The organism is Methanothermobacter sp. K4, assembly GCF_022014235.1.
Classification (GTDB): Archaea; Methanobacteriota; Methanobacteria; order Methanobacteriales; family Methanothermobacteraceae; genus Methanothermobacter.
Window position 1 is genome coordinate 416,491 of record NZ_JAKLTD010000001.1, and the last position, 111,785, is coordinate 528,275.

The window sequence follows — 111,785 nt, forward strand, 5'->3', positions numbered from 1 at the left end:
ATGGCGCCTTCGCAACACTGGAGGAATATCCAGGGAAGGAGGCTTTCATTCACATATCCGAGGTATCCTCTGGATGGGTTAAGAATATAAGGGACTTTGTAAGGGAAAACCAGAAGATAGTCGCCAGGGTCCTCCGTGTGAACCCAAGGAAGGGGCACGTGGATGTTTCAATGAAAAGGATAAGGGAGGACCAGCGTACAAAGAAGATCCAGGCCTGGAAAATCGAGCAGAAGGCTGAAAAGTTCCTTGAACTGGCAGCAAAGGACCTGGGAAAGGACCTTGACACGGCCTACGAGGAGGTCGGATACGAACTTATGGACATATTCGGCGACCTCTACGGCGCATTTGAAACCGCTGCAGAGGAGGGTGAAAAGGCACTTCTGGAGGAGGGCGTCCCTGAGGACTGGGCTGCTGCCATAACAGAGGTGGCTAAACGTAACATAACACCCCCCGAGGTTCAGATCACAGGATATGTTGATATAAAGTCCTATGCACCCAACGGTGTTGAGATAATCAGGAAGGCCCTTAAATCTGCCCAGGATGAGGGCATAATTGTCCAGGCCGTTGGGGCCCCAAGGTACAGGCTGATAGTGAAATCGACAGATTACCTCAAGGCCGAGAAACAGCTCAAGGAGGCGGCCCAGAGGTGCATAGATATAGTGGAAAAAGAGGGTGGAGAGGGAGAATTCCTCCGTGAACTGACATGAAGATGAGAAGATGCCGTTCATGCATGGAGTACACCCTTAAGGATGTATGCCCCCGCTGCGGCGGATCAACAGGGGTTGTTTATCCCCCAAAATTTTCCCCTGAGGACAGGTATGGAGAATACCGGAGAAGACTCAAAAGAGAGGTTTTACTTGAGAAGTAGTGGTGAATAAAATGAGGGAAACAACCATAAATATTCTGGAGGATGTTGAACTTTCCAGCCCGGTTTTCATTGAGGCACTTCCAGGGATAGGACATGTCGGGAAACTCGCCGCTGACCATATAATAGATGAACTCCAGGCGGTCAGGTTCGCTGAGCTCTACTCTCCATCATTCCCACCACAGGTTCTGGTTGATGAGAATGGCATAGTTGAACCAATGAAGAACGAGTTCTACTACCTCAGGGATGCAGGTGAGGACAAAAGGGATTATATAATACTTGTCGGGAACACCCAGGGCCTTTCACCTGAGGGACAGTATGAGATCTGTGGCATGATACTCGACTTTGTTGAGGGCTACGGTGTTGAGAGGATATACACCCTTGGAGGACTTGCAACCGGTCAGCCTGTTGATAAGGCACGGGTTTACGGTGCAGCCACAGATATGGAACTTGCTGAGAGCCTTAAAGAGCACGATGTTATCCTGCGCTCTGCAGATGGGGGTATAATAGGTGCATCGGGACTCCTCCTTGGAATGGGAAGGATGAGGGGTATGCGTGGAGTTTGCCTCATGGGTGAAACACCAGGTTACTTCATAGATGCGGAGGCTGCAAGGGCGCTTCTGGAGGTGCTCCTTGAGATGACAAAGCTTCAGGTGGACCTTGAGAAACTTGAGGAGCGTGCAGAGGAGACCCGGAAGATGATCTCCAGGGCGCAGCAGATGGAGCAGGAGATGATTGACAGGATGAATCTCAAGCCCGGCGAGGAGGACCTCCGTTACATAGGATGATTCCCAATTATTTTTTTCGGCTGATTAAATGATTTTAAATGCTGATCTACATATACACAGCTGTTTTTCAAGGGCAACATCCCGCAACATGGTCATTGAGGCAATAGCACCCCAGGCAAAACTCAAGGGCCTCCATATCGTGGGAACAGGGGACGCATTCCACCCTGGCTGGAGGAGGATCATTGAGGAATCCACGGAATATGTCGGGGATGGGGTGTATTTGCGGGATGAGTGCAGCTTCATAATAACCGCGGAGGTTGAGGACTCAAGGAGGATTCACCACCTCATAATACTCCCATCCCTGGAGGCTGCAGAGGAGATGGGGGAAAGGATGCCCTCAACCAGCAGCTCAGATGGAAGACCGAGGGTGCGGATGAATGGGGCCCAGATACTTGAAATGGTACATGAATACGATGGTATCGCGGGTCCGGCGCATGCCTTCACACCATGGACCAGCATGTACAAATCATATGACAGCTACATGGACTGTTACGGGAAAAGGCCGGATTTCCTTGAACTGGGACTCTCTGCGGACACTGAAATGGCCGATAAGATATCTGAACTTGCAGACATACCATTCCTCACAAATTCAGACGCACACTCACCATGGCCCCACAGGCTTGGGAGGAGTTCAACCAGCTTGAAATGGATGACGTATCCTTCACATCACTCAAAAGGTTAATCAGAAAGTGCAGGATCACGGCAAACTATGGTCTTGACCCCCGCCTAGGGAAGTACCATATGACAGCCTGCACAAGGTGTTACAGGGTTTACAGCCCTGAAGAGGCACTTCAGATGAAGATGAAATGCCCCTGTGGCGGCAGAATCAAGAAGGGCGTTGACTACAGGATATATGAACTTTCAACATGGGATGAGCCACACCACCCCCCACACAGGCCCCCATATATCCATATCATGCCCCTTGCAGAGATAATAGGGATGAAGTATGGTAAGGGTGTCACAACAAAGTTTGTGCAGGGCATCTGGGAGGGCCTTGTGGCGGAGTTCGGGACAGAGATCGATGTTCTTCTCAGTGCCCCCATTGAGGATATTGAGAGAATTGATACTGGTGTTGCGGTTGCAGTTGAGGCCTTCCGGGAGGGTTCACTCACCGTGATACCTGGTGGTGGGGGTAAATACGGTGAGATAAGGTTCCCTGCTGAGACACTTGACGCATATTTCAGGTAGATTTTAATTTTAATAAAAAGGAACACTCTTTTTTATTGGAGAATTTGAACCTGAGAAATTCCCCTGAATCCCTGTTTCATAAAAAGCAGTGGGCCTCTGTTCTGGTCCATGAATAACATACCGTCTACTACCTTGGTCATTGACTCATAAAATCAAAATAAGGAATGTGAGCGGACCCGCCGGGATTTGAACCCGGGACCTTCAGATTAGGAGTCTGATGCCCTATCCTGGCTAGGCTACGGGCCCCTCCGTACTCACCTGTTTTTAGCGGACCCGCCGGGATTTGAACCCGGGACCTTCGGATTAGAAGTCCGACGCCCTATCCTGGCTAGGCTACGGGCCCTACCAAAAGAGTAAAAAGATATTGGATCTTTTCATATATAAACTTTTACATGTATATGGGTGTTTCTGCCTCCCCCTGAACGGTCTCTGCGAGCTTCTTGAGACGTGACTCGATGGCCTGGGCCTCCTGTAGGAGTGGCTCGGGGTTAACATTGGTGCCCAGCATCTCATTCAGAACCTCAACAACACTTGCAGCTGCCCTGGGATCAGGGTAGGGGTTGAGTATCTCTGCAAAGAGGCATGAGGCAGATATGTCCTTAACAGCGCACCTTGTAAGGAGGGTCCCTGAAATACCATTGAGGTTACCGAAGGGGACTATGGGTATTCCGAGATCTGCAAGTCTCTGGATGACCTCCTGACTGTTACCTGCACCTGCAACCGGCTGTGACTTTTCACGGACAACCATGCTGTTGAATGTTATGAGTTCCCTGCTGTTGTTGCGGGTCATCCAGTCAACAATTGCATTTGTCATGTCATAGACCACCGCAGGTGGAAGGATGAAATCCGATAGGAAGAGCACTATCCCATCTCCCTCATATATCCTGAAGGGGTGTATTGCGACCCCCTTGTAGAGAACCGCAAGTGGAGGGAAGTATTTGGAGTCAATGTACCCTATCTCCTTCATTTTGAGGTCCTCAACAAGTAGCCACCCAAGGATGTTGCCTATGAGCCCCACACCAGGGGAACCCTCAAGGACAACCGCATCCTCAACATCCTCCGCATAGATTGTACAGCATTCGGTTTCTGTTTTGATCATCATGGCGCACCACCAGCCCCCCCAAGGTTTTCGCCTGTGATGGGGTCAATGTAGATCTCCCCGACGGTCTTGCCGTTCATTTCTATGGGTACAATGTAGACCATTTTACCGTTTAACGTGACAAGCCGCGGGGTCCCTGCAGTGGCACCCTCCTGTTTTATGTACTTCTGCGCAATACTCCTGGCCTCTGACGATGAGATCTTCACATTCATATCTGAAGCCCCGCCTGAACCTGAACCACTGCCACCCTGAGATGATGTGGTTGAGGGTGATTCACTGTGGACGCTTGACTCACCCTGCTGTGGCCCCTGGTCCTGACCGCCCTGGGGGTTGGTGAACTTCCACAGTGTTTCGGAATTCTGACTCACCTGATAACCTGCTGCAACAGCTCCAATTATCAGGACTATTGCCACTGATGCTAGGATCTTTGAGTTTATCATCAACTCACCTTCTAGTGTGTTTGACAACACATATGGACTATGTGGGTACATATATAAATAAATATTCAGTATTACTGGATGAAAAATTAATATTATAAAGTAGATTTTCTACTAATAATAATTCACTTACAACATAATATAAATAGTTTTCACTTTTTTTATAATTGAAAAACTTATAACATTTAAAAATAGTTATAATATTGAAGGTTTTTTGAACTTTAAAAACAAGAGGTGATACATTTGAGCGAAAGGATTGTTATATCGCCGACATCACGACAAGAAGGACATGCAGAACTTGTCATGGAAGTCGATGATGAAGGAATCATAACAAAGGGGCGATACTTCAGTATTACTCCTGTCAGGGGCCTTGAAAAAATAGTGACAGGTAAAGCACCTGAAACAGCTCCAGTCATTGTCCAGAGGATATGTGGAGTGTGCCCCATACCCCACACCCTGGCTTCCGTTGAGGCAATAGACGACTCCCTTGACATTGAGGTTCCAAAGGCCGGAAGACTCCTCAGGGAACTTACACTGGCCGCACACCACGTAAACAGCCATGCAATCCACCACTTCCTCATAGCACCCGACTTCGTACCAGAAAACCTGATGGCTGATGCCATAAACTCAGTCTCCGAGATAAGGAAAAACGCACAGTACGTAGTTGACATGGTGGCAGGTGAGGGTATACACCCATCAGATGTGAGGATAGGTGGAATGGCTGACAACATAACAGAACTTGCAAGAAAAAGGCTCTACGCAAGGCTCAAACAGCTCAAACCAAAGGTTAATGAACACGTTGAACTCATGATTGGCCTCATAGAGGACAAGGGCCTTCCAGAGGGCCTTGGTGTACACAACCAGCCCACTCTTGCAAGCCACCAGCTATATGGTGACAGGACAAAATTCGACCTTGACAGGTTCACAGAGGTAATGCCAGAAAGCTGGTATGATGACCCTGAAATAGCCAAGAGGGCCTGCTCAACAATACCACTCTACGATGGAAGAAACGTGGAGGTCGGCCCAAGGGCAAGGATGGTTGAATTCCAGGGCTTCAAGGAAAGGGGTGTTGTTGCACAGCATGTTGCAAGGGCACTTGAGATGAAAACTGCGCTCTCAAGGGCAATAGAAATACTGGACGAACTTGACACATCAGCACCTGTAAGGGCAGAATTCGATGAGAGAGGTACAGGTAAACTTGGTATAGGTGCAATAGAGGGTCCAAGGGGACTTGACGTGCACATGGCCAAGGTTGAGAATGGCAAGATCCAGTTCTACAGTGCACTTGTCCCAACAACCTGGAACATCCCAACAATGGGTCCCGCAACCGAAGGATTCCACCATGAATACGGACCACACGTTATACGTGCATATGACCCATGTCTCTCATGCGCAACACACGTGATGGTTGTTGATGATGAGGACAAATCAGTGATTAAAAACGAAATGGTCAGAATCTAGGGAATAACATGCCATACGACGCTGAGATTCTAGTGGTGGGCTGTGGAAACATCCTTTTCAAGGACGATGGATTCGGCCCAGAGGTTATCAAGGCCCTTGAAGAACACTTCAAGGATAAGGAAAAACCAGAAAATGTAATGTTCATAGACGCTGGAACTGGCGGTCCACACTTTGTCTTCTCACTGCCACATGAACAGTGGAAGAAGATGATAGTTGTGGACGTTGTTGAATTCAATGCAGAACCCGGGACCCTCAGAAAATTCGACGTAACTGAGATTCCAAAGGGATCCTATGAGAATATGCATACATGGCCAGTGAGCCAGCCCCTCCATGAACTCAGTGAAAAAATTGACGTTGTGGTAATTGGGTGTAAACCCGAGGAGATATCAGCTCCCAATGTGGAAATGGGCCTCACACCCCCGGTAAAGAAGGCTATTCCCAGGGCCATTCAGATGATCTTAGAGGAGATTGGGGTTTCTAAATGAGTTTAATCGCCCGAATCAAAAGATTTTTAGGATTGGAGGCTGAAGCTAAGAGGGAAGAACCTGAAAAGGAAAAATCGGAACCTGTTGGAGCTTCAAAAGAGGAGGTTGAAAAAGTGGCTGAAGAAAATGCAAAACCAAGAATAGGTTACATTCACCTGAGTGGATGTACCGGAGACGCCATGTCGTTAACTGAAAATTACGACATTCTCGCAGAACTGCTCACCAATATGGTGGACATAGTATATGGACAGACCCTTGTGGATCTCTGGGAGATGCCAGAGATGGACCTGGCCCTTGTGGAGGGTTCTGTCTGTCTGCAGGACGAACACAGCCTGCACGAACTCAAAGAACTCAGGGAAAAGGCTAAACTGGTCTGCGCATTCGGTTCATGCGCGGCAACAGGCTGCTTCACAAGGTACTCAAGGGGTGGCCAGCAGGCACAGCCATCACACGAGTCCTTTGTACCGATAGCAGACCTCATAGATGTGGACCTTGCACTGCCAGGGTGCCCACCATCACCTGAAATAATAGCAAAGACCGTTGTTGCACTTCTCAACAATGATATGGATTACCTGCAGCCAATGCTGGACCTTGCAGGCTACACTGAGGCATGCGGATGCGACCTTCAGACGAAGGTGGTCAACCAGGGTCTCTGCATTGGATGCGGAACATGTGCAATGGCCTGCCAGACAAGGGCCCTTGACATGACCAACGGAAGGCCGGAACTGAACAGTGACCGCTGCGTGAAATGTGGAATCTGCTACGTGCAGTGCCCAAGAAGCTGGTGGCCAGAAGAACAGATCAAAAAGGAGTTAGGGCTATAGGAGGCTGGAAAAATGGTTTTAGGTACTTACAAGGAAATTGTTTCCGCCAGATCAACTGACAGGGAGATTCAGAAACTAGCCCAGGATGGGGGAATAGTCACAGGTCTTCTAGCTTACGCCCTTGATGAGGGTATCATTGAGGGTGCAGTGGTTGCAGGTCCAGGCGAGGAGTTCTGGAAACCACAGCCAATGGTTGCCATGAGCTCAGATGAACTCAAGGCAGCAGCCGGTACCAAGTACACATTCTCACCCAACGTGATGATGCTCAAGAAGGCCGTCAGACAGTACGGTATTGAGAAACTCGGTACGGTTGCCATACCCTGCCAGACAATGGGTATAAGGAAAATGCAGACCTACCCATTCGGTGTCAGGTTCCTTGCAGATAAGATAAAGCTTCTGGTGGGTATATACTGCATGGAGAACTTCCCCTACACATCACTCCAGACCTTCATCTGCGAGAAACTCGGAGTTAGCATGGAACTCGTTGAGAAGATGGATATAGGTAAAGGGAAGTTCTGGGTATACACCCAGGATGATGTCCTCACCCTTCCACTCAAGGAGACCCATGGATACGAGCAGGCAGGATGCAAGATCTGTAAGGACTACGTGGCTGAACTTGCAGACGTCTCAACAGGATCAGTGGGGTCACCTGACGGATGGTCCACCGTCATAACCAGAACAGACGCAGGGGACTCAATATTCAAGCAGGCAGTTGAAGCAGGCCTATTCGAGACAAAACCAATAGAAGAAGTTAAACCTGGTCTGGGACTGCTTGAAAAACTTGCCGCACAGAAAAAGGAAAAAGCAGAGAAGAACATTGCCGCAAGGAAGGAGATGGGATTACCAACACCATTCTGATCCCATCAACTGTTTTTCTTTTATTCTGGGGAAGGAGATGGGATTACCAACACCATTCTAATCCCATCAACCTATTATTTCTATTCTGTTATCACGGTGCACCCATCACCCTCAACAATGACCGTATGCTCCCACTGTGCTACGGTGGCACCGCTCTTCTCCCGGAGCACATGGTAGGGGTAAATGGCCCTTGACTGTATCAGGAGCCTCATTGAGGCGCTGAGCCTTTGGGGTTCAAAATATTCCTCAAGCCATCTCTGCGCAAATGGAAGGGAATGGTAATTCTCCCTTATCTTACCGAGGACCCTCCTTGCATGGACAAGCCGGAGGGGTCTTTCACGGAGGAACCTGAATATATATGTCTGGGGCATGTCTGTAACAAGCCCGACACCATCGGTTGCGAAGGGTTCAATTGCAAGCACATCCCCCTCCTCGAGTTCATGGGGATTGTTTTCCCTTATGTTGGGTATTGAAAGCCCTGAGTGGAGTATCCACCGGTCCATGCTGTGACCTGTAAGGTTTGACACGGGCTTCATACCATGGGACTCTATCGTCTCCTGGATAACACGGCCGACCTCACCAACCTCAACACCGGCCCTTATGGTGGAGATCGCGTTTTCAAGGGCCTCCCTTGCAGCGTCCATCATTCTGTAGCAACTATCATCCACATCACCCACGGGGACGGTGATTGCTGTGTCGGCTATGAACCCATCCACATGGGCCCCGAGGTCAAGCTTAACAAGGTCACCTTCGGATATTGTGCTCTCATCACCGGGAGGTGATGTGTAGTGTGCGGTGACCTCATTGATGGAGACATTGCAGGGGAATGCTGGTTCACCGCCCCTGCTCCTGATACCATCCTCAACGTAATTCACGAGTTCTATTACCGGTAAACCATCCCTTATGATCTTTGAAGCCTCTTTTCGAACCTTTGATACAATTTTACCTGCCTTTAAGTATGATTCGATCATCGTTACCACTTAACTGAGTTCTGATACTTATTTAAATAAGGAGTTATATATTATTTCCAGCAGATAATACTTCAAGGGGGAGCTATATGGCGAGCACCGCAACAATACCTCAGAACATCCTGTGGCTTATAATATCCATCCTGGCTTTTGTGACAGTTATCATTGTGGCTATACAGTGGAGGAGGGTCAGGGAGTCCCAGAATGATATTCAGCTTCTTGAAAAGCAGATCGAACTTAAAAAGATATCCCTGGTTGAGAACGACCTTCAGGCAAAGCGCCTGATGGAGACAACCATACCCCTCCCCAAGGACAAGCAGGAAAAACTGGCTGCCATAAGGAAGAACACATCTGAGATAATGCATGAAGTGGGTTATCTTCAGAGTGAGATAAGTGAGAGACTTGCACTACTTGAGGCAAGAACAGAGTTCAGGAAACTGGAGAGGATGCTGAAGGATATTGAGAAAAAGGAAGCAGAACTCAACGCAAAACTTAAAAAATGATATGGAGGTTTTAATGTGGGACCGGCGGAGCTTCTTGCAATACTGATACTTGCAGGGGCCATAATTGTCCTCATATACTACTACCTTATGGGATCAGGGAACATGGCACCGGTAACCAGAGTTTACGGTGCCTTTGAAAAATCAGGTGAAGGGAGGGAAGGTTACATGGCAGGTGTTGGTGAGAAGGTTTCAGATGTCAGTGACAGGATCATGGGCAAGGTAAGGGAGGTTCCCATAAGCACTGATGTTATCTCAAATAAGATAGATGCATTCCTTAATGAGAAGAGCGATGAACTCATAGAGGACTGGTCACTGGCCACCAAGGATGATATATCTGACCTTGAGAAAAGACTTGAACTGGTGTCAAGGAACATAGATGAACTGGAGCACCGCTTCAACGAGTACAGGGGTTACACCAACAGGAAGCTTGAGTCCCTTGACAGGAGGCTCAGGAAGCTTGAGGAGAGGGAGGAGGAATAAACAAACCTCAAAACCCTCATATATTAAATCTTGAGGTGAGATGGAGGAGTAAAACCAGACCTCACCACAACCTTTATATATTAAAATAACAAATCTAATGTTTAGCGGGGTGGGGTAGTCTGGTGATCCCGCGGGGCTCATAACCCCGAGATCCCTAGTTCAAATCTAGGCCCCGCTATCAGTTCTTATTCTCATGTTCACCTACCGGGCAAGCCGGAGGGCAGCTGACGGTCCATTTTTTGGGCTGAGGAAACTCCACCCATCATACAGAACCGCGGTGCCGTGAGGCATCAGCTGAGAGGCTGGACCCTGGAGCAGAAACGACACGTCTTCTGGTGGATGATAATGAAGCTTCACCCTTAAAGGAGCAGACTGACACCAGGAGGACCGGTGAAACGGCCATTCCGCGGGATGCAAGGACAAATACTGCCTGTGATTACTGTAGGAGGCAGAGGTAGTCCGCCGAGATGAATGCTGCCGAAACAGAAGGTGGGTTACTCCCGGCATGCCCGGTCTCAACATTCAGCCTGGCAGGATACCCTGCAAGTGCATTGCCTGTTTTGCATTCACTGGAGCTACTGTGCGCGGGAAGGCCCGGTGTTTTCAGTTTCAAGGCCCGGTGTTTTCAGTTTCACATCTTTTAGGGGCTTTTTCTTATTTTATCAGTGTAGACGCCCTTTATCATGGGGAGTCCTCTATTTGAGTTCAGGGGGATCATCCCTTGATGGGGGGATACCTGCTATAAGAAGCCCACTCACACTTTAACCCACAACGAAACACCAAAAAGGTCTAGAATCAGAAAATACTTCTTTTCACTGGATCATACCCGAAATATGTTTCTCTCATCTGAAAATTAGGATACTGTATGGATCTTTTATCATGTTTCACATCTAAGTTTATAGCAACTTTAGGGACTAATGTTACTTTTAATGTATAAAAAGGAGGTATATTCCAGTATAGCTGAGGTTCACACCACTGATCATCAGTAAAGGGGCTTGAAAAAATGAGGTGGGGAGGGGTTCAGTGGATTATGGCATCCTTGACCTTATCAAAGAATCCCTTATCCTCGTGGATCTCATCCCCACTGATACTTGCAAATTCCCTGAGTAGTTCCTTCTGCTTTGGAGTCAGCTTTCTCGGTGTTACAACCTTGACCTTCACGTAGAGATTCCCGTAGCCATTCCATTTTAGGTGGGGCATCCCATGCCCCTTAACACGGAAGGTTGTGCCACTCTGTGTTCCAGCAGGTATCTTTAATTGCACTGGCCTGTCAAGGGTTGGAACCTCCACGGTGTCACCCAGGGCGGCCTGCACGAAACTTATTGGCTTCTCTGTGTAGAGGTTTGCCCCCTCCCTCCTGAAGATACTGTGGGGTTTGACCTTAATGACCACGTAGAGGTCCCCTGGTTCCCCACCACGAAGACCCATCTCCCCCTCACCGGGGATCCTGAGTCTGGATCCTGTCTCAACGCCTGGCGGAACCTTCACGTGGATTGTACTTGTTTTTCTGACAACTCCCTTACTGTTACAGTTGCTGCAGGGCTTTTCAACAATGGTTCCCTCGCCGTGACAGTCAGGGCAGGTCGTTATGTTCATCATCTGCCCGAGGATGGTGTTACGCACCTGCCGCACCTGTCCACTGCCCCCACAGGTGGAGCAGGTCCTTGTACCGGTACCTGGCTCGGCCCTGCTTCCATGACACACCGGACACTTCTTTGTGTGGGGGACCCTTATGTCCGTTTCAAGGCCACTGTAGGCATCCTCAAGACTTATCTCAAGGGTGTAGGTGAGGTCAGCACCTCTCTGGGGGCCATGTCTCCTTCCCCCACCGAAACCGAACATGTCGAAGATGTTCCCTATATCAAATCCCAGGCCGCTGAATATGTCCTCAAAGTTGATGTTGTTGAATATATCCTCCTGACTGAAGCCTTCCATACCTGCATGGCCGAACTGGTCGTACCTTCTCCTCTTCTCATCATCAGAGAGGACTGCGTAGGCCTCACTTATCTCCTTGAACTTTTCGGCTGCATCAGGATCATCGCTGACGTCGGGGTGGTACTTCCTTGCAAGCCTCCGGTAGGCCTTCTTTATCTCCTTCTTATCGGCACCCCTATCCACACCGAGAACCTCATAGTAGTCACGCTTAGCCATCGATTTTCACCTGGTATAGAATCTGGAAGTGATCAGCTAAAAATAGTTGCACATCAGAGAATAAAAAGGTGGGGGAGGCCTCAGTTCTTGACCTCAAAGTCAGCATCTATGGTGTCGTCGCCCTGGTTTTCACCCTGTGATGCTGTGTTCTCTGCCTGCTGCTGGGCAGCCTGCTGGTATATAACCGCACCGATTTCCTGGACGGTCTTTGTGAGCTCCTCGGTCTTTGATTTGATGGCCTGGACATCGTCGCCTGCTATGAGTTCCCTTAGTTCACTGACCTGTTTTTCAACTTCCTCCTTCTTATCTGATGGCACCTTATCTCCAAGCTCCTCCAGGGTCTTCTCGGCGGTGTATATCATTGAATCGGCGTTGTTTCTTATTTCGATTTCCTCCTGTTTTCTCCTGTCCTCCTCGGCGTGTTTTTTGGCCTCCTCAATCTTCTGTTTTATCTCCTCCTCTGAGAGCTTGTTGGGTGCTGTTATTGTTATGGCCTGTTCCTTACCTGTTCCAAGGTCCTTTGCTGATACGTTCAGTATACCGTTTGCGTCTATATCGAAGGTCACCTCTATCTGGGGTACTCCACGTGGCGCTGGTGGTATTCCCACCAGCTGGAACCTTCCGAGGCTTGTGTTGTCTGCGGCCATTGGCCTCTCACCCTGAAGGACGTGTATGTCCACGGATGTCTGGTTGTCTGCCGCTGTTGAGAATATCTGACTCTTCTTTGTGGGTATCGTGGTGTTCCTCTCTATGAGCTTGGTGAAGACCCCTCCAAGGGTTTCTATACCCAGGGACAGTGGCGTCACATCCAGAAGTACAAGGTCCTTTATCTCCCCTGCAAGGACACCACCCTGTATGGCTGCACCCATGGCAACACATTCCATGGGGTCTATTCCCCTCTCAACGGGTTTTCCTATGAAGTCCTCAACGAATTTCTGGACGATGGGCATCCTTGTGGGTCCACCGACCAGTATTATTTTATCCACATCCTCCCTGGTCATCTTGGCGTCCTTCAGCGCCTGTTCCATTGGCCCGGCACATTTCTGCACGATTGGATCAACCAGTTCCTCCAGTTTCGCCCTTGTGATGGTCTTTATAAGGTGTTTTGGTCCGTCCTGGGCCACGGTGATGTAGGGGAGGTTCACCTCGGTTGTGAGGGTTGTTGAGAGCTCTATCTTGGCCTTCTCAGCAGCCTCCCTGAGCCTCTGAACTGCCTGATCGTCCTCCATGAGGTCTATTCCTGTTTCCTTTTTGAATTCATCGGCAAGGTAATTCATTATTGCGTTGTCCATGTCGGTCCCACCCAGCTGGGTGTCACCGCTGGTTGATCTAACCTCAAAGACTCCCCCACCGAATTCCATGATTGTAACGTCCAGTGTACCTCCACCCAGGTCGAAGACCATGATGACCATGTCCTCGTCTTCCTTGTCAAGGCCGTAGGCGAGGCTTGCTGCTGTTGGCTCGTTGACGAGTCTTACAACGTCGAGCCCTGCGATTGTACCTGCGTCCTTGGTGGCTGTCCTCTGGTTGTCGTCGAAGTAGGCGGGTACTGTGATGACGGCTTTCTTTATCTCCTCACCTAGGAAGGCCTCTGCGTCCTTCTTGATCTTCTGGAGGATGAATGCTGATATCTCCTGTGGTGTGTACTCCTTACCCTGGACCTTCACCTTTCTGTCTGTACCCATACTCCTTTTTATGGCCGTTATGGTGTTCTCAGGGTTTGTGACTGCCTGGCGTCTTGCAGGTTCACCCACAAGCATCTGACCGTCCTCTGTGAATGCAACGCAGCTTGGGAATGATTTTCCGTACTGTGATGCCCCCTCTGCGCTGGGTATGATGGTTGGTTTTCCACCTATAAGTACTGCGGCTGCAGAGTTACTTGTTCCAAGGTCAATACCGAGAATTTTTTCTTTTTTTGCCACATGATCACCTCAAATCAGCTTTTCTTACATACCTTGACTATTGAATGTTTTATTATCCTGTCGTTGAGTCTGTAACCCCTTGATAACTCCTCTATTATGATTCCATCATCGTATTCATCATGGTTCTCAACCATAACTGCCTCGTGGAGGAATGGATCGAATTTTTCACCCTCGGCGGGTATCTCACTCAGACCCTCCTTCCTGAGGGTGTCCCTGAATTTCCTGTAGATGACCTCCAGGCCGTCACCATCATTCTCCCGGTTTTCAAGGGCCCTTTCAAGGTCCTCGTATACGTCCAGGAGGTTCAGTATGAGCCTCTCATTTGCATTTTTTATGAGTTCCAGCTCCTGTTTTTCCTTCTGTTTCTTGTAGTTTTCAAAGTCGGCCTGCAGTCTCTGGAGGTGTGAGACGTATTCGCTGAGTTCATCTTCCTTAACCGCGAGTTCACTTTCAAGTTCTTTCAGTCGTTTTTTAAGTTCCTTTAATTCATCTTCACAGTTATTGGCTGGTTTAGAATCAGTTTTTTTCTCTTCGCACATTGCTTCACCTTTCATTTTTTACAGAAATTAAAGTTACCAGAGGTTACCTATAACCTTATAGCTATTATACTTACAAAAGGTTATATAAACCTTTCGACATACCATACCGTGATGAGAGAAAAGTCCACTGAAGAGCGGAACATGGAAGTTATACTTGATGTTATGGGCTGCAAGACCAGGAGGGAGATCATAAACCTCCTCCGTGAGGAGCCCAGATTTGTCAGTGAAATATCAAAGGAACTGGATATTGGCCAGAAGGCAATAATAGAGCACCTCAGGGCGATGGAGGAGGCAGGGATTTTAAGCTCCTTCTTCAGGAAGATAGAGAGGGGAAGGCCCCGCAAATACTATGATATATCAAGGGACATCCACATCAGCATAACCATAAACAGGAACAACTTCAGGGTGGATGTTGTGGATGACCTCCTCAGAAGGAAACAGCTCCCCCCAGGTGATGAGTGGTCCAGATTGCTTAACATTGAAAATAAGCTAATGAATGGTCAGTGGGAGGCCATTGAGGAGTTAAAGAACCTCATAAGGCTCTACGAGCACCTCAAAAAGCGGGCCGAGGACCTCCTCCGCGAGGCAGAGATGCGAAGAAAGATGGAATAGTTCCCAGCAAGCCGGCTTTTTTGCATTTATCTGAGGCCCGTAGAGCAGTTCCTGAGACACCAGATTCCATTTCATGGAGGACATCAGAGGCCTAGTTATTTTCTGTATTCAAGTGCAGCTGCAACGGCCTGCCCAAGGGACACTGAACCATCACCTGCACATGAATTTCTGTGCTGAATGAAACTGTAACCCCTCTCTGTAACGTAATCCCTAACCGCGAGGCTTATGGCCTCATTGTAGAAAACACCACCGGTTCCCCCTATAACCTCAACTCCCAGATTCTCAGCTGCAAGGACAGCCATCTCTGCAAGTCCCTCTGCAACGGCTCGCTGGGCAGCATGGGCTATCTCTGCCCTGTTCTCACCGGATTCCAGGAGATCCATGACATCCATGAGTATATCTGATGTATCAAGGATGTACCTCCCATCCCTCCTCAGGATTCTGGAGGGTATTCTGAGTTCTCCTTTAGCCATGAAGGCAGTTGATTCAAGTTTCATGGCACACTCACCCTCATAGGTTCTCCTTCCACATATTCTGAGGGCTGCTGAAATTGCGTCAAGGACTCTGCCGGTGCTGCTGCTCATTCCGGTGTTGATTCCAGTTTCCATCTGCTTTAATACAACATCAATCTCCCTTTCACCGTGGGGGAAGTAATCCAGGTACCTTTCAATGAAGAGTTCACGGATGTCCCCATCATAGCTGTCCAGGAGCATTGAGAGCAGCATCCTTGCAGGGTACCTTGTTGCAAGGTCACCTCCAGGCATCTTCTGGGGCATGAGGCTCCCAACCCTTGAATATTCATGGCCTTGGCAGTGGAGGATCTCACCACCCCAGGATGTGCCATCTGCACCGTAGCCAACACCATCTGCAGCTATACACACGCACTCATCGACACCATTATCGAGCATGAGTGCCAGGGCATGGGCATGGTGGTGCTGGACCCTCAGAATGTCTGCAGAGAACCTCTCAGAGAGCTCCTCGGCATACGAAGTTGTCAGGAACTGCGGGTGGAGGTCACAGGCTATGACATCCACGGATTCGGTGCCTGTTATACCCATGAGGTAATTCACCGCGTCCTTGAGGAAGAGGAGGGTGTCATACCTTGAGGTGTTGCCTATGTGCTGTGATACATAGCACTGGCCACCCTTAAGCACAGAGAAGGTCACATCAAGTTCCGGTCCAAGGCAGAGGGCCGATAGATTCTCTGATAGATGCGTGAGGTCATAGGGCTCAGGTGCGTATCCCCTGGACCTCCTTATGAAGGCCATCTCCCCACCCCTGAAGCGGACAACAGAGTCATCGCAGCGGTTTATGATTTTACGGTCATGGAGAAGGAAGTAGTCGGCTATATCATGGAGTCCCCTTGTTATCTCACTGTTCCTGATGAACATGGGGTCGCCTGGCTTATTGGCTGAGGTCATAACATAGGCCGGGGCCGCGGTGTATCTGAAGAGAACATGATGCATGCCAGAGTATGGTAACATGACCCCTATGTTGTGGAGGCCCGGTGCAACTGAGGGGGCCAGGGGGTAGTCACTGTTTTTATTCAGGACAACTATTGGCCTTCGCCGGGAGGTTAAGGCCTTCTCCTCGGCTTCAGATATGCATGCATAGACCTTCACTGAGGAAACATCAGGGGACATGCAGGCGAATGGCTGGCTGGGCCTTCCAAGCCTTGAGCGGAGTTTCATCACGGCATCCTCATCGTCTGCCCGGCAGACCAGATGAGTGCCCCCTATACCCTTAACCGCGAGTATTTTACCCTCATCAAGAAGTTCTGCAGCCATTTTCAGGGGGTTATCTGTTTCAATAATATCATCACGCCACAGGAATGGACTTGGACCGCATACAGGGCAGCATGTTGCCTCTGCATGGTACCTCCTGTCAAGGGGGTTGAGGTACTCCTCCATGCAGGAGCTGCAGAGTGGGAATTCACGCATGCTGGTCCTCTCACGGTCATAGGGGATGGATTCAATCACCGTGAAGCGGGGCCCGCAGTCTGTGCATGCGGTGAAGGGGTAGAGGTAACGCCTGTTACCCTCATCCATTATCTCCTCAAGGCACCTGCTGCAGGTTGCAACGTCTGCAGGTATAACAGACGTCCCTGATGACTCTGATGAGCTCTCCTTTATACTGAAGTCGCTGAAGGAGGGACTGTCGATGGAGGTCATCTCATTTTTTATGTGGTTTATTCTTGAAATTGGGGGTTTTTCTGTCCTTAGCCTCTCGATGAACTTTTTGATTGTATCCTCACCGCCCTCAAGGACAATTTCAACCCTGTTTCCCAGGTTCCTGACGTATCCTGCAAGTCCAAGTTCATGTGCAAGTCTGTAGACGGCTGGCCTGAAGCCAACACCCTGCACTATTCCCTCAACAGTGAGATGGGCACGGTACATTCTATCTCCTTTAAGGATTTTCACAGATGACAGTTCAGTGCATCATTTAGGATTATATTCATGAGTTATACAGATGACAGTTCAGTGCATCATGCTAAGATTATATTCATGAACTTATAAATTAGGTAGTGATGTCAGTGAGATGGATTTTAAGCAAACTCCTCAGGGGCGAAATCTCGGTTGAAGAGGCAGAAAGGGCGATTGAATCGGCGCAGCTTAAACTGGGTGATAGGGTCAGGTTTGATATACTGCGTGAGAAAAGAACAGGGTTCCCTGAGGCGGTATTTGCACCTGGAAAGAGTGATCAGGATATAATTGATATCATAAGAACTGTTGGGGACGTTATTGTAACAAGGCTCCCCCCTCAAAGGGCTGAGAGGATCATGGATGCACTGGCTCTTGGAGATGATTACACCGCTGATTACTATGAATCGGCCAGGGTGCTTGCTGTCAGGTCAGGGAAACCTGAAATATTGGGTAAGATCGGTGTACTTTCTGCGGGAACATCAGATATACCCGTTGCAGAGGAGGCAAGGGTGGTTGCAGAGGAGGCTGGCTGTGAGGTCATCACGGCATATGATGTTGGGGTTGCCGGCATCCACCGGCTCCTGGAACCACTGCAGAGGATGCTTGAATCAGGGGTAAAGGTGCTCATCGTGGTGGCTGGAATGGAGGGGGCGCTTCCCTCTGTGGTAGCCGGTCTTGTTGACGTGCCGGTTATAGGTGTTCCAGCGTCTGTTGGTTACGGGGTCGGTGAGGGCGGTTTTGTGGCACTTAACTCTATGCTACAGTCGTGTTCCCCTGGGATAGGGGTTGTCAATATAGATAACGGTTTCGGGGCCGCTGTACTCGCGGTTAAAATACTGAGGGCCTTTGCAGGTGATTGATCATTTTTCGTGTGTACCGTACCTTTTACCCCATTCACAGAGCTCGTCGAGAATGGGTATGACTGACTTCCCCTTTTCAGTTAGGCAGTACTCAACCCTCGGGGGCACCTCAGGGTATACCGCCCTGTTTATGAGGCCGTTTGCCTCAAGTTCACGGAGGGTTTTGGTGAGCATCCTCTGGGTTATCCTGGGTATCTTTTTGTTTATCTCACTGAAGCGGAGCTTACCATCTTTGAGGGAACAGAGGACAAGAGACTTCCATTTACCCCCTATCTCGTTAATGGCAGCCTCAACAGAACATATGTAGTCGTCATCATCCATAATATCATCCATGTAATCAGGTATACTTTGTGTATGTATATACAGTTTATGTAAGTACATCATTTAAATACTTTAAGTTACTTTATTATAGTAAAGAAGCTTGAGAGGTGAAATCATGCTTGTGAACTTTGATCTGCAGCACTTCTGCTGTGGCCCCAAGGGCTGCCAGATAGAGATTGAATACGGCGAAATGCTCGACGCAGAGCAGTAATTATTTTTTTAACTACCCTCCATTTTTTCACAGCCCCCATGTTTTTATTATTTCAATTAATTATGAAGTACCATGTCTAGGAAGACAATACTGATTTAATGAAGATGGTATCATGGATATTGTCCAGTTCGAACCCCGCTTCTCGGAGACTGTAGGAAGGCTCATCTATGAGACTGACCGGCAACTCTTTGGCCTTTTTTTCAAAAACCCTGAGAATATACTGGAAAAACTTTTAAGAATGGGTGTCTGCTGGGACCCTGAGAGAATAATCCTGGCATCCAGTGAAGGAGAGGTCCTGGGTGTGCTGGCCTATGACCTTGAGGGCAGTGAATCTGGAGTTATTGATTTATTCAGGAATCTGGGGCCCGGTGATGCCCTGAGGGTCATGATGATGAACCTCATTGACTCCCTGAGTACCCAGAGGGTTGAGGATGGTGACCTCTACATAGCATCCCTTGCAGTCGCACCTGAAGCAAGGGGGCAGGGTGTTGGCTTCAGGCTCCTGCAGGAGGCCCGGATGATTGCAGAGGACAGGGGTCTTGATAGACTTACACTGGATGTTTCACCTGCAAATACCCCTGCACTGAACCTTTACAGTAAATTTGGATTCAGATTCACAGGTAAAAAGGAGATAAAAATTTTAAAAAGAGGATTCTACCAGATGGAACTACCACTTCACTGAGGTGCCCTTCAGTTATAATCAGTTATTTTCTTCTCGAGGCGAACTCCTCAAGCAGGTTATCAAATGGAATCCCCTTGTATACGAGAAGGAGAAGTGTGTGGAATATCAGGTCAGCAGACTCCTCCACGAGACGCTCATTGTTCTTTGAAGCTATTATCACCTCTGCTGCCTCCTCACCGATCTTCTCGAGTATCTTATCCTCGGCCCTTTTCTCATCATCCTTCATGAGTTTGGATGTGTAGGAGTCCGCAGGGTTATCGCGACGGTCCTCAAGTACAGCGTAAATTTCCCTTAAAATTCCCTCATCCACCATTCTTCTTACCTGCCATGGCTTTTCTCATGCTGGTTGTTATCGCAATCAGGGGGTGCTGGGCGTCGTCTATAACCTCAATGTCGTCCAGAGTATAAACGCCGTTGAGGTCCGCTGTCTTCTCCATACCCAGCTTCATGTCCTTCTTGATATCGATAACATATGAGTCTATCTCCTTGCAGCCCAGCCTGTAGGATGCCAGCGTCCTGTGGTGACCGTCAACCAGGACATACCTGTCACCTGTCTTTACAACTATCGTGGGCTCTGCAAGGCCCCTTTTAATTTCATAGGTTCTCCCCTGGAGTTCATCGGCATATACCTTGCTCTGGGTTGGCCGAAGTTTTTCGATGGGGACAGTCATCCGTTTAACCTCAGGTTTAACACCATAGAGCTGTTCTAGGGTCTTCTTGAAGTAGTTAACTTTCATGGGGGTGGAACGTTCGATATGGGATCGCACGATATCTGTGTTTGTTATTATACCCACCAGTTTACCTTCCTTATCTATGACCGGCAGTCTTGAGATCCCCATCCTGAACATGACCCTTGCAGCGTCATTGAGGGACATATCCTGGTCTGCAACCACCACGTCCCTTGACATGATCTCTGATACTGTTTTGACCCATGGCTTTATGAGGAGGTCGAAGGCAGTCACCATCCCTATCACGGTACCGTTATCCTTGACCGGGAAACCGTCGTGACCTGTTTCCTTCATGAGCTTGATGATCTCCGCGGTTGATGTGTCTGAGGAGACCGTTATAACGTCCCGGGTCATGTAATCCTTCACAAGTGCCTTATTGCTCATCCTATCCCTTCTTCTGTTTTTTCCAGATGAAACTGTTATCGCAGACTATTTTAACCACCCTGTGGTAGGGTATCGATGCACCATTACTCAGCACAAGGAAGCCCCTCTCGAGTCTTTCAATATCCGACCCCTGAACTGTTTTGAGGTTCCTATGGGCCCCCCTGTGGATGTAACTTATCCTGCACCTTTTAATATCCCATTTAGGATGCCACATAAGAAGATCCAGGACGTTCTTGGCCATGCACCTCAGATCCTTTCCTTTATCAGTTCAACTGTCCGTTCAGGCTCTGCCTTTCCACGGGTGATTCTCATCACCTGCCCCACCAGGAAGTTTATGGCAGCCTCCTTACCATCATGGTAATCCTGGACTGCCTGGGGGTTTTCCCTTATAGCCTGCTCAACAGCCTCTATGACCCGGGATTCATCTATGATTCCTATGAGCCCCATTTCGGTGGCTATCTCCCGGGGGCTCCTGGTGTTAAATGGCATTTCCTCTATGATCTTTTTGGCGGCCTTGGTGGTTACCTCCTTCTTCTGTATCATCTCAAGGAGTTCCACAATATTCTGGGGGGTTATACTGCTTTCTGCAAAGCTCACCCTGTTGTAGTAGAGCACCCTCTTGAGTTCGTCCCGCATCCAGAGAGCCGCAAACTCAGGGTCTATGGATGCTGCAACCTCCTCAAAGGCATCTGCAAGTTCCAGTTCTGAGGTCAGCACCCTTGCGTCCTCCTCCCTTAAACCATATTCCTCCATGAAGCGTTTCACCTTGAGGTGGGGTGCCTCTGGTATTCCATCCCTGATACCATCCACCAGTTCATCTTCAAAGTGCATTGGGGGGAGGTCAGGATCAGGTATGTATCTGTAGTCCTCTGCCTCCTCCTTGAGCCTCATGGAAACGGTTATCATCTGTGATTCAAGAAATGCACGCGTTTCCTGCTTAACCTCAACACCTCTCTTCAGGAGGTTCTTCTGCCTCACCATCTCAAACTTAAGGGCCCTGTAGGCACCCTTTATTGAGTTTATGTTCTTTATCTCAACCCTGCGGCCCCCCTCAAGGGATATGTTGACGTCGGCCCTCATCGTGCCCTCACCACGGGCACAGCCACTGTACTCCAGCACCCTTATGAGTTCCCTGAGGAAGTTCCTGGCCTCCTCGGGTGACCTCATGTCCGGCTCTGTAACAATTTCGATGAGGGGTATGCCTGACCTGTTGAAGTCAACTACACCATGGTCCGGTTTATACTGACCAGGGTCCTCCTCTATGTGCACCTCCCTGATCCTAACGCCGTTGAGCTCCCCTTCGAGTCCCACGGGTATTGATGTCCTCTGGTAACCTGATGGGAGGTCCGGGTAGTTGTAGTGCTTACGCATGAAGTATGTGATCTCAGGGTTTATTCTGCAGTCAAGCATGAGGGCGATCTTCAGAGCCCCCTCAAGGGCGCTCCTGTTTGGCGGATGTGGTTTGGCCCCTGGCTGGTTGAGGCACACCGGACATATATTTGTGTTTGGGGGGGCATCCTGGTAATCTGTCGGGCATCTGCAGAATAGCTTTGATCTGGTGTCAAGCTGAACATGAATTTCAAGGCCACATTTCATCTTAATGTTTATTCCTCCTTTTCATGGTAACATGGTTCAAAGTGATGGAATATCAGATTATATTATTATCATCAACTTAAAGCAATTTAAGATTTTTCAGACATCCATTAACATACCTCTCTATGAAGGGGTCAATTTCAGGGTAGGACCTGCCCCTTCTGAGCCTCTCCACATCTGTGAATGTACCTGCAAGTCTCCTCCCGGCCCACCTAACCTCCTCCTCAACACGCTTTCCGTAGGAAGTGCCGAACATCTTGAAAAGTGGGAATTTGGTTATTCCATTGGCCCCGCTGAGGACCAGGGGACCTATACTTCCAAGGTTATCCATCCAGGTACCTGTGATGATCTCCAGGTCAGGGAACTCTATCCTTGTAGCGGCAACTGTTCCTGCATAATACAGGGTGGCGGGCTGGGGCTGATTCTCAAACACCGTCCCCTCATGGGGGTTGAGGGCATAGAAGGTCACACGGTCTATTTCAAGATCCCCTATAAATTCGAAGAGGTATCTGAGGTCATCGGGTGTCTCACCGACTCCCAGTATTATGGTGATGCCCCTCCTGAATCCCAGGTCCCTGGCTGCCTCAAGCATTTCAGCTATGTCTTCTCGTGGTTTGCTGGGGCACAGTTTCCTCTGAAGGTCAGGGTTTGCAACCTCCAGCGCCCCTGTTATACCCTCCACTTCATCACCGTATATTTCAAGATCGGGGGTTATTCCGGTGTTCAGCCAGACGGGGGATCCTGTTATATCCCTTATTCTCTCTGCGATCCCCTTTATCTCCTGGGGGGAGAATGAACCATAGCCACCTGAGAGGAACTCTATGTTCCACCCCAGCCTCCTGCATATTTCGGCCTCTGCCAGTATGGCGTTTACATTTCTTCTGGCCTTTGATGGTTCCCTTATTCGTGGTTTCTGTGTGCTCATATAGCAGAAGGCACAGTCCCCCCTTTCACACCACCATGAGAGAAAAACTGCCCTTTCCAGTGTTATGATATCCCCATGATGTTTGAGGGTGATCTCACTGGCCCTGTTCATCAATTTGAGTATATCCATTTCCTTCAGTGATTCTATAACGTTCATATCTGACACTCTCTGCTCTGCAGAATACCTTTATAAACTTTTGTTGAGATAAGCTTTGATGTTGATACATTGAGGCTGATTGATATGGTTTACTGCCCAAGCTGTGGCGAAAGAAACAGGGAGGGATCAAGGTTCTGCAGGAACTGTGGAACCCTCCTTGAGGAAAAACCACTCAAATCCAGGTTCATGTCCGGGGATTTCAGAGAACCCACCGTTAAAAGGGAGCTCCAGAGGAAAGAGTTCAGTGATACCAGAAAGGAGGGTTTCGAGTGGGATACCGCCCTGCGCGGCGCACTGGTGCTCGTGATCCTCATGGTGATCCTTGGCAGAATATTTGGATTCACGGGTGCTATAGCAGCCCTCATGGTATCTGTAATCTATGTGCTTTCATCCTCCAGGAGAAAGTCCCAGTCACTGATGATCGTGTTTGTGGCTCTTGTGATGGCAGCGACGGCGTCAGCATTATTCAGCATATGATCTCCATCCTCATGGGGTGTCTGCAGAACCACCGCTAAACCGAAAACTTTATATATGATGGGTATAAATCTAATTGTACGCCTTGGGATGTGCACCACAAACCACTGGTTTGTTGCAAGCAAGGACTTGTACTTGGCAGGTGCCGCCGTAGCTCAGTAGGTAGAGTGTTCGGCTGTTAACCGATTGGTCACAGGTTCGAGCCCTGTCGGCGGCGTCATGGGCCCATAGCTTAGCCAGGTAGAGCGCCCGGCTCATAACCGGGCGGCCATGGGTTCGAATCCCATTGGGCCCACTTAATCGGTAATCAGAGGCTCCGGTAGTGTAGTCCGGCCAATCATTTCGGCCTTTCGAGCCGAAGACTCGGGTTCAAATCCCGGCCGGAGCATTTCTTACCTTTTATGATTATTCTTCATATTGAGCATCATTGCTGCGGGGGTGCCCGAGCTGGCCAAAGGGGACAGGCTTAGGACCTGTTGGCGTAGGCCTACCAGGGTTCGAATCCCTGCCCCCGCACTGTGATAGAATTCAACTGCCGGGGTGGGGTAGGTGGTTATCCTTCGGGACTGTGGATCCCGCGACTCGGGTTCAAATCTCGGCCCCGGCCCCATTCTCATCAATCATTTTTTCATTATCTGAAAACCATCAAGTTCTGGAGAATATAAAATTCGGGCACCCCACGACACGGTTTATTGTCATCCATCTGATTACCAGCTCAGACCCCCGGTGAAATCACCGATGCTTCATGCGAGGCTTTATTAATCATCCATGGAAAATTATTTATTGTGTTATGATGAAGATTTTCAGTACCGGCTGCGGATTCCGGTAAAGCACCTCAGAACACCATGGCTGATTATATGATACGTATTGAAAGGACCTGTGCCTCCTTCAGGGCGACTGTGATCCGGGAGGGCGAGGAGATAGGAATCATGGAGGGCATTTACCTGACACAGTGGTTCCTTAAAACAAGGTACCACTTCACAGGAACATTCATACGGTTCATACCCTCTGATGATAGCTTCAACAGGTCCGGCTTGACAGTTGATATCCATCTCCATGACCAGAATGTCATTGTAAAGGATGCGCTCATTGACTGGCTCAGTGACAGTGGAAGGGGAACCTTCAGGGCAAGGAGAATTGAGAGTGTTATTTAGTGTGTCCCGGCTGCTGTTTAGTGTTTCTGGAAAGGGAGAATTGAGAGTCTTAGGGTGTCTTCATGGTTAGGGATGGATCGCGGGGAGAGAGGGACCTTGTGAAACTCCTCTGGGAAAAGGATTTTGCTGCCATGAGGGCACCGGCCTCTGGGGGGGCCACGAAGAAACCCCTTCCTGATATCATAGCAGGGAACGGAGAAATATACCTTGCAATCGAGGTCAAGATGACATCAGGTGAACGCATATACATTGATTCAGGGAAGATAAAGGGGCTTCTGGAGTTCTCAGAAATATTCGGCGCAGAACCCTATATTGGGGTAAAATTCAGGTACAGGGACTGGATCTTTCTCTCACCGGCTGACCTTGAGATGACACCATCAGAAAATTACAGGCTTGACCTTGATATTGCCCTTGAGAGGGGCAGGGATATACATGAGATCACCGGCCGCGAAAGGCAGACCCGACTCAGATGAAGGGACCGCAAACTTTAAATACTAATTCTGATATTAGTTACTCTATGCCAAGGTAGCTTAGTGGCGAAGCGGTGGACTGCAGATCCATTACACGTGAGTTCAAATCTCACCCTTGGCTTCAACATTTCTATCAAATGGGGTCATGGTGTAACCAGGCTATCATCTGGGACTCCAGTTGTCTTTGAAGAAAATGCGCGCTCTGACTACAGTATGATGACCGATTGGAGTACTGAGACAAGAGAAATCCTAGGATCTGGGTTCAAATCCCAGTGACCCCATCACCCCCTTTTTCTGAGGCGCTTTCATGATACAGAAATTCGATAATATAATAGCGATTGAAGGAACCCTTTTTGATTCTAACATATACATCCTCGGAGACACGGTGGTTGATACAGGGACCGGTATGAACCCTGATAACCTCATGAGTAGGATAAGAATGGCGGGTGTTGACCCCGACACCATAAAGCATATAGTGAACACCCACTGCCACTTTGACCATACCGGTGGAAACAGGCTCTTCGATGCAGATATAGCAATTCACAGTCTTGATGCAGACGCACTCAGGGAGGGGGACGATGCCAAAACGGTTGCCTACATGTTCTCGGCATCCATGGAGCCAATGGAAGTGGCTGTTGAAATCGGGGGTGGGGACTTCATAGGTGACTTTGAGGTTATACACACACCCGGTCACACACCCGGATGCATATGCCTCTATGATGGCAGTTCACTCATCTCAGGGGACACGGTTTTTGCCGATGGGGGATTCGGTCGGGTAGATGTGGGTGGAGACATCAATGAACTCGCAGAGTCCATTAAAAAACTCATGAAACTCGACATTGAGTACCTATTCCCTGGTCACGGGCCATGGGTTGATAATGGTTCAAGGCATGTGGAACTGGCCGCGACCTTCCTTGGGATAGGGTAATGGTTTGGGCCTGGCTTCAGTTAGTGTTATTTCCATTTTCTGCATGTAAACTGCTTTTATCCCGGGCAAATTTCTGTCCCGAATTTCAGGTGCTATTTCATTCCTGGCGGGATAGAAATACTCCCCGTAAACCCTCACATGATCCCCTGCTTTTAGAGGGCTTGCTGCACCATATCTAACAAGCACATAACCGGGCCCCGGGGATACGCTGAGTACCATAAGGGGCACTGTTCTGTTGATACTTTCAAATTCATATTTCCTGAATACTATTCCATCAACCCACACCCTTCTCTCCTTGGGTGAGAATGGGTTCTCCTCAACGTCTGATAGGTTGAGCTGAGAGCAGCTGTTCTTATATGATATAATGCTCGTGCCATTTAACGGCTCAGGGTAACTTCCCCATTCATCGAGCGGTGTCTGGGTGTCATCTGAAATCCAGCTCTCCAGGTAGGTGCCAATCAGAATACCTGTGAGCAGTCCAGTGATGAGGCCAGCCATGAAGCACCATTTAACCATAGCTCACCACCTGGCATGAACGCCACTACAGGCGGTAAAGGCGGCATGAAGTACCATTTAACCATAGTTCACCATATATAACCACAATTCTCCTTCTGCCAATGGCTTATACTGGATGAGGTTGATCTGCGAGAGTTTGATTCAGTAAAAGCAATGAAAAAAGACTGAGGGTAGTTATCCTGTGAATTTCTTTGTAACCTCATTCACAGCCTCGGTCTTTACAAGTACAGATATCTTGGCTCCCCTCTCAAGGACCATATCCGGCTGGGGTATTATGAGGTCACCGTTACTGTATATGGCCACAATGATGTACTTTTCAGTTGGCGAAACATCCTTGACCTTCTTCCCAACAATTTTACTGCTCTTTATCTCCATATCAAGGATCTCGGCATCCCCATGCCCAAGGACGATGAGGTCAGCCACCTTTGGCCTCGTTATCAGTTTCTCAAGGTAACCTGCAGCGGTCCTCTCAGGGCTTATAACGTGATCTATGCCAACCTTCTTGAAGGCGTCCTCGTGGTCCGGGTTGCTGACCCTTGCTATGATCTTTGGTATATTGTACTCCCTCACGAGTATGCAGCTTAGAAGGTTGGCCTCATCATTCCCTGTGGCCGCAACAAAGACATCTGCATTGTTTATGTTGGCCTCTTCGAGGGTTTTTATGTCTGTACCGTTACCGCAGATCACAAGGGCGTCCAGTTCAACTGCAGCATTGGCACAGAGCGTTTCATCATTTTCTATGAGAGTCACATCATTTCCATCTGATATAAGGAGGTTTGCAAGTGTTAAACCAACTCTTCCTCCGCCCATTATAACAACATACATATCCACACCTTTCAGACTTCAGGCAGAATAAAGATAATCATTACTCGTGTTTACTTGTGTTAAACGTCATCATTAATAAGGTTTTTCAGTGAAGATAATGATCATGCGCCTATTCTAGTGGCTCAGTTAACCTTGAAGGCCTCCACTAAACCACGTATTAACACAAGAACAGGGATTATCTCGAGTCTTCCAAGCCACATGCTGATTATGAGGGCTATTTTTGGTATCAGGGGGAGATTGAAACTGGTTATCCCCATACTGAGCCCAACGTTTCCCTGGGCAGAGGCCGCCTCAAAGAGGGAGTTGAGGGGGTCATATCCATAGGTTACAAGAACTGACCATGTGAAAAAGAGAAGGATAAAGTAAAGGCTTATGTATGAACCGGCCTCCCTTATCTCAGCGTCACTCACAGACTTGCATGATATCTTTCTTGGTATAACAGAACCCTCTGGTGCCAGTATCCTCATGATGTCCCAGTAGACACCCTTCAGTACAGTTATGACACGGATTATCTTCACAGCCCCTGTGGTTGAACCTGCTGCCATACCTGTGAGCATGCATATTATTAGAACTATCTTGAAGTACCCTGACCAGGCAACCATCTGACTGGTTGAACTTATACTTGAACCGGTGCAGCTGAGGGCTGATATCACATGGTAGACAGATTCAAGGGGGGCAACACCACCAATGTAGATCGAAAGGACCGTGAAAAGGGTTATGAAGGCAAAGGTTGCCTGCAGCTGTATATCCCTCAAAACATTTGAGAATCTTCCCTTTATGGCCTGGTAGTGTACAAGGAAGCTTGTTCCCCCAAGTATCATGAGAAACATGGTTACAAGGTACACAGCATCGCTACGGTAGTAGCCGATGTTGAGGTTCTTTATGGACATTCCCCCCGTTGAGAGGTTTGTGAGGGTGTTGTTGATGGCATCAAAGAGGGGCATACCTGTCAGCCCATAGAGGACGATCCCGAGGACCGTGTAAGTGAGGTAGATCCACCAGATAGTCCTGACGGTGTTTGCTATGCTGGGTTTTATCCGTTCCTCCCGTGCCTCGGACTTGTATAAACGTGCAGCAGCCGTACCAGGTCTTATTAGAACACCTATAACAACGATAACAACACCAAGCCCACCAATCCACTGTTCAAGACTTCTTAAGAATAGAATTGATTTTGGGAGTGCTTCAACATTGGAGAAAACTGTGAGTCCACTGCCTGTCCATGCAGACATGTTCTCAAAGAAGGCATTTGCAAAATCGATGTTAAGGGCTGACATCATTATGAGGCTACCTATAAGTCCGGCCCAGAGCCAGGCAAGACATGCAACCATCATACCATGTTTCAGGCGTATGGCGCATTCCTCAGGGGAATATCTCTTTAGCACAGTTCCAATGCTGAACGAGATAATTGAGGGCACAATAAAACTTAAAAAATCTCCTTCACCGTAGATCAGTGCAACAATGAGGGGTAATGCAACAACGAAGCCTATCCCCTGCATTATATTGCCAAGATACTTTCCAACGGTAAAAAGGTCCCTCTTTCCAATGTATCTCATGTTACCATATAAAGAATGGGAGTGTTCCAATATAAATTTTTAGAATAATGGATAAGGAGATGGTAATACTCTAATGGGGAAATAAGCAAAAAATAAAGTTCTAAATTTTTAGAATAATGGATAAGGAGATGATAATACTCTAATGGGGAAATAAGCAAAAAATAAAGTTCTTTGGGTAGAATAATCTACTCCAGTTTATATGAAATTCAATCCAGTTTATTCTACAACTTCAGCGAAAGCAAACTTGCGCCTGGTTGCACTTATCCTTATTTTAACTTCGTCTCCGACACCTGCACCAGGTACAAAAACAACAAAACCTTCAACACGGGCTATTCCATCGCCATCTCTGCCAAGGTCTTCAATTTTAACTTCATACTCCTCACCAACATTGACGGGTGTGGAGTAGGTTTCCTTCCTGTAGTAGTTATCTCCAAACAATTCATCACATCCTTAAGTAGGGACGCACAAAATCATATAATTACTTCCAACCAGAAACAGTAAGAAATAATCAATGACCTCACCGCATCCCATACATAAACTTAAACATCATAGTATATAAATGTATGTAGGATCACTGTATCTTTTACGGGTGGTTTGTTTGATAGGACTGGTGGCTGATTCACATGATAACCTTGATTCAATAAGGAAGGCGGTCAATTTATTCAACAGGGAATCTGTGGATCTTGTTATACATGCAGGGGATTTAATATCGCCATTCACTGCACAGGAATTTGGAAGGCTTGAAATGAGATTTGAGGCCATATTTGGAAACAATGATGGTGAAAGGGATGGGCTGCGTGCAGCGTACTCTGAACTCACAGAGCTATCTGAATTTAAGGAACTGGAATTTGATGGCTTGAAAATAGCTGTTATACATGGCCATGACAGGCAGATCCTTGACTGTGTTGTTGAATGTGGTAAATATGACCTTGTGGTAACCGGCCACACCCATGAAAAGAGCATTGTGAGTGCAGAAACCATAATGGTTAATCCAGGTGAACTCTGCGGCTACATTTCAGGGGAGAGTACGCTGGCGCTATTTGACACAGACAGGCTTTCGTGTGAATTTGTAAGGCTTTGATTTACTTTGACAAATACAGGTTTTCATGCGGCTGTGATCTAATATCTGAGAAAGGATATCGATGGTTTAAATGAAACACAAAGGCGCAATTCTTATTGCAATAGGAGTGCTGGCCCTTGCGGTTATGATATCCCTCATAGGGCCCGGAGAGATTGAGGAAGCCCTACGGAAGGCGAACCCCCTCTATGTAATCATGGCAGTTGCCCTGGAATTCATAATCCTAGGACTCTTCACCGTGAGGTGGGCCCTTACCATGGGGGCTGTTTCAATAAACATAAGAAAAAGGCACCTATTTCCGATGCTGCTTGTGGGCATGGCCATAAATAACCTCACGCCAAGCGCAAGGGGTGGGGGTGAACCTGTAAGGGCCTACATACTTGGAAAATACTCCAGGGCTTCAATGGAGGCTGCCTTTGCAACTGTGATAGCAGACAGGGGTCTTGACACATTTCCATTTATCTTTCTGGCCATACTTACCATAGTCGCAATAGTCCTCTACTTTGAACTTTCACCATGGATAGTGGCTGCACTTATAGTTTCGGTTATAATAATAACCGCGGCTTTCTTTTTGGCTCTCTACATATCCATTGACAGGGAATCCGGTGAGAGAATACTTGGCTGGGTACTTGGCATTGTAAGGAGATTCTACAGAAAGAACTATGAAAAACTTGAAAAAAGGCTAAGGAATGCGCTCAGGGAATTTCAGAGTACCATGAGGATAATGCTGGCTGATAAGAGAGTGTTGCTGTATGGAATACCACTTTCATTCATCCTGTGGCTCCTTGAGATCATAAGGGTATACCTTGTATTTGAGGCATTTGGCACAAGCGTCTCACTTATTGTGATAGCAGAGGTTTTCATACTGGCAACACTCATTGGCATGATACCACTACTTCCAGGGGGCCTCGGCGCCGTTGATGGGGTTATGATAGTCTTTTATTCGGCAGCAGGCGTATCGCCGTCTGTCAGCGCAGCCGTAACTGTTGTTGAGAGACTCATATCCTTCTGGATGATCTCAGCAATGGGCGTGGCATCTCTACCATACTTTGGGGCGTCTGTATCTGAGAAACTGATGGAGAAACTTTAGGGAGGTCAGCATAGTACTCCCATGACTCCTCTGATATGTACCTGAGAAACTGATGGAGAAACTTAGGTTTTGTGAAATCTGGCACAACACTGGAAAAAGATTTATGGGTCAATAATCAGATTTATAGATGGACCACCGCAGCAGGTTAGGGGGATAATCATGCTTGAAAGGGTTTTCTTAACCGATAAGTTACACGACGAAAAAATGTATGAGAACCTCGTGGAGGAGATACGTTCATCACCGGATTACCTCAACCTTCTCCTGGAATCTTCTGAACCCTGGATATTACAGGATATAAATGGTTTCATACTTGACCTGAGCAATTCCTTCGCTGATAGGCTGGGGTATGATCCCGATAATCTGAGGGGGAGGTACCTTCCAACGTTGAGGGCTATTCCACTCATTCAGAAGTCCGGGCTAAGGATAATACTTGACCGCCTGGCTGAGGAACCCCGCCCATGCACCACCATCATGGAGTTCATGGACGCGGATGGCAGGGATGTACCCCTTGAACTGAGCTTCAGACCCCTGGAGCTATCAGGCCAGGATTTCATCCTTGTAACTGCAAGGGATGCTTCAGAAAAGCTTAATGAGGTGGCTGAGCTCCGTAGAACGATATCTGAACTGAGGAATACAATAAATGGCCTCTACCGGCAGATCGACAGGAACCTTCAGCTTATTACAAGCATAGTTAATCTTCAGTTCCCATATATAAAGGACAGGGATGATTATGAGCTCCTCAGGGATACCCAGAATCGTCTAAGGTCAATAAGGAAAGCTTATGAGAAGTTTATTCATGAGGGATCCTTTGAGGCAATAAACTTTGCAGGCTACGCCCGGAGCATTGTTTCAGGGATTCTAAGCACATACTCACCTGAACCTGGAAATGTGAGACTTGAGATGTACTTTGAGGATGCTGAAATGGGTCTTGACCTGGCGGTACCCCTTGGAATGATACTCTCAGAGCTACTATCCAACAGCTTCAGACACGCATTCGCCGATGGGCAGGATGGAAAGATAAGGGCTGTTTTCAGGAATAAGGATGATCATTACATGCTTGAGGTCAGGGACAATGGTCGCGGGTTCCCTGAGGACGTGGACTTTGAGAATGCAGATTCCCTGGGTCTGCAGCTTGTAAGAAGTCTACTGAACCAGATAGAGGCAAACGTGGATTACAGGCTCTCACCTGGAACATGTTTCAGGATAAAGGTACTGAAGCCCGCTGAAGGTGAATGAAGCACATCTTGGATTAACCTCTGAGGACAATTCCTGCAAGTTCATTACTGATCCAGCTGAATTGCTAAGTTTTCTAATCTGAAGAGTCACTTTTAATTCTGTGAAAGATCCTGTAGATTCATTTAAAGTGCCCTTGGGGTGCTTAGAAGATAACTGATTTTGGAACGGGCCTTAATACTTAAACAAAATTAGAAAAATATATTAGCAGTTCTTCCACTAAATCAACTAGGTGATAATTATGGAGATAAATGGTGTTGAAATAGAGGATACATTTGCGGAGGCCTTCGGTATCAAGGTTTCAAGGGTTCTTGTAACCGCAGCAACCAAAAAACTTGCAAAGATAGCTGCAACCGAGGCAACAGGTTACGGTACATCTGTTATAGGGTGCCCTGCAGAGGCAGGTATAGACTGCTACGTTCCACCAGAGGAGACACCCGATGGGAGACCTGGATACGTAATAATGATCTGCAACCCATCAAAGAAGAACCTGGACCATGAGCTCCTTGAAAGGATAGGTATGGGTATACTGACAGCCCCAACAACTGCAGTATTCGATGCTCTCGATGACGAGGACGAGAAACTCAATGTGGGATTCAAGCTCAAGTTCTTTGGGGATGGGTACGAGAAGGAACTTGAAATCGACGGAAGAAAGATCCACTCAATCCCGATAATGTCAGGTGACTTCCTCATTGAAAGTGAATTTGGAATAAAGGATGGGGTTGCAGGTGGAAACTTCTTCATCATGGGTGACAGTCAGGCATCAGCCCTCCTGGCGGCCCAGGCAGCAGTGGATGCGATAGCCGCAGTTGAAGGCACGGTAACACCATTCCCTGGCGGTGTGGTGGCTTCAGGTTCAAAGGTTGGATCAAACAAGTACAAGTTTCTCAACGCCTCAACCAATGAGAAGATGTGCGTAACCCTCAAAGATGAGGTTGAGGGCAGCGAGATACCTGAAAATGTCAATGGGGTATATGAGATAGTTATAGACGGTGTCAACGAAGAGGCTGTAAGGGAGGCGATGAAGGAAGGTATAAAGGCCGCATGCACCGTTCCGGGCATAATTAAGATAAGTGCAGGGAACTACGGCGGCAACCTTGGAGCATACCAGATCAAACTCCACGACCTCTTCTAAATATTCTATTTTTTTATTCTTGAATTAGGGCATTTTTTATTCTATGCAGAACTTCTCCATCATTTCACTCTCAACTATATCCCATATCTCATCTTCAGAGAGGTTAACACCAAGGAGCACACCCCTCTTTTTGAGGTCCCTTTCAATCTTCTTTATAACCTTAACGTCACTTGCAGCGACGGTGTGTGAGTGTATATTCCTTGATATGCTGTACAGGGCCTTCAGGGATCTCCTGGCATCTGGCTTTTCAAGTTCCTCCTGGCACCTCCGGAGGTCATCCATGTTCCTTATGTTGAGGTTCCTTGTGACAACCTGCCTCACCCCTGGAAGGTAGTGCTTTGAGTCAAGGATTCGACCGCCCCTCCTTATAATTGTCTCCTTGTCGTCCATGTTACCCAGGTCATGCTTCAGGAGCATCTCAACAACCCTTCCAGATTCCTGTATTATGGATTTGATCTCAGCGAGGTCCAGATTAACCCCTATGAGGAAGCCCTCCTTCCTGAGTTCCTCCTCCACCCTATCAAGGCTCTTTGAGTCCGGGCCGGATATCCTGTGAGTATGTATACCCCCACCTGAGAGGGTGTAGAGTCTGTCAAGGGATTCCAGTTTACGGGAGTCACTCCTGAGGGTCTTTATGAAACGGTCGACGTCCTCAATTGAATCAACACCCACATTTCTTCTGAGGGGTTCTGAGAAACCTGGAAGGTAGTACTCTATGTCCTCGATTGTACAGCCATTCTTTATTATGATCTCTGCTTCCCTTCTTATGTCATCCACGCCGTGGTTTTCAACAATGCTCATCTCAGGCTTAATTATTATCTCAACAAGTCGCCCATGCTTCCTTGCAACCTCCTTTATCTCACTGTCATCAAGGTTAACGCCGAGAAGGATGCCCTCCTCTCTGAGTTCCTCTATGACCTTATCTATACTCTCCCGGTCCGGTCCGGATATCCAGTGGGAGTGTATTCCGCTCACAGACTCATAGATCCTTGTAAGGGAGCTCTTCCTGGCGGGGTCACCCTCAAGGGCATTCAAAAACCTTTCAAGTTCCTTTCTCTCGGATACCCCAATTTTCCTGACCAGGGGCTCCTTGAACTCAGGGAGGTGATACTCTATATCCTCCAGTGTGCAGCCATATTTGAGTATTATCTCTGCCTCCCTTCCAATATCCTCAACGTCGTGCTTAACTGTTATCTTCACCATGGTGGGTTCCATGGCTGCAAAGTAGATGTCCTCACCCCCACTGATCTCAGGGGAGATCACACGGTTGGCCCCTGCACGGTAGAGTCTCTTTATGTTTTCCCTCTTACTGGACCTTGTCACGATCCATATGTCAGGATTCAGCTCCCTGCAGGTGAGGGTTATGAAGAGGTTGTCAACATCATCCCCGGTTGTTATTATAACCCCACGGGCCCTCTTTATGCCGGCAGCCCTGAGGGCATCCTCATCTGTGGCGCTTTCAGGTATTGCAAGTACGTTGGGGTCCTCCCAGAGTTCCTTTTCCACTATTTCCCGGTCCTTCTCAATTATTATGGTCTTCTGATTCCTTTTCTGTAACTCCTTAAAAACGGCGGATCCAACACGGCCAAAACCACAGAGAATAAAGTGGTTGTTCATTGACTGCATTAACCTCCGTATCCGGGCACCTGATATGGTCTCCTGCAGTGTCATCGTGATCACCGAAACGGTTAAGCTTAGAACATAGGCTATGAGTCCCACACCACCAAGGGCAAGGGTAACAGAGAATATCTTCTGGGATACAGTGACGGGTGTTATGTCCCCGTAACCCACAGTGGCGATGGTGATCACCGTGAAGTAGATGGCATTGTAGATGTCAAGACCCATTATGTACATTGAGCCAGCTATACCATAAATTATGAGAGCCGCCAGAGCCGCGAGGGCATAGTATATGACTGATAGGGGAACGTAGGGGATATTCTCCACCAGATTCCTTTGGGGTGGCATGGGAAACCTCACCTGTTGATATGTTAAATATCTGTCAGTCAATAATATAAATTCAGAGTATCTGGAGTGGGGGCTCTGGAATTAACCCTGAAATTCTATGGATGGTGAAACAGTTATGAAGCCGATTGATATGGCAGCAGCTGATATTAATGCGGAGTACCTTGGTATTCCAAGACTTTCACTTATGGAGACTGCTGGAAGGGCAGTTGCAGAGGAGATAGGGAATTATGCGGATGGAGGAAGGGTCGTATTATTTTGCGGGTCGGGGGGAAATGGTGGTGATGGGTTTGTTGCTGCACGGCATCTCCTTAACATGGGATTCGAGGTTGAGGTTCTCCTGCTTGCACACCCCGAAAGGATAGGGTCACTGGAGGCACGGCGTAACTGGGATGTTCTGAGGGCCATGCAGCCTGAGCCAGGCATACTCGGCGTAAGGGCGGCCAGTGATTCATCTGAGCTTTTCACTGTGGATGCAGATGTGGTTGTTGATGCAGTACTTGGCACAGGTGTCAGGGGGGTTATAAGGGAACCATCAAGGTCAGCCATTGAACTCATAAACCGTTCAGACGCATTTAAGGTTTCTGTGGATATACCGAGTGGACTCAACCCAGAGACAGGGACTGTGGATGATGTGGCTGTGGCTGCAGACCTTACGGTGACATTCCACAGGATGAAGGATGGACTTGAAAATGCGGATCCTGTCATCACAGGGGAAATCGTGGTGAGGGACATAGGGATACCAAGGGCAGCTGAGGTGTTCGTGGGGCCGGGGGATCTTCTAAGGATACCCTCAAGAAGCCCTGAGAGTCATAAGGGGGAAAACGGGAGGGTTCTGGTTATCGGCGGAAGCCATCACTACTCAGGGGCCCCTGCACTCGCAGCAATCTCCGCCCTGAGGGCAGGTGCAGACGTTGTAACAGTGGCAGCACCGGGCAGCGCAGCCAGCGCCATCAAATCCATAGCACCTGATCTAATAGTCAGGAAACTTGAGGGTAAATATATAGGGCCAGGGTCCCTGGGGGAGCTCCTGGAACTTGCAGAAAATGCCGATTCTGTTCTTGTGGGCTGTGGGGCTGGTAGACACCAATCAACATCAGAGACTTTCAGAGAACTTATTGGAGCACTCCAGGAAATGGGAAAACCCCTGGTACTCGATGCTGATGCACTCAGGCTGATTGACTACTCCCATGTCACTGACTACCAGGATTTAACTGTAACTCCACATATGGGCGAATTCAGGGAGTTCTTCAAACTCAGATCCGAAATATACGCCGATTTCAATGAAAGGGTAGCCGCATTCAGCTCGGTTTCATCCAGGATAAGCGGAACGGTCCTTCTGAAGGGTCATGTGGACATGATATTTCAGGGTGACAGATTCCGGCTCAACAGGACTGGGTGCCCGGGAATGACTGTGGGAGGTACAGGGGATTGCCTTGCCGGTTTAACTGCTGGTCTACGTGCAATGGGACTTTCGTCATTTGATTCCGCCTCACTTGCAGCATTCATAAATGGTAAGGCAGGTGAACTGGCAATGGAGAAACATGGAACAGGATTTTTAGCGTCAGATATCCATGATTTTATTCCAAGGGCAATGGATATGCAGACCTATGGTTTCTGAGCAAAATTAAATATGGGGGTGCATCCTCAGACCAATCCAAGGATGTTTCCAATGAGAAGTATCCCGACCCCTGTCACCCCACCAAAACCAGCCACAAGGACTGTAAGAGGGTTGATGGGGATGTTTACGAATGGCAGTATATTAACACCAAAAAGAAGAAAAATTCCAAGGACTATGTTCCCTGCAAGTGCCAGGATCTTCCTCCCAACACCAAAAAGTATCCTGAGGGATGCAAGACCCCCTGCAATTATGAATGTGGCAACCACAATGAGAACAAGGAATGAGAACCCTTCCATCAGTTCTCCTTCCTGCACACCCTGTTGTATATCCCGGCCTGGAGGGCGTAGTTTTTGACCATTCCAGCCATCTCCCTCTGGTCAAGGGTCTTGTCCTCAAATGATACTATCTCCTCACTGTAGAGGCTGTAGGGTGACTTTCTGCCTATGACCCGCATGCTGCCCCTGTGTAGTTTGACCCTCACCATTCCGGTTACACGCCTCTGCATGTGATTTATTGCCATGTCAAGGTCCTCACGGAGGGGGTCATGCCAGAGTCCACTGTAGACGAGTTCAGCGTAGGTGCTGCTGACTGTATCTGCGAATCGAAGTTCGCTCCTGGTAAGTGTCAGCTGTTCAAGGGCCCGGTGGGCCTCCAGGAGGAGGAAGGCTGCGGGTGTTTCATAGACCTCACGGCTCTTCATCCCTATGATCCGGTCCTCCATGATGTCAACCCTTCCAATCCCGTGTTTACCTGCGATTTCATTTGCAAGGCCTATGAGTTCAAGGGGCTTCATCTCATCACCATTCAGTGCAACGGGGACCCCGCTCCTGAATTCGATCTCAACCACCTCTGGTTCTTCAGGGGTTTTATCGATGGGCCTTGTCCACTGGAATGCGTCCTCGGGCGGTTCCACCATGGGATCCTCAAGGATGTCGCCCTCTATTGCACGACCCCAGAGGTTTTCGTCTATACTGTAGAGCTTATCTGAGGGGAGGGGTATGCCGCAGGATCTGGCATATTCCATCTCCTCTGTCCTTGTGAGGTTCAGGTCCCTTATGGGTGCTATGACCTCAAGGTCCGTCCTTGACCTTATAACAGCCTCAAAACGGAACTGATCATTTCCCTTACCTGTACATCCATGTGCTATTGCAGATGCACCCTCTGCTTCAGCAACCTCAACTATCTTTTCTGCTATCAGGGGCCTTGCAAGGGCCGTGCTGAGGGGGTATCCCTCGTATACTGCATTTGCCTTTATGGCCGGGAATATGTATTTCTCTGCAAACTCTTCCCTCGCATCCACTGTGTGGTGTTTATAGTTTCCAAGTTCCTCTGCAACCCTTGCTGGTCTTTCAACCTCCTCCCGCGGCTGACCAACATCCACGCAGGCTGTTATGACTTCCATACCGTATTTTTCCTCAAGGAGCTTGATACATACAGATGTGTCAAGACCTCCACTGAAAGCAAGAACCACCTTATCCATGACAATCACCTTATAAGAATCAAATACCCATGTTTTTATTACCAGCATTATAGATATAATGGCTAGGTGTTATTAAGTCTGTCCCCAATGTACTTGGAGATCCATATGATGTTGACCTGCGGGTGCTATCACCAGTCGGTTAACTGGGAGATCTGCATATGGGGACCTCTGATACTATCTTAGGTTTATGGTTCTGTGCGTGGTGACCTTGATGTTTGTGAGGGAGGACCCGATTAAAATTTCAACTGTACATGAGGGCTCGGGAGGTGATGTTACCCTCAATGATGCTCTACGGCCACATTTAAGCTCAGAAATTTCCCTTGAACTGGCAGAGTACTCCCGGCAGGGTACTGTGATGCTCACCCTTGGAGGGGGGAGGCCAGTGGTGATGGTTGTGGCGGGGGTTCATGGAAATGAGATACCCCCACAGGTAGCTGCGATACGGCTTTCAGAACAGCTCTTATCCATGGATATCAGGGGGACTGTGCATGTGATACCATTTGCCGCCCCATGGGCAACGATGAAGAACAGCAGGTGGTTCAGGGGCCATGATCTGAACCGCTCAGCCAGCATCCAGGGGTCTGTAACAAATTCCATATTCAGGAGGGCATGTGAGATGGGGGTGGATGCACTTGCAGATTTCCACTCCACTGCACCTGGAAGCAAACCCGGTGTTGAGGGTGTTTTCTGTTCAGAGGAACCTGAACATGAAAGCATGGAGATAGCCCGTTACATAACTTCAAGGACTTCATCTAAACTTCTATGCTATGAGAGGGCGTCTTCCCATTACAGGGGGGCCCTTGAGGATGAATGTAACCTTGCAGGTATCCCCTCTGTAACCTGTGAGGTTTTATCTGAGAATGGAGTGGTCAGGGAGGGCAGTGACAGAAGGTCGCTTCTGCAGATGAGGCTCTTTCTGAAGTACATGGGTATTCTATCATTATGAGTTTTTTACAGAGAATAGGTATATAAGACCAAAAGAATGAAGTACATGGGTATTCTATCATTATGAGGTGTTTGGATGTGTTCCTTCAGTAGAGAGGGGTGGTTCAGTGTCCTCATATAGGAAACATGCCGCCTTTTCAATCATAATGGCGTCCCCAATTTTCCAGGCGGTTTTTCCGGTTGCACTGGCACTTCTGGGGTCCATGATTCCTGATATGGACCATGAGGTTAGATCAGAGAATGTGTCAACGGTGTTTCTTTTTGGACTTGTGATATTCCTTGTATTTTACATCCTGGGTCTCCCCTACCTTGCGGGGATTGCCCTCATGGATCTTGCCCTCATATTCTACCTTTCAAGGCACAGGGGATTCACACATTCAATTCTGGGGGCCCTCATAATCTCTGCCTGCCTGACTGTGTTTGTTCTATCGGTGTTCTTCCTTCTGAGGTCACTGGGCCTTGATGGGAAGGCATCAATCATGGTCATACTCACGGTTCTGGGGTTCATGTTCCTTAACAGGGTGATGATCTTACCATTCGTACTTCTGACTCTTCTCGGGGTTTTCCTCACGGATTTTCCCACAATGAATCTCTACACAATAATGGGGCCCCTCCTCATTGGGTTCATCAGCCATGATGTCCTTGATTCCTTCACACCATCAGGGGTCAGGTTCATGAGGCCCTTCTCAGGGAGAACCTTCAGAAAGGGCTTCGGGATCCTTATGCTGATTTTCTGGGCCCTTGTGGTACTCTACGTGCTCCTGTGGCTGTAATCAGAGAGTATCATATTTTTATTACGATTTATATAGAAAACTTTATATTATCATAAATAATCATGTTAATTAGAACTGGTACTAAAGAGAAGGGAGCTATAAAATGTTTATCACAAGGATTCTGTACGGTATCGCCTACTTCCTGGTTCTGATATATGAAATACTTAAGGCAACAGCTGACGTGGCAGTAAGAACACTTAATGGAAACATTGCGCCTGTAATAGTGGAAATAGAGACTGAACTCACAAGGCCGGTGTCCCAGACGATACTTGCAAACAGCATAACCCTCACACCAGGAACACTTTCGGTTGACCTTGATTCTGAGAACAGAATCCTTAAGGTCGCTGCAATATATCCCCGCAGCAGGGAGGACATAATACCATTTGAACCCTACATAAGGGGGATGCTTGAATAGGGGGTTTTTCATGGATCTGCTGATGATATCAGAATATATTCTCCTGGCTTCACTGGCAGTGTTCTCCATTGCAGCGGTGAGAATCGCAACAAGAAAGAGCATAGGGATGGGCCTTGTTGGTATATCAGCGCTCAGCTTAGCCATCGCAACGATACTCATACTCATAAACAGGATCTATGGAGTTGGCTTCTGCCGTGATATAGCCTATGCCCTTGTTCTTCTGGGGCCAGTTGGCACCATAGCATTTGCGAGGGTTCTGAGGGGTTGATAGAAGTGTACATCATGATTTTAAGGTCCGCCATCCTCATCATATCATCCATACTTGTGATACTGGCAGCCATAGGTATACTCAGATTCAGGGACGATATAGAGAGGGTCCTGTATGCAAGGATCCACGTCCTCGGTATTGCCGATGTTGCATGCATACTGGCACTCCTTGCCCTTGGAGAACCACTACTGGCCGCAACATACTTCATACTGGCACCGTTTGTCTCACATGCAATAGCAAATGCCCACTACCATGGGGAGGGGGATTAGATGATCGAATACGTGATAATGATTATAGCCATACTTGGAGCGGTACTTGCACTGGTCCAGAGGGACCTCCTGAAGGCAGCCATACTCACAGGGGTCCCCGGGGCCGCAATAGCAGCCCTTTACCAGCTGCTACTGGCACCTGATGTCGCACTGACACAGGCGATAGTTGGATCCGCAATTATACCGGTCTTCTTTGCACTTGCTGCTTACAGGACAATGAGAATGGAGGAAGAATGATGATCTCTCTACAGCTGGCATCCCTACTGACAGCAGGAAGCCTCATGGTCATAGGCGCTGTGGCCGTGATATTCATAGACAACCTCATAAAGAAGGTTATAGCCCTTTCATTCATAGCTGACGGCGTTAACCTCTTCCTTGTGACACTGGGCTACAGACCTGGGGGTACAGTCTACATTTACCTTCCAGGAATGTCAGGGACATGGTTTGCACAGAACGCATCCTACCCGCTGCCCTTTGCACTTGTACTCACAAGCATAGTTATAGGGGCCAGCACCCTTGCTGTGATGCTTGGTATAATAATAATCCTTTATCATAAACACGGCACCATAAGCGCATCCAAGGTGCTGGAAGAGTGAAAAATCAGGAGTTTAACAGGTGAGAAATTATGAATCCACTTATACCGGTCATGGTGGTTTTGCTGATTCTCTGTGCTCTTCTACTTAACCTCCTTCATGGAAGGGACAGAACCGTGAAGGTACTGGCTGTTGCAGTGGCAATTGTACTTCCAGTCATACCCCTCCTTGCAGGGTACGGTGCACATTACTTTGGGGGCTACGCCCCACTATCAGAGAATTCTGCCATTGCATCAGGACTGCCCGACTCCGTAAAGTCATCGTACCTCTACTCATTTCACCCTGGGATAACATACCTCTTTGGAAGTGCCCAGAGGATATTTCTGTTCATACTATCAATCGTGGCGTTCCTGGCGGTTTTAACATCCCTCAATGAGGTCAGAAAACCTTCAGGTGTCTACGCATTCCTCATGTTTATGGGGACAGCTGCTGTTACAGCCATAGTCCTCACAGATGACATATTCAACCTCTATGTCTTCTTTGAGATAGCGGCACTTGCACAGGTTGGTGTGATTCTCTGCTCGGGGGTGGAGCGCAGCTATGAGACCGCACTCAAATACATGATGATAGGTGGGGTGGCAGCCCCCATGCTCCTCCTGGGTGTGGCCATACTCCTTGCGCTGACAGGTAACGTTAACATATCAGATATAGTGTTTTCAATGAGAAGTGGCCTTGTTAACCCTGGCAGTCCCCTATTCCTGCTTGCATCATCACTCATACTATTCGGGTGGCTTTACGGTACGGGGCTCCCACCATTCCACACCATCAAATCAGCGGTCTACAGCAGGGCCCTCCCCCATGGGGCTGCGCTTCTTCAGGCCTTCTCTGTCTTCACATTCACAGCCCTCGCACTGGTCATACTGAGAATGTTCTACCATATGCCGCTTGTGAGGTGGGCCATGGTGTTCTTCTCACTGGCAGGGATGGTTCTGGGTATAAGCATGGCACTCATGCAGACAGATCTAAGGAGGATGATAGGTTTCCTTGCGGTGGGTGAACTCGGGTACATTGGAATAGGCCTTGGCCTTGGAACCGCAGCCAGTATATCCGCGGGACTGTTCCAGGCTGTCAACGAGGCCCTGATAACAGCATGCATATTCCTGGGCTTCGGGACGATCTTCTACATGACTGGAAGATCCGACCCTGAAAGGATAGGGGGCCTCATAGCATATAAACCCGGTCTTGCAGGTCTCGTGATGCTTTCAGGGTTCATAATGGCGGGTGTACCACCATTCAATGTATTCCAGAGCAAGCTGATGCTCATACAGGCATCCATCCAGGCAGGGTTCCCTGAGCTGGGTGTTGTGATGATACTCCTCAGCATAGTCACCTTCATGACGTTCCTCAGGGCATTCTATTCGGTTTACCTCAGACCAGAACCTGAGGGAATGGAACTGGAATCAGAATCGGTCCCCAGGTCGACGGTATTCTCACTTGTGGTGCTGATTCTCATATGCACGGCACTGGGAGTTGCGCCCTGGATTGCAACATCCCAGTTCACATCACTGATACAGGGTCTTATAATATGAGAGGGGATGAGATGAGCTTCTATGATACGGTAATAGACAGGATAAGGGAATTAACAGAAAAAGATGGTGAGAAGGGAGTAAGCAACATTTCGGCCTCAGCAGCACTCACAGCGGAGATAACAGTAACTGCAGCTGTCCTGATAGCTGCGGTGATGCTGAGGAAGATAAATTTCATCCTCATGGTGTTCACGGTTCTCCTGCTCGCGGTCTTCCTCCTGACCTCCTTCCCGATCTCTGTGAGACTCAGAAGGGAACAGGGGGATGAGTTCAGCAGGATGATATTCTATGCGCTCATGACACTCGGAATACTGGTTTCAATATTCTACTGGGGTGGTTCAGGTGTCTGAATCCATCAGGGGGCTCATGGCAACGGTGGCCCTTGGCCTCTTCGGGGTAACACTCTTTGATGCCATCATTGACATTAGCAAGGCGATAAACCCCGGAATAAGCATTATATACAATTACCTCGGAACAAAGATAGCCCCCAACATGGTGACGGTTGTCGTGTTCGACTGGAGGGCATACGATACACTTGGAGAGGCCCTTATACTTGTCACGGCTGTACTTGTAACCCTTCTGGTATTTGGAAGGGGTAAGGTCCAGATAGGGAGAGATGACGGAGGGAAGGAGAGATGAGTACAATACTTAAGATATTCGCATTCCCTGCAGCAATATTCATAATGTGCCTGGGGATCCTGACAGTGCTCGGGGGCCATATAACCCCTGGAGGAGGATTTCAGGGGGGCGCTATGGTTGCAGCCGGGTTCATATTCTGCGCAGTCGTATATGGAATCGAAAAGAGCCCCTTCCAGTTTTCACATGAATTCATGTCTGCAATGGAAAGCATAGGGGCACTTGGATACGTTGCCCTGGGACTCTGTGGCCTATTCTTCTCAGGTTTCTTCCTTTACAACCTGGGAGTTGACCTGTATGGCATATCACAGGGTGTCAGCGGCTTATTCAACTACCCGGATCCGACACATGCAGGGATAATACCCTACCTCAACATAGTTGTGGGCCTCAAGGTCCTTGTGGGGCTCAGTGCAATCGTAATAACCTTCATGGAGTTCAGGGGTGGAGAGGTCACAGAATAGTGGGGAATCAGGAATGTTTGCAGGTCCAATAATCTTCGGGTTTCTACTTGGATTCATACTTGGAAGCAGAATAAGGGATGATGAGTTTCCCGCCTCCACCTACATTGTGCTGCTCATGGTCCTCATCCTGGTGGCATGGAACATCGGTCCATTCCCGTACTACACGGATATCCCAATTGCCACAGGGTTTGCAGCGGCAGCAGCAGGTATAGTGGCGGGTAAACTCTTACTTGGGCGCTGATAATATCATGGGGTTAGTATCATGTTCATATCAACAGGAAAATGTGAGGGACTTGGAGAATGCATCAGGGCATGCCCGACTGAAGCAATAAGGATGATTGATGGGAGGGCCTTCAGCTGCATAACCTGCGGCGCATGCATGGAGGCCTGTCCAAACAAGGCAATACGCAGAAACAGGTACGGGGGATACGTGGTTGACAGGGCAAAATGCAACGCATGTGGTGTCTGTGAGATGACATGCCCTGTAAACAGCATAAGGATAGAGGATGGTGTCGTTAAGGGTATATGTGCAAGGTGCGGGCTCTGCGTCGATAAATGCCCTCTGGGGGCAAGGGTGGATGCATTTGACCTCATAGAGGACAGACAGCTCCGTTTCCTGGAATCGCTCAACCTGGCGGTGAAACCACCGGTGAGGAGGACACCACAGAGCCATGAGGCCACCAGGGTCAATGTGATCACCGACCCTGAGAAATGCACCCTCTGCAGGAGATGCCAGTACTACTGCCCAACCGGTGCGATAATCGTTGATACAGATGAGGGAGTATGCACAGAGTGCCGTGTCTGTGAGGATGTCTGTCCCGTGGGGGCGATAGAGGACCTTGAGATAGATCCTGAGAAGTGCACACTCTGCCTCAAATGCCTCAGGGAATGCCCGAGCAGAGCAATATACGTGGATGACTTTGAGGTGAAGATAAGGAGGCCAGAAACAGAGCGTGAAGGCAGCATAGTATCCTGCCTAAACTGCGGGCTCTGCGCAGGGGCCTGTGAAAGGGGTGCCCTCAGGATGGTTGACGGCAAGCTGAGATACGACCCATCACTCTGCAGGGACTGCGATGAGACCCCCTGCATAGATGCATGTCCTGTCGGAACCCTGAGGATGGTTGACGGAGAACTGAGGGGCTACTGTGTATCCTGTGGCCGCTGCGTTAATGCGTGTGATGTGAGCAGGGCGCGTGACTTCAAAACTGTCAGATGGGATGGCTCGGTTTCAGAGGACTGCATATCATGTGGCGTATGCTCTGAGATATGCCCTGTTGATGCCATAACCCTTAAGAGGGGCTCCATAGAGGTGGACACCGATAAATGCATACTCTGTGAAAAGTGCGGAATCCACTGCCCTGCAGATGCCATACCAAAAACTACCATGAAGAAGAGACGGATAACAGGTGGGTTCACACTCATAGACCCGCGCCTGTGCATCGGATGCGGCCTCTGCCTGGATATATGCCCGGAGGATGCAATATCAAGGGATGAAAGTGGACTTATGATCGTGGATGGGGATAAATGCATACACTGCGGTGCATGTTCAAACATATGCCCTGCAAGGGCGGTTCTATTTGAGAGGGAGTTCGGTTTATCAGATTAATGGATGGTGGCTCAGGTGAAGAACATATTAAGGATAATGCTGGAGGGTTCCTACACAAACCTCAAGAGGATACTCTTTGCAGCAGACAGGGTAACGGACATGGAACTCAGAAGAAGGATCCTTGAGGGCACAGTGGAACCGGAACCAAAGGTTGCGGAGGTATCATGCATAGGGTGTGCTGGATGCTCAAATGCATGCCCAACAGGGGCCATCGAGATGAAGGACCTGGATGAACCAGTTGAGATAATAGAGGGCCTTATAAAGAAACAGATACCGGTTCTCAACAGTGAAAAGTGTGTTCACTGCTATTACTGCCATGACTTCTGCCCCCTCTACGCCCTCTTCGGGGAACCAGGGACTATCCACCCCAATGATGTGGGGAAGGCGGAATTTGACGCTGGAGCCGTACTTCAGAAACCCGTCAAGATAAGTGAGGACAAGCTGAAGTTCATATCACAGTTTCTGGCGGATAAAAGCGTTATAAAGAGGACCGATACCCTTGCAGAGGCTGCAAGGAAGATGTAGGTGATGGATTATGGGTCTTAAATCATTTTCAAGGGCAAGAGCTGTACATGCAATGCTCGTATACACAGGGGGATGCAACGGCTGCGACATAGAGATAGTGAACGCAGTTCTCTCACCGAAATATGACGCCGAACAGTACAAGATCTTCCTGACATGGAACCCCCGGGAGGCTGATGTACTCATAGTAACCGGTCCGGTCACAAAACAGAACGAGGGACCACTTAAGGAGATATACAATGCAATACCAGAACCCAAGGCGGTTATAGCTGCAGGGGCATGCGCTCTCATGGGCGGGGTCTACAAAAATATACATGGGGACATCCCATCAGAGGAAATCTGCGGACCAGTGGATCAGGTCATACCTGTGGATGCAAAGGTCCCTGGATGCGCGGTAAGACCTGAAGATGTCCTTGCAGGGGCAGTCGCCGCACTGCCAAAACTTCTGGAGGCAGATTGACAATTCAGGGTGCTTACAATGGATGGAAAAAGGGAGATAATTGAGACAGAAATAACAATGGGAACCGTGCACTCGGCAGCCATAGAACCCTACCGTGTGAGGCTCTTTGTTGAGGATGAAATAGTCAGAGACGCCGAGATAACCGTAGGGGTTAACCACAGGGGAATAGAAAGGATAATGGAGGGCCTCCCGGTTGAGAAGGCCAACAGCCTGACAGAGAAGGTATGCGGGATCTGCTCAGGAGTCCACCTCTGGAATTCAGTCCTGGTGGCTGAGAAGGGCCTCGGCGTGGAGATACCCGAAAGGGCATCCTACATAAGGATAATAGTGGGGGAACTTGAAAGGCTCCACAGCCACCTCCTCTACCTGGCCCATGGAAATGAGGTCCTGGGCCATGAAACATTCTCCATGAGGCTATTCTACATAAGGGAGACCGTCATGGAACTCCTCAGGCTCATAGGAGGTAACAGGGTACAGTACGGCGTACCCATCATCGGGGGGATAAGGCCCCGGGCTGACCTTGATGAGATGAAAATCCAGAGGATAATGGATGGAATGGACTTCATAGAGGAGAAGGTTGAGGCCTTTGCAGAGAGGTTCACCTCGGATCCAATGGTAATGTCCCGTATAACAGGGGTCTGCCCCATAAGCAGGAAGGATGCCCTAAGATTACATGTAACAGGTCCAACACTCAGGGCAACGGGCGTGGAATTCGATCTGAGGACTGAAATGCCATGCTATGACCCATTCGAATTTGAGATCATAACCCAGGATGGTGGGGATGTTAGGGCAAACCTCCTCATGAGGGTCCTCGAGATATTTGAATCCATAAAGATAATAAGACAGGCCCTGAGGGACCTTCCAGATGGAAGGGTTGTTGACAGGAACTGGGAGATGCAGGATACCGGAATAGTGAAGAGTTACGTTGAGGCCCCAAGGGGGAGACTCTACCACTCCTATGCAATAGAGGATGGAAGGGTGAGGGGTTCAATAATAAGGACACCCTCAATGTCAAACATTGGTGCCATGCAGTATGCCTGCATAGGCCACCACATCACCGATGCACAGCTGGGTATAGTGCAGTGCGACCCCTGCTTCACATGCACAGACAGGGCAATTGAAATAATAGACCTCAATTCTGAAGGGTGATCAAAGTGGACGCATCATATTCAATCATATCTGTCACTGGAACAGTCCTACTTGGATTGATTGTAAGCCTATGGCTTCCAGGGATTGAGAGGAAATTTGTCCATGCAAGGATACAGCAGCGCATAGGCCCCCCTGTTTCAAGCCCGGGACTCATGGCAGCACTCAAATTCTTCTACAAGAAGACCATTGAGCCATGTTCACCCCTCCCACGCCTATACAATTCACTCCCCATTATCGGGTTCATATCAGCACTCCTCATACTGCTCTTCCTCATACCCCCCATGTACACCTTCGGGGCCCTTGCAAGCCTGGTAGCGGTTGTAGGATTCCTCAAGATAGAGGAGGTGATCTACGTCTTCATGGGTTCACTCTCAAGGTCAGTAATGTCCCTGAGGATGCCATTCCCTGACCTTGCAAGGGGGGCCAAACACCCCAACGTCCAGAGGTACTTCCTTGAGGATCTAAGTGCAATGAGGGCTTTCAGGCTGATTGCATTCGGGTCATTCCCCATATACATCGCACTCTTCGTTCCTGCGGTGATGGCTGGAAGTATATCCATTGGGGATATCGTGGCATACCAGGCAGCCAATGGCCCGGTACTCTTCACCCTTGCAGGGGTTGTAGGTACCGTGGCATTCTTCATCGGCTACATGATACTCCTCAACGAGTACCCCTTTGCCATACTAAAGACCAAGGCTGATGTTATAGAGGGGCCGTACATGGAGTACGCCTCAAAGTACAGGGCATTCGTCTACATAACCAGGGGATTCCTGATGTTCACACTGGGGTGTCTCTTCTCAGTGCTTTTCATCGGGGTACCCCCCAACATACTCAGCTGGGGCATACTCGTCAACCTGGCAGCTGCAGTCATATTCCCCATAATCATGGCAGTCTTCAGTGCATTTGCACCGGTATTCACTTTCAAGCAGTTCTACCCGGTAACAGCAGCTGCATCGGTGATAGGGGTCCTGGCACTGGTGGTGGCATTCGTATAAAGGTGATAGCATGAAGATGGTTATAAGGCCGCATCACATGATAAGCCTGGGTGGCTACATAGTGGAACTGGATTTCCCCTACAGGAACATCATAGTCGTGAATCCCACCGACGAGCACATCAAGATAGAGGTCCCTGTGTTTGATGAGGACTGGATAGATGAACACAGAGAACTGGGCCTCAGAATAATACCAGTAAGGGATGAGGATAACTACCTGAGCCTCTGGAGGAGGGAGAAGGCCCTCCTGGAGGCTTCAGATTAAATTTTTCGTGGTTTAAATGAGTTCAGTGGCTCTCAGTATAAAGACGGTTGAGAGGCCAGGAGTTCTCAGCGAGATAACCGGGATGATAGCCTCAAGGAACATAAACATTACCTACGCCCACCTCTACGTTGAAAGGGATGGCCATGGCTCCATATACATGGAACTTGAGGATGTGGAGGACATGGAGTCCCTAATGGATGAGATAAGGGCCTTGGAAACAGTGGTTGATGTCAGGGTGCACAGGTCACTTGAGGAGATCTATGGTAAGAGGATAATCATAATAGGGGGTGGGGCCCAGGTATCCCAGGTTGCCATGGGGGCCATCAGTGAGGCCGACAGGCACAACATAAGGGGCGAGCGCATAAGCATCGACACCATCCCCCTCGTGGGTGAGGCTGAACTCGCGGAGGCTGTAAGCGCCGTTGGGAGGCTCCCACGGGTGGCCGCCCTGGTACTTGCAGGTTCACTCATGGGAGGGGAGATCACAAGGGCTGTTGAGAGAGTTAAAAGTGAACATGACATTATCGTCATAAGCCTCAACATGCCCGGGAGCGTCACGGGGGCGGCGGATCTTGTGGTGACAGACCCCATACAGGCGGGGGTTATGAGTGTAATGGCGGTTGCCGACACCGCGGTTTTTAACATCGAAAAGGTAAGGGGTGAAAGATTTTAGCCACCCGAATAAAGTATAAAAAAGAACAGGCTTCAGCTCATCTCGATAGCCCTTATAAGTTTACTGGCCGCGTTTTTAAGTTCAGGGTCCTTTATATCACCACTTTCCCTTATTTTAAGGGCCAGTTCAAGGACCTTTGATACATCTGATGGCTTGAGGTTCTCTGCCATTTCAAGGTAGGTCTGGTCCTCTTCGGGTATTTCATCCTTCTTCTTGGCAGCGAGTTCCAGGAGAACACGGCAACTGCTCATCACATCCGGGCTGTCTATATCCTCACACTTTTTAAGAAGCTCCTCCTTCATATCATCACCTTGAATTATTATGTTTTAACGGTTATTTAATTCTAATCCTTTTAGTGGTGGTAATGTCGCGGTCTTTTTTACATTCTGATGATTATTGTACAGTGGATTTTATGATCTCATGTGGATTTATGGGTGGTGCAGGCGATGCTATAAAGCCTTCATTTTAGCGGACCCTCCCGTGAGCAGGCCTCTGCAAGGCTGCAGCTGGCACATTTAGATGGATTCACCTGAACTTCAGGTACCTCACCATCATCCCTTATCCTTCTTATATCATCCAGGATATCGAAGAGGTACTCCCTTCTCCCATAATCTGCCAGAACGGGTCTTCTCTCACCGGGAAGTATGTATTCTATGAATGAAACCATGGTTTCTGTCTCAAACTCCCTCTCAACCAGAATAGCATGTGCTGTGAGTTCAAGGCTGTCAGCTGGCCAGACACCCCTGAAGGGAGGTTTTGAGGTCTTTATCTTCAGGGGGTAGTAGGAGCCATCAACCAGCTCCATGGTTACACGTCCATGGATCTCAAGGGAGGGATCGTTTATGGGGTAATCCCTGATCAATGGGGGAAACAGCACATGGGCCAACATGTTCCCTGAAAGCCCAAGGGTACTCATGGCCCTCATTATCCTGTTTGCAGTGGATTCAACCTCAAAGAGCATGAGATGCATTATCTTATCCCTTTCAGCATCACCAAAGCCCCCTATTATCACCTCCAGGTCCTCCCTGAGGATAGATTCCAGTTCATCCATTCTGATGTCTTCATCAATCTTCCGCGCCCTGCTCTCAGCGGATGCCCTGAAATCGAGGTAGGCATCCCTGAGGCTTATTGCAAACCTGTTACCTGGTTCACTGATCCCAAGGAGTTCACGGAGATACACCTTCACCGGGCAGAACATGAATTCAGATATCATGGAAACCGCAATGGACATAGGATTCACCACCAGTATATTATTATTAATTTATTAATAAGTATTAAATATGATGGTGGGAATCCCAGGTCTGAAGAGCTCATGGCATAGGGTTTACATGATGCCTCTGCCATAAAAAACAAAAAAGAGGAGATTTAAAAAATTAGAGTATTTTAAGGCGCACGGGTTCACCTGTAACCCATCTGATTTCAGATATCTCCCTGAGGGCGCTCTGAATGTCACCCTCTGCTGCCTCATGGGTCACTATGTATATGGGTACGGATTCGCCCTCAAGGGCACCCTTCTGTGTAACCGATTCAATGCTTATTTTATGCCTGCTGAAGGCCCCGGCTATCTCATGGAGGACCCCTGGCCTGTCAACTGCATCAAGCCTGATATAGTACCTTGATCTGGTTTCACTGAACTCCCTTATGGATTCAACCATCCTTATACCGGGCCCTGGCTGCACTGGACTTTCAGGGTTCAGGGCGATTTCCATACAGTCTGCAACAACTGCACTTGCAGTGGCCCTCCTCCCGGCTCCCTTACCATAGAACATCACAGGGCCGGTGAAGTCACCTGTGATGTATATGCCGTTGAACACGCCATTTACAGATGAAAGCAGGTGTTCGTGGGGTACAAGGAAGGGCATCACACCCATTTCCAGCTCACCACCATCCAGAGAGGCCGTTGCAAGAAGTTTAACACTGCAGCCAAGCTCCTTATTTGCGTATTCAATGTCATCCTGCCTTATACTGCTTATACCCTCCACGTGGAGGTCCCCTTCAGGCACATAAACCCCAAAACCAAGAAGAGCAAGTATTATCAGCTTCTGGGCAGTGTCATGACCCTCAATATCAAATGTGGGATCTCTCTCAGCATAACCGAGCCTCTGGGCCTCCCTGAGGACATCATCAAATTCCATGCCCTCAGAGGCCATCCTTGTTAGGATGTAGTTGGCTGTGCCGTTTATTATACCATAGATGGATTTTATCCGGTTAGCTGCGAGGGACTCGTTGAGGGCCCTCAGTACGGGTATGCCTCCACCCACACTGGCCTCGAATGCGACTCTCACACCATTTTCCCTTGCAGCGGCCATTATCTCATCCCAGTGCTTGGCGAGGAGTGCCTTGTTGGCTGTTACAACGTGCTTACCATTTTCCAGCGCCCTCAGTATGAAGCTACGGGCAGGTTCATAGCCCCCTATGAGTTCTATCACAATATCGATTTCCGGGTCATTGAGGATATCATCGGCATCTGTTGAGAGTATCTCAGGGTCTATTTCAACGCCACGATCAGTTTCTATGTCAAGGTCCACCACCCTTTTGAGTTTCAGGTCCTTCCCGGTTTTTTCTCTGATGAGGTCATGGTTAGTGTTGAATATCTCCACAACCCCAGCCCCGATTGTTCCAAATCCTATGAGTCCAGCATTCACATGAAAACCTCCACATTTAATGAACAGTGTAACTTCATCTACAGGTGTCCCTCCACCATTCACCTTGATGATTTATCGCATTTCCAGTTTAAAATAGTTCAGATTCCCAGTGAAATCGGGACTTTTTTGTTGTGTTTTCTGTTCCTGATTAAAAGGCGGGATTTGGCACCATACGAAATAATATACTTATAATCATATTTTAGGTTTATTTCTAAAATGGTAAATTATATATCGTTTTTTGTTCAGAATATACTTTGAACATAATCGGGGGGGAGGTGTATGCATAGAAAGGTTTTTATTCTGTTATTGGCTGCCTTTTTTGTGGCTGCTTTTTCCAGCACGGCATCGGGGGCCGCTGTCAATGATAGGACAGGGCAGAGCTATGACACCATTCAGGAGCACTGGATGACTGCGGACCTGGCGATAGTATAAGTGTGGATGATGGAACCTACAACGAGAATGTTCAGATAGTCAAGGAAAACGTTTCTCTCACATCAATAAATAGGGGAGCCGTTGTTATAAATCCAGCTGATCCCAATAGGCCAGTAATCAACGTAACGGCAGATGGTGTTAGTATACGTGGATTCAATATAACCAGCGGCAATGATTATGGTATACTTGTGAATGCAAACAGATGCACAGTATCGTATAACTACCTCAAAGCTGGCGGTATTAAACTTAATGGTTCCTCCAACAGCACAATCAGGAGTAACACCATAACAAGTGATTCAATGGGTTTTGATGGAATCACTCTGGTCAGTTCTTCAGGCAACTTGATCTCACGAAATATTATAACACGGAGAGCTAACGGTATATGGCTGGGGGATTCCTCATACAATACCATATCCCAGAACAGATTTGAGGAAAACACGTATTCAATTGCGATGAACGGGGCCGCCTTCAACAGCATAATTGATAACAACATGACCGACAATAATTTTGGAATCTATAATTACGGTGTCAACAACACCATAACAGCTAACAGGATAGCTAATTCGCTATGTTACAATCTTCAACTAACAGGTAGCGATAATAGCATCTACGGGAACTATCTCATAAACGGCCTTGTGTATACAGAAGCGGGCAACCGCCTTAACAACACAGAGATAGGTAATTACTGGTCACATTACTCAGGGAATGATACCAATGGGGATGGACTTGGGGATTCACCCATATCTGTGGATTACAGACCCCTGATCGTGGACCTTGCGGTGATTAATGCTACAGTAACACCCACAAACATCCAGGTCATCATAAGGAACAATGGTCAGGCCAACCTCACACGCATAGATCCCACAGGCCAGTTCATGGTTAAAATAAACTGTGATGGCAATGAAACAGCGCACTACATAAACGCACTCAATTACGGCGAGACACAGACCATCACAAGGCCAGTAGGTCTCGGGCCAGGTAGCCATGTGGTCAATATAACGATCCCATACAACGAGACAACCCAGCTACTGGAGGGTAAAAATAATATAAGGGACGCCTGTATAATCAACAACAATCTCACAGTGAACAGGAACCTTATACCAGCCACCATAAACTATGGTAACCTCACGGCAACACCATTAAAAGGAACTGAACCATTAAATGTCACAGTAACGGTTAAAATCACAAATACTGGCGATTTTTCAAAAAATGAGACTGTACTGCTCGTTGTAAATGGCACTATAGTTGATCAGAAGACCGTTGAGGTTGATGGACAATCAACGGTTACGGTGACATTCACCATCCTTCTCCAGAACGGAACCCACACTGTGACTGTAAATAACATGACACCGGTGAATGTTACAGTCTTCAAACCATTAAGTGTCCTCTCAGTTGATCCAGCCAATGGCGCCCTTTCAGTTTCATCAACCAAGAGGATTGTTATAACCTTCAGTGAGAATATCCTCGCCGGCAGTGCCTATGGTAACATAACTGTCAGAACGTCCAGTGGTGTATCCAAGAAAATCGAGAAGAGTACAAGTGGTAACAGGCTCTACATAAAACCCGTTGGTAGCTGGAGTCCGGGAGTCAGGTATATAATTACCGTGCCCAGGAACTCAGTTAAAACGGTCAATGGGGTTACCCTCGCATCTGATTTCAGTTCTTCATTCACATCTGCCATTGCTGTAACCTACATTGACCCGAGAAATGGTGCGACAGGGGTTTCAAGGACCAGGACCATTGTTATAACCTTCAGTAACAGCATAATTGCAGGGCCAGCCTACAGTAAGATAACGGTTAAAACATCCACTGGAAGGCTGAAGTCCATCAGTAAGAGGATCAGTGGTAACAGGCTCTACATAAAACCCGTTGGTAGCTGGAGTGCCCGCACAAAGTACATCATCACTGTTCCATGGGCTGCTGTTAAGACCAGCACAGGTAACATGATGGCAGCGGACTTCAGATCAGCGTTCACCACAGCCTAATAAATAATCTCTTTATTTTTTACCTTATAATCTGAGATCCTTCAGCTTGATGAACTCGTCCTCGGCCTCCCTTGTTGTTCCCACAACAACCCGGTATCCGTTTTCCCTTCCACTGAACCTTTCAAGCTTACCCCTTGCGATTATCCTTTCACCCTCCCTGGCCTGCCCCGCATAGGTGTGGGTGAAGGACACAACCTCAGTGATTTCGGCTTCGGGCCCCTCAAGTACACGGACATCCTCCACAAGGTACCTTGCAGGGTTGTCAAAGGCCTCGATAGCATCAGATACCGTGCACTCGACGGTCACCCTGCCGCAGTCCTCATAGGTTGTATCGGCCCATGAGCCCTGAATTTCACTCCAGTCCCTTGCAGCGAGGATATCGAATAGTGTTCCATTGATTATTCCTCTGTTATTCTTTCTCATTTCATACCAGCAGAACTCCCTGAAGGAGAGCGTATCATCGGTTATCCTTTTCCTGTAGACCTTCATGAGCTGTTCCTCATCCAGTCCATTCAGCGGACTCTCAGGGTCACCCTTAAGCTCACCGAAGGCTTCCATGGCCCTCCGGTGGTTCCTCAAACCGTAAACCACAAAGTCTATATCGGAGTTCAGGGGGTCATACAATCCGGGGAGCACTGAACCTGAAACCCCCATGGAACTGTAGGGGATCCCTGCAGCATCATGCAACGTATTGGCAATCATCACAACCCTGGCCAGCAGCTGATCGGTTGGGGATTCCATTATATCCATAAGGCGCTTTTCCGGTTTCAGTATGTTATCCACCCTTTCATGGGGGACGCCCATCATGAGGACACCGAGTTCCTCGTAGTGGTGGAGGTAGGCGGGGTGGTTCTCCTCAAGGAAGGTGTATGCCAGCTCAGAATTCACCTTTGAGTATCTTGCCGAATTCAGGGACCTTTCACCTTCACTGTCTGGTATGTATCGCAAAAACGATAATATCCTGTCTTCTGGATGAACATATGATGTAACAGCAAAGAATAGATCATCAGAGGTGTGTATGAAGTCACGGATTCGGGCTTTCATAGGTAAATTAAATGCATGATGGAACTATAAAGCTTTTCATATTCTTCTGGAGGTATCATGGGGCTTTATCTCTTCCCGGTTATCTGGATTTTTCATGATAATTAAATGAGGGCTGATCTCTAAATAATTTAATATGATTATCCTGAGACTTGAGCCTGGCATGGATCTCATGGCTGAGATGGAGGCCCTTGATGTTGAAGGTGTCGTTGTAGCAGGTATAGGTAGCCTCCATGGTGTGAGGATAAGGACCGCGAATGAGAGCATCCTTACGGTTGAGGGCCCCCTTGAGATAATATCCCTTCAGGGGACAATCACAGGTGATGGCGTCCACATCCACATTGCAGTGGCTGATTCCTCTGGAAGGGTACTTGGCGGACACCTCAAGGGCTACTGCAGGATAAGGACAACAGTCGAGCTTGCCGTGATACCATATCATGGTAAACTGAAAAGGGTGATGGATGAGAGAACCGGTTACAGGGAGCTACTGGTTATTGACTGATTTCAATCACATCAGGGGCTCAAACATGGGGTCACTTCCCTGGGGGATCTCTGTTATGGGTCTCTTCATGTGACTCAAATCCTACTTATAGGACCACCTCCAAATAGTATAGATGGTGATTGAATGATATATGAGCACCTTGAGGACCCTATCCTGTATGATGGAAGCCAGATAGAACCTGCATGGGCCCTCAGTGAACTGGGAATAAAGGGTTCGAGCATAATAACCTGGATAGGCCCAATGGATGTGAAGAACATCGTGGACTACGAGGACGTTGACCTTGAGATAAAGTCTGAGAATGTCCTTCACTTCATTGTTGAACACTTTGATGAACAGCCATCAAGTCTGCGTTTATCCTATCACAGGCAGAGGATCCTGGTCATGCTCCTCATGGAGGAACTTCGGGCTCATGGATTCGAGATCCGGAGGGAGGGTGATGACCTCTACGTAGGATCATCCAAGTTAACTGTTTCCATAGCAACCGCCTCGGTATCCAGCATGAAGATACACCTGGGTGTGAACATCCATGAGAAGGGCACACCAGATGATGTGGATACCGTGGGGCTCCTGGATGAGAGGCCTGAACTTGGAATGGATGGTGTGGTACAGATAGCAGAGAACGTTGCCATGGCATACATACATGAGATTGGCTCCATCGAGGAGGACATATGCAAAACCCGGATTTTCTGAGGGGGCAGAAAACTCTGATTAGTTAGATGTGGTTAACATGAAAATAGTTATCAACGGGATACACGCCAATTTAAGGTTTTCAGCGGCCCACATGATACCTGAACACGAGTCATGTGGATGCATACATGGACATTCATACATAGTTGACGTGAAGGTTGAGGGGAAAAGGAGTGGCAGGCACGGGTTCGTGGCTGACTTCAAGGATGTTAAGGCAGTGGTCAGAGAACTATGCAGCAGATTTGACCATAAACTCCTCATACCACTCAGAAGCCCGCTCATAAATTTCTCATCAACAAGTGGAAACATCAAATTTGAGATCAGTGGTAAGGAGTACAGCATCCCCGAGGAGGACTGCTGCCTCCTTGACCTGGAATCCAGCTCTGCAGAGGAACTTTCACGTTACTTTGCCTCCACCCTCTTTAAGGAGCTTGGCAGAAAGTACGATATATCCTCGGTTGAGGTCTGCGTAAATGAGGGAATAGGACAGGGGGCCATCTACACCATATCCCGGTGATCCATATGAGGGCACCCATTATGGAGGTCTTCAGCAGCATCCAGGGTGAGGGCCTCCTTATAGGGAAGAGGCAGATTTTCATACGGTTCGCCGGCTGCAACCTTAACTGCAGCTACTGTGACACCCCTGAGAGCAGGGACCCATCATGTGGGGAGGAAATCTCAGCAAACCAGCTTCTGGGGATGGTTGAAAACCTCATGACACCCGATTTTCATTCACTGAGCATCACAGGTGGCGAACCGCTTCTTTACCCTGACTTTATCAGGGAATTCCTTGAGGATTCCCCCTGGAGCGCTCTCCTTGAAACCAACGGCTCTCTCCCGGCCAGTGCCCGGAGGGTATCCCACCTCTTTGATTACGCATCGGTGGATATTAAAACATCTGAACATTTTTCAGGTGATTCCAACCATAATATTACAGAATCCGATATATCCGGGCCAGATGACCTCATTGATCGGGAGATTCAAGTCATAAACATATTAATATCAAAAGGTGTAAATACATATTGTAAGGTGGTTGTGATGCCCACAACGGGGGCTGAATACATCGGGGCCCTGGCCATGCGGCTCCGTGAAGGCGTTGATGACCCTGAAAAACTTTCAATGGTTATACAGCCCTGCAGTCCCCCTGAACAGTGGGCTCTGTACACTCCTCGCCTGCTGGAAATGTCTCAGGAAGCCGGAAAGTATATGGATATTTACGTTATACCACAGATGCATAGGGCCCTTGGCCTTAGGTAGGAGGTTGTCAGATGGAAATGGAAACAAAGGTTACAGTCCATGATGCCATGACATCGAATGTTATAACAGCAGACCCTGGCATCAGCGTTGCAGAAGCAGCATCAATAATGACAGAAAAGAAGGTCGGAAGCATCATTGTGAAGAGCAACTCCGAACCTGAAGGACTCATCACAGAGAGTGACATCATAAGGAAGGTGGTTTCCAAGGACCTGGCTGCCAGCAAGGTTACAATTGGCGAGGTAATGAGCCGTAACCTCATAAGCATAGAACCTGAAAGGGAACTCAGTGACGCTGCAAGGCTGATGGCAAAGAACAGTATAAGGAGGCTCCCTGTGGTTAAGGACGGTGCACTTGTGGGGATACTGACATCCTCTGATGTCATGATGGTCGCCCCTGAACTCACCGAGATCCTTGTTGAGAATGCAAGGATTGAGGAGAACAGGGCACTGACGCCTGAGAATGAGAGGTCCGTCCCCGGTGTGTGCGAGGTCTGCGGTAACTATGAGGAGTACCTTGAGGAGTACGATGGTAGGTACATATGCGAGGAGTGTAAAGAGGACCTAGAGGGTGAATGATTTGTTTGTAAGAGACGTAATGACTTTAAATCCCGTCTCAGTCTCACTTGAAACTGCCGCCACTAGAGTAAGATCCATTCTAAGGGATGAAGATTTCAGATGTGTCCCTGTGGTTGAGGGAGAGAAACTGAGGGGTCTTATAACAAGGGGTGATGTGCTCAACATCACAGCAACCAAGTCAAATCTTGAGGCAAGGGGTATAATGGAGAAACCAAAGGTTATCCTGACCCCTGAGATGGATGCGATGAAGGCAGCATCTGACCTTTTAAAGGCCGGTGAGATACAGGCACCTGTTGTTGAGTCAACCGACAGCATGAAGCTTGTGGGAATACTGAGCGCCATAGACCTCATATCAGGCTTCCTTGAAAATGGCTATGAGCCGGTCAGAAGCCCTGTAAGTGAGATAATGTCCCCAGACCCTGTTACATGTGAGCACAGCGATCAGCTTTCAGCTGTATGGGATCTTATGGATGAATCAGGGTTTTCAGGTCTTCCTGTGATGAAGAAGGGTAAAATGATAGGTATCATAACCAGGAAGGACCTTCTGAGGTACGGTCATGCAAGGATACACAGGGAATCAGGTGAAGTGAAATCCGTGGCGGTTGAGAAGATAATGAAGACACCACCTGTTGCCATAACACCGGATACTCCTTCTGAAAAGGCTGCCTCTCTCATGCTGGAGAAGGATATTGGAAGGATCCCCGTGGTTGAAAACCCGGTATTTGTGAAGAGGGACCCCAGCATGGTGAAGGAAGCCGATCTTCTGGGTATAGTGTCCAGGGAGGACGTCCTGGAAGCTTATATCAAGTGAAATGGTGGCTTGATGAAACCTGAAAGTCCCATCAACGAGAAATTAATTTTTATTAAAAATGTTAGTTTGGGTAATAACGATACTTACTTCATGTAAGTATATCTCCCAGAGAGGTGTGTAAATGAGAAAAAAAGACACCATAAACCTGGTAAAGTCTAGGGACCGTGGTCCCATTGAATTCGAGAGCAGAAACTTCGACCATGAAGGCGATGTCATGACAATCGCCGGGAAGGAAGTAATTTCCATACCACAGACAGCCACCATCAAGGAAGCAGCGGAGATAATGGTTAAGAACAAATTCAGGAGGCTTCCCATAACAAACCCCGGAACAGGGAAGCTCCAGGGGATAGTAACGGCCATGGACATCCTGGACTTTTTAGGAGGGGGAGATAAATTCAAGATCCTGGATAACAAGTATGATGATAACTTCCTCGCAGCAGTCAACGAACCGGTTAAGAGTATAATGACACGTGATGTCATCCAAATAACCACCAGGGACTCCATATCAGATGCGGTGACCATGATGCTTGAAAACAGTGTCGGCGCCCTGCCGGTTGTGGATGATGAGGGGAGGATAGCAGGTATAGTATCCGAGAGGGACTTTGTGCTCCTCATGGCAGGGGTATTCATTGATGAGGTCACTGAGGATCACATGACAGCTGATGTTATAACAACAACACCGGGAACACCGATAGAGGGCGCCTCCAAAATAATGGTAAGAAACAGGCTCAGGAGAATACCAGTTATTGGTGAGGAGCGAAGAACCCCCCACCCAGAGGATGAGAAACTGGTTGGAATTGTTACCTCCACCGATATACTCGAGTTCCTTGGAAGGAACCAGGCATTCAACTCAATGAAAACCAACAGTGCCGAGGAGGTTCTCTCCACACCTGTCACCGAAATAATGGAAAGGGAGGTCTGCACCGTCACATCAACAACAACCCTTGGAGAGGTCTGTGAGATCATGGAGAAACATGGAATTGGTGGTCTGCCGGTGGTGGACTATGGAAACCTCCGGGGAATCATAACAGAGAGCGACCTTCTGAGGGCAATAACAGGTTAGGTGGTCCCATGAACGTTGGAAGTATAATGACAGATGAAGTCTTTGTCATGGAAGACACACAGCAGGTTGCATACGCCAGGAACCTCATGCTAAGGCACGGGATAAGCAGGGTAGTCGTCGTGGACTCCGGGGGGAAACCAGCAGGTATCGTCACAGAGACAGACATAACAAGGAAACTGAGAATCAATGGACCAGCATGGAAGAGGAGACCAATAGATAAGATCTCAATAAGAAGGGTGATGAACGAGAACCCCATAAGCGTGGATATCAATGCCACTCCAAGGGAAGCCGCCGACCTGATGCTCAAGAAGAAAATAGGCTCACTCCTTGTGATGGATGGAGAGGAACTTGCAGGCATCATAACCAAGAGGGACCTTCTCAGATTCTTCAAGGACAGGTGCGCCGGCAGATGGAAGGTTGAGGATTTAATGACCCGGGATGTTAAAACGGTGACAGCCAATCATACACTGGCCCATGTTATAGATGTCATGGAGGAGAACGGCATATCAAGGGTTATCGTAACAGGAAACGGGGCCGTTGAGGGAATAATAACCTCTGAGAATCTCTCATTTGCAACATTCGAGGACCCTGAGAGGGGCATACCGGTTGAAAGGGTCTACTTCATAAGCCGTGCATCCGAGGAGAAGAGGAGGGCCAGGACAATCGCAATGTTAACTGCAGGGGATATAATGACTGAGGACGTCATAACGGTCGAACCATCAGCCGATGCATCGGAGGCGGCGTCAGTGATGCTTGATAACGGCATAAGCGGACTGCCAGTTGTTGAGGATGAGGAACTGGTGGGAATAATAACAAAAACAGATATAATAAGCGGGATACAGTAGGTGGAGAGTATGATAATTAAGAATATAATGTCAGAGGATCCGGTCTGCATCGATAAGGACCAGAACGTCTGCGACGCCCTTCGATTAATGGGTAAGAAAAACGTATCAAGGCTCCTTGTCATCAACACAAACAGTGAAAATGAGAGGGAACTTGTGGGGATAGTCACCGAGAAGGATATAGCCATAAAACTGGGATCATCAAGGTACGGAAACATGGCCCCATCCCACTTCCATGTCTCAACGGTCATGACAGGGGAACTCATAACCGCGGATCCAGACATGGATGCAGGAAACGCGGCAAGTATCATGCTCGAGAACAACATAGGAAGCCTGCCTGTTATCCTTGATGATGAGATACTGGGAATCGTGACCAAATCAGACCTCCTTGATATATGCAGGGGAAGGGCCTATGAGAGGTACACCGCAGGCGATGTGATGAGCACAGAGATGATAACAGTATCCCCCCAGGAGAGGGCTGTCCATGCAAGGAGGATGATGATTGATGCGGGTATAGGACGGCTTCTGGTCATGGATGGAGGGGAACTCGCAGGTATACTCACCGCAAAGGACATGACACGCGCAGTTATAAACTTCAGGAAGGTCGTCCCGGATAAACACAAATCATCAAGGATAAGAAACCTTCTGGTTGAGGATATAATGAAACAGAACGTCAGGACTGTCGAGGCAGACACGCAGGTAACGGATCTTGCATCAATGATGATGGAGACAGGTTACGGCGGTTTCCCTGTTGTGGACGGGGAACTCGAGGGTATAGTGACAAAGACGGACATCCTTGACCTCATAGTTGAGATAGAGGGTGTCTTCTAATTCCTTATTTTTTTCATGAATAAACTCAAGATACATGTTTACTGAATGATCAGCGTGAATCTGATGAATACAGACATTCCTTTCTGTGAGATCACAGAGAAAACAGGAATTCCCTCTCCAAGGCTGAAGGATGGACTGGACAGGGGCGCCATCAGGGTCATTGAGGAGGGCGGTATGAATGCCCTACTTTTCAAAAAGTCCCTCATGGACCTTGAGGCAGGCACGGTTATCTACACTGGAGATGAGGTTGAGGTTATCCGGGGGTTCCCGAAGATCAGGAGAACACTTCTACTCTCCCCCACCCTGATGGAACACTTCAGGGACAGAGTTGCAGTGGAGGAGAAGATGAACGGCTACAATGTCCGCATAACACGCCTTTCATCAGGTGATACGGTTGCGCTCACACGCGGAGGTCATGTATGTCCATTCACAACCCGGAAGGCACTGGAACTCATGGACCTTGACAGGTTCTTCTCTGACCACGGGGAACTTGTTGTATGCGGTGAGATGGTTGGAAGGGACAACCCCTATGTTTCACAGGACTACCCTGAGGTGGGTCCGCTGGGTTTCAGGGTCTTTGACCTCAGGGAGAAGAACACCAACAGACCCCTCCCAATAAAAGAGAAGAGGGACATTCTTGAATCCTATGGTCTTCCACCCGTACGTTTATTTGGAATTTACCCTGTCGAGGATGCTGCAGAGGAGGTTGCAGACATAATAAGAACCCTGGGAAAGGAGGGAAGGGAGGGGGTTGTTATGAAGGACCCCTCCATGGATTTACCACCCCTGAAGTACACATCATCCCAGGCACATGCACGGGAACTTGCATATGCCTTCAGCTACCCCTTTGACTTTGGGAGGCCCTTCTTCTTCAGCAGGGTTATAAGGGAGGGGTTCCAGGCCTATGAACTGGATGAGTCAGATGATGAAACCCTTGAAAGGGCTCACCGACTTGGAGAGGCGATAATATACCCCATGCTTGAGAGGATAAAGGCCATAGCCGGCGGCGAGTCCGCCTACGAGGACACGATCATCGATGTGGAGGACAGGGAGACAGCCGAGGAATTCATAAGGCACCTTGTACATCTCGGTGTCTCAGCGACCCTCGCAGATTACAGGGACGGTAAGGCCACGGTGAGGCGATTCTACCAGGCAACAACAGACAGAATAAACAATTACCTGGAGGGGGGCCTCTACTGATGGCAGGGGGATCCATAGCCTACCTTGGGCCTGAGGGGACCTTCACCGAGGAGGCTGCACTCCATATTGGTGAGAAACTCCTGGCCTTTGACTCCATACTTGAGGTTCTGGGGGCGGTGGCATCAGGTAAGGCTTCACGGGGGGTTGTCCCCATTGAAAACTCAATTGAAGGGCCGGTTGGGGTAACACTTGACCTTCTGGCATGGGAATATGATCTGTGCATAGAGAGGGAGATAATACTGAGGGTGAGGCATAACCTCCTTGTCAACAGTGGCGTATCCCTGGGGGAGGTCAGGGAGGTTTACTCACACCCCCAGTCCCTTGCACAGTGCCGGAGGTTCCTGGAGAAGCTGGGTGTCACAACACATTCAGCACCCAGCACAGCAGCAGCAGCCAGGACGATAGTGGGGAGACGGGAACTTGCGGCGATAGGGACCCTGAGGGCAGCGGATATATATGGCCTTGATGTGATCGCAGAGGACATACAGGACTTTGACCCCAACTTCACAAGGTTCATAGTCCTCTCAGAAAAGGATCATGAGCCAACAGGGAGGGATAAGACCTCCATAGTTTTTGCTCTGGCAGAGGACAGGCCCGGGGGGCTTTATGAGGTTCTGGGATTCTTTGCAGAGCATGATGTGAACCTCACGAAGATAGAGTCCAGACCCTCCAAGAGGGGGCTTGGCAAGTACATATTCTTCATAGACTTTGAGGGGCACAGGAAGGATGCCGTCATAATGGATGTGCTTGATTGTATAGCTGATAGAACACCTTTCTTTAAGATTCTGGGTTCCTATCCGGAGGGAACTGTTTATGAATAGTTATTTTGGTTTTTCAGGGACCTCACCCTTATGGAGCACCAGGGGACTTCAGTATAAACTTACTTTTTCTTTTAATGGGGTATCCATGGATTTTATATTCCATACCCTATAAATTATATATACCCGGCTGTTCAATATAGATCCAGTTGATTATCATTGATTTATCAGGAGATGATTATGATTAGTCAGGATAAGAAAATCCTCCTGAGACAGCTCAAGAAACTTGAAAGGGACCTTGAAGAGGGTAATATTTCAAGGAAGGAATACACTGAACTGAAGGAACAGTACACGAAGGAACTTGAAACAATTGAGGCAGTTGAAAATATAAGGCGACTTCAGGGACAGAAAACCCCTGAAAAACCCCTCGACCACTGGGTGGAGGAATCAAGGAAAAGGAAGGAGGAAGAGGAGAGGGAGGAACTCGTCAGAAGGTACGTCAAGACAGAGGAGGTTAAGGGAAAGAGGGGTCCGAATCTGTCGCTCATAGGTGCCATAATAATTGTGGCGGCATTCTTCTTTGGAACGGGATTTGGGCTGTACTTCATGAACCTGAAGGAGGAAACCCCTGCTACAGGTACTGTTACCGTGAATGAAACGGCATTCCCATCCTTCAACAACACCCTCAAAAATGTGACCGTAACCTACACCACAAACAGGACCCCCACCAACACAACACCCACCACTCCAACAACACCAGAAAAGCCTTCAACACCTACCACTCCAACAACCCCCGATAATCAGGGGACCGGTGGCGGTCAGAATCCACCATCATCACCATGAGAGTGAGGAAATTGCATGAGGAAACACTGGCTCATTCTTTTCATAATAATGGTAGTTGCTGTGTCAGGATGCACATCACCTGACAGTAACTCAGAGAACCAGACCAAAAGGTTCTCAGGAAACAATATTTCATTTGAGTACCCATCCAGCTGGGTGACAGCCAACTCACTGGCAAACGAAACAGTCGCAGCCGTTGGGGACCCGGCATCAGTTGATTCATCTGGACTTGCACAGGTCTCAGTTGTGATCCAGTCAAGGGAGCTTAAGGGTAACCTCTATGATATGTACAGGGACAATTACGATGCACTGTTCACCAACTCCAGTTACAGGAGGGTCTCAGAGTCAAACACGACCATAGGTGGTTACCAGGCAATAGAGAATGTTTACCTTGTCCTTGATGGGGCACAGAAGAAGCAGAGGGCCATCTGGATACAGAACAACAGAAGGGTCTATGTGATACTCTGCACAGCCCCGGCTGAGAGGTTCGATGCTGAAAGGAAGAACTTCGACCTCATCGTGAACAGCTTCAGATTTATTTAACTCCACTCTCCTTTCTTTAGGGATACACCAAAACTATAAATTTATATTTATCAAAATATTATTAAATTATAAGGGTCACTGCAGTGATAACTAAATGGGCTCTTTTTATTTTATCTCCAGAGGTTTAAAGACTGTGCTGGGTTTTTAAACCGGGATTTACAGGTGTGGCCTTGCTTGCGATAACCACGGTAATCACTAAAGAAAAGGAGGAAGAAGGAATGGTATTGCCAATATGCGATGTCTGTCTTAAAAGCGGAATTTTATGTCAGGGCTGTGAAAATAAACTTAAAACAGGGGAGGTAACTCAGACTGAACTGGAGATATCAAAGGTTCTATACAGGATTGGAGAGGGAAAACTTGGATTTAAAAGGGCCATAGATCTTGATGGAATAGTTATAATCATAACGGAGCCTGATGAGGTCGGAAAATTGATAGGCAAGGGCGGTAAAATCGTAAGGGCAATATCAAGGGCCCTGGGCAAGAAGGTGAGGGTGGTTGGTGAGAACTCTGACCTCAAATCAGTTGCAGAGGATGTACTTGCACCAGCAAGGATTTCAGGTATCAACATAGTATTTGGAAAGGACGGCGAGGAACGCTTCAAGATCAGGGTTATGCGGGAGGATGCAAGGAGAGTTCCAGGAAAACTTGAAACCCTCAACGAGATAATTGAAATGCTGACCGGCGAGAAAACGGTTGTTGTTATAGATGACACATGATGGGGATGAAATGGAGATCGTACTTTGCGTTACAGGAAGTGTTGCCGCCATTGAGGCAGTTAAACTCGCAAGGGAACTGAGAAGGCAGGGTGCCAGTGTCAGATGTTTCATGAGTGAGGACGCCTGCAGGATAATACACCCCTATGCTATGGAATTTGCCACAGGAAGCAAACCCATCCTTGAACTTACAGGGGAGATAGAGCACGTTAAGTACGCCGACTCAGACCTCATCCTTGTGGCCCCTGCAACGGCCAACATCATAGGTAAGCTTGCCTTTAAGCTGGCCGACAACCCCATATCCTCCCTTCTCCTTACGGCATCGGGGATGGGAACCCCCATAGTTATGGTCCCATCCATGCATGAGGCCATGTATGCCGCCGCAGAGGGGAACATACAAAGGCTGAGGGAGGAGGGGGTTGTCTTTGTTGAGCCCCGCATGGATGAGGGGAAGGCAAAGTTTCCGGACATCAACACGATAGTACTTGAGGCAATGAGGCAGACCTCCAAGCAGAGTTTGAGGGGTAAAAGGTTCCTCATAAGCCTTGGCGGAACATATGAGCCAATCGATCCAGTGAGGGGCATTACAAACAGGAGTTCAGGTAAGATGGGCCTTGCGGTTGCACGAAGGGCATACATTGAGGGTGCCGACGTTACACTCCTGGCGGGTGTAGTCTCGGTGGATATCCCCCAGCAGTTCACCGTTGTAGGGGCTGAGACAGCGGATTCCATGGCATCCGCAGTCAGGGAACTTATAGGTGAACATGATGTATTTGTATCGGCTGCAGCAGTCGCTGACTTCAAACCCACCTACACAGGTAGGAAGATATCCTCAGATGGTGAGCTTACACTCACACTGAAACCAAACCCCAAGATCATAAAAATTGCAAGAGAACTTAACCCTGATGCACTTATTGTTGGATTCAAGGCCGAGTACGATGTCCCCAGGGAGGAACTTATCAGATCTGCAGAGAAGCAGATGCAGGAGGCTGGTGTGGATATCGTCGTTGCAAATGATGTTTCAGTTGAGGGCTTCGGCTCAGACAGTAACAGGGCCATCATAGTCTCAGATAAGGCAGTGGAACTTCCTGTAATGAGCAAGGATGACCTTGCATCCCTCATAGTTGATGAAATTGCAGTGAAACTTGAAGAGAAGGAATGAAGTCTAGACCCTGATGAATCTGATGGAAAATACTCCTGGAGGATTCCATTTCAGCATTAATCAGAAAATGAAGTTATTCACTCCAGGTTATTGTGTTGCAACAATAACCCGGAGGTGAAATTATGGCCTTCAGTTGGGATTAAAATTATGTAACTAACCCAATATATACCTTTTTTACTAAAAATCTGTTAAAAAATCATATGAATTTCAATCACTTCTTTTAACAAGAACCGCCATATGGTCCTTCTCGTAGGGATTAAGGCCCACCTGATCCATCACCTGGAAATCTGAGTCCCTGAGTTTCCTGACCTCCTCACGAAAGACCTTACGGGGGCTCCTTGTAACATCTATGCTCCTGGCCTTTATCATTATGAGACCGTAACCATTATCCCTCAGGAAATATTCCATATTCTCGGTGAACAACCGGGTCTGGTCTGGCTGTGCAATGTCACAGTAGACAAGGTCAGCAGCCTCAACCATCCTGAGGTAATCTCTGGGTCTTGAGGCGTCCTCGAGAAGCGGCAACATGTTCATACGGGAACCGCACACCTCCAGAAGCTCCCTCATCATCCTTGGTGAAAATTCAACGCAGTATACCCTGCCGTCTGTCACAATATCAGAGATGTGTGAGGCTGTTGTTCCGGCTGAAGCTCCAAGATACAGTACCCGGTAACCGGATTTGAGACTTAAGCCTCTGAGGCCGTTGTGAATGGCAGCGGCAAGTTTGGATCGCCTGGGATCCCAGACACGGTACTCCCTGCCACCCCATTCCATGAGCTTCTCCCCATATACCCTCACACCAGGGTTGGGGTTTACTGTGAGGAGCGAGTCATTCATCATAAAAACACCATCAAGACCCTTAACACGTTTCAATGGATACACCTCCACTCTGGTTATCTTTTCCTCTTGAACCTCTTCTTTTTGACGGGAGGTTTCTTGTTTTTATTTTTTATGAATTCGAATCTCTCATTGAAACTTTCAATGATCTCTGGATCGAATTCCCCGCTGAAAACATCCTTTCTCACTGCAATTACTATTTTACCGGCAAGAAGCCTTGCAACCCTGCCCCTTATCCACCATGGTGATGACCGTATGGAGGGATGCTGAAAGATCACACCATGCTTTGGTGGCCTGGCATTTGATTTAAGGTGCCTGAAGAGGGCCTTCTCAGCCCCAAGGACCTGTACAGTGGATGAGGGCAGCATGACAAGTTCCCTCAGGCCACCGGCATGTGCAATAAGCCTTGCCCCAACATTCGCACCTGCAAGTGCCCTGAGGTTGGGGGCGAGCTTCTCCATTTTGAGGTCAATGTACCTCTCGGTGTCCTGCCTCAGCCTCTGAAGTCTCCTGATATTCTCTGCAAGGTCCATGAAGATATGGAGGTCCTCGCTGCTGATATCCGAGCCTATACTTTCATCCACATCCATCCTGAAATTTTCAAGTATCCTCTCCCTGTCACCGTATCTGGCAACCAGCTCAACGTACTGCTCATGGCTCCTCACACCATCCAGTTCCGGGAAGTGAAGGGAATACCACTCCCTCAGCCTCTCTATCAGTTTCCCGATCTCCTCGTCCAGTTCATCAAGGGCATTTATGGCCTGTATGAGGAACCTGTCGGATTCCCTGAGGGATTCCCTCAGTTTTTCCCGGGTTGCTGAGATGAGGGCGCTGTGTATGAACCTGGATGGGGGTATATCAGTGATTGATTCCAGTATCTCATCGAGGTTCTCCCTCAGATGGACTCCGGCAGCTGATGGCATTTCAAACCTGATTTTACCAAATTCAGAGTATGCAGGTGATGGCTCAGCCTCAACGACAACCTCATGGTATTCATCAAGGAGCCTTTCAAGTATCCTCCTCTCCTCAGGTGTGATACCACCCATCTATGATTCTTTGAGCCTGCTGGCCACCTCATCCAGCGGGAAAGTTTCATAATCTATGACTTCCAGATCTTCACTGAAGGCAACAAAACCAGCAACGCAGCCTGTGAGATAACACTTCATAGGGGTACATCTATAGGTGGTGACTATAAATATATTTAGAAGGTGTTTTTCATGCTGAGGACCAGGATATGTAATATTGAGCTCAGGAATCCGACCATGCTTGCTGCGGGAGTTATGGGGAGCATGGCGTCATCCCTTAACAGGGTCTACCGTGCAGGTGCAGGGGCCGTTGTAACCAAATCATTTTCACTGGAACCCAATGAGGGCTATAAAAATCCCACCACGGTCGAGGTCACCGGTGGGATCATAAATGCCATAGGTCTCTCAAATCCAGGGGTTGAGGCATTTAAAGAGGAGCTCAGGGGGGTGGATGATGATGTGCCCCTCATAGCATCCGTCTACGGGTCTTCACCGGAGGAATTTGCCAGCGTGGCGGCTTCCGTGGAGGAATACGTGGACATGATTGAACTCAATGTGTCCTGTCCCCACGCCATGGCGGGTTGCGGGGCTTCCATAGGACAGGATGCAGGGCTGACATTCAGGGTGGTCTCTGCTGTAAAGGACGCCGTGGACGTGCCGGTATCCACCAAACTCACACCAAACGTTACAGACATCGTTGAGATAGCAAAAAGCGCCGAGGATGCGGGTTCAGATGCCCTGACCCTCATAAACTCCCTTGGCCCCGGAATGAAGATCGATATAAAAACAGCAAAACCGGTACTTTCCAATGCCTTTGGGGGAATGTCGGGTCCCGCCATAAAACCGGTGGCTGTAAGGTGCGTCTATGATGTTTACCGCAGTGTTGAGATCCCGCTAATTGGTGCCGGTGGCGTCAGGGACTTCAGGGATGCGGTTGAATTCCTGTTTGCAGGTGCAGTGGGCGTGCAGGTTGGTACAGCCATAATGTATGATGGTCCTGAGATCTTCATGAGGATATGCAGGGGCCTTGAGAGGTTCATGATTGAGGAGGGCTTCTCATCGGTTGATGAGATGGTTGGCCTGGCCCATGAGGGGGTGTGATTTCCATGGTAAATGTTCCAGAGGTTCTTGAAATTAAGGGGATAGTTGAGGAATCTGAGACCGTCAAGACATTCATATTTGACTGGGACTTAACGCGTGAAATAGTGCCCGGGCAGTTCGTCATGGTCTGGAATTTCAGCGACGAGAAACCAATGTCAGTCTCACTCATTGACCATAAAAGGTCTGAAATCGGCATATCCATAAGGAGGGTTGGTGAATTCACATCAGCGGTCCATGAACTGGAAGAGGGGGACCTCATGGGAGTCAGGGGACCCTATGGCAGGGGTTTTGAACTCATGGGAAGAAAACTGATCATTGTGGGCGGCGGGATAGGCATGGCACCCCTCGCAGCCCTTGCAGAGGAGGCTGTGGCACGGGGCATGAATGTGGACGCGGTTGTGGCTGCAAGGACATCAGATGAGCTTCTCTTCACAGAGAGACTTGAGGGAGCAGGTGTTAATATCCATACATGTACAGATGATGGAACCTGCGGGTTTCAGGGATTTGCACATGAACGCCTTTCTGAAATGGACGGAGAATATGACATGGCGGCTGTCTGCGGCCCGGAGCCAATGATGTTCCATGTGAAGGAGGTGCTTGATGACAGGGGGATACCAGCCCAGTTTTCCCTTGAGAGATACATGAAGTGTGCAGTGGGTATCTGCGGCCAGTGCTGCGTTGATGGGACAGGGTGGAGGGTCTGTGCCGAGGGCCCTGTCCTCTGGGACCATGAATTAAGGGTTGTCGGTGAATTTGGCAGGTACAGAAGGGACTCTGCCGGCCGGAGAATCAGCTGGTAATTTGGTGGTTTCATGATAGAGAGGCTCAGGGGTACCATTACATCTGCTTCATTCCTTGTACTTGCGCTGATACTTCTATCGGCCATTGTAATATATCCCATCTGGACCATGCTCTTCCTTGGGGCTGTCTTCGCCTACATTGTAAGGCCAGTGGCTTTAAGGATAAATGAGAGGATACCATACCTCTCGGTCTCCATAATCATAGCCATGGCCGTTGTTATAATGCCACTTGTTGGTATAGTGGTTTTCACCGTGGACTCACTCATAAACTCCACCCCCTCGCTCATAACCCTTGCAAGGGGCTTTGATATCCCCTACATTCCGGGGCAGCTCCAGACTTCAGGGGGCACCTTAGGGGCCTTGAGGGGCGTTCTAACCGACATACTGAGCGGATCCCTCAACTATGTGATTGATGTGATACAGTCTGTCCCCATGATAGCCCTGCAGCTCTTCATATTCCTCTCATCAACATTTTACTTTGCAAGGGATGGTGAAAGGCTCCTTTCATATATAAGGGGCCTCATACCCTCTGAGGCCAGGCCATTCATGAGGAGGATGGCCTCTGAGACAGAACGTGTACTCATGAGCATATTCTATGGCCACTTCCTCACGGCACTCCTCATAGGTATCATGGCGGGGGCTGGCTTTCATATCCTGGGCTACCCCTACGCGATAGTCCTCGGTATAATAACAGGGATATTTCAGCTCATACCCGTTATAGGCCCATGGGCGGCCTACACCCCCCTTGCCATCTATGACTTCGTGACAGGGAATGTCCTCAGGGGAGTTCTGGTCCTCATCTTCGGGATATTCCTAAGTACAATCGACATATACCTTCGGCCAAAGCTCTCAGGTAAGTATGCTGATATACACCCCATGATATTCCTTGTGGGTTTCCTTGGTGGCCCGGTGTTATGGGGTGTCGCAGGGTTCATAGTGGGGCCACTGGTCCTGGGGCTCGCCTATGCGGCCCTTGAGGCCTACCGGCTTGGAGAATCAGATACTGAGCAGAAACAGTGAACACATTCAGAACCATGCCACATCCGGTTGTTTCGTAATATTACAGTAAAACGAATAACCCCTTCATTTTGCCTGGAACATTTTATTAGCTTCACACAACAGAGTAAACTCCATGGAAAGATACAGCATGGTGCTCCTTGACATCGACTACCTAACGGTCGATGATATACCGGTCATCAGACTCTTTGGTAAGGACAAGTCAGGAAATGAGCCAATCATCGCATATGACAGTTCATTCAGGCCATACATCTACGCAATCCCCACCGATACGGATAGGTGCATGAATGACCTTGCTGAACTGGAACTGGAAAAACTTGAGGTCACAGAGCGAAGGGACCTTGGAAAACCAGTGGAGGTTATAAGGATAGAATTCAGGCACCCCCAGGAGGTGCCGAAGTTTAGGGAGAGGATAAGGAACCTTGAATCCGTTGCGGATATAAGGGAACATGACATCCCCTTCTACAGGAGGTACCTAATTGACAGGTCAATCGTGCCAATGTCAGGGATAGAATTCAATGGTGTGGAGGTGGAGTCGGCACCATCTGTCACATCAGATGATGTGAGGATCATTGAGATAACCGATGGGATAGAAACATCCGATTCTGGCTTTCCTCAGCTGGACATCCTCAGCTTTGACATTGAGGTGAGAAACCCCCATGGGATGCCTGACCCTGAAAATGATGAGATAGTGATGGTTGGCATTGCAGGCAACATGGGTGTTGAATCGGTAATATCAACGAGGGGCGAGCACCTGGACTTCGTTGAAAGGGTTGATGATGAGGGGGCAATCCTCGAGAGATTCGCTGATATCGTCAGGGAGAAAAAACCCGACATCCTGGTGGGCTACAACTCCGACAACTTCGACTTCCCCTACCTATCAAGGAGGGCTGAGATCCTTGGAGTGGAACTTGACCTTGGATGGGATGGCTCCAGGATAAAGACCATGAGGAGGGGATTTGCAAACGCAACAGCCATAAGGGGGACGGTGCATGTGGACCTCTACCCTGTGATGAGGAGGTACATGAACCTTGACCGCTACACACTTGAGAGGGTCTACCAGGAACTCTTCGGGGAGGAGAAGATAGATCTCCCGGGTGATAAACTCTGGGAGTACTGGGACCGGGAGGAGCTGAGGGATGAACTTTTCAGGTACTCCCTTGATGATGTCATTGCAACCTACCGGATCGCAGAGAAGATCCTCCCCCTCAACATGGAGCTCACCCGTATAGTTGGACAGCCCCTATTTGACATATCCCGCATGGCAACCGGACAGCAGGCCGAATGGTTCCTTGTACGCAAGGCACACCAGTACGGTGAACTTGTACCAAACAAGCCATCACACTCAGAGTTCTCAAAGAGAAGGGGCCGCAGGGCCGTTGGGGGATATGTTAAGGAACCTGAGAGGGGACTCCATGAGAACATAGTCCAGTTTGACTTCCGCAGCCTCTACCCCAGCATAATAATCTCAAAGAATATATCCCCAGACACACTCACCGATGAGGGGGATTGTGACTGCCACGTTGCACCAGAATACGGTTACAGGTTCCGTAAGGACCCACCGGGTTTTGTACCGTCGGTTATAGGCGAGATACTCTCTGAGAGGGTCAGAATCAAGGGGGAGATGAAGCGCTCAGATGACCCCATGGAGCGAAAGATACTCAATGTACAGCAGGAGGCCCTCAAGAGGCTTGCAAACACCATGTACGGGGTTTACGGTTACTCAAGGTTCAGGTGGTATTCAATGGAGTGTGCAGAGGCCATAACCGCGTGGGGAAGGGACTATATAAAGAGGACAATAAAAATAGCTGAAGATTTCGGTTTCCACACGGTTTACGCCGACACAGATGGTTTCTACGCCACATACACAGGTAGGAGATCTTAGGACCTCACCTCATCCATGAACCTCTCTATTATCTCCTCAGGACTTAAATCTATGACAGGGACATCCGCATTTCCGGGAGTTACAGGTACATGGGCAAACACGGGTCCGTCCTCCTCGAGGGCCCTTTTAAAGTCAAGTTCCTTGTGGAATCTGATAACATTGAATCCCATTGACCCGGCAACATCCCCAAGGTCTACCAGATCTGCGTAGGTGCACTGGGAACCTGTGCTCCCGTAGCATCTGTTGTCCAGGAGGACTATGACTAGATTTCTTGGTGACTGGGCAGCGGCCGTTACCAGTCCCCCCAGGTTCATGAGGATGGATCCATCACCATCAAGTACAACAACCCTTCTATTCTGGGAGAGGGCAAGACCAAGTCCAATGGAGGATGCCATACCCATGGATCCAAGCATGTAGAAATGCCTTGACGAATCCTTGATACTGTAGAGCTCCCTTGATGGGAAACCAAGGTTGCATACCACGATTTCATCATCAAGGACCTCCACAATCCTTTCTATGGCCTCAATTCTTGTGAGCATGGTATCACCAGTAGGCAACCTCAAGGAGGACAGCCACAGGGTGCCTCTTTTCAAGTGAAAGTTCTGTGAGTTCCACTATGGATTCCCTTGCCTCTGAGGGTGTTTCAGGGGTACTGTAGGGTATTTTGAGGATATCAAGTATATCCGCTGTGGCCCTTCCCATGGGGACCTGGGCCTCCATGAACTCGCCCCGGGTGCCCCTGTGACTTACAATCATGGTTATGGGTATATGGTAGAGGCTGTAGAGTGATGCGAGGACATTTACGGAGTTACCGAGACCAGAGTTCTGCATCAGCATGGCTGTGGTCTTTCCGGCCATGTAGGCGCCGGCTGCAACACCGAAGCCCTCCTCCTCACGTGTAACAGGCACGTGTCTGATTCCCGGGTCAGAGTCCACCATTTCAAGGACGAACCTGAGGTTCACACAGGGGACGCTGACCGCAAAGTCTATCCCCGCCTCCTTCATACCCTCGTAGACAGCCCTGCTGCTATCCAACTTCATAACCCCTTAATCTGGAGGTCCAGTCCAAGTTCATCTGATATTTCATTCAGCCTTTCAAGGAGTTTTTCATCCACTTCTATTCCCTCTTCACGCCCCCTTTTTATGTTCATGGCCTCGATGTCACCGGGTATGAGGACTTCACCGGATGATTTAACCTCCTCGATGAATTCATCAACGCTGGATTTGAATTCCTGGAGGTCGACCATCTTTGAGGGGTCTATGGCCATCATGAGGTCACCCTTGGTGCACATCTCCCGGGGGTTTGCGGTTCCCTGCACCGCAGCCCCAAAGGCCGCCCCCACAAGGGGACCTGCCAGGATCTCTATCATGAATGAAAGCGCATAACCCTTATGCCCACCGAAGGGGAGTATGGATCCCTTAAGGGCAAGTTCAGGGTCAGTTGTGGGGTTTCCATCGGCGTCCAGGGCTATGTTTTCGGGTATCCTCTCACCCTTCCTGGCGGCCTCCAGGAGTTTGCCCCTGGCAGATGCTGAGGTTGCCATGTCAACCGAGACATAGTGCCTGTTTGATGGGATTCCTATGGCAAGGGGGTTTGTTCCCAGTATTGGTATTTTGCCACCTATGGGTGCCACGGCGGGCTCCGTGTTTGCTATCACAACCCCTATCATGTCGTTCATGACCGCCATGTCTGAGTAGTATCCGGCGACACCGAAGTGGTTGGAGTCATGGACACCAACAAGCCCGACACCGGTATCCCTGGCCTTTTCAATTGCAAGTTCCATTGCCCTGCAGGCAACAAAGTGTCCGAACATGTGGTTACCGTTTATCAGGGCCGTTGAAGGGGTTTCCCTTTCAATGGTTATATCACCGTGGGGCTTTATTGTCCCGCAGCGCAGCTCCTCAACGTACTGGGGGAAACGGCCGATTCCATGTGAACTGAAACCCTTCAGGTCAGCGTCCAGCGTAACATCAGCCACCACATCTGAAACCTCTTCTGGAACATCCATGGTGTTGAGTATTTCCTTTATGATTCTAACTTCCTCTTCAGCACTTATCCTCATAAGAGTCCTCCTAAAGTTTTATTGATTCACCGGTGTAAGTTTTAAGGGCAACCTCAGCTTTCCTGGGTGTCACGTTACCGATATGGTGGGCGCCGTCATCAAGGACATCAAGGGCGTCGTCAAGGTCCCCCTGGCTGACAACAGCACAGAAACCCACACCCATATTGAAAACCCGGTACATCTCTGTTATATCAACTCCTGCTCCGTGGATGGTCCTGAATATCTCCTGTGGTTCTGGCAGGGAATCAAGATGGTATCCGGCGTCCCTGTTGAGCCTCTTGAGGTTTCCGAAGCCCCCTCCTGTTATGTGGGCAAGCCCATGGACACTCACCCCTGACTCAAGCAGCCTCATTACGGGATCCACGTAAATCCTTGTGGGTTCAAGGAGTTCCTCACCCACGGTTTTACTGGAGCCTGGCATTTCATCGTCCACTGATAGCTTCAGTTCATCAAAGAACACCTTCCGGGCAAGGCTCAGGCCGTTACTGTGTATACCGCTGCTTTCAAGGCCTATAACAGCGTCACCCTCCCTCACGTTCTCCCCGGTTATTATGCTGTCCACATCCACGAAACCGATCCCCGTGGCTGCAAGGTCAAGGTTTCTGATTATACCTGGAAGTGATGCTGTTTCACCACCTATTATGGCCACCTGTGCGATTTCAGCACCCCTTGCAAGGCCCTTACCTATCTCATCTGCAACGTCAGGGTCGGGTTCTTCAACGGCAAGGTAGTCCACGAGTGCGGCTGGCCTTGCGCCCACACAGAGTATATCGTTGACCACCATTGCGATGCAGTCAATTCCCACGGTGTCGTATCGGTTCATCATCTCAGCGACCAGTATCTTGCTACCGACACCGTCGGTACTCATGGCTATGGCCACATCACCCATCCTGACCAGGGCCGCGAAGTGGCCGGCCCCGCTTACAACGTCGCAGTATCTGAGTGTGTCCTTAAGCCGGGAGGTTAAACGTGATACGGTCAGCTCCTCCAGGTCTATGTCCACGCCGGATTCTGAATAGGTTACCATTCAATCACCACTAAAGAATAGTTTAAGGTCATCTAAATAGTTAGTCTCACTGTATACGCACCGTTTCAAGGTTCAGCGGCGTTTTTGTTTCGATGCGGTAAGTCCTGTAGATGCTGGATGCAAGGTCAAGGGTCTTGTAGTTATCACCATGACAGAGGAGTATCTTCTCAGGCTTGGGTGAGATTCTCTTCACGTATTCCATGAGCTGTCTTCTGTCTGAGTGACCGCTGAAACCCTCAATGGTCTTTATGTTCATCTTCACATTGTATACCCGCATCTTGTCCTCCTCATCCTTGAGGGGGATTTCCTTCCACCCCTTCTGGATCCTCCTACCAAGGGAGCCCTCGGCCTGGTAACCCACAAATACCAGGGAATTCTTTGGGTCCTCGCAGAGCCACTTGAAGTACTCCAGGGAGTTCCCGCCTGTAAGCATACCGGATGTTGAAAGGATTATTGAGGGCTCTCCCTCAACGATCTCCCTGCGCTCATCCATACCATTGACCTTATGGAAGATCTCTGAGATGAAGGGGTTGTGGCCCATGTGGAATATCTGGTCCCGGAGGTCCTTGCTGAGGTACTCGGGTCTTGCCGTGTGGATGGCGTTGGCCTCCCAGATCATACCGTCTATGTATACCGGAACCTCATCTATTATACCGGTCCTTATGTACTCCTCAAGGACTATCATAAGTTCCTGAGCCCTTCCAACCGCAAATACAGGTATGAGTATCTTACCACCCCTCTTAAGGGTGGAGTAGATTGTTTTCACAAGTTCCTTCTCTGCCCGTGTCCTTGGCGGCTGCACGTCCTCGTGTCCCCCATAGGTGCTCTCCATCACAAGGGTTTCGATTCGCGGGAACCTGCTGGCTGCTGGTTCAAGGAGTCTGCTCTGTTCATACTTGAAGTCCCCGGTGTAGACCATGTTGTGCTGGCCGTCGCCTATGTGGAGGTGGGCCATTGCTGATCCCAGGATGTGACCTGCATTGTGGAGTGTCAGCCGTATATCAGGTGCGATGTCGGTCACCTCACCGTAATCCAGGGTTATGGTATGTTTGACGCTCTTCTTCACGTGTTTAACGTTGAATGGAAGGGGTTCATCCTCCCTGTGGGCTATGTCTATGTGGTCAAGCTGCAGGAGCGTCATGAGGTCCCTGGTTGGGGCTGTGCAGTACACGGGCCCATCGTATCCGTAATGGTAGAGATAGGGCAGGAATCCTGAATGGTCAAGGTGTGCATGGGTTATTATTACCGCGTCAAGGCTGTCCAGTGTGAATTCAGGAACATTGAGGTAGGGGTAGGAGTTTCTGTCATCCCCGCCGGCAACGTTCACACCACAGTCAAGGAGTACCCGGCTGTTGGGGGTCTGGAGGTAGAGGCAGGATCTCCCCACTTCCCTGAAGCCACCCATGGCTGTAAGGCGGGCCCAGTCGTTCTCATATTTTGGTTTCTGGTGTATTCTATTTCCAAGCTGCTGCAGAATCTTCTTTCTTTCCTTACTGTTTTTCCTGAGGGTTCTGCGTATCCTTTCTATTATCTCAGAGGATATTGGTGGGGTTCTCAGTATCTTGGGGGCCCATCCAGTGTTCTTAACTATCTCCCTGGATGTTGACCCGTACTTACCTATGACGAGCCCTGGTTTTCTTGCCTCGATGATGACCTCGCAGGTGACATCGTCAAAGGATATGTTGGTTATCTTCGCCTCATCGGGTACTATCTCATGGATCCTCCTTATGGTCTCCTCAGGGTCCATGAGGACCGACCGGTCGGACCTTATTATTATCCTCTTGCGTATGTCCTTTGCAATGTCCCTTATGAGGTTACCGTTCTCGGTTATTATCTCGGGGTTCTTGGTGTAAATGACGACCTCGGGTCCCTCAAATTCCACCTTTGCAACCTGGACCCTCTCAGGAAGTCTCTGCATTATTGTCCTTTTGATTTCTTCAAGCATCTCTGAAACCATAAGATCACTTCAAAAAACAGGGGATCAACAGTAAACAGAATGTTTACTGCAGATTAAAAAACAGGAAAAAAATCAGTTGAGGTCTTCAATCCTTTTCTTGATTTCCTCTTGGCTGAGCATCCTGAAGCCCTCATCCTCTGTGACAGTCGCCACAAGGATGCCGTTGCCTGAATAGGTGTCCCTCTCCATGGCTGACTTTATGGCCCTTATGGCGATGTCAACCGCCTCATCAACATAGAGTTCATCGGTGTACCTGTCCTCGAGCACACCGTAGGCCACAGGTGAACCTGAACCTGTTGATACAAATTTGTCGGGTATCATCCCCCCTGAGGGGTCAAGGGAGTATATCTTCGCACCTGTTTCATCAACACCACCGAGGAGTGTCTGGACAATGAATGGGTAGAAACGTGATGAGTGAAGTATGTTGGCTGCAAGTGCAGCTGCAGCTTCTATGCTTATTCTTTCTGAGTTTCTCATGCGGTAAAGGGCGGCCTCTGCCTTGAGGTATTTCATGAGGCTCTGTGCATCTGCAACTGAGCCCGCGATTGTGGCTGCTATGTGTTCATCTATTTTAAAGATCTTGTCTGTGGCCTTGTGGGCTATGAGGTTACCCATACTGGCCCTTCTCTCTGTGGCAAAAACAACTCCATCTTTGCATGTTATGCCAACAGTTGTGGTGCCTTTCAGCGTTTTTTCATCTTTCATAAATACACCTCAATAAAAATAATAAAAAACCAGCTCCAGTTCTTAATTGTGTTTTATGATGTAAGTGGCTGTCCATAGGACATAAAAGTTCTGTACCTATATAAATTGGAGGTCCTTATTAAACTTTGCGATTTTTTTATAATAAAATAAGGTTAAAGGGGTTATCATTTCAGGATTTTCCGGATCCAGAATAAAGTTGTGGGGGCTATGTTATGATTTCAGCTAGGCGGTCTGTCTCTGATGCCACCTTTATCTCCCTTGCAACACGGCGCCCCATGCTCATCCCCTCTCCATGGAGGAGGTAACTGTAGGTGGATCCATGCATGAAGGTATTTGTTCCCCCATCTGTACGCGCACTCATCTCGAATGTAACGATTTCGAGGTTATCTGTGCACATGGTCTGAAGGCAGAATGGACCGTTCATACCAGGGGGCACGATCTTACTGGCCGCCTCAACCATACGGTCGCCCATATCAAATGCTTGTGGAAGCAGTGATTCCCTCATTGCAACGGGATGGTTACCTGTTATAACATATGATGGGTCCAGTTTTATCTCAAGCTGGTCCCTTGCAGGGATCCTCACAAGGCCGTCGGTGTTTGACTCGAAGCGGCTGTCCATACCCATGAGCTCCACTTCATCGTTCATGATTGAGTAGAAGTAGTGGATACAGAAGTTTGTACCTGATACATACTCTTCAATGTGGGCATCATCAACATCGTCCTCGGTTATCCATCCCCTCTCAATCATTGAATCGATCTTATCATTGAACTCCTCTGTACTGGACGCCACAAAGTATCCCCGGCCGCCCCTGGCCCCTGGGAACTTTACCATCACCGGCCTGTCTATCTCAGCGGGGTCAGTGTACTTGAGGGGTATCCTTATACCAGCCTCCTTCATGAGCTTCCTCTCAAGGTCGCGTTCGGATTCCCATCTCAGGATATCCCTGTTACCGAACATGGGAACATAGAAGTCGTTTTCTATGTGGTCAAGGCCTGCATAGGCCACGAATGATCCGTGGGGGACTATTATACTGTTCATGGATCTTAATCTGTCCTGAACATCTTCATTTACAATGTCACTGAATTTATCAACAATTATGAATTCATCTGCAACCCTGAACCGCTGGTATGGTACCTCCCGGCCCTTTTCACATACCACGGCGGTTCTGAAACCCTCCTGTTTTGCACCGTTTAGTATGTGAAGTGATGTGTGGCTGCCAAGGGTTGCAACTGTTATGTCTTCCCTGCTGTATCCATCAAGGATGCTGAGTATCTCATCACGGTTTACCTTACTCATAAAAAAACCCCTCAAATTTATATATAAAGGGTTGGATTTCATGCTAGTTATCCTTTTTGCCTTCAACAGAAGCCATTAAATACTTGGATGAAGAAGAACATTTATGGATTTATTTTTCAGAAAGCCCTCCATAGCAGTGAAAACATGAAATGGGTGAGGATAGGGGACATCATAGTTCTAAACAGGGATGTTGAGGACCCTGAAAGATTCCTTGAAATACCTGGAGTGAGGGGTGTTCTCCTTGTTGAGGAGATAAGTGGACCTATGAGGAAGCCCCGCGTAAGGGTCCTTGCAGGTGAATGCACCGAGACCATACACAGGGAAAACGGCTGCCTTTTCAGGATAGACCCTTCCAGGGTCATGTGGTCAAGGGGTAACATAAATGAGAGGGCCAGAATACCCGGAGTTGTGGAGGACGGTGAAACCGTTGTTGACATGTTCGCAGGCATAGGCTACTTCTCGATACCGGTGGCGGTCCACTCAACCCCAGGGAGGGTCCACTCCATAGAGATAAACCCTGACTCTTTTGAATTCCTTAAATCCAATATAGAACTCAACAGGGTTGAGGGGGTCGTGAAACCACACCTGGGTGACTGCCGTTTCATAGCCCCTGAACTGGACGCTGATCGGGTCATAATGGGTTATGTTGGAACCACCCACCACTTCCTTGAAGCTGCAATGGAATGCGTCAATGAGGGGGGCGTTTTACACTACCATGAAACGGTTCCAGAGAATATAATGTTTTCAAGGCCCCTTAAAAGGATTGAAAGGGCTGCCCATCCGCGAAGGGTATCTGTTCTTGACAGGCATGTTATAAAGAAGTACTCGCCGGGGGTCTGGCATGTTGTCCTTGATGTACGGGTCCACTGAGGGGTAGCGGTGTCTTTTGCAGGCGTTGATCTGGCGGCATCTGATAGGAATGAGACAGGCGTGGCCATAATAAATGAGGGGAGAGTGAAGGTGTTCAGTGTGTTCTCATTTGATGAGATAATTGATGCAGTGAAATCCGCTGATACAGTGGCGGTTGACGCACCACTCTCACTTCCCAGAGGGCGCTGCTGCCTCAGGAATGACTGCAGCTGCAGCCGTCATGGCCACTTCAGAAGGGCGGACCTTGAGATCAGGAGGTATGGCAGTGTTCTGCCATTAACCTGGAGGGGGATGCGGGAGCTCACCATGAGGGGTATCAGGATAAGGGAGGCACTTGCGTCCCATGGAGTGGATGTTATTGAGACACACCCAAGGACAGCAGAGAGGATGATGAAAAATGCAGAGCTGCAGATGGAACTGGACTCTCATGCATCCGCCATGAGCATACACCAGAGGGACGCCCTTACAGCTGCACTGGTCGCCCTCCTCTATTCAGAGGGAAATTTCACTGAACTCGGGGATCCATCTGAGGGGACCATAATACTCCCAAAGGTTGAAGAACCACAATCTAAAAACAGTTCGAGAAACCAGCCTTGATTGGACCATAAATTCTCAGATACGGGTATCATACAAGGAATTCAGGGTAAAGCCTTTCTATCGTCTCAATGACCTGTGAGCTCAGGAAATCAGGGGTGATGAACTTCCTGTAAACAGGTAGCCTCTCCCTCAGAGTGAATCCTGCGGACTCTGTGAGCCTTCTGAGTTCATCTATCTCTGGCCAGGGGGCCTCCGGGTTCACGTAGTCCCTGCTCAGTGGCGAAACACCACCCCAGTCATCTGCACCCGCAAGCAGGAAGATCTCACCTGTTTCCCTGTTGAGGTTTGGGGGTACCTGTATGCTCACATCAGGAAAGAGGAGCTTGGCCACTGCAACAATCCTCACCATCTCAAGGAGTGAGGGCTCCGGCTGATGCTCCATGGGGATTCCTGGCTTTGCCCGGAAGTTCTGGATTATTATCTCCTGCAGGTGACCGTACCTGTCCTGTATACGCCTGAGCTCAAGGAGTGATTTGGCCCGCTCCTCCACTGTCTCACCTATACCTATGAGTATCCCTGTGGTGAAAGGTATTCTGAGTCTCCCGGCATCCTCTATCATCCTTATTCTCAAGGCAGGATCCTTGCCGGGGCTCTCACGGTGCGCATCTTCTTTCATCAGGCGGGGACTTGCAGACTCAAGCATGAGGCCCATGGACGCGTTCACATCCCTGAGCCTCCTGAGATCCCTGTAGTCAAGCACGCCCATATTTGTGTGTGGCAGGAGACCAAGGTCCAGTGTGGAGCTGCAGAGGTGATGGGCGTAGTCAACCATATCACTGAATCCAAGTTCTTCGAGTTTCTCCATCACCTCAGGAAATTCATGTGCATTCTCGCCGAAGGTGAATAGGGCCTCTGTGCACCCAAGATCCCTGGCCCTCCTGACCTCCATCAGGACATCCTCAGGGGGGATGAGTGGGGGGTCAGGGGAGTCTGATCTGAAAGTGCAGTAGCCACAGCGGTTTCGGCAGGCCCTTGTGAGGGGTATGAAGACATTCCTTGAGTAGGTCACCTCGCCTGGCTCACAGACACGCTTCATGAGGTCCAGTGTTTCAGGGCCATCAGCAAGAAGAAGTTCCAGGATCTCTTCCTTTCCAAGAACCATGTAAGCACCGCTAAAATAGGTTTAATCTGAAATATCAGAGACAACAACCTCAACAAAGCAGGGTCCCACACCACTTCGGTCCCTGTAGAGAACAACAAAGAGCCCTGTATCCTCTGTTATGCAGAGCCTGTAATCCACGCTGAAGTTCATCTCCTCAAGGGCCTCCTTGAGTCTGTGTATACCTCCAAGATCGGTTTCTGTCCCGACCTCAACACATGACCTTATCTGCTCATCCATAACACCAATTAGGGCTGTGCCCTCCTCGGATATGAGCTCCAGTTCCTCTGCACCCAGCTTCTCTATAAGCCCATCAAGTTCCCTACCCATGTCCTCAATGTTCATCCTCTTTCTTGACATGCCCCTTACTATGAGTATCTCCTTTGAGTCAAGGGCTGGTCTTGAGCCCTCAAAAGCTTCAAAGTAACCCATGATCTCCCCGGCTATCCTGTGCAGTTTCATCAAGGTTATCACTCCTCTGATCCGTTAAGTTCCTCTATCTCGTATCTGAGTTCCCCCATTGTTGCAACCTTCTCAGCGAAGGCGTTGTGTCTGTGTATGCTCTCCTCGTTTATCTGCCTTACGGTGACTATTGTGTCGTCGGGGAGGTGGGGGTACTCACTGACTATCCTGTGCACCATGTTACGAACGCAGTCCTCAACGAACATGGGATTCTCATGGGCACCCACAACAACGGCATTTTCATCTGGCCTCTTCAGGAGTTCATAGACAGGTGAACTCATGGAGTCCTCTATTATGTTTATGAGGTTCTCAGCCCTTATTGTCTGGTCCTCAGGGACCTCTATCATTATCATGCCGCGCCCCCTCTGGTTGTGGGAGGCGAAGGATACACATTCAAGAACCCTTTCAGCTGTTTCGGGATCCAGAAATTCCAGGAGCTTCTGGCGGGATGTTTCCTTAACTGATTCCTGTGCACAGGGGCACACGGTCATCCCCACCACCTCTGCCCCTATCATCTTGCGTATAACTATACCTTCATCGTCCCTGTACCCGATGGCGTCTGCCATGATCTTTGTCATCTCCTGACTCTTCTTACCGGTGACAGGGGATTTTTTCATGAACATGAAGTCGCTCTTCATGCTCACCTCGGCTCTGCGGGCGTACCTGTGCTTTTTGAGGAGTTCATTGACTATCTCTGCGCAGAGAGATTCCAGTTCAAGAGCGTTGTTCTCAACAACCTCCTCGAGGACGTCACTTATGGCCTCGGGGTTCCTTGACATGTGGATCCCCCTCTGTTTGCTCGGGAGATCTACAAAGGCATCGAATGTTGGAAGAAGTATTATGGGTCTTCTACCCTCTCTTTCTATCTTCAGAAGCTTCTTAACACCTGTAACACCCACCCTTGTAAGGTGAACGGGGATGCTAGGAATCTTGTCCTGTGTATCTGGAAAACAAACTAAACCCAAATTTTACACCCCATAATAGTAATGGTTACCTAGGTTTTAAGTATAGTATGAAAACTTTGCTTATATACTTGTCCAGTGATTATGAGTCCCACGAAACAGAATGTTACACCGATGTCCCTGAACAAATTCATTAATAGTCCTAATATTGCCTATCTCCCATGAAACAGAATGTTACACTGATGTCCCGGTGTAAGTGGGGATTGTTCCTTTGATGGGATTTCAGTCGGATCTTTCTGACACGTTGAAATCATGGAGTGTACTGGAACTGGGTCATGCTGTGACTGAAGGCATCATTTTGCCATAAAAAGATATCCCGGGCACAATCACCCACTCTATGAGAGGAGCTTCAGTATCTCTTCAGGGCTGAGGTCCCTGATATTCTCATCCAGCCTCATACCGGCACCATAAAGTTCTTCAGCCCTTGATGCGAGTAGTCTGGTGCTTTTATCAGGCTCCCCGATAACTAGGATGTCCTCAAGGCCTTCAAGCTTCCTTTCAATGTCATTCTTAAGGTGTTCTATCTTCTTCTTTATACCCTTAAGGGCACCATCAGGGATCCTGGGGTTTATCTTCTTCATATCATCCACTGAGAGGGGTACACCTGCAACCAGAATATTCCCCGGCTCAACACCGGCCTTAACAAGGAGCTTTTTGATTGAGGAATTGTTCACGATGATCAGTTTCCCCTTCGAAGCTTCCTTTATCATTTCAGATGGATCCTCACGTTCAATGACACCGAAGTCTGCAAGAATGCTGTCAATGGCCTCCCTCGCAGCCATGAGACTCCGGCAGAAATCGTATGCATCATCCCCGGTGAGCTCATGGGATGGCAGGCTCAGGTATATATGGTCCTCGGCTTCAATGAGTTCCATCATGGCCTCCTGAAATTTTCTGGTGTCTATGACACCATCCTGGGGGTCCCTGAACCTGGATTCCCTTCTGATATTCGAGCATGATTTTCTTATAAGCTTCTCTGCCTGTTCAAATCTGATTTTTTCCATCTTCTGACCCTCTCAGAAATTGAAGAATGGTGAAAACACGTCACTAATCTCACTGAAGATTTCAGCCACAGCCGGTGACCTCTCATATTCAACCTTAACACTGGAGCCCTCAAGGCCCCCAATGAATGAGACGTTTGAAGTTCCAAGGGCCTGGAGGTTATAACCCCCCTCAAGCACAGCTGTGCATGGCAGCCCTGTTTCATGGATGAACCAGCCCATCCATGAGAAGAACTCCTCATCCACCCTCATATCTGCCAGTGGGTCCAGCCTGTGGGCGTCGAACCCTGCAGATACGAATAACATATCTGCCCTGAATTCACTGAGTACCTGGGGGAGCACCTCGGAGAGTATCCAGATATAGTCGCTGTTTCCTGAACCACGGGGCATGGGGATGTTGAGGTTGAAGCCCTCACCCCCACCTTCCCCTGTCTCCCCAATGAATCCTGTCCCCGGGAAGAGTGTCCTGGGGTCCTGATGCACCGATACATACATGACCTTCGGGTCGGTGTAGAAGATGCTTGATGTCCCGTTCCCGTGATGAACATCAAAGTCGATCACAGCCGCCCTTGAAATCCCGAGGTTCCTGCGGCTGTGCTCGATGGCTATGGCGATGTTGTTAAATATGCAGAAACCCATGGACCTGTCATAGGTGGCATGGTGACCGGGGGGCCTTGCAACGGAGTATCCCCATCCACCCTTCAGCGCCTCCTCAGCCGCGACCATGGCACCACCTGCGGCGAGCCTCGCCACACTGAAACTCTCGGGTGTCATGTAGGTGTCATAGTCCAGCCATCCACCACCTCTACCTGAGAACACCTCGAGGTACTCCACATGGACGCTGCTGTGGGTCATCAGGATATCATGGATACCCGCCATCCTTGGTTCCATGAACTTCAGCTGAAGCCCTGAGGACTTGAGGGCATCAATGATTGCAGCTGTCCTCCCCTTGTTCTCAACATGGCCCTCATTGTTGTGGAGGTCATAGGTGCTGGAGTATATAATAATCATGGTTAGATTTTTGATGCCGGGGAATAAATAATTAATCGCCTATCATCTTTGTGGAGGTCATGTCCTCCTTCACTATGTTGAGGACTGTCTGGGTGTAGGTCCTCTGAACGTCACCCTCACTCAACAAACCCTTGATGAAGCTGTCAAGCTCAGCGGTGTCCCGAAACTTTCCTATGAGTATGGCGTCGAATTCCCCTGTAACGTCGTAGACTGCAAGGACGTTTTTATGGTAGGCTGTGCGTGTCTCCCAGTTCCTTAGAACTCCACCTTTGACCTTAACGCCTATTATGGCTGTGAGTTTGTATCCAAGCTTTGAGTGGTCTATCACTGGCACGAATTTCTTTATAACGCCCTTCTTGACCAGCTTCTCAACACGGTTGTGCACAGTGCCCACCGAGACATCAAGTATCCTCGAGATGTTCCTGTAGGACATGCGTCCATCCTCATTTAGGAGGTCTATTATTTTCCTGTCAATATCATCGATTTTGACTAGATCATCATCCATTGGAATCACCACTAAACAATGTATACCTATGGAAGTTATATTATAAACTTTTTTAAATTATGGTGTTTTAGAAGAAGTTATTAACTTTTATAGATAGGAGGTATTCCCTTATAAATGTTTAGCTGAAACAGGAAAAAGTAAGAAAAGGGTTAATCTATTCGTAGGCGTACCTGAGTGCAAGTGCCCTGTTCCAGAAGAGCTGGATGTAGGGGTATATTATGAGCACTGCTATGAGGGTACCGATGATGGGTATTGAATTCAGGAGGCCTGCAATGAATGCAATAACAGCTGCGATGAGACCGACAACGATGTACCAGATGATATAGTCGATCCATCCGATCTGGGAGATCACATCCAGTATTTCACTGAACCTGAATGCTGCTCCAAGTTCACTGTCATTGTAGGCCATGTGTGCTATTGCGATGGTCTCTATGAGCCCAAGGATTATTGCAAGTATCACACCGATTATCACAGTACCTCCAAGGAGACCTGTGAAGGCTGTGGGGTCTGTGATAGCACCGCTTGGTGAAATCATTGCCAGGGATCCGAAAGTACCTGCAAATATTATTATCAGTGGAACTATCATATATGCTATCTGGACAACGAAGACCTTTAATCCATCAACGAACATTTCACCCCATTCATCAAATTCAGGGAGCTCATCAAAACCCGCTATTGAGGCCTTGAGGGCCCTGAAGCCGTATCCCATGACAAGGAAGATGGGTATTATGACAACACTGGCTATTATCAGGACACCAAGTATTATGACTTTCTTCCAGTCACTGGAGGGATACCTTATGGCATCGTTTACAATTTCTCACCTATATCCAATTTTCACACCTCCGCGGATTCCCGCAGCTAAAACTATATAAATGATTATATATAAAACTGCCTAATCTGTTTAGGGGAAGATATAAATCGCTGCACAGTTAATAATACAATAGAACGGGTGAATGGATGAGGAAGGGGATACTGGTCATTGCTTTGCTGGTGATCGTCGGGGGCTACTTTTACTTTACATCCACTTCAGGAGATTTTGAACCGCTGGGAAGACTCGGGTTCGTTAAAATCGCAAACCCCGACATGTACCCTGGTCATATACACTCAAAGTTACTTGCAGATTATGCCCGGGAAAGGGGATCAAATTGCATCCTGGTGGTCCACTATGGGGGAAGCTCCAATTACCGCTGCTACATGGAGGGTGATGTATACATCCTTGAACTCGCATACGTCGAAAAGAAGCAGTACACACCGGGCATTGACTGGAATGAGGTCTGGGAGGAGGGTATATATGGCGTCCCGGACGACAAGTGGACCTACCGTTCAGATGGTAAGGAATTTGATACCCTGGATGAGGCGCTGGATTATATAAAGGAGAGGGCTGCGGAGCACGGGCAGGTGGGCCCCATACCAATGGTGTATCATGGGACAGTGAGGGAGGGGGATATTTTCATAAATCAGGGCTGCGGTTTCCCCCTATACTACAAGATCGCAAGGGAAGAGTATGGGCCCATAGCAGCATACTACTATGTTATCAGGGGAATAATCTTCCCTTACCTCAACAACCCATACCGGAACTTTGAAATCAAGAATGCGAGGACCCTCCAGTACTACTACGCCCACAACATGCTGAACTATGAATGAGAATAGGGGGTTTCTGGTTGTGGTGGCACATGGAGTTGAATGGTAACAGACTATTGATGGGAACCGTGGAGGTCCATTATGACCTCCTCAATCTTCCTGATAGTTGCATCTGTTTTTATTCCGGTTGGCCTTATATGGGTCCTTGAAACCCTGAAGCCTGCCTCCTCAAGACCACCCATAACATCCATCAGTGGGGGGGCGCTCACACCCAGCTTGCTGCAGACCTCATGGACATCATAGAATCCAGGCGGCATTCCCACCTCCCCCACACAGGTTTTGAGCAGTTTCAGGACATCCTCTGATCTGTTGAGGGTTTTATTTTTAGCTTCAGCCATCATGGACCCGATAAATTTTTCATCATGCAGTTCTCCGACCCAGAGGGGTCCAGCAGCATCCATTTTACCCCCGCAGACGGGGCACTTCCTGTCTTCAGGCACACCCCTCACATGTTCATGGTGAAGGCAGCTGAAGCAGTGGAGCATGTACCCAATGTTTTTGAGGGCTTCATCGGCCCTACCAGCACCCCTCCTCACATGGGCATAGATCCTCATGTAGTGCTGGCTGCTGTGTGAGAGAAGGAATGAGGCACCCTTACTGTACCTTGCAAGGTTCATTGCAGTGAAACCTGCAAGTATCCTCAGCCCGGTCTCATGGCAGTACTCTGTTTTGAGGGGCCTTGCTGAGTACTTCCTGAGGCAGGGTTTTATGTAGGTTCCGCAGAGACCCGAGGTGTCTGTGGCGGTAACAGCGAGGAGTGACCTGTTCCTGGAGGATGCCGCCGCAGAGTCCATGAATGGTGCGGGGGTCCCGAAGGGGTCCACGTCGATAACATCAAAGCGGCCAGGGTTCCCTCTGAGGAAGATAGCAGCATCCTCCCTGCTGACAATGGGGGATACAGAATTCAGCTTGGAGTTATGCTCTATGCATTCAACTGCAAGGGGGTTTATATCATTTGCAGCGGCCTCAGATACACCATCAACCTCCACGAGGTACCTTATGGCCCTTATACCGCTTCCTGAGAATGTATCAGCAACACTTATATCCCTATCAAGTATCCGCTGAAAGGCCTGAACCGCAAGCACCGACACATCCCTGTTGAACTCCATCACAGGGTTATAGAAGACAGGGGCCCTGGATGAGACCTTAGTGAAATCCGGGACCTCAACTGTGACTGAACCCTCATTTATGGTTATCATAGTAACACTTCCTTACCTATAAACACGTTAATAGAATCCACAGTTATAGTTCGAAACTTACATCCAATAAATGAAATTCGATTAACATCCATATTGTTATAATCTAGTAGCAGCCCAATAAAAAACGCAGTGACATACTAATGATCGCATCCAACCTCGAGACCCACATCAATATATTTATTAGTGCCGGATGATTTACTGATTACTGTGATACTCAGAGGGGATTTAGTAAGAGGGCCGGTGACTCAATGAGGAATTTTCTGGACAAGGTCTACACTGGAAGAAATGAGGCGTGGCGTTATATACTGACGGTGCTTCTTAGCTTCGTGGTGTCCAATGTGGGTGCCGGTTTTCTCATGGGGTTATTCCTGCTGGCTATCCTCATAATCACAGGTAGAATGGATGCAATTGATGGCATCCCGGGCTTCAGCTGGCCAGCTTTACTCATCATGGTGGCGGTGGCCTTTTCCACCTCAATGTTCTTTCTCTATGTTGGATTGAAGTTCATCCACAAACGTGATTTCATATCAGCCATTAACTCCAGGGGTCGTGTTGACTGGAGAAGGATCCTCAGGGGAGGAGTGGTCTGGTTTATTATCGTCGGCGTTCTTGATGCAATCTCGGTTATCATGGATCCATCCTCTGTCAGATTTAAATTCACGCCAGAATTCTGGCTGCTCCTGATCCTTGCATTAGCTGCATTTCCTGTGCAGGCTTCCTTTGAGGAGATATTCTTCAGGGGATACCTCATGCAGGGGATGTGGATGATCCTTAAAAGGCCCCTACCATTGATGATCCTGAATTCACTTGTATTCTCAGTCCTGCACTGGTGGAATGGCACAACCTTTACAATGAGCCTATCAATCACAGCAAGTACATTCATAATTGGACTGGTACTTGCACTCATAACACTCACAGATGATGGTGTGGAACTCGCCATGGGGGTGCATATTGCAAACAACCTCTATGTCAGTGTTATACACAGCTCCCCGGATGCCGGCCTCGGAAACCTTCCCTCCCTCATGGTTAGTCCATCAGATCCCTACACCTCTCCACTGGCACTGATCCTGGCATCGGCTCTTCTTCTGGCCATACTCTTCAGGGGACGCTATGGGGACGTGCTGAGTGTTTTGAGATACCGTGGATGAGGATTAATCAACTGAATCAGGGTAACTGGGGGCTTGGGTTATCACCCTTTGACTGATTGCCGGTTAGGGTATCACTTTTTAAGTTCCAGTGAGAAACTAATAACCCAGTAACTCTTACTCAGGTGTTCACATGATACCGGTTGCTACTCCCATAATCGATGAAGAGGAAATAGAGGAAGTCGTGAAGGTACTTAAATCGGGATTCATTGCCCAGGGACCGCGGGTGGCTGAATTCGAGGAGAAGTTTGCATCCTACGTGGGTACGGAACACGCGGTTGCAACAAGTTCAGGGACAACAGCCCTACACCTCTCCCTCCTGGCCGCGGGCATTGGAAGGGGGGACCAGGTTATAACAACACCATTCAGCTTCGCTGCAACGGCAAACGCAGCCCTATACGTTGGTGCTGAGCCTGTATTTGCAGACATAGACCCCGAAACATACAACATAGATCCTGAGGGGATCCAAGAACTCATAACACCCAGCACAAGGGCAATAATACCCGTACACCTCTACGGGCAGCCCGCCGATATGGACCCCATCATGGACCTGGCTGCTGACCATGACCTCCTGGTGATTGAGGATGCTGCCCAGGCCCATGGTGCAGAGTATCATGGAAGGATGGTGGGTTCCATGGGGGATGCCGCATGCTTCAGCTTCTACCCAACAAAGAACATCACAACAGGTGAGGGCGGGATTATAACAACTGATAATGAGGAAATTGCAGATATGGCACGGATTCTAAGGGCCCACGGGGAGACAGAGCGCTACAACCACACCCACCTCGGCTACAACTTCAGGATGACAGATATTGCCGCGGCCATCGGTATAGCCCAGCTCGAAAAACTTGACGCCTTCAATAGAAGGAGAATCAAAAATGCGGAGTACCTCACAGCCAACCTGGAGGACCTTGAGGGGGTATCAACACCCCATGTTGCAGGGGGGGTTAAACACGTCTTCCACCAGTACACCCTGAGGGTTCCTGGTTCAAGGGACAGGCTCATGGAATTCCTCAACGGGAGGGGTATAGGTACGGGGATTCACTACCCTAAACCCATCTACAGGCAGGAACTCTACAGGAGGATGGGCTTCGATGCCAGCTGTCCGGTCAGTGAAAAGGCTGCACAGGAGGTCCTATCGCTACCGGTACACCCGGCCCTCACTGATGAGGACCTTGAAAGGATTGTGGATTCTGTCAGGGATTTCTTCGGGCAGAACTAACATTCTTTTTTGTAAATCCTCTCAGGTGCAGTGTGGTGTTGAAGACTTAGCATTAATTCTATTTTTTACATTCAACGTCAATGAGGATTATTTAAAGAATAAAAGGTACTGGAACAGTTAAGGTTTAAAAATCAAACTATGGATAACAGGTAAGGGAGTTCCAGCTGACCTAAGTCTGTATTAACACTCTCACTGGAGCTTTCTCTTTACAGATTCAACCTTATCACTGAGCCCCCTGTCGGTGTCCCTTCTATCATCGATTTTGATGGTTGTGTAAACCCTCTCTGATCCTGCCTCAAGGACGGCCTCGTGGGCCGCCTTAACAGCCTCAAGGAGTTCATCCAGGTCTCTGGCCTCGACAAGTGTCCCCATACCTGAAATCTCATACCTCACATTCATCCTCTCAAGGGCACTGACTGCAGCAGCCACGTAGCCACTGAGTGAGGTGCTGCCTGTACCGAGAGGTATTATGGTGAGTTCTGCGGTTATCATGGTGAATATATATGTCGGCTGTTTTATATATACGGTTCCATGGATATTCAGGAATTCAACCGGAGAATCATGGCCAGAATAAGGGGTCTGGTGGAATCACATAAACTTGTAGAGATGGGAGAACACGTTGCAGTGGCACTCTCAGGCGGCAAGGACAGTGTGCTGACACTCCATGCGCTCGCAGATTTAAGGGAAGAACTGGATTTTGAACTCACAGCCATAACGGTTGATGAGGGCATAGAGGGCTACAGGGAGGAGGGGGTTCTCGCAGCAAGGGAAAACGCCCGTATAAGGGGAGTTGAACTCATAGAGAAATCTTTCAGGGATGAATTCAACTTTGAACTTGATGATGTTCTGGAAGGGTTCAGGAGCCCATGTATACCCTGCGGTGTCTTCAGGCGCTGGATACTCAACAGGACAGCCAGGGAAATAGGGGCGTCAAAGATTGCAACTGGCCACAACATGGACGACGAGGTTCAATCGTTCATCATGAGCCTTGCAAGGGGGGATGTGAGGAAGTTCTCCAAGTTCGGCCCTAAACTTCAGAGGATACACCCTGCGATGGTACCAAGGATAAAGCCCCTCTGGAGCACACCTGAGAGGGATGTCAGGCTCTGGGCTGAACTCAATGATGTGAAATTCCACAGTGAATCCTGTCCCTACTCCAGCAGATCAATGAGGGCAGGGATAAGGAATTTCCTTAACAGGATAGAATCTGAAAACCCCGCTATAAAGGAGAGGATAATGAAATCATTCACTGTCACATTCGAACCGCTTGTGGAGGATGAGGGGGTTGGTGGCTGTTCGGTCTGTGGCGAGCCAGCCTCTGGTAGCAAATGTAAGGCCTGTGAGTTTCTTGAAATTATAGAAGGAGCGGATCATTAGACAGAGGCTTTTTTAAGAAACTGTTTATTCCAGGATCCTGGTAACCGAGCCGATACCCTTGCTTCGTCCCTCACGGAAGATTATCTTCTGACCCTCCCTCACATGGTGGGGTCTGTACTTGAACCTCATCCTCACCCTGCCTCTGTCACCGGCTGACATGAACTCTGCATCAAGGGGTTCCAGTATGGTGGTCTCTGCTATTGTTTCAATATGGGTTACGCTCTCATACCCGGCCTTTATGGTTGTGGGATGCACCAGTATGGCCACCTCGGCCTCAAACTCCCTGACGGCCTCAGGTTCATAGTCAGGATGGGCCAGTATCATACCCCTCTCTATTTCATCGGCGGATGCCCCTGAGATGGATATTCCAACTATATGCCCTGGCTCTGCACAGCCTATACGGTAGTGGTGCATCTCAATGGATTTAACGGTGACCTCACGGAATTTCCCGGTATTCATGGGGCCAAGAAGCAGTGTATCCCCTTTCCTGACAAGGCCCTGCTGGATGGTTCCACTGACAACGGTTCCAACGCCCCTGATGGTGTATATCTTGTCTATATACATTAGGAATGGCTTCTCATCCCCGTTGACGTCACGCTTAACATCCAGGTTGAGGAAGAGTTCATCCAGGACTTCGAGGCCCTCCCCTGTGACAGAGGATGTCTCTATTATGGGTACTATGTGCTGGTTCATCTTGCCTGCTATCTCACGTGCAGATTCCCTTCCGCTCACATGGAAGGGTATCCTACCAACCAGTTTAAGTAGTTCAGATATCTTCTCCCGCACGGCCCTCCTCTGGGGGGGTGTGGCCATATCGGTTTTTGTGAGCACAACGATCACGGGGAGTTCCATTGCAATCATTATACCCAGGTGCTCCCTTGTTATGTGTGTTGGACCCTCATCCGAGGCAACGGTGAGGAGGCCATAGTCCAGGTTCTGCCCCACGATTCCCCTTATGGTTGTCCTGAGCCATGGCTCATGTCCGACGGTATCAACGAAGGATATTACCCTGTCGGCCTCATCCATGAGCCCTGATTTCTCCCTCCTGTCAAGGGGATTCTTGAGTCTTATGACCCTTCCATTCCTGAAGCCATATATGGCGAAGGATAGATCCGCTGATAGGCCCCTTTCTATCTCGTGTTTCTGGACGTCAAGGAATATCCTTGTCTTACCGCTTCCATCATCTGGTGTTCCTGTTGTGAGCGTACCGAGGAGTGTGCTCTTTCCATGGTCAACGTGGCCGGCGACACCTATGAGGAGGTGTTCCCTTCCTGTTTTCTGTTTCCTTGAGATTATCACCTCGGCGACCCTGCCGTGGGTTCCCTCATGGAGGTTAACCTCCTCCACAATGGCATCTATCTCCTGACTCAGTTTTCTGAGGACCTCAACTGACTCCCTGAGTTCCTCATCGGGGAGCCCAACAGGTTCCCCGCTGTCCTCCACACCAAGGAGGTATACGGCCCTTCCATCACCTCTCTCCATACGGTACTTCATCTGGGAGATCAGGCTCTTCTTCCGGTCCATCTTCAGATGATACCCTGGTGAGAGTGCCTTCTTGAATTCTATGTTCCTCCTCTCACCGGGTAATGTGAATGATCGGATATCTTCTATCATATCTCGTTCTATTCCCTTTTAACTGGATTTGTGAAATGGCAGGCGCCATACCTTTCTTCCTGGAGTTTTCTCACGATTTCCGCAGCTTCCTCGAAGCTACCGGCCTTTCCAAATATGCGCCTTGTTTTAATCTTCAGAGTTCTTCCACAGACGCATTTCCTGGTATCTGCACCCTTCTTTGAGTAGAGGGCCCTTCCACAGTCACATCTGAATATGACGTACATTGCATATCACACTGCTCTTTCCACAGTAAATATTTATTGGACCGGTATTTAATGAATATTTTTCCCCTATCATGCCATTACTCTGAATGATGTCTTGTAATATTGTTGGGAGCTTGTGGGGGTGGCCGGGACGTTACCCTGAATGATATCATCGGATATTCAAATGAGTTCTTCAAGTGGTGGAAGTTCATGCGGGTTCCTGAGGTAGTGCTCTATCCCCCTCCTGTGACCTGCGCCCACAACGGCAACAACGCGGTCCTCCTCAATGGATAGGAGCCTGTGGGCCATGAATGCATCCCTCTCCTCAACAAGCACACGGTATGCTGAGGGAGAGATTCCCTGAAATTCCCCCATAACCTCCATAAGGGTGTCGTCACTTTTGAGGCTCTCAATATCCCTCGCATCCTCCCCCCCAATTAAGGATCTCATGATTGCAAGGAAGAACCTCAGCTTTTCCCGCCGGTTCATGGAACTGATCGCCCGCTGCATTGTCACACCTATGTCACGGTCAATGAGGGCCACCCCCGCACCAACCTCATGGGCGGCATCTATCGCTGCAAGCATTTCACTGCCTGGCTTAACACCTATATCCTCACCGATCTTCCTCTGGAAATAGGTTAAGAACCAGCCTGCAAGGATGACACCAATGTTTCCACTTCGGAGGGCATCCATAAGGGAGGGTTCATCCCTTTTGATCCCCATTTTTTCATCCATGAGCCTCCTGTACCTCCCCGGGTCCAGTTCCACTGCAACAACGTCCGGTTTCATCTCAAGTATGGTTCTTCTCACCTCGTCAACACTTTCTCCAGATACATGTGCGGTACCTATTATCTTCAGCTCCTCCAGATTCATGTCCACTGCAGCCTCCCTTAGATCAGCGATATCCTGCCATCCATGTATACAGGTACATTTCCTGTTATATTCCTTCTGAGGCAGTATTCAATATCACCGGCAAAACCAAGTTCCCTAAGCCTCCTGGCTGACCGGGATTTTCTTATGGCATCATCAACCATGCACCTGTCCTGGACTGCAAGTACTGAGGCCTCAGCGTACTCTTCAAGTTCACCACCAATGGCACGTATTATTTCACCGGCGCAGAGGAAATCCTCTATTGCAAAGCGGCCATTAACACCGGCCATGACCACCTCAACATCATCCGAAAGCTTCCTTGCAGTTGAAGCGACTGCGTCGAGGTTGTTGAGGCATCCCACAAGGGCCTGTGATTCAACTGACTCAAGGATCCTTGTACCGTTACTTGTGGTTAGCACAAGGACATCACCTGAATGTTTCTGCACCTCTATTGGGGAGTTGGCCAGGAATCCTGGCAGAGTCTCACCCCCACGCTCCCCTGCCACCACATAACCCATCCGTGAGTATTCCATTGCCTCCTCAACATCCCCAACAGGGATAACCTCTGTGAAACTGTCCATGGCAGCGGTTATTGTTGCACTTGCCCTCAGAAGGTCCACCATTATGCAGAGTCCACTGCCCTCCGGTTTTTCAAAGCTGAGATTTACCCTCATCAGCACACCTTATAAATGATTATAGAGAGATTTATTCATGAGGTATTTATAGACTTCACCGGTGACTCAATGAGGATTCTTACAACACCAATGTGTGAGGGCATACTAAGGATTGCAGGTGTCAGGGGGTACGATGTGACCCGTAAACCTGGGGATGAGGATGCGGATCTTTTGTTTGTGCTATCTGAGACACCAGTTAGTGGGGCGGTTAAACTTAAACTGAACACATTCCCCCAGATAAGGGATGCTATAGGAACTGTTTTCATGACTGTTCAGGATATGGACCCTGGAAGCCTCAGGTACTCATCGGTTGATGGGATAGACTTTGATGTCTGCTCACCATGGTGGCATGACCCTCAGTGGTTACGGGAGATGAACAGCAAAATAAAAGTAAGGGTTTATTCAGATTTCTTAAGGGAGATCGTGGAGGACATGGGATTCACAATTGTTGAGGGAGGTGAGGATTTCACGGTATGCCCTGATTACATGGAACTTGACTGCATCAGGGTCCCCTCACACAGGAACCTCCCAGTGGACCCTGTTAAGAGGGCTTTATTCAGGTACACGTATCTGGAGAGGAAATTATGTACGAAACTTTAACCTATCAGGGCGGTGTGCACCGCCATGAGGAGATGAAGGAACTGATTGAGGACCTCGGCGGTTTTGTGCTCCAGGAGAACATGCTTCAGATGGACCTGATACTCACACTGGCCGTCCCGATTGAGGACGTGGATAAGGTGAGGGAGAAGGCCAGGGAGCTCCTGGGGAAGGTTAAGGTTGCCCCCATGGCGGGTACCGAGATAGCTATTGTATCTCCCACCCTGGCAAGGCATCATCTCCCCCATTCTGCCTGTGATATATCAGAGTACCTGAGGAGGTACGGTGCCAAGGATAACATGATAGGCCTTGCCCGCGGGGCAGGTAAGGGGATATCCAGGATATCAGAGGATGAAAAGAGGCTCATAGAGGAACATGACCTTGCAGTTTTTGCCCTTGGAAGCTTTGAGCAGTGCATAAAGGATAAGGCCCACCTTTTCAGCGACATAAATATCCCGGTGGTCGTTACAGGGTCCCCTGAGAAGATTGACATCAGGGAACTTCCAGGTGCTGACGCCTATGTCGGGGGCCTTGGGAGGATACCCCGGAGGCTGAAGAGGGGTGAGGATATAAGGGCCCTCAGGAAACTTGTTGAGGTGGTCGAGGATATACTCGACAGGAGGAGGCGTGAAATGGCGGCAGATCCACCTCTGGTTCCCTCAATACTTGTTAAGACCGAGATTGAGAACCAGGTGCCTGCCGTTAAGGAGGTCTATTCTCCGACACCTGTAACCAGCCAGCTTGATGGGGTCCGCGTGAAGCTCAACTATGACCGCCATCATGACGAGGTAGCAGATGTGAGGGTTTCTGATTACCGGCTGGGCGACATATCTGAGATCAGGAAGTCAATGATGTACGACTACATCCTCGTGAAGCTCCTTCCTGAAAGTTCCATACTGTGATTTTATGAGGAGGGAGTTCCAGGTTCTGATATTTATCCTGATCTTCTCCTCAGGATACTATCTTCTTAATTTTACTGTCTTGGAACTTCTTGGTATGGGGATTCTGAGCCTCCCGCTGACACTTCTTCTACCAGTGGCCATAATCTCTGAAAGGGTATACCCATCCTTTATCTCAAGGGCGGCCTATGTGGTCTCAATGGTATGGGTGGGAATGGCTGTTTACATCCTCATTGGCCTCGGGGTAACCTTTGCAGCATCACTGCTTCCGGGTATACCGTTTTCACCCATTCCTGCAGCTGCCTTCTCTATCATAATGGTTTCCTATGGGTTGGTGAGGGCCCTTGATATTGAGGTCAGGACGGTTAGGATCCCCTTTCCATGCAGTGATAACCTGAGGTTTGTGCAGCTTTCGGATCTTCATGTTGGGACTGTTAGGTCCAGGGGGTTCCTCAGGAGGGTTTCCTCTCTTATTTCTGAAATTGAACCTGATGCCGTTCTCATAACAGGTGACCTCCTGGATGGTTCAAGGCCCGTTGGAGCTTCAACACTCTCCGAGCTTAAGGTGGAGGTTCCCATATTTTTTGTTTCTGGTAACCATGACACATATTCAGGGGACTTCAGGTCTGCAGTGGAGGGGGCGGGTATCCTGTGTATTGATCAGCGTGTCGTTGATTTCAGGGGTGTGCAGATTGCAGGTGCGGGTTACTCAATGAGAAGGCATTCGCTTTCCGCGATCCTTGATATAATGGAATTTGACCCTGAGAGGCCCCTGGTACTTCTTCACCACCTTCCTGTTGACTGGAATGACGCCAGGGAAAGGGGTGTTGACCTCCAGCTATCTGGCCATACACATGGGGGACAGTTCTATCCCTTCAACCTTCTTGTTGGTATGATGTTCCCCTTTATCAGGGGACTTTATGAGGATTCAGGACATTTTCTATATGTTTCACAGGGTACAGGCACATGGGGTCCACCTCTCCGTATAGGATCCTCATCTGAGGTCACGGTTATTGAGCTTATCCCATCTAGTTTGGGATTTAATGGTGATTAGGGTGTGTCAGCAAGGTATTACCATCATCTTATTATGATGGTGGCTGCTCGGCTCTGGATTATTAGGAGTGGCTTTCCAGGGTTTCTGATCACATTATGAGAACCTTTAAATACAATTTTTGAATATATATTCAAAACATGGCTAGGCCGAGAAGATACAGAAGAATTCTGGGAGAACCCCTTGTGGCTGCATTTTCCCCGGAAGACAGTGAAAAAGAAAATGAGGTTGAGATAACCCTCGATGAATTCGAGGCTGTCAGGTTAAGGGACTACCATGACATAAAACAGAAAAAGGCAGCTGAAATCATGGGCATATCACAGCCAACATTTCACAGGACACTGAAATCTGCACGGGCCAAGATAGCAGAGGCCCTGGTAGAGGGCAGACCAATAATACTGAAAGGGGGTGATTACATCACAGACAGGAGAAGATACAAGTGCATGGACTGCCAGTTTGAGTGGATTTCACCTGGGGGGAAATACAAGAAGTGTCCAGACTGTGATTCAGAAAACATAACACTGGTGTCAGCAGATACACTACCAGGGATGGGAAGGCGTGGCTCCGGAAGAGACCATGGCTCTCAAATTGGAGCACAAGATGTCTGCAAATGCATTGAATGCGGATACGAGGCACCAAAAACACCGGACATTTCATGCAGAATGGAGAAATGTCCCGAGTGCAGAGCACCCATGTACGGGTCCCATTGAAAATTTTGATAATAGGAAAGGCATGGATTCAGCGATTTCTTTAACATTCCTCTGCAGACCAACATCTAGATCTTAAAGTGACAATCTCAATTGACCGAATTTAACCGGACACACTCTGGTTCAGGTATGACTCAATTTGCGGATCAGAGGGCCATATTAACGTGATTCAACCGGACTTTGGCAGTTCTCAATTCTTATATGGATGAAAAGCAGGGCATTATTACAAAGAGGATTTGTCACACAATAAAACAAGATTTGATGCTGATCTAGCCCCGTAGTCTCATGGCTATCATTCTGATACATGATTCTTTTCTCAAAAACCAAAACCTAAATGTGGTCACCTACAGTTTCTGCTTCAACATACGCGTAACAGTCTCTATATGTTCCTGCTGTTCACGGGACTCCTTCTGAAGTGACCTCAGGAGTTCATCGGTCACAGGGATGGGCACGCTCCTGAATACATATGAATCAAGCATGAAACTGAAGGCCCTCTCCTCAGCCAGACTCCTGAACTTCCTGTCGGATGGCTCCATGAATACAGGGTTATCTTCATCTTCAAGCTCCTTAACCTCATCACCAAGTTCCGTGCCGGGTATCGGTTCAGCGATGCTCACAAAGTAGTCATCAAGCATTAGTTCATCTGCAAGTTCCAGGGTCTCCTCATAGTCCCTTTCACCTTCACCGGGATACCCCACTATGAATGACCCTGCAACCTTCAGATTATGTTCCCGGGCAAGTTCAACAGCCTCAATAACATCCCCGGGTTTGATGCCCTTCTTCATCCTTTTAAGGATCCTCCTGCTCCCTGACTCTATACCATAGAACACCCATCCATTGGTGTATTCTGATATGGCATCAAGGATCTCAGGGGTCACCATATCCACCCTTATATCGGGCACTGTAAGATTCCGGGGCCCTGTGATTTCACTTATACCGCTGAGGAGCTCAGTGAATGCACCCTCATCAACACCCCTGAATCTGGTGCTTCCATAGAGTGTTCCGGTTCCCCCGCTTATTGCAAACCTCCTGGCCCCGGATTTCTTTAGTTCCCTGACCTCCCTTATGATGTCCTCTAGGGGTCTGCTGCGGACCTCACGGCCGAAGAATTCCGGGACCTGGCAGAATGTGCAGTTGCCGGGGCAGCCCCTGTGGGTTTCAATGTAGACACTGGCACCCCTTATGTTCTCCTGTGAGATATCTGCAGGCACAAGTGGGAGGGCCCTTTTCATGGAGCAGCGGGTTGGTTCATTGATCATAAACCCTTCAGGAGATTTAAATGCTGCTCCAGGCATTTCAGATGCATCCAAACTTCCAGCTGCAACCTCCATGGCCATGCCCACCTTATCCTCACCCTCGCCCTGGACTACAAGGTCAACGTCGAGGTAGCGGAGCACAAGTTCAGGGGCCATGCTCACAGGACCCCCCACCACCCTGAAGCCCCCCATACTATTAATAATATCCCTGTACCTCAGAAGGTGGATGGTTGACTGGAGGCTTATGAACACCACATCTGCGCCGGCACCATCAAGGCCCTTCCTGAGCTCAACGCTGTAGCCAAGGTCCCTCAAAACACCGGCAATCAGCATTGAACCGTAGGTATAGTGTTCGGGTGTTAAAACAACCACACGAGTCATTCAGAAGCACCGAAGAAATTTATGGCCTGTATAAGTTCATAGAATGCTTCCATTTCCCTCTCTATAACATCATACTGGGACAGCGTACCGCTCATTTCACCATCGACGGTTAGTCTTTCAGGACCCCTTATGACTATCCGGTCGGTACCATCGCGGCTCAGAATCTCCCTTGCCTGCATTTCATGGACAAATGCCCGGCCAGGGATTATCACTGTTTCCTTAAGTTCGCTGAGGTCCACCCCCTCAAGGTCCTTCCTGGTGATGAGGCATGCTATGTCCTTTTCAACACCAACAACGTTCACCATGTCATCTGCCCCAAGGTTTCTTATTATCCTCCTTATGTAGGGGGCTGCAATGGATCCTGTGATTATGGTTGCCTCACCCCTGATTTCAGGGAGGATCTCAAGGTACTCCCTGCTTGAGTCATCTGCAAGGACAAATGGGGTCCCGTTCTCAGGGTCGCAGACAGGAGTCCCTGTAACCCTGATATTGAACTCCCGGTCAACCATCCTCACAAGGTCCTCAAATTCCTGGACCGTGTGCGGCTCTACACCCTCAATTATTGGCTCATTGCCGAGTATCAGCCCCTGGTGCTCATAGTTTGCGAACCGCATCATTATGAATCCGGTGGCCCCCCATTCCTCAAGTCTGGAGCAGGTTTCAAGGAGGTCATCCCCATCATTCACACCGGGTATGATCACTGCTGCAGCGTGAACCTCACAGGATTCACAGAATATCCTGAGGGCTTCAAGTGCATTTTCAGCGTTTCTATCACGCATCCACTCCCGCCTCAGGAGGGGGTCAGCTGAGAACACCGTGAAGGTTACCTCATCCACACCATTCCCTATGAGCCTGGATGCCATTTCAGGGTCATCCATGCCCTTACCGCTCGTGTATCCAAGGTGTATCGGGATCCCAAATTCACTCAGCCCCGCTGTCAGCTCCTCAAGGTGGGGGTAGCAGCTCACATCACCCCCACCACTGATGTTTATCTTCAGGTCCTTATCCTGAATGTTCTGCATCATAAGTGTCGTCTGCACATTACCCATGACAAGGAATGGGGGTAAAAATTCCTTTCCCTTCTCTGCAACATCCATTCCACAGGTCTCACAGCCCACCCGCCCCGGGGAGCAGTTCCTGCAGCCGAAGGGTTCAAAGTCCCCAACTTTCCTGAAGTAACAGTATCTGCAGAATCCCCTGCAGTCCTTGCCGGGTATACCGCCCAAATCAGCTATTATCTGCATGTCCCTCTTTCTGTGTCCCGCCTTAAATATAATTTATTACCCTGCAGCCATCATACCGGTGGCGGGCATGATCATAAAAATCAACGCAGCCGTACAAAAAATCCATAAAACCCGAAGAAAACGTGTTGATACATATAAATCTTTCGACTTGATTCAGAAAGAAATCTTAATTAATTATGATCAAGTTAAATATGCACCGTATACTAAAACGGGTGTTTTAACACCCTCCAAGGGCCTTCTTGCCTTTCCTGAAAAGGGGGGTCTTGGATATTTAGTATACGGAACTGATTGTTAGGAGGGAAAAAATGGCGAAGTTTGAGGATAAGGTCGACTTGTACGATGACAGAGGCAACCTCGTCGAAGAACAGGTGCCATTAGAAGCTCTAAGTCCATTAAGGAACCCCGCCATTAAAAGCATAGTGCAGGGGATTAAAAGGACAGTGGCTGTGAACCTTGAAGGTATAGAAAACGCCCTGAAGACAGCGAAGGTCGGCGGACCTGCCTGTAAGATAATGGGCCGTGAACTCGACCTCGACATTGTCGGGAACGCCGAGTCAATAGCAGCCGCTGCAAAGGAAATGATACAGGTAACTGAGGACGACGACACCAACGTCGAACTCCTTGGCGGAGGTAAAAGGGCACTCGTACAGGTCCCAAGTGCAAGGTTCGATGTTGCAGCAGAATACTCTGCAGCACCACTCGTAACCGCCACAGCATTTGTCCAGGCCATAATCAACGAGTTTGATGTTAGCATGTACGATGCTAACATGGTTAAAGCAGCCGTTCTGGGAAGATATCCACAGTCTGTGGAGTACATGGGGGCAAACATAGCAACAATGCTGGACATTCCACAGAAACTGGAAGGCCCAGGATACGCACTCAGGAACATCATGGTGAACCATGTTGTTGCAGCCACACTCAAAAACACACTCCAGGCAGCAGCACTATCAACCATACTTGAACAGACAGCAATGTTTGAGATGGGTGATGCTGTAGGAGCATTTGAAAGGATGCACCTCCTTGGACTTGCATACCAGGGAATGAACGCAGACAACCTGGTCTTTGACCTTGTTAAGGCCAACGGTAAAGAAGGTACAGTTGGATCAGTAATAGCAGACCTGGTTGAAAGGGCCCTGGAAGACGGTGTCATAACAGTTGAGAAGGAACTCACAGACTACAAGGTCTACGGCACAGACGACCTTGCAATGTGGAACGCCTACGCAGCAGCTGGACTCATGGCAGCCACAATGGTTAACCAGGGTGCAGCAAGGGCAGCTCAGGGTGTATCATCAACTCTGCTCTACTACAACGACCTCATAGAATTCGAAACAGGACTTCCAAGCGTGGACTTCGGTAAAGTGGAAGGTACAGCTGTAGGATTTTCATTCTTCAGCCACTCCATCTACGGTGGTGGTGGACCAGGTATCTTCAACGGAAACCACATCGTTACAAGGCACAGTAAGGGATTCGCTATACCCTGCGTGGCAGCCGCAATGGCACTGGATGCAGGAACCCAGATGTTCTCACCAGAAGCAACCTCTGGACTCATAAAAGAAGTATTCAGCCAGGTTGACGAGTTCCGAGAACCACTCAAATATGTTGTGGAGGCAGCAGCTGAGATTAAAAACGAAATCTAAATAATCTCTCAGAACTGGGGGCAAAAAACCAATGGACGTTCAGATATTTCCTCACAGGCTGCTAGGGGCTGACACCACAGAGAAACTCCTTAACCGCCTTGAGGACATCCACGGCGTTAAACGAATGGTGATCCACGGACAGAGACTACCACCAGAGGACCACCCTGACAGGCGCATAATCAACGTAAAAGGCCAGGAATTTGAACTTCAGGTTAAAACTGGCCGTGTGCTGCTTGAAGTGGAGGACGAGGAGACAATAACGGATATCAAGAGGGTTTGCGAGGATCTCCTGCCCTTTGGATATGATGTTACTCCCGGCAAATACATAAGAACACAGAAGACCGTCACAGACGAGATAAAGTACGGCGAGAACCTTGATGAGATTCCTGATGAACTCATAGGTCTCACGGATCAGAACGCCAGGCTCAGTGAAAGGGCCACAATAATAAAAAAGAAGAAGGAGCATTAGATGATCGGAAAGTGCACTCACGTGGTTGACTGTAGAGAGACAATGGGTATGGGTGAAGGTGGAGGAATAGCCCAGAGGGGCACCTTTGCCCAGTGCGGAAGTGAAGTTCTGGCAGTGGCAATGTCACCTGGCAGGCGCCACATAACCAAGCCTGTCTGTGAGATAACATTTGCCCTGCGGGAAGCAAACATAATGACAAGTACTCTGGTACTCAACGCAGGTGCAGGGGTTCCACAGGATGCTCCAAGTGCCGGTGCAGGAAGCCTCTTTGGATTAACACCTGCTGAAGTCGAGCAGATGAAGCGGCACAGACTCCTTGTGGTACACCTTGGCGGAGTCAAGAACCACATCACCTACAAGGCACGCCTCATACTCAGAAACGTTGACCGTCCATGCATAGTCATATGCGAGTACCCGGTTGACTTTGAGGACTTTGCGAAGATAGGTGTCAAAACCAGGGCCGTAATGCCGGATGAACCAAAAACCAGGGGAACAATCGTTGACATCGTGAGTGGAGTTATTAGAGGAGAAACCTGTCCCCAGGAAAAACTGGATGAGATTATAAGAAAGGTTAAGTTAGCTTTAGGAGGTGCATGATATGGCACAATACTATCCCGGAACAAGTAAGGTTGCTCAGAACAGAAGGAATTTCTGTAACCCTGAATATGAACTTGAAAAACTGAGAGAAATCTCAGATGAAGATGTAGTAAAGATTCTGGGTCACAGGGCCCCAGGGGAAGAATACCCAAGTGTTCACCCACCACTGGAAGAGATGGATGAACCAGAAGACGCAATAAGGGAGCTCGTGGAACCAATAGACGGTGCAAAGGCCGGTGACAGGGTACGATACATACAGTTCACAGACTCAATGTACTTCGCCCCAGCCCAGCCATACGTACGATCAAGGGCATACCTCTGCAGGTACAGGGGTGCAGACGCAGGTACACTCTCAGGACGTCAGATCATAGAGACCAGGGAAAGGGACCTTGAAAAGATATCCAAGGAACTCCTTGAAACAGAGTTCTTTGACCCTGCAAGGTCAGGTGTCAGGGGTAAATCTGTCCATGGACACTCACTGCGTCTCGATGAGGACGGAATGATGTTCGACATGCTCAGAAGGCAGATCTACAACAAGGACACCGGCAGAGTCGAAATGGTCAAAAACCAGATCGGTGACGAACTCGACGAACCCGTGGACCTTGGTGAACCACTGGATGAGGAAACCCTGATGGAAAAAACAACCATCTACCGTGTGGATGGTGAAGCCTACCGTGATGATACAGAAGCCGTGGAGATCATGCAGAGAATCCACGTTTTAAGATCACAAGGAGGGTACAACCCAGAATAATCCGGGGGAGGTGTAGATTATGGCTGACAAATTGTTCATAAATGCTTTAAAGAAAAAATTTGAAGAATCCCCTGAAGAGAAGAAAACCACATTCTACACACTTGGTGGCTGGAAACAGTCAGAAAGAAAAACCGAGTTTGTGAACGCTGGTAAAGAAGTGGCAGCAAAGAGGGGCATACCCCAGTACAACCCTGACATAGGTACCCCACTTGGTCAGAGGGTGCTCATGCCCTACCAGGTTTCAACAACCGATACCTATGTTGAAGGGGACGACCTCCACTTCGTAAACAACGCTGCCATGCAGCAGATGTGGGATGACATAAGGAGGACCGTCATCGTCGGTCTGAACCACGCCCACGCTGTTATAGAAAAGAGGCTGGGTAAGGAGGTTACACCTGAGACAATAACCCACTACCTTGAAACAGTGAACCACGCAATGCCCGGTGCAGCTGTCGTCCAGGAGCACATGGTGGAAACCCACCCTGCCCTGGTGGCAGACAGTTACGTCAAGGTATTCACAGGTAACGACGAAATAGCAGACGAAATCGACCCTGCATTCGTCATAGACATCAACAAACAGTTCCCAGATGACCAGGCAGAAGCCCTCAAGGCAGAGGTTGGAGATGGAATCTGGCAGGTCGTCAGGATCCCAACCATAGTTTCAAGGACCTGTGACGGTGCAACAACCTCAAGATGGTCCGCCATGCAGATAGGTATGTCCATGATTTCAGCCTACAAACAGGCAGCAGGTGAAGCCGCAACAGGTGACTTCGCATATGCTGCAAAACACGCTGAAGTTATACACATGGGTACATACCTGCCTGTGAGACGTGCAAGGGGTGAAAACGAGCCTGGTGGTGTACCATTCGGTTACCTTGCCGACATCTGTCAGAGCTCAAGGGTCAACTATGAGGACCCTGTCAGGGTGACACTGGACGTTGTGGCAACCGGTGCAATGCTCTACGACCAGATCTGGCTTGGATCATACATGTCAGGTGGTGTCGGATTCACACAGTACGCTACAGCAGCATACACAGACAACATACTTGACGACTTCACCTACTTCGGTAAGGAGTACGTGGAGGACAAGTATGGACTCTGTGAGGCACCAAACACCATGGACACAGTCCTGGACGTTGCAACTGAGGTCACATTCTACGGCCTTGAACAGTACGAAGAATACCCAGCACTCCTAGAGGACCAGTTCGGTGGATCACAGAGGGCAGCAGTCGTTGCAGCTGCAGCTGGATGTTCCACAGCATTCGCAACAGGAAACGCCCAGACAGGTCTCAGCGGATGGTACCTCTCAATGTACCTCCACAAGGAACAGCACTCAAGGCTCGGATTCTACGGTTACGACCTCCAGGACCAGTGTGGTGCATCCAACGTCTTCTCAATAAGGGGCGACGAGGGACTGCCACTGGAGCTTCGTGGACCTAACTATCCAAACTACGCCATGAACGTGGGACACCAGGGTGAATATGCAGGTATATCACAGGCACCACACGCTGCCCGTGGAGACGCCTTTGTATTCAACCCACTGGTGAAAATAGCATTTGCAGACGACAACCTCGTCTTCGACTTCACCAACGTCCGTGGCGAATTCGCCAAAGGTGCTCTGCGAGAGTTCGAACCAGCCGGTGAAAGAGCACTCATAACACCCGCAAAATAGATTAACGAAGGTGCATTACACAAACTTTTTAAGTGTAATGCACCTAATTTTTTTTATTCAAAAAAATAAAAGGAGGAAGAAATATGGACCCTATGATAACAGGTTTAGGTGTTGTAGCTCTCATGGGTGCAGCTGCAACCATAGCAGGAGCCGCAGAGGACTTAGAGTCTGACGTAGGATCCCAGAGTAACCCCAACTCACAGGTTCAGCTGGCACCACAGATGGGACACCTGCACCGAATAATCAACAAGGCCGTTTCAGGGGAACCCGTTGCCTACGGAACCTGGTGCGGAATTGCTGGTTCAGTTGCATTTGTCCTTATAAATTCAATGCAGCTACCTGTGATAATGGCCATTGCAATCGGTGCTGTAATCGCTGCAATGGTACACACAACCTACGCTGTAACATCCCACATGGGACGAATTGTCAGCCAGTCCCAGTTCAACCAGCCACTCTTCATGGACATGCTGGTTCAGCATTTAGGCCCAATTGCAGGGCATGGCTTTATTGTGACATTCTGTATTGTAGGATTATCATATCTCATGACATTACCAATCCCTGGATTTGCACACCCATTCCCACTGCCACTTCTTGCAGTGCTATGGGGTATAACAATAGGCGCAATCGGTTCATCAACAGGGGACGTCCACTATGGTGCTGAAAGGGAGTACCAGCAGTACCCATTCGGTGGGGGTATACCTGTTGCGATTCACGGTGACATAACAACAAAGGCAGAGCTTGGAGCAAGGAACTCAATGGACGTTGTTCATTTCTGTGCAAAGTACGGCGGACCGCTGACAGGATTTGCATTCGGCGCAATAGTATTCCTCAGCTTCTGGAACACAATAGTCTTCGGCATAACCGGCGGAATAATATCCGGTCTCATAATAGTCTTGTTACTGATAATCCTCAACAACAGGCTTGAAGTCTCTGCAAGGAACAAATATGGACCATACAAGGAGGAAGAATAAATGGATCCATTATTACTGATAGGAGCTATAACCGCTGGAGGAGTACTCATAGGTGGAGGTGTACACTTCGTACCTGTGGGTGGTGCACCAGCAGCTATGGCAACAGCAACAGGTGTGGGTACCGGTACAGCGATGCTGGCTGCAGGTGCGGGTCTTACAGGACTCATAACCGCCGCAGCAATGACCGGACAGTCACCCCTCATGATAATGGCTGCCGGTGCAGTTGGTTCAATGCTCATGATAGGTATCACCATGCTGGTGGGTAACCTGATCTATGTTTATGGTGTTGGTACCGTTCCAGTATCTGCAAAGGTCAGTGTGGACCCAATAACAGGCATGGAACAGGAAAAATACGTCACCCCCGGTACCGAGGGCCATGGTCTTCCAACGGTCTGTTTTGTCAGCGGTATAATTGGAGGAGCCCTCGGTGGAATCGGTGGTGGGCTCATTTACTGGGCACTCAACGAGGCCCTCAAGACCCTGTCATATGGTGCAATGGGTGCTGCGGGTATTGCAGCAATCTTTGCCGTAGGTATATTCTTCATAAACGCGGTTATTGCATCATATAACATTGGAGGTACAATAGAAGGTTTCCACGATCCTAAGTTCAAGAGGATCGGCAGAGGAATAATTGCATGTCTCATAGCCTCCATTGTTGCAGGGGCCCTTTCAACATTACTCGTATACGGAGGTGTCTTCTAATGTCAGTAGCAGCTGGAGGACCGGCCGGCGCAGCCATACCTGAGAGCAGGCTCATGGCACTTGGAATACTGGGCGGACTTGCAGGCATATATGCATCCGCAGTTAACCCGGTCATAGGACCAGTTCTGGCCTCCCTTGGAGCAGTCTGTGCAATAGTATGGGGTGCAGACGCCATAAGGAGGGTTGCAAGTTACGGTCTCGGTACCGGTGTGCCATCAATCGGGTACATGTCAGTTGCAATAGGTATAGTTGGTGTGGTCGCT

Annotated in this window: 128 protein-coding genes, 10 tRNA genes, 1 other RNA gene and 1 pseudogene (1 of these 140 running past the window's edge); 90 read left to right on the plus strand and 50 right to left on the minus strand. The window is 48.8% G+C overall.

Translation table 11 applies throughout. The annotated features are described in order from the left end of the window. From L5462_RS02185 to L5462_RS02200, 4 genes and pseudogenes are all read left to right on the plus strand, one after another. On the plus strand, window positions 1–707 hold a 707-nt coding region (locus L5462_RS02185; RefSeq protein ID WP_237779198.1), incomplete at its 5' end, for a translation initiation factor IF-2 subunit alpha. Then, complete coding sequence (locus L5462_RS02190) at window positions 704–868, plus strand: RNA-protein complex protein Nop10 (protein ID WP_237779199.1); 165 nt, start codon at window positions 704–706, stop codon at window positions 866–868. The genes L5462_RS02185 and L5462_RS02190, both read left to right, overlap by 4 nt. An 11-nt stretch (window positions 869–879) precedes the next feature. Beyond that, a complete protein-coding gene (locus tag L5462_RS02195) occupies window positions 880–1,653 on the plus strand; it encodes a proteasome assembly chaperone family protein (RefSeq protein ID WP_237779200.1) in 774 nt (257 codons plus the stop codon). Window positions 1,654–1,681: 28 nt separating this feature from the next. Beyond that, window positions 1,682–2,841, plus strand: a pseudogene (locus tag L5462_RS02200) (TIGR00375 family protein). A 171-nt stretch (window positions 2,842–3,012) separates the two neighbouring features. Here L5462_RS02200 and L5462_RS02205 read toward each other — a convergent pair. The 4 genes from L5462_RS02205 to L5462_RS02220 form a co-directional block, all read right to left on the minus strand. Then, window positions 3,013–3,087 (minus strand) — tRNA-Arg (locus tag L5462_RS02205). Window positions 3,088–3,109: 22 nt separating this feature from the next. Continuing rightward, window positions 3,110–3,184 (minus strand) — tRNA-Arg (locus L5462_RS02210). A gap of 45 nt (window positions 3,185–3,229) precedes the next feature. Then, complete coding sequence (locus L5462_RS02215) at window positions 3,230–3,943, minus strand: proteasome assembly chaperone family protein (RefSeq protein ID WP_237779201.1); 714 nt, start codon at window positions 3,941–3,943, stop codon at window positions 3,230–3,232. Beyond that, window positions 3,940–4,380, minus strand: coding sequence for a PepSY domain-containing protein (locus L5462_RS02220; protein ID WP_237779202.1), 441 nt, complete (start codon window positions 4,378–4,380; stop codon window positions 3,940–3,942). Before L5462_RS02220 ends, L5462_RS02215 begins: the two co-directional genes overlap by 4 nt. A 240-nt stretch (window positions 4,381–4,620) precedes the next feature. Here L5462_RS02220 and frhA point away from each other — a divergent pair, with 240 nt between their 5' ends. Genes frhA through frhB form a run of 4 tightly spaced genes read left to right on the plus strand, consistent with a single transcriptional unit; the run spans window position 4,621 to window position 8,005 of the window. Beyond that, window positions 4,621–5,838 (plus strand): coenzyme F420 hydrogenase subunit alpha, encoded by a 1,218-nt coding sequence (gene frhA, locus L5462_RS02225; RefSeq protein WP_237779203.1) that lies wholly within the window; start codon window positions 4,621–4,623, stop codon window positions 5,836–5,838. An 8-nt stretch (window positions 5,839–5,846) separates the two neighbouring features. Beyond that, on the plus strand, window positions 5,847–6,323 hold the full coding sequence (gene frhD, locus L5462_RS02230; RefSeq protein ID WP_237779204.1) for a coenzyme F420-reducing hydrogenase, FrhD protein: 477 nt from the start codon (window positions 5,847–5,849) through the stop codon (window positions 6,321–6,323). Next, window positions 6,320–7,147 carry a coenzyme F420 hydrogenase subunit gamma gene (gene frhG, locus L5462_RS02235; protein WP_237779205.1) on the plus strand — a complete coding sequence of 276 codons (828 nt, stop codon included), beginning with the start codon at window positions 6,320–6,322 and terminating at the stop codon, window positions 7,145–7,147. Before frhD ends, frhG begins: the two co-directional genes overlap by 4 nt. A 12-nt stretch (window positions 7,148–7,159) precedes the next feature. Further along, window positions 7,160–8,005 (plus strand): coenzyme F420 hydrogenase subunit beta, encoded by an 846-nt coding sequence (gene frhB / locus L5462_RS02240; protein ID WP_013296464.1) that lies wholly within the window; start codon window positions 7,160–7,162, stop codon window positions 8,003–8,005. 80 nt (window positions 8,006–8,085) lie between these two features. On the opposite strand, the gene map is transcribed toward frhB, so the two are convergent. Then, window positions 8,086–8,976: a type II methionyl aminopeptidase gene (gene map, locus L5462_RS02245; protein ID WP_237779206.1), complete on the minus strand. Its 891-nt coding sequence runs from the start codon at window positions 8,974–8,976 to the stop codon at window positions 8,086–8,088. 86 nt (window positions 8,977–9,062) lie between these two features. On the opposite strand from map, the gene L5462_RS02250 reads away from it, so the two are divergent. The 4 genes from L5462_RS02250 (at window position 9,063) to rnpB (ending at window position 10,465) form a co-directional block, all read left to right on the plus strand. After that, window positions 9,063–9,476, plus strand: a complete 414-nt coding sequence (locus L5462_RS02250) for a membrane protein (RefSeq protein WP_013296462.1) — start codon at window positions 9,063–9,065, stop codon at window positions 9,474–9,476. Window positions 9,477–9,491: 15 nt separating this feature from the next. Further along, window positions 9,492–9,956 (plus strand): hypothetical protein, encoded by a 465-nt coding sequence (locus tag L5462_RS02255; protein ID WP_237779207.1) that lies wholly within the window; start codon window positions 9,492–9,494, stop codon window positions 9,954–9,956. A 103-nt stretch (window positions 9,957–10,059) separates the two neighbouring features. After that, a tRNA-Met gene (locus tag L5462_RS02260) sits at window positions 10,060–10,134 on the plus strand. A gap of 30 nt (window positions 10,135–10,164) precedes the next feature. After that, window positions 10,165–10,465, plus strand: an RNA gene (gene rnpB / locus L5462_RS02265) — RNase P RNA component. A 511-nt stretch (window positions 10,466–10,976) separates the two neighbouring features. Here rnpB and dnaJ read toward each other — a convergent pair. The 3 genes from dnaJ to L5462_RS02280 form a co-directional block, all read right to left on the minus strand. Further along, on the minus strand, window positions 10,977–12,107 hold the full coding sequence (gene dnaJ, locus L5462_RS02270; RefSeq protein WP_237779208.1) for a molecular chaperone DnaJ: 1,131 nt from the start codon (window positions 12,105–12,107) through the stop codon (window positions 10,977–10,979). A gap of 80 nt (window positions 12,108–12,187) precedes the next feature. Then, window positions 12,188–14,029, minus strand: coding sequence for a molecular chaperone DnaK (gene dnaK, locus L5462_RS02275; protein WP_237779209.1), 1,842 nt, complete (start codon window positions 14,027–14,029; stop codon window positions 12,188–12,190). 14 nt (window positions 14,030–14,043) lie between these two features. Continuing rightward, a complete protein-coding gene (locus L5462_RS02280) occupies window positions 14,044–14,568 on the minus strand; it encodes a nucleotide exchange factor GrpE (protein WP_237779210.1) in 525 nt (174 codons plus the stop codon). Between the two features lie 111 nt (window positions 14,569–14,679). Between L5462_RS02280 and L5462_RS02285 the strand changes: the two genes are divergently transcribed. Next, entirely contained in the window at window positions 14,680–15,180 is a 501-nt protein-coding gene (locus tag L5462_RS02285) for an ArsR family transcriptional regulator (RefSeq protein WP_237779211.1), read from the plus strand. Window positions 15,181–15,275: 95 nt separating this feature from the next. On the opposite strand, the gene hypF is transcribed toward L5462_RS02285, so the two are convergent. Then, on the minus strand, window positions 15,276–17,576 hold the full coding sequence (gene hypF, locus L5462_RS02290; RefSeq protein ID WP_237779212.1) for a carbamoyltransferase HypF: 2,301 nt from the start codon (window positions 17,574–17,576) through the stop codon (window positions 15,276–15,278). A 137-nt stretch (window positions 17,577–17,713) separates the two neighbouring features. Between hypF and larB the strand changes: the two genes are divergently transcribed. Next, on the plus strand, window positions 17,714–18,463 hold the full coding sequence (gene larB, locus L5462_RS02295) for a nickel pincer cofactor biosynthesis protein LarB (RefSeq protein WP_237779489.1): 750 nt from the start codon (window positions 17,714–17,716) through the stop codon (window positions 18,461–18,463). Here larB and L5462_RS02300 read toward each other — a convergent pair whose 3' ends face one another. Next, a complete protein-coding gene (locus L5462_RS02300) occupies window positions 18,464–18,796 on the minus strand; it encodes a helix-turn-helix domain-containing protein (RefSeq protein ID WP_305067731.1) in 333 nt (110 codons plus the stop codon). Window positions 18,797–19,107: 311 nt separating this feature from the next. Here L5462_RS02300 and L5462_RS02305 point away from each other — a divergent pair, with 311 nt between their 5' ends. Continuing rightward, the gene (locus L5462_RS02305; RefSeq protein WP_237779213.1) at window positions 19,108–19,677 is read left to right on the plus strand and encodes an N-acetyltransferase; all 570 of its coding nucleotides are present in this window, start codon (window positions 19,108–19,110) and stop codon (window positions 19,675–19,677) included. Window positions 19,678–19,699: 22 nt separating this feature from the next. On the opposite strand, the gene hisE is transcribed toward L5462_RS02305, so the two are convergent. The 5 genes from hisE to L5462_RS02330 all read right to left on the minus strand — a co-directional run bounded on the left by hisE (window position 19,700) and on the right by L5462_RS02330 (window position 23,463). Then, on the minus strand, window positions 19,700–19,990 hold the full coding sequence (gene hisE, locus L5462_RS02310; RefSeq protein WP_237779214.1) for a phosphoribosyl-ATP diphosphatase: 291 nt from the start codon (window positions 19,988–19,990) through the stop codon (window positions 19,700–19,702). Next, entirely contained in the window at window positions 19,980–20,789 is an 810-nt protein-coding gene (locus tag L5462_RS02315) for a CBS domain-containing protein (protein ID WP_237779215.1), read from the minus strand. Before L5462_RS02315 ends, hisE begins: the two co-directional genes overlap by 11 nt. 1 nt (window position 20,790) lies before the next feature. Next, window positions 20,791–21,030: a DUF504 domain-containing protein gene (locus tag L5462_RS02320; RefSeq protein WP_237779216.1), complete on the minus strand. Its 240-nt coding sequence runs from the start codon at window positions 21,028–21,030 to the stop codon at window positions 20,791–20,793. 5 nt (window positions 21,031–21,035) lie between these two features. Continuing rightward, a complete protein-coding gene (gene gatB / locus L5462_RS02325; protein WP_237779217.1) occupies window positions 21,036–22,385 on the minus strand; it encodes an Asp-tRNA(Asn)/Glu-tRNA(Gln) amidotransferase subunit GatB in 1,350 nt (449 codons plus the stop codon). 76 nt (window positions 22,386–22,461) lie between these two features. Beyond that, window positions 22,462–23,463: a radical SAM protein gene (locus L5462_RS02330; protein WP_237779491.1), complete on the minus strand. Its 1,002-nt coding sequence runs from the start codon at window positions 23,461–23,463 to the stop codon at window positions 22,462–22,464. A gap of 69 nt (window positions 23,464–23,532) precedes the next feature. Here L5462_RS02330 and L5462_RS02335 point away from each other — a divergent pair, with 69 nt between their 5' ends. The 11 genes from L5462_RS02335 (at window position 23,533) to L5462_RS02385 (ending at window position 26,489) form a co-directional block, all read left to right on the plus strand. Then, entirely contained in the window at window positions 23,533–23,940 is a 408-nt protein-coding gene (locus tag L5462_RS02335) for a zinc ribbon domain-containing protein (protein ID WP_237779218.1), read from the plus strand. A 141-nt stretch (window positions 23,941–24,081) separates the two neighbouring features. After that, window positions 24,082–24,154 (plus strand) — tRNA-Asn (locus L5462_RS02340). A 4-nt stretch (window positions 24,155–24,158) separates the two neighbouring features. Continuing rightward, window positions 24,159–24,232: transfer RNA gene (locus tag L5462_RS02345), tRNA-Ile, on the plus strand. Between the two features lie 18 nt (window positions 24,233–24,250). Next, a tRNA-Glu gene (locus L5462_RS02350) sits at window positions 24,251–24,325 on the plus strand. A 44-nt stretch (window positions 24,326–24,369) separates the two neighbouring features. Beyond that, a tRNA-Leu gene (locus L5462_RS02355) sits at window positions 24,370–24,453 on the plus strand. A gap of 18 nt (window positions 24,454–24,471) precedes the next feature. Continuing rightward, window positions 24,472–24,547: transfer RNA gene (locus L5462_RS02360), tRNA-His, on the plus strand. A gap of 247 nt (window positions 24,548–24,794) precedes the next feature. Then, the gene (locus L5462_RS02365; protein ID WP_237779219.1) at window positions 24,795–25,091 is read left to right on the plus strand and encodes a hypothetical protein; all 297 of its coding nucleotides are present in this window, start codon (window positions 24,795–24,797) and stop codon (window positions 25,089–25,091) included. Between the two features lie 62 nt (window positions 25,092–25,153). Next, entirely contained in the window at window positions 25,154–25,564 is a 411-nt protein-coding gene (gene hjc / locus L5462_RS02370; RefSeq protein WP_237779220.1) for a Holliday junction resolvase Hjc, read from the plus strand. A 46-nt stretch (window positions 25,565–25,610) separates the two neighbouring features. Then, window positions 25,611–25,682 (plus strand) — tRNA-Cys (locus L5462_RS02375). A gap of 18 nt (window positions 25,683–25,700) precedes the next feature. Continuing rightward, a tRNA-Trp gene (locus L5462_RS02380) sits at window positions 25,701–25,842 on the plus strand. A gap of 26 nt (window positions 25,843–25,868) precedes the next feature. Next, window positions 25,869–26,489 carry an MBL fold metallo-hydrolase gene (locus L5462_RS02385; protein ID WP_237779221.1) on the plus strand — a complete coding sequence of 207 codons (621 nt, stop codon included), beginning with the start codon at window positions 25,869–25,871 and terminating at the stop codon, window positions 26,487–26,489. Here the strand turns inward: L5462_RS02385 and L5462_RS02390 are convergent. From L5462_RS02390 to L5462_RS02405, 4 genes are all read right to left on the minus strand, one after another. Beyond that, entirely contained in the window at window positions 26,445–27,005 is a 561-nt protein-coding gene (locus L5462_RS02390; protein WP_237779222.1) for a hypothetical protein, read from the minus strand. The genes L5462_RS02385 and L5462_RS02390 overlap by 45 nt on opposite strands. A gap of 174 nt (window positions 27,006–27,179) precedes the next feature. Further along, entirely contained in the window at window positions 27,180–27,830 is a 651-nt protein-coding gene (locus tag L5462_RS02395; protein WP_013296441.1) for a TrkA family potassium uptake protein, read from the minus strand. A 122-nt stretch (window positions 27,831–27,952) separates the two neighbouring features. After that, on the minus strand, window positions 27,953–29,383 hold the full coding sequence (locus L5462_RS02400; protein ID WP_237779223.1) for a TrkH family potassium uptake protein: 1,431 nt from the start codon (window positions 29,381–29,383) through the stop codon (window positions 27,953–27,955). Between the two features lie 216 nt (window positions 29,384–29,599). Further along, window positions 29,600–29,821 (minus strand): TRAM domain-containing protein, encoded by a 222-nt coding sequence (locus tag L5462_RS02405; protein ID WP_010876887.1) that lies wholly within the window; start codon window positions 29,819–29,821, stop codon window positions 29,600–29,602. 151 nt (window positions 29,822–29,972) lie between these two features. Here L5462_RS02405 and L5462_RS02410 point away from each other — a divergent pair, with 151 nt between their 5' ends. The 4 genes from L5462_RS02410 (at window position 29,973) to fhcD (ending at window position 33,919) form a co-directional block, all read left to right on the plus strand. Further along, window positions 29,973–30,464, plus strand: coding sequence for a metallophosphoesterase (locus tag L5462_RS02410; protein ID WP_370636999.1), 492 nt, complete (start codon window positions 29,973–29,975; stop codon window positions 30,462–30,464). Window positions 30,465–30,534: 70 nt separating this feature from the next. Then, complete coding sequence (locus L5462_RS02415; RefSeq protein WP_237779225.1) at window positions 30,535–31,551, plus strand: UPF0104 family protein; 1,017 nt, start codon at window positions 30,535–30,537, stop codon at window positions 31,549–31,551. 159 nt (window positions 31,552–31,710) lie between these two features. Then, window positions 31,711–32,787, plus strand: coding sequence for a sensor histidine kinase (locus L5462_RS02420; RefSeq protein ID WP_237779226.1), 1,077 nt, complete (start codon window positions 31,711–31,713; stop codon window positions 32,785–32,787). Window positions 32,788–33,025: 238 nt separating this feature from the next. After that, window positions 33,026–33,919 carry a formylmethanofuran--tetrahydromethanopterin N-formyltransferase gene (gene fhcD, locus L5462_RS02425; protein ID WP_237779227.1) on the plus strand — a complete coding sequence of 298 codons (894 nt, stop codon included), beginning with the start codon at window positions 33,026–33,028 and terminating at the stop codon, window positions 33,917–33,919. 36 nt (window positions 33,920–33,955) lie between these two features. Here fhcD and L5462_RS02430 read toward each other — a convergent pair whose 3' ends face one another. After that, entirely contained in the window at window positions 33,956–35,884 is a 1,929-nt protein-coding gene (locus L5462_RS02430; protein WP_237779228.1) for a 3H domain-containing protein, read from the minus strand. A 115-nt stretch (window positions 35,885–35,999) separates the two neighbouring features. On the opposite strand from L5462_RS02430, the gene L5462_RS02435 reads away from it, so the two are divergent. After that, window positions 36,000–37,502, plus strand: coding sequence for an NAD(P)H-hydrate dehydratase (locus L5462_RS02435; protein ID WP_237779229.1), 1,503 nt, complete (start codon window positions 36,000–36,002; stop codon window positions 37,500–37,502). Between the two features lie 26 nt (window positions 37,503–37,528). Here the strand turns inward: L5462_RS02435 and L5462_RS02440 are convergent, their stop codons facing one another. Both L5462_RS02440 and L5462_RS02445 read right to left on the minus strand, forming a co-directional pair. Continuing rightward, window positions 37,529–37,798, minus strand: coding sequence for a pro-sigmaK processing inhibitor BofA family protein (locus L5462_RS02440; protein ID WP_013296432.1), 270 nt, complete (start codon window positions 37,796–37,798; stop codon window positions 37,529–37,531). Beyond that, complete coding sequence (locus L5462_RS02445; RefSeq protein ID WP_237779230.1) at window positions 37,798–38,982, minus strand: argininosuccinate synthase; 1,185 nt, start codon at window positions 38,980–38,982, stop codon at window positions 37,798–37,800. The genes L5462_RS02440 and L5462_RS02445 overlap by 1 nt, the downstream gene beginning before the upstream one ends. Before the next feature lie 211 nt (window positions 38,983–39,193). Between L5462_RS02445 and L5462_RS02450 the strand changes: the two genes are divergently transcribed. From L5462_RS02450 to L5462_RS02540, 19 genes are all read left to right on the plus strand, one after another. Continuing rightward, window positions 39,194–39,928, plus strand: a complete 735-nt coding sequence (locus L5462_RS02450) for a succinylglutamate desuccinylase/aspartoacylase family protein (RefSeq protein WP_237779231.1) — start codon at window positions 39,194–39,196, stop codon at window positions 39,926–39,928. Window positions 39,929–40,034: 106 nt separating this feature from the next. Beyond that, on the plus strand, window positions 40,035–40,700 hold the full coding sequence (locus L5462_RS02455) for a metal-dependent hydrolase (protein WP_237779232.1): 666 nt from the start codon (window positions 40,035–40,037) through the stop codon (window positions 40,698–40,700). Between the two features lie 103 nt (window positions 40,701–40,803). Continuing rightward, window positions 40,804–41,115 carry a monovalent cation/H+ antiporter subunit E gene (locus L5462_RS02460; protein WP_237779233.1) on the plus strand — a complete coding sequence of 104 codons (312 nt, stop codon included), beginning with the start codon at window positions 40,804–40,806 and terminating at the stop codon, window positions 41,113–41,115. A 10-nt stretch (window positions 41,116–41,125) separates the two neighbouring features. Further along, complete coding sequence (locus L5462_RS02465; protein WP_237779234.1) at window positions 41,126–41,383, plus strand: monovalent cation/H+ antiporter complex subunit F; 258 nt, start codon at window positions 41,126–41,128, stop codon at window positions 41,381–41,383. 14 nt (window positions 41,384–41,397) lie between these two features. Then, a complete protein-coding gene (locus L5462_RS02470; RefSeq protein WP_160323501.1) occupies window positions 41,398–41,652 on the plus strand; it encodes a DUF2109 family protein in 255 nt (84 codons plus the stop codon). Next, complete coding sequence (locus tag L5462_RS02475) at window positions 41,653–41,889, plus strand: DUF4040 domain-containing protein (protein WP_013296425.1); 237 nt, start codon at window positions 41,653–41,655, stop codon at window positions 41,887–41,889. Continuing rightward, window positions 41,889–42,248 (plus strand): cation:proton antiporter subunit C, encoded by a 360-nt coding sequence (locus tag L5462_RS02480; RefSeq protein WP_237779492.1) that lies wholly within the window; start codon window positions 41,889–41,891, stop codon window positions 42,246–42,248. The genes L5462_RS02475 and L5462_RS02480 overlap by 1 nt, the downstream gene beginning before the upstream one ends. Before the next feature lie 29 nt (window positions 42,249–42,277). Next, window positions 42,278–43,774 (plus strand): energy conserving hydrogenase EhbF, encoded by a 1,497-nt coding sequence (ehbF, locus tag L5462_RS02485; RefSeq protein WP_237779235.1) that lies wholly within the window; start codon window positions 42,278–42,280, stop codon window positions 43,772–43,774. 11 nt (window positions 43,775–43,785) lie between these two features. Continuing rightward, window positions 43,786–44,121 carry an energy-converting hydrogenase B subunit G, EhbG gene (locus tag L5462_RS02490; RefSeq protein ID WP_237779236.1) on the plus strand — a complete coding sequence of 112 codons (336 nt, stop codon included), beginning with the start codon at window positions 43,786–43,788 and terminating at the stop codon, window positions 44,119–44,121. Beyond that, window positions 44,114–44,410, plus strand: coding sequence for an EhbH (locus L5462_RS02495; protein ID WP_237779237.1), 297 nt, complete (start codon window positions 44,114–44,116; stop codon window positions 44,408–44,410). Before L5462_RS02490 ends, L5462_RS02495 begins: the two co-directional genes overlap by 8 nt. Then, window positions 44,407–44,868: an MnhB domain-containing protein gene (locus L5462_RS02500; protein WP_237779238.1), complete on the plus strand. Its 462-nt coding sequence runs from the start codon at window positions 44,407–44,409 to the stop codon at window positions 44,866–44,868. Before L5462_RS02495 ends, L5462_RS02500 begins: the two co-directional genes overlap by 4 nt. Before the next feature lie 13 nt (window positions 44,869–44,881). Continuing rightward, window positions 44,882–45,109 (plus strand): energy-converting hydrogenase B subunit J, encoded by a 228-nt coding sequence (locus tag L5462_RS02505; protein WP_237779239.1) that lies wholly within the window; start codon window positions 44,882–44,884, stop codon window positions 45,107–45,109. Window positions 45,110–45,130: 21 nt separating this feature from the next. Further along, window positions 45,131–46,474, plus strand: a complete 1,344-nt coding sequence (locus tag L5462_RS02510; RefSeq protein WP_237779240.1) for a 4Fe-4S binding protein — start codon at window positions 45,131–45,133, stop codon at window positions 46,472–46,474. A 15-nt stretch (window positions 46,475–46,489) separates the two neighbouring features. Beyond that, a complete protein-coding gene (locus tag L5462_RS02515; RefSeq protein ID WP_237779241.1) occupies window positions 46,490–46,999 on the plus strand; it encodes a 4Fe-4S dicluster domain-containing protein in 510 nt (169 codons plus the stop codon). A gap of 10 nt (window positions 47,000–47,009) precedes the next feature. Next, window positions 47,010–47,456: an NADH-quinone oxidoreductase subunit B family protein gene (locus L5462_RS02520; RefSeq protein ID WP_237779242.1), complete on the plus strand. Its 447-nt coding sequence runs from the start codon at window positions 47,010–47,012 to the stop codon at window positions 47,454–47,456. 18 nt (window positions 47,457–47,474) lie between these two features. Continuing rightward, the gene (locus tag L5462_RS02525) at window positions 47,475–48,605 is read left to right on the plus strand and encodes a nickel-dependent hydrogenase large subunit (RefSeq protein WP_237779243.1); all 1,131 of its coding nucleotides are present in this window, start codon (window positions 47,475–47,477) and stop codon (window positions 48,603–48,605) included. Window positions 48,606–48,610: 5 nt separating this feature from the next. Next, complete coding sequence (locus L5462_RS02530; RefSeq protein ID WP_237779244.1) at window positions 48,611–49,600, plus strand: NADH-quinone oxidoreductase subunit H; 990 nt, start codon at window positions 48,611–48,613, stop codon at window positions 49,598–49,600. Window positions 49,601–49,610: 10 nt separating this feature from the next. Beyond that, window positions 49,611–49,862 (plus strand): energy-converting hydrogenase B subunit P, encoded by a 252-nt coding sequence (locus L5462_RS02535; RefSeq protein ID WP_237779245.1) that lies wholly within the window; start codon window positions 49,611–49,613, stop codon window positions 49,860–49,862. A 16-nt stretch (window positions 49,863–49,878) separates the two neighbouring features. Beyond that, the gene (locus L5462_RS02540) at window positions 49,879–50,535 is read left to right on the plus strand and encodes a DUF5612 domain-containing protein (RefSeq protein ID WP_237779246.1); all 657 of its coding nucleotides are present in this window, start codon (window positions 49,879–49,881) and stop codon (window positions 50,533–50,535) included. Between the two features lie 32 nt (window positions 50,536–50,567). On the opposite strand, the gene L5462_RS02545 is transcribed toward L5462_RS02540, so the two are convergent. From L5462_RS02545 to L5462_RS02555, 3 genes are all read right to left on the minus strand, one after another. Beyond that, window positions 50,568–50,837, minus strand: a complete 270-nt coding sequence (locus L5462_RS02545; protein WP_013296411.1) for a hypothetical protein — start codon at window positions 50,835–50,837, stop codon at window positions 50,568–50,570. Between the two features lie 158 nt (window positions 50,838–50,995). Continuing rightward, window positions 50,996–51,766: a Dna2/Cas4 domain-containing protein gene (locus tag L5462_RS02550; RefSeq protein ID WP_237779247.1), complete on the minus strand. Its 771-nt coding sequence runs from the start codon at window positions 51,764–51,766 to the stop codon at window positions 50,996–50,998. 142 nt (window positions 51,767–51,908) lie between these two features. Further along, window positions 51,909–53,180, minus strand: coding sequence for a homoserine dehydrogenase (locus L5462_RS02555; RefSeq protein ID WP_237779248.1), 1,272 nt, complete (start codon window positions 53,178–53,180; stop codon window positions 51,909–51,911). Window positions 53,181–53,459: 279 nt separating this feature from the next. Here L5462_RS02555 and L5462_RS02560 point away from each other — a divergent pair, with 279 nt between their 5' ends. Together L5462_RS02560 and L5462_RS02565 are read left to right on the plus strand one after the other, a co-directional pair. Continuing rightward, on the plus strand, window positions 53,460–53,612 hold the full coding sequence (locus tag L5462_RS02560; protein WP_237779249.1) for a hypothetical protein: 153 nt from the start codon (window positions 53,460–53,462) through the stop codon (window positions 53,610–53,612). A gap of 2 nt (window positions 53,613–53,614) precedes the next feature. Then, entirely contained in the window at window positions 53,615–55,597 is a 1,983-nt protein-coding gene (locus tag L5462_RS02565) for an Ig-like domain-containing protein (protein ID WP_237779250.1), read from the plus strand. A gap of 24 nt (window positions 55,598–55,621) precedes the next feature. On the opposite strand, the gene L5462_RS02570 is transcribed toward L5462_RS02565, so the two are convergent. Continuing rightward, a complete protein-coding gene (locus tag L5462_RS02570; RefSeq protein ID WP_237779251.1) occupies window positions 55,622–56,641 on the minus strand; it encodes a DNA polymerase subunit beta in 1,020 nt (339 codons plus the stop codon). A 133-nt stretch (window positions 56,642–56,774) separates the two neighbouring features. On the opposite strand from L5462_RS02570, the gene L5462_RS02575 reads away from it, so the two are divergent. The 15 genes from L5462_RS02575 to coaBC all read left to right on the plus strand — a co-directional run bounded on the left by L5462_RS02575 (window position 56,775) and on the right by coaBC (window position 68,422). Then, complete coding sequence (locus L5462_RS02575; RefSeq protein ID WP_237779252.1) at window positions 56,775–57,140, plus strand: PPC domain-containing DNA-binding protein; 366 nt, start codon at window positions 56,775–56,777, stop codon at window positions 57,138–57,140. A 123-nt stretch (window positions 57,141–57,263) separates the two neighbouring features. Then, window positions 57,264–57,830, plus strand: a complete 567-nt coding sequence (locus L5462_RS02580) for a DUF366 family protein (RefSeq protein ID WP_237779253.1) — start codon at window positions 57,264–57,266, stop codon at window positions 57,828–57,830. Between the two features lie 37 nt (window positions 57,831–57,867). Further along, the gene (locus L5462_RS02585; RefSeq protein WP_237779254.1) at window positions 57,868–58,344 is read left to right on the plus strand and encodes a 6-carboxytetrahydropterin synthase; all 477 of its coding nucleotides are present in this window, start codon (window positions 57,868–57,870) and stop codon (window positions 58,342–58,344) included. A 5-nt stretch (window positions 58,345–58,349) separates the two neighbouring features. Then, window positions 58,350–59,084, plus strand: coding sequence for a 7-carboxy-7-deazaguanine synthase QueE (locus L5462_RS02590; protein ID WP_237779255.1), 735 nt, complete (start codon window positions 58,350–58,352; stop codon window positions 59,082–59,084). Between the two features lie 11 nt (window positions 59,085–59,095). Further along, window positions 59,096–59,659, plus strand: coding sequence for a CBS domain-containing protein (locus L5462_RS02595; RefSeq protein WP_237779256.1), 564 nt, complete (start codon window positions 59,096–59,098; stop codon window positions 59,657–59,659). After that, window positions 59,652–60,470 carry a CBS domain-containing protein gene (locus L5462_RS02600; protein ID WP_237779257.1) on the plus strand — a complete coding sequence of 273 codons (819 nt, stop codon included), beginning with the start codon at window positions 59,652–59,654 and terminating at the stop codon, window positions 60,468–60,470. The genes L5462_RS02595 and L5462_RS02600 overlap by 8 nt, the downstream gene beginning before the upstream one ends. A gap of 121 nt (window positions 60,471–60,591) precedes the next feature. Further along, the gene (locus L5462_RS02605) at window positions 60,592–61,533 is read left to right on the plus strand and encodes a CBS domain-containing protein (RefSeq protein ID WP_237779258.1); all 942 of its coding nucleotides are present in this window, start codon (window positions 60,592–60,594) and stop codon (window positions 61,531–61,533) included. A gap of 8 nt (window positions 61,534–61,541) precedes the next feature. Continuing rightward, window positions 61,542–62,378, plus strand: coding sequence for a CBS domain-containing protein (locus L5462_RS02610; RefSeq protein WP_237779259.1), 837 nt, complete (start codon window positions 61,542–61,544; stop codon window positions 62,376–62,378). A gap of 9 nt (window positions 62,379–62,387) precedes the next feature. After that, window positions 62,388–63,206, plus strand: a complete 819-nt coding sequence (locus L5462_RS02615; protein WP_237779260.1) for a CBS domain-containing protein — start codon at window positions 62,388–62,390, stop codon at window positions 63,204–63,206. A gap of 63 nt (window positions 63,207–63,269) precedes the next feature. Beyond that, entirely contained in the window at window positions 63,270–64,406 is a 1,137-nt protein-coding gene (locus L5462_RS02620; RefSeq protein ID WP_237779261.1) for an RNA ligase, read from the plus strand. Beyond that, the gene (gene pheA / locus L5462_RS02625; protein ID WP_237779262.1) at window positions 64,406–65,227 is read left to right on the plus strand and encodes a prephenate dehydratase; all 822 of its coding nucleotides are present in this window, start codon (window positions 64,406–64,408) and stop codon (window positions 65,225–65,227) included. The genes L5462_RS02620 and pheA overlap by 1 nt, the downstream gene beginning before the upstream one ends. 177 nt (window positions 65,228–65,404) lie before the next feature. Next, on the plus strand, window positions 65,405–66,007 hold the full coding sequence (locus L5462_RS02630) for a hypothetical protein (protein ID WP_237779263.1): 603 nt from the start codon (window positions 65,405–65,407) through the stop codon (window positions 66,005–66,007). 15 nt (window positions 66,008–66,022) lie between these two features. Then, entirely contained in the window at window positions 66,023–66,547 is a 525-nt protein-coding gene (locus tag L5462_RS02635; protein WP_237779264.1) for a PsbP-related protein, read from the plus strand. A 218-nt stretch (window positions 66,548–66,765) separates the two neighbouring features. Beyond that, window positions 66,766–67,263 (plus strand): transcription elongation factor NusA, encoded by a 498-nt coding sequence (locus L5462_RS02640; RefSeq protein ID WP_237779493.1) that lies wholly within the window; start codon window positions 66,766–66,768, stop codon window positions 67,261–67,263. A 10-nt stretch (window positions 67,264–67,273) separates the two neighbouring features. Beyond that, entirely contained in the window at window positions 67,274–68,422 is a 1,149-nt protein-coding gene (gene coaBC / locus L5462_RS02645) for a bifunctional phosphopantothenoylcysteine decarboxylase/phosphopantothenate--cysteine ligase CoaBC (protein ID WP_237779265.1), read from the plus strand. Between the two features lie 207 nt (window positions 68,423–68,629). Here the strand turns inward: coaBC and L5462_RS02650 are convergent, their stop codons facing one another. Together L5462_RS02650 and L5462_RS02655 are read right to left on the minus strand one after the other, a co-directional pair. Continuing rightward, a complete protein-coding gene (locus tag L5462_RS02650) occupies window positions 68,630–69,304 on the minus strand; it encodes a fibrillarin-like rRNA/tRNA 2'-O-methyltransferase (protein WP_370637000.1) in 675 nt (224 codons plus the stop codon). 11 nt (window positions 69,305–69,315) lie between these two features. Next, entirely contained in the window at window positions 69,316–70,305 is a 990-nt protein-coding gene (locus L5462_RS02655) for an NOP5/NOP56 family protein (RefSeq protein WP_237779266.1), read from the minus strand. A gap of 171 nt (window positions 70,306–70,476) precedes the next feature. Here L5462_RS02655 and L5462_RS02660 point away from each other — a divergent pair, with 171 nt between their 5' ends. From L5462_RS02660 to polB1, 4 genes are all read left to right on the plus strand, one after another. Beyond that, the gene (locus L5462_RS02660; RefSeq protein ID WP_237779267.1) at window positions 70,477–71,385 is read left to right on the plus strand and encodes a dihydroorotate dehydrogenase; all 909 of its coding nucleotides are present in this window, start codon (window positions 70,477–70,479) and stop codon (window positions 71,383–71,385) included. A gap of 5 nt (window positions 71,386–71,390) precedes the next feature. Beyond that, window positions 71,391–72,185 (plus strand): dihydroorotate dehydrogenase electron transfer subunit, encoded by a 795-nt coding sequence (locus L5462_RS02665; RefSeq protein ID WP_237779268.1) that lies wholly within the window; start codon window positions 71,391–71,393, stop codon window positions 72,183–72,185. Window positions 72,186–72,197: 12 nt separating this feature from the next. Further along, window positions 72,198–73,205 (plus strand): AI-2E family transporter, encoded by a 1,008-nt coding sequence (locus L5462_RS02670; protein WP_237779269.1) that lies wholly within the window; start codon window positions 72,198–72,200, stop codon window positions 73,203–73,205. A 112-nt stretch (window positions 73,206–73,317) separates the two neighbouring features. Further along, window positions 73,318–75,087, plus strand: coding sequence for a DNA polymerase PolB subunit 1 (gene polB1, locus L5462_RS02675; protein ID WP_237779270.1), 1,770 nt, complete (start codon window positions 73,318–73,320; stop codon window positions 75,085–75,087). On the opposite strand, the gene comE is transcribed toward polB1, so the two are convergent. The 7 genes from comE to L5462_RS02710 form a co-directional block, all read right to left on the minus strand. Further along, window positions 75,084–75,626, minus strand: coding sequence for a sulfopyruvate decarboxylase subunit beta (gene comE, locus L5462_RS02680; protein WP_237779271.1), 543 nt, complete (start codon window positions 75,624–75,626; stop codon window positions 75,084–75,086). The genes polB1 and comE overlap by 4 nt on opposite strands. Before the next feature lie 4 nt (window positions 75,627–75,630). Then, window positions 75,631–76,128, minus strand: a complete 498-nt coding sequence (gene comD, locus L5462_RS02685; RefSeq protein WP_237779272.1) for a sulfopyruvate decarboxylase subunit alpha — start codon at window positions 76,126–76,128, stop codon at window positions 75,631–75,633. Next, complete coding sequence (gene comC / locus L5462_RS02690) at window positions 76,125–77,150, minus strand: L-sulfolactate dehydrogenase (protein ID WP_237779273.1); 1,026 nt, start codon at window positions 77,148–77,150, stop codon at window positions 76,125–76,127. Before comC ends, comD begins: the two co-directional genes overlap by 4 nt. 10 nt (window positions 77,151–77,160) lie before the next feature. Continuing rightward, window positions 77,161–78,177, minus strand: a complete 1,017-nt coding sequence (purM, locus tag L5462_RS02695; RefSeq protein WP_237779274.1) for a phosphoribosylformylglycinamidine cyclo-ligase — start codon at window positions 78,175–78,177, stop codon at window positions 77,161–77,163. 46 nt (window positions 78,178–78,223) lie between these two features. Beyond that, complete coding sequence (locus tag L5462_RS02700) at window positions 78,224–80,134, minus strand: beta-CASP ribonuclease aCPSF1 (protein ID WP_237779275.1); 1,911 nt, start codon at window positions 80,132–80,134, stop codon at window positions 78,224–78,226. Between the two features lie 72 nt (window positions 80,135–80,206). After that, a complete protein-coding gene (gene psmB / locus L5462_RS02705; protein ID WP_237779276.1) occupies window positions 80,207–80,839 on the minus strand; it encodes an archaeal proteasome endopeptidase complex subunit beta in 633 nt (210 codons plus the stop codon). Window positions 80,840–81,044: 205 nt separating this feature from the next. Next, entirely contained in the window at window positions 81,045–82,136 is a 1,092-nt protein-coding gene (locus L5462_RS02710) for a formate--phosphoribosylaminoimidazolecarboxamide ligase (protein ID WP_237779277.1), read from the minus strand. A gap of 144 nt (window positions 82,137–82,280) precedes the next feature. Between L5462_RS02710 and L5462_RS02715 the strand changes: the two genes are divergently transcribed. Continuing rightward, on the plus strand, window positions 82,281–83,006 hold the full coding sequence (locus L5462_RS02715) for a class I SAM-dependent methyltransferase family protein (protein ID WP_237779278.1): 726 nt from the start codon (window positions 82,281–82,283) through the stop codon (window positions 83,004–83,006). 9 nt (window positions 83,007–83,015) lie between these two features. After that, window positions 83,016–83,603 (plus strand): DUF429 domain-containing protein, encoded by a 588-nt coding sequence (locus L5462_RS02720; protein WP_237779279.1) that lies wholly within the window; start codon window positions 83,016–83,018, stop codon window positions 83,601–83,603. A 28-nt stretch (window positions 83,604–83,631) separates the two neighbouring features. On the opposite strand, the gene cofG is transcribed toward L5462_RS02720, so the two are convergent. From cofG to L5462_RS02755, 7 genes are all read right to left on the minus strand, one after another. Beyond that, the gene (gene cofG / locus L5462_RS02725) at window positions 83,632–84,705 is read right to left on the minus strand and encodes a 7,8-didemethyl-8-hydroxy-5-deazariboflavin synthase CofG (protein ID WP_237779280.1); all 1,074 of its coding nucleotides are present in this window, start codon (window positions 84,703–84,705) and stop codon (window positions 83,632–83,634) included. A gap of 21 nt (window positions 84,706–84,726) precedes the next feature. Then, on the minus strand, window positions 84,727–85,164 hold the full coding sequence (locus L5462_RS02730) for a DUF2120 domain-containing protein (RefSeq protein ID WP_237779495.1): 438 nt from the start codon (window positions 85,162–85,164) through the stop codon (window positions 84,727–84,729). Window positions 85,165–85,172: 8 nt separating this feature from the next. Then, window positions 85,173–86,129, minus strand: a complete 957-nt coding sequence (gene mptA / locus L5462_RS02735; protein WP_237779281.1) for a GTP cyclohydrolase MptA — start codon at window positions 86,127–86,129, stop codon at window positions 85,173–85,175. Between the two features lie 332 nt (window positions 86,130–86,461). Next, window positions 86,462–87,130: a DUF2100 domain-containing protein gene (locus L5462_RS02740; RefSeq protein ID WP_237779282.1), complete on the minus strand. Its 669-nt coding sequence runs from the start codon at window positions 87,128–87,130 to the stop codon at window positions 86,462–86,464. Between the two features lie 12 nt (window positions 87,131–87,142). Next, window positions 87,143–88,138 carry a histone deacetylase family protein gene (locus L5462_RS02745; RefSeq protein WP_237779283.1) on the minus strand — a complete coding sequence of 332 codons (996 nt, stop codon included), beginning with the start codon at window positions 88,136–88,138 and terminating at the stop codon, window positions 87,143–87,145. 31 nt (window positions 88,139–88,169) lie between these two features. Continuing rightward, a complete protein-coding gene (locus L5462_RS02750) occupies window positions 88,170–88,643 on the minus strand; it encodes an Lrp/AsnC family transcriptional regulator (RefSeq protein WP_255772404.1) in 474 nt (157 codons plus the stop codon). A gap of 154 nt (window positions 88,644–88,797) precedes the next feature. Then, on the minus strand, window positions 88,798–89,457 hold the full coding sequence (locus tag L5462_RS02755; protein WP_237779496.1) for a DUF4013 domain-containing protein: 660 nt from the start codon (window positions 89,455–89,457) through the stop codon (window positions 88,798–88,800). A gap of 143 nt (window positions 89,458–89,600) precedes the next feature. On the opposite strand from L5462_RS02755, the gene L5462_RS02760 reads away from it, so the two are divergent. Next, window positions 89,601–90,287: a hypothetical protein gene (locus L5462_RS02760; RefSeq protein WP_237779285.1), complete on the plus strand. Its 687-nt coding sequence runs from the start codon at window positions 89,601–89,603 to the stop codon at window positions 90,285–90,287. 50 nt (window positions 90,288–90,337) lie between these two features. On the opposite strand, the gene L5462_RS02765 is transcribed toward L5462_RS02760, so the two are convergent. Continuing rightward, on the minus strand, window positions 90,338–91,483 hold the full coding sequence (locus tag L5462_RS02765) for a tRNA (guanine(10)-N(2))-dimethyltransferase (protein WP_237779286.1): 1,146 nt from the start codon (window positions 91,481–91,483) through the stop codon (window positions 90,338–90,340). A gap of 248 nt (window positions 91,484–91,731) precedes the next feature. Here L5462_RS02765 and L5462_RS02770 point away from each other — a divergent pair, with 248 nt between their 5' ends. Both L5462_RS02770 and L5462_RS02775 read left to right on the plus strand, forming a co-directional pair. After that, entirely contained in the window at window positions 91,732–92,631 is a 900-nt protein-coding gene (locus tag L5462_RS02770; protein WP_237779287.1) for a CPBP family intramembrane glutamic endopeptidase, read from the plus strand. Between the two features lie 130 nt (window positions 92,632–92,761). Further along, window positions 92,762–93,850, plus strand: a complete 1,089-nt coding sequence (locus tag L5462_RS02775; protein ID WP_237779288.1) for a DegT/DnrJ/EryC1/StrS aminotransferase family protein — start codon at window positions 92,762–92,764, stop codon at window positions 93,848–93,850. Between the two features lie 189 nt (window positions 93,851–94,039). Here the strand turns inward: L5462_RS02775 and L5462_RS02780 are convergent, their stop codons facing one another. Beyond that, window positions 94,040–94,342 carry an MTH1187 family thiamine-binding protein gene (locus tag L5462_RS02780; RefSeq protein ID WP_237779289.1) on the minus strand — a complete coding sequence of 101 codons (303 nt, stop codon included), beginning with the start codon at window positions 94,340–94,342 and terminating at the stop codon, window positions 94,040–94,042. A gap of 39 nt (window positions 94,343–94,381) precedes the next feature. Here L5462_RS02780 and L5462_RS02785 point away from each other — a divergent pair, with 39 nt between their 5' ends. Then, the gene (locus tag L5462_RS02785; RefSeq protein ID WP_237779290.1) at window positions 94,382–95,227 is read left to right on the plus strand and encodes a TIGR00269 family protein; all 846 of its coding nucleotides are present in this window, start codon (window positions 94,382–94,384) and stop codon (window positions 95,225–95,227) included. Between the two features lie 24 nt (window positions 95,228–95,251). On the opposite strand, the gene L5462_RS02790 is transcribed toward L5462_RS02785, so the two are convergent. From L5462_RS02790 to comB, 4 genes are all read right to left on the minus strand, one after another. After that, window positions 95,252–96,841 carry a GTPBP1 family GTP-binding protein gene (locus tag L5462_RS02790; protein WP_237779291.1) on the minus strand — a complete coding sequence of 530 codons (1,590 nt, stop codon included), beginning with the start codon at window positions 96,839–96,841 and terminating at the stop codon, window positions 95,252–95,254. 8 nt (window positions 96,842–96,849) lie between these two features. Continuing rightward, window positions 96,850–97,065: a DUF1922 domain-containing protein gene (locus L5462_RS02795; protein ID WP_237779292.1), complete on the minus strand. Its 216-nt coding sequence runs from the start codon at window positions 97,063–97,065 to the stop codon at window positions 96,850–96,852. Between the two features lie 159 nt (window positions 97,066–97,224). After that, window positions 97,225–97,917, minus strand: coding sequence for a TraB/GumN family protein (locus L5462_RS02800; protein ID WP_237779497.1), 693 nt, complete (start codon window positions 97,915–97,917; stop codon window positions 97,225–97,227). Window positions 97,918–97,934: 17 nt separating this feature from the next. Next, window positions 97,935–98,588: a 2-phosphosulfolactate phosphatase gene (comB, locus tag L5462_RS02805; RefSeq protein ID WP_237779293.1), complete on the minus strand. Its 654-nt coding sequence runs from the start codon at window positions 98,586–98,588 to the stop codon at window positions 97,935–97,937. 69 nt (window positions 98,589–98,657) lie between these two features. Between comB and L5462_RS02810 the strand changes: the two genes are divergently transcribed. From L5462_RS02810 to L5462_RS02825, 4 genes are all read left to right on the plus strand, one after another. Continuing rightward, on the plus strand, window positions 98,658–99,188 hold the full coding sequence (locus L5462_RS02810; protein ID WP_237779294.1) for a hypothetical protein: 531 nt from the start codon (window positions 98,658–98,660) through the stop codon (window positions 99,186–99,188). Further along, a complete protein-coding gene (locus L5462_RS02815; RefSeq protein ID WP_237779295.1) occupies window positions 99,173–100,087 on the plus strand; it encodes a methanogenesis marker 7 protein in 915 nt (304 codons plus the stop codon). The genes L5462_RS02810 and L5462_RS02815 overlap by 16 nt, the downstream gene beginning before the upstream one ends. 4 nt (window positions 100,088–100,091) lie before the next feature. Beyond that, window positions 100,092–101,138, plus strand: a complete 1,047-nt coding sequence (locus L5462_RS02820; RefSeq protein WP_237779296.1) for a metallophosphoesterase — start codon at window positions 100,092–100,094, stop codon at window positions 101,136–101,138. Between the two features lie 137 nt (window positions 101,139–101,275). After that, complete coding sequence (locus L5462_RS02825; RefSeq protein WP_237779297.1) at window positions 101,276–101,845, plus strand: DUF134 domain-containing protein; 570 nt, start codon at window positions 101,276–101,278, stop codon at window positions 101,843–101,845. Between the two features lie 341 nt (window positions 101,846–102,186). Here L5462_RS02825 and L5462_RS02830 read toward each other — a convergent pair whose 3' ends face one another. After that, window positions 102,187–103,479: a methyl-coenzyme M reductase glutamine C-methyltransferase gene (locus L5462_RS02830; protein WP_237779298.1), complete on the minus strand. Its 1,293-nt coding sequence runs from the start codon at window positions 103,477–103,479 to the stop codon at window positions 102,187–102,189. Further along, the gene (gene mmp10 / locus L5462_RS02835) at window positions 103,476–104,723 is read right to left on the minus strand and encodes a methyl coenzyme M reductase-arginine methyltransferase Mmp10 (protein WP_237779299.1); all 1,248 of its coding nucleotides are present in this window, start codon (window positions 104,721–104,723) and stop codon (window positions 103,476–103,478) included. The genes L5462_RS02830 and mmp10 overlap by 4 nt, the downstream gene beginning before the upstream one ends. Window positions 104,724–104,790: 67 nt before the next feature. Here mmp10 and L5462_RS02840 point away from each other — a divergent pair, with 67 nt between their 5' ends. The 9 genes from L5462_RS02840 to mtrC form a co-directional block, all read left to right on the plus strand. Continuing rightward, window positions 104,791–105,018, plus strand: a complete 228-nt coding sequence (locus L5462_RS02840; RefSeq protein ID WP_237779300.1) for a hypothetical protein — start codon at window positions 104,791–104,793, stop codon at window positions 105,016–105,018. A gap of 10 nt (window positions 105,019–105,028) precedes the next feature. Further along, window positions 105,029–106,360, plus strand: coding sequence for a coenzyme-B sulfoethylthiotransferase subunit beta (gene mcrB, locus L5462_RS02845; protein WP_237779301.1), 1,332 nt, complete (start codon window positions 105,029–105,031; stop codon window positions 106,358–106,360). Between the two features lie 31 nt (window positions 106,361–106,391). Further along, on the plus strand, window positions 106,392–106,829 hold the full coding sequence (gene mcrD / locus L5462_RS02850) for a methyl-coenzyme M reductase operon protein D (protein WP_237779302.1): 438 nt from the start codon (window positions 106,392–106,394) through the stop codon (window positions 106,827–106,829). Further along, entirely contained in the window at window positions 106,830–107,426 is a 597-nt protein-coding gene (mcrC, locus tag L5462_RS02855; protein ID WP_237779303.1) for a methyl-coenzyme M reductase I operon protein C, read from the plus strand. It begins immediately after the preceding gene. Between the two features lies 1 nt (window position 107,427). Further along, entirely contained in the window at window positions 107,428–108,177 is a 750-nt protein-coding gene (gene mcrG, locus L5462_RS02860; RefSeq protein WP_237779304.1) for a coenzyme-B sulfoethylthiotransferase subunit gamma, read from the plus strand. A 19-nt stretch (window positions 108,178–108,196) separates the two neighbouring features. Beyond that, a complete protein-coding gene (mcrA, locus tag L5462_RS02865; protein ID WP_237779305.1) occupies window positions 108,197–109,849 on the plus strand; it encodes a coenzyme-B sulfoethylthiotransferase subunit alpha in 1,653 nt (550 codons plus the stop codon). 83 nt (window positions 109,850–109,932) lie between these two features. Continuing rightward, window positions 109,933–110,820 carry a tetrahydromethanopterin S-methyltransferase subunit E gene (gene mtrE / locus L5462_RS02870; protein WP_237779306.1) on the plus strand — a complete coding sequence of 296 codons (888 nt, stop codon included), beginning with the start codon at window positions 109,933–109,935 and terminating at the stop codon, window positions 110,818–110,820. Continuing rightward, window positions 110,821–111,522 carry a tetrahydromethanopterin S-methyltransferase subunit D gene (mtrD, locus tag L5462_RS02875; protein ID WP_237779307.1) on the plus strand — a complete coding sequence of 234 codons (702 nt, stop codon included), beginning with the start codon at window positions 110,821–110,823 and terminating at the stop codon, window positions 111,520–111,522. It begins immediately after the preceding gene. After that, on the plus strand, window positions 111,522–111,785 hold the start of the coding sequence (gene mtrC / locus L5462_RS02880) for a tetrahydromethanopterin S-methyltransferase subunit MtrC (protein WP_237779308.1). It continues 540 nt past the right edge of the window; 264 of the gene's 804 nt are visible here — the first part of the coding sequence; it begins with the start codon at window positions 111,522–111,524; the stop codon falls past the right edge of the window. The genes mtrD and mtrC overlap by 1 nt, the downstream gene beginning before the upstream one ends.

What these genes read in the sequence shown, in the direction of transcription:
- L5462_RS02190 (WP_237779199.1), top strand. Translation starts at nt 704, where the DNA reads ATGAAGATGAGAAGATGCCGTTCATGCATGGAGTACACCCTTAAGGAT.
- L5462_RS02195 (WP_237779200.1), top strand. Translation starts at nt 880, where the DNA reads ATGAGGGAAACAACCATAAATATTCTGGAGGATGTTGAACTTTCCAGC.
- L5462_RS02215 (WP_237779201.1), bottom strand. Translation starts at nt 3,943, where the DNA reads ATGATGATCAAAACAGAAACCGAATGCTGTACAATCTATGCGGAGGAT.
- L5462_RS02220 (WP_237779202.1), bottom strand. Translation starts at nt 4,380, where the DNA reads ATGATAAACTCAAAGATCCTAGCATCAGTGGCAATAGTCCTGATAATT.
- frhD (WP_237779204.1), top strand. Translation starts at nt 5,847, where the DNA reads ATGCCATACGACGCTGAGATTCTAGTGGTGGGCTGTGGAAACATCCTT.
- frhG (WP_237779205.1), top strand. Translation starts at nt 6,320, where the DNA reads ATGAGTTTAATCGCCCGAATCAAAAGATTTTTAGGATTGGAGGCTGAA.
- frhB (WP_013296464.1), top strand. Translation starts at nt 7,160, where the DNA reads ATGGTTTTAGGTACTTACAAGGAAATTGTTTCCGCCAGATCAACTGAC.
- map (WP_237779206.1), bottom strand. Translation starts at nt 8,976, where the DNA reads ATGATCGAATCATACTTAAAGGCAGGTAAAATTGTATCAAAGGTTCGA.
- L5462_RS02250 (WP_013296462.1), top strand. Translation starts at nt 9,063, where the DNA reads ATGGCGAGCACCGCAACAATACCTCAGAACATCCTGTGGCTTATAATA.
- dnaJ (WP_237779208.1), bottom strand. Translation starts at nt 12,107, where the DNA reads ATGGCTAAGCGTGACTACTATGAGGTTCTCGGTGTGGATAGGGGTGCC.
- L5462_RS02280 (WP_237779210.1), bottom strand. Translation starts at nt 14,568, where the DNA reads ATGTGCGAAGAGAAAAAAACTGATTCTAAACCAGCCAATAACTGTGAA.
- L5462_RS02285 (WP_237779211.1), top strand. Translation starts at nt 14,680, where the DNA reads ATGAGAGAAAAGTCCACTGAAGAGCGGAACATGGAAGTTATACTTGAT.
- hypF (WP_237779212.1), bottom strand. Translation starts at nt 17,576, where the DNA reads ATGTACCGTGCCCATCTCACTGTTGAGGGAATAGTGCAGGGTGTTGGC.
- L5462_RS02300 (WP_305067731.1), bottom strand. Translation starts at nt 18,796, where the DNA reads ATGGATGATATTATGGATGATGACGACTACATATGTTCTGTTGAGGCT.
- L5462_RS02305 (WP_237779213.1), top strand. Translation starts at nt 19,108, where the DNA reads ATGGATATTGTCCAGTTCGAACCCCGCTTCTCGGAGACTGTAGGAAGG.
- hisE (WP_237779214.1), bottom strand. Translation starts at nt 19,990, where the DNA reads ATGGTGGATGAGGGAATTTTAAGGGAAATTTACGCTGTACTTGAGGAC.
- L5462_RS02315 (WP_237779215.1), bottom strand. Translation starts at nt 20,789, where the DNA reads ATGAGCAATAAGGCACTTGTGAAGGATTACATGACCCGGGACGTTATA.
- L5462_RS02320 (WP_237779216.1), bottom strand. Translation starts at nt 21,030, where the DNA reads ATGGCCAAGAACGTCCTGGATCTTCTTATGTGGCATCCTAAATGGGAT.
- gatB (WP_237779217.1), bottom strand. Translation starts at nt 22,385, where the DNA reads ATGAAATGTGGCCTTGAAATTCATGTTCAGCTTGACACCAGATCAAAG.
- L5462_RS02330 (WP_237779491.1), bottom strand. Translation starts at nt 23,463, where the DNA reads ATGAACGTTATAGAATCACTGAAGGAAATGGATATACTCAAATTGATG.
- L5462_RS02365 (WP_237779219.1), top strand. Translation starts at nt 24,795, where the DNA reads ATGATACGTATTGAAAGGACCTGTGCCTCCTTCAGGGCGACTGTGATC.
- hjc (WP_237779220.1), top strand. Translation starts at nt 25,154, where the DNA reads ATGGTTAGGGATGGATCGCGGGGAGAGAGGGACCTTGTGAAACTCCTC.
- L5462_RS02385 (WP_237779221.1), top strand. Translation starts at nt 25,869, where the DNA reads ATGATACAGAAATTCGATAATATAATAGCGATTGAAGGAACCCTTTTT.
- L5462_RS02390 (WP_237779222.1), bottom strand. Translation starts at nt 27,005, where the DNA reads ATGGTTAAATGGTGCTTCATGGCTGGCCTCATCACTGGACTGCTCACA.
- L5462_RS02395 (WP_013296441.1), bottom strand. Translation starts at nt 27,830, where the DNA reads ATGTATGTTGTTATAATGGGCGGAGGAAGAGTTGGTTTAACACTTGCA.
- L5462_RS02400 (WP_237779223.1), bottom strand. Translation starts at nt 29,383, where the DNA reads ATGAGATACATTGGAAAGAGGGACCTTTTTACCGTTGGAAAGTATCTT.
- L5462_RS02415 (WP_237779225.1), top strand. Translation starts at nt 30,535, where the DNA reads ATGAAACACAAAGGCGCAATTCTTATTGCAATAGGAGTGCTGGCCCTT.
- L5462_RS02420 (WP_237779226.1), top strand. Translation starts at nt 31,711, where the DNA reads ATGCTTGAAAGGGTTTTCTTAACCGATAAGTTACACGACGAAAAAATG.
- fhcD (WP_237779227.1), top strand. Translation starts at nt 33,026, where the DNA reads ATGGAGATAAATGGTGTTGAAATAGAGGATACATTTGCGGAGGCCTTC.
- L5462_RS02430 (WP_237779228.1), bottom strand. Translation starts at nt 35,884, where the DNA reads ATGCCACCCCAAAGGAATCTGGTGGAGAATATCCCCTACGTTCCCCTA.
- L5462_RS02435 (WP_237779229.1), top strand. Translation starts at nt 36,000, where the DNA reads ATGAAGCCGATTGATATGGCAGCAGCTGATATTAATGCGGAGTACCTT.
- L5462_RS02440 (WP_013296432.1), bottom strand. Translation starts at nt 37,798, where the DNA reads ATGGAAGGGTTCTCATTCCTTGTTCTCATTGTGGTTGCCACATTCATA.
- L5462_RS02445 (WP_237779230.1), bottom strand. Translation starts at nt 38,982, where the DNA reads ATGGATAAGGTGGTTCTTGCTTTCAGTGGAGGTCTTGACACATCTGTA.
- L5462_RS02450 (WP_237779231.1), top strand. Translation starts at nt 39,194, where the DNA reads ATGTTTGTGAGGGAGGACCCGATTAAAATTTCAACTGTACATGAGGGC.
- L5462_RS02460 (WP_237779233.1), top strand. Translation starts at nt 40,804, where the DNA reads ATGTTTATCACAAGGATTCTGTACGGTATCGCCTACTTCCTGGTTCTG.
- L5462_RS02465 (WP_237779234.1), top strand. Translation starts at nt 41,126, where the DNA reads ATGGATCTGCTGATGATATCAGAATATATTCTCCTGGCTTCACTGGCA.
- L5462_RS02470 (WP_160323501.1), top strand. Translation starts at nt 41,398, where the DNA reads ATGATTTTAAGGTCCGCCATCCTCATCATATCATCCATACTTGTGATA.
- L5462_RS02475 (WP_013296425.1), top strand. Translation starts at nt 41,653, where the DNA reads ATGATCGAATACGTGATAATGATTATAGCCATACTTGGAGCGGTACTT.
- L5462_RS02480 (WP_237779492.1), top strand. Translation starts at nt 41,889, where the DNA reads ATGATCTCTCTACAGCTGGCATCCCTACTGACAGCAGGAAGCCTCATG.
- ehbF (WP_237779235.1), top strand. Translation starts at nt 42,278, where the DNA reads ATGAATCCACTTATACCGGTCATGGTGGTTTTGCTGATTCTCTGTGCT.
- L5462_RS02490 (WP_237779236.1), top strand. Translation starts at nt 43,786, where the DNA reads ATGAGCTTCTATGATACGGTAATAGACAGGATAAGGGAATTAACAGAA.
- L5462_RS02500 (WP_237779238.1), top strand. Translation starts at nt 44,407, where the DNA reads ATGAGTACAATACTTAAGATATTCGCATTCCCTGCAGCAATATTCATA.
- L5462_RS02505 (WP_237779239.1), top strand. Translation starts at nt 44,882, where the DNA reads ATGTTTGCAGGTCCAATAATCTTCGGGTTTCTACTTGGATTCATACTT.
- L5462_RS02510 (WP_237779240.1), top strand. Translation starts at nt 45,131, where the DNA reads ATGTTCATATCAACAGGAAAATGTGAGGGACTTGGAGAATGCATCAGG.
- L5462_RS02520 (WP_237779242.1), top strand. Translation starts at nt 47,010, where the DNA reads ATGGGTCTTAAATCATTTTCAAGGGCAAGAGCTGTACATGCAATGCTC.
- L5462_RS02525 (WP_237779243.1), top strand. Translation starts at nt 47,475, where the DNA reads ATGGATGGAAAAAGGGAGATAATTGAGACAGAAATAACAATGGGAACC.
- L5462_RS02535 (WP_237779245.1), top strand. Translation starts at nt 49,611, where the DNA reads ATGAAGATGGTTATAAGGCCGCATCACATGATAAGCCTGGGTGGCTAC.
- L5462_RS02540 (WP_237779246.1), top strand. Translation starts at nt 49,879, where the DNA reads ATGAGTTCAGTGGCTCTCAGTATAAAGACGGTTGAGAGGCCAGGAGTT.
- L5462_RS02545 (WP_013296411.1), bottom strand. Translation starts at nt 50,837, where the DNA reads ATGAAGGAGGAGCTTCTTAAAAAGTGTGAGGATATAGACAGCCCGGAT.
- L5462_RS02550 (WP_237779247.1), bottom strand. Translation starts at nt 51,766, where the DNA reads ATGTCCATTGCGGTTTCCATGATATCTGAATTCATGTTCTGCCCGGTG.
- L5462_RS02560 (WP_237779249.1), top strand. Translation starts at nt 53,460, where the DNA reads ATGCATAGAAAGGTTTTTATTCTGTTATTGGCTGCCTTTTTTGTGGCT.
- L5462_RS02570 (WP_237779251.1), bottom strand. Translation starts at nt 56,641, where the DNA reads ATGAAAGCCCGAATCCGTGACTTCATACACACCTCTGATGATCTATTC.
- L5462_RS02575 (WP_237779252.1), top strand. Translation starts at nt 56,775, where the DNA reads ATGATTATCCTGAGACTTGAGCCTGGCATGGATCTCATGGCTGAGATG.
- L5462_RS02580 (WP_237779253.1), top strand. Translation starts at nt 57,264, where the DNA reads ATGATATATGAGCACCTTGAGGACCCTATCCTGTATGATGGAAGCCAG.
- L5462_RS02585 (WP_237779254.1), top strand. Translation starts at nt 57,868, where the DNA reads ATGAAAATAGTTATCAACGGGATACACGCCAATTTAAGGTTTTCAGCG.
- L5462_RS02590 (WP_237779255.1), top strand. Translation starts at nt 58,350, where the DNA reads ATGAGGGCACCCATTATGGAGGTCTTCAGCAGCATCCAGGGTGAGGGC.
- L5462_RS02595 (WP_237779256.1), top strand. Translation starts at nt 59,096, where the DNA reads ATGGAAATGGAAACAAAGGTTACAGTCCATGATGCCATGACATCGAAT.
- L5462_RS02605 (WP_237779258.1), top strand. Translation starts at nt 60,592, where the DNA reads ATGAGAAAAAAAGACACCATAAACCTGGTAAAGTCTAGGGACCGTGGT.
- L5462_RS02610 (WP_237779259.1), top strand. Translation starts at nt 61,542, where the DNA reads ATGAACGTTGGAAGTATAATGACAGATGAAGTCTTTGTCATGGAAGAC.
- L5462_RS02615 (WP_237779260.1), top strand. Translation starts at nt 62,388, where the DNA reads ATGATAATTAAGAATATAATGTCAGAGGATCCGGTCTGCATCGATAAG.
- L5462_RS02620 (WP_237779261.1), top strand. Translation starts at nt 63,270, where the DNA reads ATGAATACAGACATTCCTTTCTGTGAGATCACAGAGAAAACAGGAATT.
- pheA (WP_237779262.1), top strand. Translation starts at nt 64,406, where the DNA reads ATGGCAGGGGGATCCATAGCCTACCTTGGGCCTGAGGGGACCTTCACC.
- L5462_RS02630 (WP_237779263.1), top strand. Translation starts at nt 65,405, where the DNA reads ATGATTAGTCAGGATAAGAAAATCCTCCTGAGACAGCTCAAGAAACTT.
- L5462_RS02635 (WP_237779264.1), top strand. Translation starts at nt 66,023, where the DNA reads ATGAGGAAACACTGGCTCATTCTTTTCATAATAATGGTAGTTGCTGTG.
- L5462_RS02640 (WP_237779493.1), top strand. Translation starts at nt 66,766, where the DNA reads ATGGTATTGCCAATATGCGATGTCTGTCTTAAAAGCGGAATTTTATGT.
- coaBC (WP_237779265.1), top strand. Translation starts at nt 67,274, where the DNA reads ATGGAGATCGTACTTTGCGTTACAGGAAGTGTTGCCGCCATTGAGGCA.
- L5462_RS02655 (WP_237779266.1), bottom strand. Translation starts at nt 70,305, where the DNA reads ATGGGTGGTATCACACCTGAGGAGAGGAGGATACTTGAAAGGCTCCTT.
- L5462_RS02660 (WP_237779267.1), top strand. Translation starts at nt 70,477, where the DNA reads ATGCTGAGGACCAGGATATGTAATATTGAGCTCAGGAATCCGACCATG.
- L5462_RS02665 (WP_237779268.1), top strand. Translation starts at nt 71,391, where the DNA reads ATGGTAAATGTTCCAGAGGTTCTTGAAATTAAGGGGATAGTTGAGGAA.
- L5462_RS02670 (WP_237779269.1), top strand. Translation starts at nt 72,198, where the DNA reads ATGATAGAGAGGCTCAGGGGTACCATTACATCTGCTTCATTCCTTGTA.
- polB1 (WP_237779270.1), top strand. Translation starts at nt 73,318, where the DNA reads ATGGAAAGATACAGCATGGTGCTCCTTGACATCGACTACCTAACGGTC.
- comE (WP_237779271.1), bottom strand. Translation starts at nt 75,626, where the DNA reads ATGCTCACAAGAATTGAGGCCATAGAAAGGATTGTGGAGGTCCTTGAT.
- comD (WP_237779272.1), bottom strand. Translation starts at nt 76,128, where the DNA reads ATGAAGTTGGATAGCAGCAGGGCTGTCTACGAGGGTATGAAGGAGGCG.
- comC (WP_237779273.1), bottom strand. Translation starts at nt 77,150, where the DNA reads ATGAGGATAAGTGCTGAAGAGGAAGTTAGAATCATAAAGGAAATACTC.
- purM (WP_237779274.1), bottom strand. Translation starts at nt 78,177, where the DNA reads ATGGTAACCTATTCAGAATCCGGCGTGGACATAGACCTGGAGGAGCTG.
- L5462_RS02700 (WP_237779275.1), bottom strand. Translation starts at nt 80,134, where the DNA reads ATGGTTTCAGAGATGCTTGAAGAAATCAAAAGGACAATAATGCAGAGA.
- psmB (WP_237779276.1), bottom strand. Translation starts at nt 80,839, where the DNA reads ATGAAAGATGAAAAAACGCTGAAAGGCACCACAACTGTTGGCATAACA.
- L5462_RS02710 (WP_237779277.1), bottom strand. Translation starts at nt 82,136, where the DNA reads ATGAGTAAGGTAAACCGTGATGAGATACTCAGCATCCTTGATGGATAC.
- L5462_RS02715 (WP_237779278.1), top strand. Translation starts at nt 82,281, where the DNA reads ATGAAATGGGTGAGGATAGGGGACATCATAGTTCTAAACAGGGATGTT.
- cofG (WP_237779280.1), bottom strand. Translation starts at nt 84,705, where the DNA reads ATGGTTCTTGGAAAGGAAGAGATCCTGGAACTTCTTCTTGCTGATGGC.
- L5462_RS02730 (WP_237779495.1), bottom strand. Translation starts at nt 85,164, where the DNA reads ATGAAACTGCACAGGATAGCCGGGGAGATCATGGGTTACTTTGAAGCT.
- L5462_RS02740 (WP_237779282.1), bottom strand. Translation starts at nt 87,130, where the DNA reads ATGGAAAAAATCAGATTTGAACAGGCAGAGAAGCTTATAAGAAAATCA.
- L5462_RS02745 (WP_237779283.1), bottom strand. Translation starts at nt 88,138, where the DNA reads ATGATTATTATATACTCCAGCACCTATGACCTCCACAACAATGAGGGC.
- L5462_RS02750 (WP_255772404.1), bottom strand. Translation starts at nt 88,643, where the DNA reads ATGGATGATGATCTAGTCAAAATCGATGATATTGACAGGAAAATAATA.
- L5462_RS02760 (WP_237779285.1), top strand. Translation starts at nt 89,601, where the DNA reads ATGAGGAAGGGGATACTGGTCATTGCTTTGCTGGTGATCGTCGGGGGC.
- L5462_RS02765 (WP_237779286.1), bottom strand. Translation starts at nt 91,483, where the DNA reads ATGATAACCATAAATGAGGGTTCAGTCACAGTTGAGGTCCCGGATTTC.
- L5462_RS02770 (WP_237779287.1), top strand. Translation starts at nt 91,732, where the DNA reads ATGAGGAATTTTCTGGACAAGGTCTACACTGGAAGAAATGAGGCGTGG.
- L5462_RS02775 (WP_237779288.1), top strand. Translation starts at nt 92,762, where the DNA reads ATGATACCGGTTGCTACTCCCATAATCGATGAAGAGGAAATAGAGGAA.
- L5462_RS02780 (WP_237779289.1), bottom strand. Translation starts at nt 94,342, where the DNA reads ATGATAACCGCAGAACTCACCATAATACCTCTCGGTACAGGCAGCACC.
- L5462_RS02785 (WP_237779290.1), top strand. Translation starts at nt 94,382, where the DNA reads ATGGATATTCAGGAATTCAACCGGAGAATCATGGCCAGAATAAGGGGT.
- L5462_RS02790 (WP_237779291.1), bottom strand. Translation starts at nt 96,841, where the DNA reads ATGATAGAAGATATCCGATCATTCACATTACCCGGTGAGAGGAGGAAC.
- L5462_RS02795 (WP_237779292.1), bottom strand. Translation starts at nt 97,065, where the DNA reads ATGTACGTCATATTCAGATGTGACTGTGGAAGGGCCCTCTACTCAAAG.
- L5462_RS02800 (WP_237779497.1), bottom strand. Translation starts at nt 97,917, where the DNA reads ATGAATCTGGAGGAGCTGAAGATAATAGGTACCGCACATGTATCTGGA.
- comB (WP_237779293.1), bottom strand. Translation starts at nt 98,588, where the DNA reads ATGAGGGTAAATCTCAGCTTTGAAAAACCGGAGGGCAGTGGACTCTGC.
- L5462_RS02810 (WP_237779294.1), top strand. Translation starts at nt 98,658, where the DNA reads ATGAGGATTCTTACAACACCAATGTGTGAGGGCATACTAAGGATTGCA.
- L5462_RS02815 (WP_237779295.1), top strand. Translation starts at nt 99,173, where the DNA reads ATGTACGAAACTTTAACCTATCAGGGCGGTGTGCACCGCCATGAGGAG.
- L5462_RS02820 (WP_237779296.1), top strand. Translation starts at nt 100,092, where the DNA reads ATGAGGAGGGAGTTCCAGGTTCTGATATTTATCCTGATCTTCTCCTCA.
- L5462_RS02825 (WP_237779297.1), top strand. Translation starts at nt 101,276, where the DNA reads ATGGCTAGGCCGAGAAGATACAGAAGAATTCTGGGAGAACCCCTTGTG.
- L5462_RS02830 (WP_237779298.1), bottom strand. Translation starts at nt 103,479, where the DNA reads ATGACTCGTGTGGTTGTTTTAACACCCGAACACTATACCTACGGTTCA.
- mmp10 (WP_237779299.1), bottom strand. Translation starts at nt 104,723, where the DNA reads ATGCAGATAATAGCTGATTTGGGCGGTATACCCGGCAAGGACTGCAGG.
- L5462_RS02840 (WP_237779300.1), top strand. Translation starts at nt 104,791, where the DNA reads ATGATCATAAAAATCAACGCAGCCGTACAAAAAATCCATAAAACCCGA.
- mcrB (WP_237779301.1), top strand. Translation starts at nt 105,029, where the DNA reads ATGGCGAAGTTTGAGGATAAGGTCGACTTGTACGATGACAGAGGCAAC.
- mcrD (WP_237779302.1), top strand. Translation starts at nt 106,392, where the DNA reads ATGGACGTTCAGATATTTCCTCACAGGCTGCTAGGGGCTGACACCACA.
- mcrC (WP_237779303.1), top strand. Translation starts at nt 106,830, where the DNA reads ATGATCGGAAAGTGCACTCACGTGGTTGACTGTAGAGAGACAATGGGT.
- mcrG (WP_237779304.1), top strand. Translation starts at nt 107,428, where the DNA reads ATGGCACAATACTATCCCGGAACAAGTAAGGTTGCTCAGAACAGAAGG.
- mcrA (WP_237779305.1), top strand. Translation starts at nt 108,197, where the DNA reads ATGGCTGACAAATTGTTCATAAATGCTTTAAAGAAAAAATTTGAAGAA.
- mtrE (WP_237779306.1), top strand. Translation starts at nt 109,933, where the DNA reads ATGGACCCTATGATAACAGGTTTAGGTGTTGTAGCTCTCATGGGTGCA.
- mtrD (WP_237779307.1), top strand. Translation starts at nt 110,821, where the DNA reads ATGGATCCATTATTACTGATAGGAGCTATAACCGCTGGAGGAGTACTC.